97 protein-coding genes, 1 tRNA gene and 17 pseudogenes (2 of these 115 cut by a window edge) are annotated in these 112522 nt (G+C 68.7%); 70 read left to right on the top strand and 45 right to left on the bottom strand.

What is annotated here, in order from left to right; translation table 11 throughout:
• The 3 genes from ACFQE0_RS19675 to dinB form a co-directional block, all read left to right on the top strand.
• Positions 1 to 96 carry the 3' portion of an aminotransferase class IV gene (locus ACFQE0_RS19675; protein WP_378972665.1) on the top strand. Its footprint begins 810 nt before the window's first position, so the window shows 96 of its 906 coding nt (coding positions 811-906); its start codon lies off the left edge, out of view; its stop codon occupies positions 94 to 96.
• 23 nt (positions 97 to 119) lie between these two features.
• Positions 120 to 497, top strand: a complete 378-nt coding sequence (locus ACFQE0_RS19670) for a DoxX family protein (RefSeq protein ID WP_378975591.1) — start codon at positions 120 to 122, stop codon at positions 495 to 497.
• A gap of 71 nt (positions 498 to 568) precedes the next feature.
• Positions 569 to 1651: a DNA polymerase IV gene (gene dinB, locus ACFQE0_RS19665; protein WP_378972663.1), complete on the top strand. Its 1083-nt coding sequence runs from the start codon at positions 569 to 571 to the stop codon at positions 1649 to 1651.
• 312 nt (positions 1652 to 1963) lie between these two features.
• On the opposite strand, the pseudogene ACFQE0_RS19660 reads toward dinB, so the two are convergent.
• The 3 genes and pseudogenes from ACFQE0_RS19660 to argC form a co-directional block, all read right to left on the bottom strand.
• Positions 1964 to 2590: pseudogene (locus ACFQE0_RS19660) on the bottom strand (nicotinamidase); the annotation flags it as partial.
• Positions 2591 to 2600: 10 nt separating this feature from the next.
• Complete coding sequence (locus ACFQE0_RS19655) at positions 2601 to 3578, bottom strand: quinone oxidoreductase family protein (protein ID WP_378972660.1); 978 nt, start codon at positions 3576 to 3578, stop codon at positions 2601 to 2603.
• Positions 3579 to 3759: 181 nt separating this feature from the next.
• On the bottom strand, positions 3760 to 4704 hold the full coding sequence (gene argC, locus ACFQE0_RS19650; protein ID WP_378972658.1) for an N-acetyl-gamma-glutamyl-phosphate reductase: 945 nt from the start codon (positions 4702 to 4704) through the stop codon (positions 3760 to 3762).
• Positions 4705 to 4876: 172 nt separating this feature from the next.
• Between argC and ACFQE0_RS19645 the strand changes: the two genes are divergently transcribed.
• Positions 4877 to 5389 (top strand): hypothetical protein, encoded by a 513-nt coding sequence (locus ACFQE0_RS19645; RefSeq protein WP_378972655.1) that lies wholly within the window; start codon positions 4877 to 4879, stop codon positions 5387 to 5389.
• A 67-nt stretch (positions 5390 to 5456) separates the two neighbouring features.
• Here the strand turns inward: ACFQE0_RS19645 and rpsI are convergent, their stop codons facing one another.
• From rpsI to ACFQE0_RS19615, 6 genes are all read right to left on the bottom strand, one after another.
• Complete coding sequence (gene rpsI / locus ACFQE0_RS19640) at positions 5457 to 5942, bottom strand: 30S ribosomal protein S9 (RefSeq protein ID WP_378972653.1); 486 nt, start codon at positions 5940 to 5942, stop codon at positions 5457 to 5459.
• A gap of 2 nt (positions 5943 to 5944) precedes the next feature.
• Complete coding sequence (gene rplM / locus ACFQE0_RS19635; RefSeq protein WP_238202209.1) at positions 5945 to 6406, bottom strand: 50S ribosomal protein L13; 462 nt, start codon at positions 6404 to 6406, stop codon at positions 5945 to 5947.
• A gap of 174 nt (positions 6407 to 6580) precedes the next feature.
• A complete protein-coding gene (locus ACFQE0_RS19630; protein WP_378972651.1) occupies positions 6581 to 7177 on the bottom strand; it encodes a CoA-binding protein in 597 nt (198 codons plus the stop codon).
• Positions 7174 to 7686, bottom strand: coding sequence for a cupin domain-containing protein (locus tag ACFQE0_RS19625; protein WP_378972649.1), 513 nt, complete (start codon positions 7684 to 7686; stop codon positions 7174 to 7176). The genes ACFQE0_RS19630 and ACFQE0_RS19625 overlap by 4 nt, the downstream gene beginning before the upstream one ends.
• Positions 7687 to 7772: 86 nt before the next feature.
• Positions 7773 to 8732, bottom strand: coding sequence for a PAS domain-containing protein (locus ACFQE0_RS19620; RefSeq protein WP_378975589.1), 960 nt, complete (start codon positions 8730 to 8732; stop codon positions 7773 to 7775).
• 984 nt (positions 8733 to 9716) lie between these two features.
• Positions 9717 to 10631: a LysR family transcriptional regulator gene (locus ACFQE0_RS19615; RefSeq protein WP_378972646.1), complete on the bottom strand. Its 915-nt coding sequence runs from the start codon at positions 10629 to 10631 to the stop codon at positions 9717 to 9719.
• Between the two features lie 112 nt (positions 10632 to 10743).
• On the opposite strand from ACFQE0_RS19615, the gene ACFQE0_RS19610 reads away from it, so the two are divergent.
• The 4 genes and pseudogenes from ACFQE0_RS19610 to ACFQE0_RS19595 form a co-directional block, all read left to right on the top strand.
• Entirely contained in the window at positions 10744 to 11673 is a 930-nt protein-coding gene (locus ACFQE0_RS19610; RefSeq protein WP_378972644.1) for a ring-cleaving dioxygenase, read from the top strand.
• Positions 11674 to 11744: 71 nt separating this feature from the next.
• Positions 11745 to 12376 (top strand): annotated as a pseudogene (locus tag ACFQE0_RS19605) (alpha/beta hydrolase).
• Positions 12377 to 12466: 90 nt separating this feature from the next.
• Positions 12467 to 12841 (top strand): DoxX family protein, encoded by a 375-nt coding sequence (locus tag ACFQE0_RS19600; protein WP_378975587.1) that lies wholly within the window; start codon positions 12467 to 12469, stop codon positions 12839 to 12841.
• A gap of 38 nt (positions 12842 to 12879) precedes the next feature.
• Positions 12880 to 13710: pseudogene (locus ACFQE0_RS19595) on the top strand (alpha/beta fold hydrolase); the annotation flags it as partial.
• Positions 13711 to 13723: 13 nt separating this feature from the next.
• On the opposite strand, the gene ACFQE0_RS19590 reads toward ACFQE0_RS19595, so the two are convergent.
• Together ACFQE0_RS19590 and ACFQE0_RS19585 are read right to left on the bottom strand one after the other, a co-directional pair.
• A complete protein-coding gene (locus tag ACFQE0_RS19590) occupies positions 13724 to 14794 on the bottom strand; it encodes a matrixin family metalloprotease (RefSeq protein WP_378975585.1) in 1071 nt (356 codons plus the stop codon).
• Positions 14791 to 15072, bottom strand: a complete 282-nt coding sequence (locus ACFQE0_RS19585) for a hypothetical protein (RefSeq protein WP_378975759.1) — start codon at positions 15070 to 15072, stop codon at positions 14791 to 14793. Before ACFQE0_RS19585 ends, ACFQE0_RS19590 begins: the two co-directional genes overlap by 4 nt.
• A gap of 531 nt (positions 15073 to 15603) precedes the next feature.
• Between ACFQE0_RS19585 and motA the strand changes: the two genes are divergently transcribed.
• Positions 15604 to 16461 carry a flagellar motor stator protein MotA gene (motA, locus tag ACFQE0_RS19580; RefSeq protein WP_378972642.1) on the top strand — a complete coding sequence of 286 codons (858 nt, stop codon included), beginning with the start codon at positions 15604 to 15606 and terminating at the stop codon, positions 16459 to 16461.
• 130 nt (positions 16462 to 16591) lie between these two features.
• Positions 16592 to 17452 (top strand): flagellar motor protein MotB, encoded by an 861-nt coding sequence (locus ACFQE0_RS19575; RefSeq protein WP_378972639.1) that lies wholly within the window; start codon positions 16592 to 16594, stop codon positions 17450 to 17452.
• Between the two features lie 75 nt (positions 17453 to 17527).
• Here the strand turns inward: ACFQE0_RS19575 and ACFQE0_RS19570 are convergent, their stop codons facing one another.
• Positions 17528 to 18628 carry an L-serine ammonia-lyase, iron-sulfur-dependent, subunit alpha gene (locus ACFQE0_RS19570; RefSeq protein WP_378972637.1) on the bottom strand — a complete coding sequence of 367 codons (1101 nt, stop codon included), beginning with the start codon at positions 18626 to 18628 and terminating at the stop codon, positions 17528 to 17530.
• Between the two features lie 354 nt (positions 18629 to 18982).
• Here ACFQE0_RS19570 and ACFQE0_RS19565 point away from each other — a divergent pair, with 354 nt between their 5' ends.
• Positions 18983 to 19828 (top strand): HTD2 family dehydratase, encoded by an 846-nt coding sequence (locus ACFQE0_RS19565; RefSeq protein WP_378972635.1) that lies wholly within the window; start codon positions 18983 to 18985, stop codon positions 19826 to 19828.
• Positions 19829 to 19846: 18 nt separating this feature from the next.
• On the opposite strand, the gene tcuC is transcribed toward ACFQE0_RS19565, so the two are convergent.
• Together tcuC and ACFQE0_RS19555 are read right to left on the bottom strand one after the other, a co-directional pair.
• Positions 19847 to 21067, bottom strand: a complete 1221-nt coding sequence (tcuC, locus tag ACFQE0_RS19560) for an MFS transporter (protein WP_378975583.1) — start codon at positions 21065 to 21067, stop codon at positions 19847 to 19849.
• Positions 21068 to 21318: 251 nt separating this feature from the next.
• The gene (locus ACFQE0_RS19555) at positions 21319 to 22389 is read right to left on the bottom strand and encodes an ABC transporter substrate-binding protein (protein WP_378972633.1); all 1071 of its coding nucleotides are present in this window, start codon (positions 22387 to 22389) and stop codon (positions 21319 to 21321) included.
• Positions 22390 to 22502: 113 nt separating this feature from the next.
• On the opposite strand from ACFQE0_RS19555, the pseudogene ACFQE0_RS19550 reads away from it, so the two are divergent.
• Positions 22503 to 23167, top strand: a pseudogene (locus ACFQE0_RS19550) (response regulator).
• Positions 23164 to 24567, top strand: coding sequence for a sensor histidine kinase (locus tag ACFQE0_RS19545; RefSeq protein ID WP_378972631.1), 1404 nt, complete (start codon positions 23164 to 23166; stop codon positions 24565 to 24567). The pseudogene ACFQE0_RS19550 and the gene ACFQE0_RS19545 overlap by 4 nt, the downstream one beginning before the upstream one ends.
• Positions 24568 to 24570: 3 nt before the next feature.
• On the opposite strand, the pseudogene ACFQE0_RS19540 reads toward ACFQE0_RS19545, so the two are convergent.
• Together ACFQE0_RS19540 and ACFQE0_RS19535 are read right to left on the bottom strand one after the other, a co-directional pair.
• Positions 24571 to 27235: pseudogene (locus ACFQE0_RS19540) on the bottom strand (MGH1-like glycoside hydrolase domain-containing protein).
• A 19-nt stretch (positions 27236 to 27254) separates the two neighbouring features.
• The gene (locus ACFQE0_RS19535) at positions 27255 to 28712 is read right to left on the bottom strand and encodes an acetamidase/formamidase family protein (protein WP_378972629.1); all 1458 of its coding nucleotides are present in this window, start codon (positions 28710 to 28712) and stop codon (positions 27255 to 27257) included.
• Between the two features lie 112 nt (positions 28713 to 28824).
• On the opposite strand from ACFQE0_RS19535, the gene rutR reads away from it, so the two are divergent.
• From rutR to atzF, 14 genes and pseudogenes are all read left to right on the top strand, one after another.
• The gene (rutR, locus tag ACFQE0_RS19530) at positions 28825 to 29472 is read left to right on the top strand and encodes an HTH-type transcriptional regulator RutR (protein WP_378972627.1); all 648 of its coding nucleotides are present in this window, start codon (positions 28825 to 28827) and stop codon (positions 29470 to 29472) included.
• Between the two features lie 280 nt (positions 29473 to 29752).
• A complete protein-coding gene (rutA, locus tag ACFQE0_RS19525; RefSeq protein WP_378975581.1) occupies positions 29753 to 30853 on the top strand; it encodes a pyrimidine utilization protein A in 1101 nt (366 codons plus the stop codon).
• Positions 30853 to 31574, top strand: a pseudogene (rutB, locus tag ACFQE0_RS19520) (pyrimidine utilization protein B). Before rutA ends, rutB begins: the two are co-directional and overlap by 1 nt.
• A gap of 31 nt (positions 31575 to 31605) precedes the next feature.
• Positions 31606 to 31998, top strand: a complete 393-nt coding sequence (gene rutC / locus ACFQE0_RS19515; RefSeq protein WP_378972625.1) for a pyrimidine utilization protein C — start codon at positions 31606 to 31608, stop codon at positions 31996 to 31998.
• Positions 31999 to 32002: 4 nt separating this feature from the next.
• On the top strand, positions 32003 to 32785 hold the full coding sequence (gene rutD / locus ACFQE0_RS19510; RefSeq protein ID WP_378972623.1) for a pyrimidine utilization protein D: 783 nt from the start codon (positions 32003 to 32005) through the stop codon (positions 32783 to 32785).
• A gap of 13 nt (positions 32786 to 32798) precedes the next feature.
• Positions 32799 to 33362 carry a flavin reductase gene (locus ACFQE0_RS19505; protein ID WP_378972621.1) on the top strand — a complete coding sequence of 188 codons (564 nt, stop codon included), beginning with the start codon at positions 32799 to 32801 and terminating at the stop codon, positions 33360 to 33362.
• Positions 33363 to 33373: 11 nt separating this feature from the next.
• Positions 33374 to 34282, top strand: coding sequence for an ABC transporter ATP-binding protein (locus ACFQE0_RS19500; protein WP_378972619.1), 909 nt, complete (start codon positions 33374 to 33376; stop codon positions 34280 to 34282).
• A complete protein-coding gene (locus ACFQE0_RS19495) occupies positions 34272 to 35174 on the top strand; it encodes an ABC transporter permease (protein WP_378972617.1) in 903 nt (300 codons plus the stop codon). The genes ACFQE0_RS19500 and ACFQE0_RS19495 overlap by 11 nt, the downstream gene beginning before the upstream one ends.
• Entirely contained in the window at positions 35171 to 36145 is a 975-nt protein-coding gene (locus ACFQE0_RS19490) for an ABC transporter permease (protein WP_378972615.1), read from the top strand. The genes ACFQE0_RS19495 and ACFQE0_RS19490 overlap by 4 nt, the downstream gene beginning before the upstream one ends.
• A 79-nt stretch (positions 36146 to 36224) precedes the next feature.
• On the top strand, positions 36225 to 37193 hold the full coding sequence (locus ACFQE0_RS19485) for an ABC transporter substrate-binding protein (protein ID WP_378975579.1): 969 nt from the start codon (positions 36225 to 36227) through the stop codon (positions 37191 to 37193).
• Positions 37194 to 37245: 52 nt separating this feature from the next.
• Positions 37246 to 37443 carry a DUF4089 domain-containing protein gene (locus tag ACFQE0_RS19480; RefSeq protein WP_378972613.1) on the top strand — a complete coding sequence of 66 codons (198 nt, stop codon included), beginning with the start codon at positions 37246 to 37248 and terminating at the stop codon, positions 37441 to 37443.
• A 12-nt stretch (positions 37444 to 37455) separates the two neighbouring features.
• A pseudogene (locus ACFQE0_RS19475) lies at positions 37456 to 38849 on the top strand (AtzE family amidohydrolase).
• The gene (hpxZ, locus tag ACFQE0_RS19470; RefSeq protein ID WP_378972611.1) at positions 38849 to 39229 is read left to right on the top strand and encodes an oxalurate catabolism protein HpxZ; all 381 of its coding nucleotides are present in this window, start codon (positions 38849 to 38851) and stop codon (positions 39227 to 39229) included. The pseudogene ACFQE0_RS19475 and the gene hpxZ overlap by 1 nt, the downstream one beginning before the upstream one ends.
• A 31-nt stretch (positions 39230 to 39260) precedes the next feature.
• Positions 39261 to 41077, top strand: a pseudogene (gene atzF, locus ACFQE0_RS19465) (allophanate hydrolase).
• Positions 41078 to 41111: 34 nt separating this feature from the next.
• Here atzF and ACFQE0_RS19460 read toward each other — a convergent pair.
• The 8 genes and pseudogenes from ACFQE0_RS19460 to ACFQE0_RS19425 all read right to left on the bottom strand — a co-directional run bounded on the left by ACFQE0_RS19460 (position 41112) and on the right by ACFQE0_RS19425 (position 49739).
• Positions 41112 to 42664: pseudogene (locus ACFQE0_RS19460) on the bottom strand (ABC transporter ATP-binding protein).
• Positions 42661 to 43362: a biuret amidohydrolase gene (gene biuH / locus ACFQE0_RS19455; RefSeq protein WP_378972610.1), complete on the bottom strand. Its 702-nt coding sequence runs from the start codon at positions 43360 to 43362 to the stop codon at positions 42661 to 42663. The pseudogene ACFQE0_RS19460 and the gene biuH overlap by 4 nt, the downstream one beginning before the upstream one ends.
• Entirely contained in the window at positions 43359 to 44378 is a 1020-nt protein-coding gene (locus tag ACFQE0_RS19450; RefSeq protein ID WP_378972608.1) for a formamidase, read from the bottom strand. Before ACFQE0_RS19450 ends, biuH begins: the two co-directional genes overlap by 4 nt.
• Before the next feature lie 10 nt (positions 44379 to 44388).
• Positions 44389 to 45312, bottom strand: coding sequence for an ABC transporter permease (locus ACFQE0_RS19445; protein ID WP_378972606.1), 924 nt, complete (start codon positions 45310 to 45312; stop codon positions 44389 to 44391).
• Positions 45309 to 46451 carry an ABC transporter permease gene (locus tag ACFQE0_RS19440; RefSeq protein WP_378972604.1) on the bottom strand — a complete coding sequence of 381 codons (1143 nt, stop codon included), beginning with the start codon at positions 46449 to 46451 and terminating at the stop codon, positions 45309 to 45311. Before ACFQE0_RS19440 ends, ACFQE0_RS19445 begins: the two co-directional genes overlap by 4 nt.
• Positions 46452 to 46522: 71 nt before the next feature.
• The gene (locus tag ACFQE0_RS19435) at positions 46523 to 47629 is read right to left on the bottom strand and encodes a BMP family ABC transporter substrate-binding protein (protein WP_378972602.1); all 1107 of its coding nucleotides are present in this window, start codon (positions 47627 to 47629) and stop codon (positions 46523 to 46525) included.
• Positions 47630 to 47869: 240 nt separating this feature from the next.
• Positions 47870 to 48121, bottom strand: coding sequence for a hypothetical protein (locus ACFQE0_RS19430; protein ID WP_378972600.1), 252 nt, complete (start codon positions 48119 to 48121; stop codon positions 47870 to 47872).
• 265 nt (positions 48122 to 48386) lie between these two features.
• Complete coding sequence (locus ACFQE0_RS19425; protein ID WP_378972598.1) at positions 48387 to 49739, bottom strand: nucleobase:cation symporter-2 family protein; 1353 nt, start codon at positions 49737 to 49739, stop codon at positions 48387 to 48389.
• Between the two features lie 175 nt (positions 49740 to 49914).
• Between ACFQE0_RS19425 and ACFQE0_RS19420 the strand changes: the two genes are divergently transcribed.
• Entirely contained in the window at positions 49915 to 50133 is a 219-nt protein-coding gene (locus ACFQE0_RS19420) for a hypothetical protein (RefSeq protein ID WP_378972596.1), read from the top strand.
• A gap of 98 nt (positions 50134 to 50231) precedes the next feature.
• Positions 50232 to 50510 (top strand): hypothetical protein, encoded by a 279-nt coding sequence (locus ACFQE0_RS19415; RefSeq protein ID WP_378972594.1) that lies wholly within the window; start codon positions 50232 to 50234, stop codon positions 50508 to 50510.
• A gap of 9 nt (positions 50511 to 50519) precedes the next feature.
• Here the strand turns inward: ACFQE0_RS19415 and ACFQE0_RS19410 are convergent.
• From ACFQE0_RS19410 to ACFQE0_RS19390, 5 genes and pseudogenes are all read right to left on the bottom strand, one after another.
• A pseudogene (locus ACFQE0_RS19410) lies at positions 50520 to 51585 on the bottom strand (BMP family ABC transporter substrate-binding protein).
• 25 nt (positions 51586 to 51610) lie between these two features.
• The gene (locus ACFQE0_RS19405) at positions 51611 to 52537 is read right to left on the bottom strand and encodes an ABC transporter permease (protein WP_378972592.1); all 927 of its coding nucleotides are present in this window, start codon (positions 52535 to 52537) and stop codon (positions 51611 to 51613) included.
• Positions 52534 to 53610, bottom strand: a complete 1077-nt coding sequence (locus ACFQE0_RS19400) for an ABC transporter permease (protein WP_378972590.1) — start codon at positions 53608 to 53610, stop codon at positions 52534 to 52536. The genes ACFQE0_RS19405 and ACFQE0_RS19400 overlap by 4 nt, the downstream gene beginning before the upstream one ends.
• A complete protein-coding gene (locus ACFQE0_RS19395) occupies positions 53600 to 55210 on the bottom strand; it encodes an ABC transporter ATP-binding protein (protein ID WP_378972588.1) in 1611 nt (536 codons plus the stop codon). The genes ACFQE0_RS19400 and ACFQE0_RS19395 overlap by 11 nt, the downstream gene beginning before the upstream one ends.
• A 3-nt stretch (positions 55211 to 55213) precedes the next feature.
• Positions 55214 to 56212: a hypothetical protein gene (locus ACFQE0_RS19390; RefSeq protein WP_378972586.1), complete on the bottom strand. Its 999-nt coding sequence runs from the start codon at positions 56210 to 56212 to the stop codon at positions 55214 to 55216.
• A gap of 266 nt (positions 56213 to 56478) precedes the next feature.
• Between ACFQE0_RS19390 and ACFQE0_RS19385 the strand changes: the two genes are divergently transcribed.
• From ACFQE0_RS19385 to ACFQE0_RS19375, 3 genes are all read left to right on the top strand, one after another.
• On the top strand, positions 56479 to 57168 hold the full coding sequence (locus tag ACFQE0_RS19385) for a cysteine hydrolase family protein (RefSeq protein WP_378972584.1): 690 nt from the start codon (positions 56479 to 56481) through the stop codon (positions 57166 to 57168).
• A 1-nt stretch (position 57169) separates the two neighbouring features.
• Positions 57170 to 58528 carry a guanine deaminase gene (guaD, locus tag ACFQE0_RS19380; protein ID WP_378972582.1) on the top strand — a complete coding sequence of 453 codons (1359 nt, stop codon included), beginning with the start codon at positions 57170 to 57172 and terminating at the stop codon, positions 58526 to 58528.
• 106 nt (positions 58529 to 58634) lie between these two features.
• Positions 58635 to 58838 carry a hypothetical protein gene (locus ACFQE0_RS19375; RefSeq protein ID WP_378972580.1) on the top strand — a complete coding sequence of 68 codons (204 nt, stop codon included), beginning with the start codon at positions 58635 to 58637 and terminating at the stop codon, positions 58836 to 58838.
• 40 nt (positions 58839 to 58878) lie between these two features.
• On the opposite strand, the gene ACFQE0_RS19370 is transcribed toward ACFQE0_RS19375, so the two are convergent.
• The gene (locus ACFQE0_RS19370; RefSeq protein ID WP_378972578.1) at positions 58879 to 59202 is read right to left on the bottom strand and encodes a hypothetical protein; all 324 of its coding nucleotides are present in this window, start codon (positions 59200 to 59202) and stop codon (positions 58879 to 58881) included.
• Positions 59203 to 59539: 337 nt separating this feature from the next.
• On the opposite strand from ACFQE0_RS19370, the gene ACFQE0_RS19365 reads away from it, so the two are divergent.
• Positions 59540 to 61018, top strand: coding sequence for a methyl-accepting chemotaxis protein (locus ACFQE0_RS19365; RefSeq protein ID WP_378972576.1), 1479 nt, complete (start codon positions 59540 to 59542; stop codon positions 61016 to 61018).
• Between the two features lie 256 nt (positions 61019 to 61274).
• Here ACFQE0_RS19365 and ACFQE0_RS19360 read toward each other — a convergent pair.
• Together ACFQE0_RS19360 and ACFQE0_RS19355 are read right to left on the bottom strand one after the other, a co-directional pair.
• Positions 61275 to 61349 (bottom strand) — tRNA-Val (locus ACFQE0_RS19360).
• A 101-nt stretch (positions 61350 to 61450) separates the two neighbouring features.
• On the bottom strand, positions 61451 to 62407 hold the full coding sequence (locus ACFQE0_RS19355) for a hypothetical protein (RefSeq protein WP_378975757.1): 957 nt from the start codon (positions 62405 to 62407) through the stop codon (positions 61451 to 61453).
• 67 nt (positions 62408 to 62474) lie between these two features.
• On the opposite strand from ACFQE0_RS19355, the gene ACFQE0_RS19350 reads away from it, so the two are divergent.
• The 11 genes and pseudogenes from ACFQE0_RS19350 (at position 62475) to scpA (ending at position 75877) form a co-directional block, all read left to right on the top strand.
• Positions 62475 to 62612 carry a hypothetical protein gene (locus ACFQE0_RS19350; protein WP_378975755.1) on the top strand — a complete coding sequence of 46 codons (138 nt, stop codon included), beginning with the start codon at positions 62475 to 62477 and terminating at the stop codon, positions 62610 to 62612.
• A gap of 2 nt (positions 62613 to 62614) precedes the next feature.
• Positions 62615 to 64733: pseudogene (locus ACFQE0_RS19345) on the top strand (glycosyltransferase family 2 protein).
• Positions 64734 to 64757: 24 nt separating this feature from the next.
• On the top strand, positions 64758 to 65984 hold the full coding sequence (locus ACFQE0_RS19340) for a glycosyltransferase (RefSeq protein WP_378972574.1): 1227 nt from the start codon (positions 64758 to 64760) through the stop codon (positions 65982 to 65984).
• The gene (locus ACFQE0_RS19335) at positions 65918 to 66928 is read left to right on the top strand and encodes a glycosyltransferase family 2 protein (protein WP_378972572.1); all 1011 of its coding nucleotides are present in this window, start codon (positions 65918 to 65920) and stop codon (positions 66926 to 66928) included. Before ACFQE0_RS19340 ends, ACFQE0_RS19335 begins: the two co-directional genes overlap by 67 nt.
• Positions 66929 to 67078: 150 nt before the next feature.
• Positions 67079 to 68415, top strand: a pseudogene (locus tag ACFQE0_RS19330) (MFS transporter).
• 110 nt (positions 68416 to 68525) lie between these two features.
• On the top strand, positions 68526 to 69752 hold the full coding sequence (cyoA, locus tag ACFQE0_RS19325) for a ubiquinol oxidase subunit II (protein WP_378972570.1): 1227 nt from the start codon (positions 68526 to 68528) through the stop codon (positions 69750 to 69752).
• A 107-nt stretch (positions 69753 to 69859) separates the two neighbouring features.
• Positions 69860 to 71860, top strand: a complete 2001-nt coding sequence (gene cyoB / locus ACFQE0_RS19320; protein WP_378972568.1) for a cytochrome o ubiquinol oxidase subunit I — start codon at positions 69860 to 69862, stop codon at positions 71858 to 71860.
• Positions 71861 to 71864: 4 nt separating this feature from the next.
• Positions 71865 to 72497 (top strand): cytochrome o ubiquinol oxidase subunit III, encoded by a 633-nt coding sequence (gene cyoC, locus ACFQE0_RS19315; protein WP_378972566.1) that lies wholly within the window; start codon positions 71865 to 71867, stop codon positions 72495 to 72497.
• Positions 72494 to 72883, top strand: coding sequence for a cytochrome o ubiquinol oxidase subunit IV (cyoD, locus tag ACFQE0_RS19310; protein ID WP_378972564.1), 390 nt, complete (start codon positions 72494 to 72496; stop codon positions 72881 to 72883). The genes cyoC and cyoD overlap by 4 nt, the downstream gene beginning before the upstream one ends.
• The gene (locus ACFQE0_RS19305; RefSeq protein WP_378972562.1) at positions 72880 to 73656 is read left to right on the top strand and encodes an SURF1 family protein; all 777 of its coding nucleotides are present in this window, start codon (positions 72880 to 72882) and stop codon (positions 73654 to 73656) included. The genes cyoD and ACFQE0_RS19305 overlap by 4 nt, the downstream gene beginning before the upstream one ends.
• 55 nt (positions 73657 to 73711) lie before the next feature.
• Positions 73712 to 75877 (top strand): methylmalonyl-CoA mutase, encoded by a 2166-nt coding sequence (gene scpA, locus ACFQE0_RS19300; protein ID WP_378972560.1) that lies wholly within the window; start codon positions 73712 to 73714, stop codon positions 75875 to 75877.
• 53 nt (positions 75878 to 75930) lie between these two features.
• On the opposite strand, the gene ACFQE0_RS19295 is transcribed toward scpA, so the two are convergent.
• Entirely contained in the window at positions 75931 to 76116 is a 186-nt protein-coding gene (locus ACFQE0_RS19295) for a DUF3606 domain-containing protein (RefSeq protein WP_378972558.1), read from the bottom strand.
• A 329-nt stretch (positions 76117 to 76445) separates the two neighbouring features.
• Between ACFQE0_RS19295 and ACFQE0_RS19290 the strand changes: the two genes are divergently transcribed.
• From ACFQE0_RS19290 to rpsD, 3 genes and pseudogenes are all read left to right on the top strand, one after another.
• Entirely contained in the window at positions 76446 to 78077 is a 1632-nt protein-coding gene (locus ACFQE0_RS19290; RefSeq protein ID WP_378972556.1) for an alpha-D-glucose phosphate-specific phosphoglucomutase, read from the top strand.
• 194 nt (positions 78078 to 78271) lie between these two features.
• Positions 78272 to 79423, top strand: coding sequence for a DUF2252 family protein (locus ACFQE0_RS19285; RefSeq protein WP_378972554.1), 1152 nt, complete (start codon positions 78272 to 78274; stop codon positions 79421 to 79423).
• Positions 79424 to 79613: 190 nt separating this feature from the next.
• A pseudogene (gene rpsD, locus ACFQE0_RS19280) lies at positions 79614 to 80232 on the top strand (30S ribosomal protein S4).
• Between the two features lie 87 nt (positions 80233 to 80319).
• On the opposite strand, the gene ACFQE0_RS19275 reads toward rpsD, so the two are convergent.
• A complete protein-coding gene (locus tag ACFQE0_RS19275) occupies positions 80320 to 80619 on the bottom strand; it encodes a hypothetical protein (protein WP_378972552.1) in 300 nt (99 codons plus the stop codon).
• Positions 80620 to 80700: 81 nt separating this feature from the next.
• Here ACFQE0_RS19275 and ACFQE0_RS19270 point away from each other — a divergent pair, with 81 nt between their 5' ends.
• From ACFQE0_RS19270 to ACFQE0_RS19245, 6 genes and pseudogenes are all read left to right on the top strand, one after another.
• Complete coding sequence (locus ACFQE0_RS19270; RefSeq protein ID WP_378972550.1) at positions 80701 to 81054, top strand: DUF2293 domain-containing protein; 354 nt, start codon at positions 80701 to 80703, stop codon at positions 81052 to 81054.
• A gap of 78 nt (positions 81055 to 81132) precedes the next feature.
• On the top strand, positions 81133 to 81342 hold the full coding sequence (locus ACFQE0_RS19265) for a TOBE domain-containing protein (protein ID WP_378972548.1): 210 nt from the start codon (positions 81133 to 81135) through the stop codon (positions 81340 to 81342).
• 66 nt (positions 81343 to 81408) lie between these two features.
• Positions 81409 to 82464 (top strand): tRNA (adenosine(37)-N6)-threonylcarbamoyltransferase complex transferase subunit TsaD, encoded by a 1056-nt coding sequence (tsaD, locus tag ACFQE0_RS19260; protein ID WP_378972546.1) that lies wholly within the window; start codon positions 81409 to 81411, stop codon positions 82462 to 82464.
• Positions 82461 to 82759 (top strand): annotated as a pseudogene (locus ACFQE0_RS19255) (GNAT family N-acetyltransferase); the annotation flags it as partial. The gene tsaD and the pseudogene ACFQE0_RS19255, both read left to right, overlap by 4 nt.
• Before the next feature lie 11 nt (positions 82760 to 82770).
• A complete protein-coding gene (locus ACFQE0_RS19250; protein WP_378972544.1) occupies positions 82771 to 83763 on the top strand; it encodes an NAD(P)H-dependent glycerol-3-phosphate dehydrogenase in 993 nt (330 codons plus the stop codon).
• A gap of 121 nt (positions 83764 to 83884) precedes the next feature.
• Positions 83885 to 84304, top strand: a complete 420-nt coding sequence (locus tag ACFQE0_RS19245; protein WP_378972542.1) for an EVE domain-containing protein — start codon at positions 83885 to 83887, stop codon at positions 84302 to 84304.
• Between the two features lie 6 nt (positions 84305 to 84310).
• Here ACFQE0_RS19245 and ACFQE0_RS19240 read toward each other — a convergent pair whose 3' ends face one another.
• The 3 genes and pseudogenes from ACFQE0_RS19240 to ACFQE0_RS19230 all read right to left on the bottom strand — a co-directional run bounded on the left by ACFQE0_RS19240 (position 84311) and on the right by ACFQE0_RS19230 (position 86921).
• Entirely contained in the window at positions 84311 to 84679 is a 369-nt protein-coding gene (locus ACFQE0_RS19240) for a DUF6481 family protein (protein ID WP_378972540.1), read from the bottom strand.
• A 138-nt stretch (positions 84680 to 84817) separates the two neighbouring features.
• Positions 84818 to 85027: a cold-shock protein gene (locus ACFQE0_RS19235; protein WP_378972538.1), complete on the bottom strand. Its 210-nt coding sequence runs from the start codon at positions 85025 to 85027 to the stop codon at positions 84818 to 84820.
• A 338-nt stretch (positions 85028 to 85365) separates the two neighbouring features.
• Positions 85366 to 86921 (bottom strand): annotated as a pseudogene (locus ACFQE0_RS19230) (sensor histidine kinase).
• 223 nt (positions 86922 to 87144) lie between these two features.
• On the opposite strand from ACFQE0_RS19230, the gene ACFQE0_RS19225 reads away from it, so the two are divergent.
• The 6 genes from ACFQE0_RS19225 to ACFQE0_RS19200 all read left to right on the top strand — a co-directional run bounded on the left by ACFQE0_RS19225 (position 87145) and on the right by ACFQE0_RS19200 (position 92668).
• On the top strand, positions 87145 to 87600 hold the full coding sequence (locus ACFQE0_RS19225) for a (2Fe-2S)-binding protein (protein ID WP_378972536.1): 456 nt from the start codon (positions 87145 to 87147) through the stop codon (positions 87598 to 87600).
• A gap of 112 nt (positions 87601 to 87712) precedes the next feature.
• Positions 87713 to 89920: a xanthine dehydrogenase family protein molybdopterin-binding subunit gene (locus ACFQE0_RS19220; RefSeq protein ID WP_378972534.1), complete on the top strand. Its 2208-nt coding sequence runs from the start codon at positions 87713 to 87715 to the stop codon at positions 89918 to 89920.
• A gap of 176 nt (positions 89921 to 90096) precedes the next feature.
• Positions 90097 to 90714, top strand: a complete 618-nt coding sequence (locus ACFQE0_RS19215; protein WP_378972532.1) for a uracil-DNA glycosylase family protein — start codon at positions 90097 to 90099, stop codon at positions 90712 to 90714.
• Positions 90715 to 90755: 41 nt separating this feature from the next.
• Positions 90756 to 91544 (top strand): glutathione S-transferase family protein, encoded by a 789-nt coding sequence (locus ACFQE0_RS19210; protein WP_378972530.1) that lies wholly within the window; start codon positions 90756 to 90758, stop codon positions 91542 to 91544.
• Between the two features lie 31 nt (positions 91545 to 91575).
• Positions 91576 to 92265 (top strand): orotidine-5'-phosphate decarboxylase, encoded by a 690-nt coding sequence (gene pyrF, locus ACFQE0_RS19205; RefSeq protein WP_378972528.1) that lies wholly within the window; start codon positions 91576 to 91578, stop codon positions 92263 to 92265.
• Between the two features lie 58 nt (positions 92266 to 92323).
• Complete coding sequence (locus tag ACFQE0_RS19200; RefSeq protein ID WP_378972526.1) at positions 92324 to 92668, top strand: DUF1330 domain-containing protein; 345 nt, start codon at positions 92324 to 92326, stop codon at positions 92666 to 92668.
• 2 nt (positions 92669 to 92670) lie between these two features.
• Here ACFQE0_RS19200 and ACFQE0_RS19195 read toward each other — a convergent pair whose 3' ends face one another.
• The 3 genes from ACFQE0_RS19195 to ACFQE0_RS19185 form a co-directional block, all read right to left on the bottom strand.
• Positions 92671 to 93288: a TetR/AcrR family transcriptional regulator gene (locus tag ACFQE0_RS19195; protein ID WP_378972523.1), complete on the bottom strand. Its 618-nt coding sequence runs from the start codon at positions 93286 to 93288 to the stop codon at positions 92671 to 92673.
• Between the two features lie 85 nt (positions 93289 to 93373).
• Positions 93374 to 93571, bottom strand: coding sequence for a hypothetical protein (locus tag ACFQE0_RS19190; protein WP_378972521.1), 198 nt, complete (start codon positions 93569 to 93571; stop codon positions 93374 to 93376).
• Positions 93572 to 93693: 122 nt separating this feature from the next.
• The gene (locus ACFQE0_RS19185) at positions 93694 to 94803 is read right to left on the bottom strand and encodes a Gfo/Idh/MocA family protein (protein ID WP_378972519.1); all 1110 of its coding nucleotides are present in this window, start codon (positions 94801 to 94803) and stop codon (positions 93694 to 93696) included.
• A gap of 172 nt (positions 94804 to 94975) precedes the next feature.
• Here ACFQE0_RS19185 and ACFQE0_RS19180 point away from each other — a divergent pair, with 172 nt between their 5' ends.
• Complete coding sequence (locus ACFQE0_RS19180; RefSeq protein WP_378972516.1) at positions 94976 to 95197, top strand: hypothetical protein; 222 nt, start codon at positions 94976 to 94978, stop codon at positions 95195 to 95197.
• Between the two features lie 14 nt (positions 95198 to 95211).
• On the opposite strand, the pseudogene ACFQE0_RS19175 reads toward ACFQE0_RS19180, so the two are convergent.
• The 3 genes and pseudogenes from ACFQE0_RS19175 to ACFQE0_RS19165 form a co-directional block, all read right to left on the bottom strand.
• Positions 95212 to 97012: pseudogene (locus ACFQE0_RS19175) on the bottom strand (NADPH-dependent assimilatory sulfite reductase hemoprotein subunit).
• A 201-nt stretch (positions 97013 to 97213) separates the two neighbouring features.
• Complete coding sequence (locus tag ACFQE0_RS19170; RefSeq protein ID WP_378972514.1) at positions 97214 to 98977, bottom strand: diflavin oxidoreductase; 1764 nt, start codon at positions 98975 to 98977, stop codon at positions 97214 to 97216.
• Between the two features lie 110 nt (positions 98978 to 99087).
• Positions 99088 to 99603 (bottom strand): Lrp/AsnC family transcriptional regulator, encoded by a 516-nt coding sequence (locus ACFQE0_RS19165; RefSeq protein ID WP_378972511.1) that lies wholly within the window; start codon positions 99601 to 99603, stop codon positions 99088 to 99090.
• Between the two features lie 268 nt (positions 99604 to 99871).
• Between ACFQE0_RS19165 and ACFQE0_RS19160 the strand changes: the two genes are divergently transcribed.
• From ACFQE0_RS19160 to ACFQE0_RS19145, 4 genes are all read left to right on the top strand, one after another.
• Positions 99872 to 100690 (top strand): phosphoadenylyl-sulfate reductase, encoded by an 819-nt coding sequence (locus tag ACFQE0_RS19160; RefSeq protein WP_378972509.1) that lies wholly within the window; start codon positions 99872 to 99874, stop codon positions 100688 to 100690.
• Between the two features lie 58 nt (positions 100691 to 100748).
• Positions 100749 to 101642 carry a sulfate adenylyltransferase subunit CysD gene (gene cysD, locus ACFQE0_RS19155; protein WP_378975577.1) on the top strand — a complete coding sequence of 298 codons (894 nt, stop codon included), beginning with the start codon at positions 100749 to 100751 and terminating at the stop codon, positions 101640 to 101642.
• Positions 101642 to 103060, top strand: coding sequence for a sulfate adenylyltransferase subunit CysN (gene cysN, locus ACFQE0_RS19150; protein WP_378972507.1), 1419 nt, complete (start codon positions 101642 to 101644; stop codon positions 103058 to 103060). The genes cysD and cysN overlap by 1 nt, the downstream gene beginning before the upstream one ends.
• A gap of 101 nt (positions 103061 to 103161) precedes the next feature.
• On the top strand, positions 103162 to 103434 hold the full coding sequence (locus tag ACFQE0_RS19145; RefSeq protein ID WP_378972505.1) for a GCG_CRPN prefix-to-repeats domain-containing protein: 273 nt from the start codon (positions 103162 to 103164) through the stop codon (positions 103432 to 103434).
• A 41-nt stretch (positions 103435 to 103475) separates the two neighbouring features.
• On the opposite strand, the gene ACFQE0_RS19140 is transcribed toward ACFQE0_RS19145, so the two are convergent.
• Complete coding sequence (locus tag ACFQE0_RS19140; RefSeq protein ID WP_378972503.1) at positions 103476 to 104471, bottom strand: LLM class flavin-dependent oxidoreductase; 996 nt, start codon at positions 104469 to 104471, stop codon at positions 103476 to 103478.
• 151 nt (positions 104472 to 104622) lie between these two features.
• On the opposite strand from ACFQE0_RS19140, the gene ACFQE0_RS19135 reads away from it, so the two are divergent.
• The 3 genes from ACFQE0_RS19135 (at position 104623) to ACFQE0_RS19125 (ending at position 107721) form a co-directional block, all read left to right on the top strand.
• Positions 104623 to 105825, top strand: coding sequence for a pyridoxal phosphate-dependent aminotransferase (locus tag ACFQE0_RS19135; protein WP_378972501.1), 1203 nt, complete (start codon positions 104623 to 104625; stop codon positions 105823 to 105825).
• 438 nt (positions 105826 to 106263) lie between these two features.
• On the top strand, positions 106264 to 106617 hold the full coding sequence (locus ACFQE0_RS19130; protein ID WP_378972499.1) for a hypothetical protein: 354 nt from the start codon (positions 106264 to 106266) through the stop codon (positions 106615 to 106617).
• A 192-nt stretch (positions 106618 to 106809) separates the two neighbouring features.
• Positions 106810 to 107721, top strand: coding sequence for a DMT family transporter (locus ACFQE0_RS19125; RefSeq protein ID WP_378975575.1), 912 nt, complete (start codon positions 106810 to 106812; stop codon positions 107719 to 107721).
• A 57-nt stretch (positions 107722 to 107778) separates the two neighbouring features.
• Here ACFQE0_RS19125 and ACFQE0_RS19120 read toward each other — a convergent pair whose 3' ends face one another.
• The gene (locus ACFQE0_RS19120; protein ID WP_378972497.1) at positions 107779 to 108063 is read right to left on the bottom strand and encodes a hypothetical protein; all 285 of its coding nucleotides are present in this window, start codon (positions 108061 to 108063) and stop codon (positions 107779 to 107781) included.
• Positions 108064 to 108406: 343 nt separating this feature from the next.
• On the opposite strand from ACFQE0_RS19120, the pseudogene ileS reads away from it, so the two are divergent.
• The 3 genes and pseudogenes from ileS to ACFQE0_RS19105 all read left to right on the top strand — a co-directional run.
• Positions 108407 to 111377, top strand: a pseudogene (ileS, locus tag ACFQE0_RS19115) (isoleucine--tRNA ligase).
• Complete coding sequence (gene lspA / locus ACFQE0_RS19110; RefSeq protein ID WP_378972494.1) at positions 111341 to 111883, top strand: signal peptidase II; 543 nt, start codon at positions 111341 to 111343, stop codon at positions 111881 to 111883. Before ileS ends, lspA begins: the two are co-directional and overlap by 37 nt.
• A gap of 258 nt (positions 111884 to 112141) precedes the next feature.
• Positions 112142 to 112522 carry the 5' portion of a hypothetical protein gene (locus ACFQE0_RS19105; protein ID WP_378972492.1) on the top strand. Its footprint extends 180 nt past the window's final position, so 381 of the gene's 561 nt are visible here — the first part of the coding sequence; its start codon is at positions 112142 to 112144; its stop codon lies beyond the right edge, outside the window.

Genomic DNA, 112522 nt, shown 5'->3' with positions numbered 1-112522 from the left:
GACAGCGCGGGCCATCCGGCTTTCGCCCTCCTGCGCGCGGCCTTGTGCGCGGCGGTTGCGGAATCCTGCGGCGTCGCTGCGGAGGAAGTCGCGTGAGCGAGGGCCGGGGACGGACGATTCTGCGCTGGGGGCTGTCCGGCGTCTACGTCTTCATCGGCGTGGTGCACCTCGTCGCCACCGACGCGATGTTGCCGCTGATGCCGGATTGGGTGCCCGAGCCCCGGCTCGTCATCCAGGCGACCGGCCTGTGCGAACTCGCCGGGGCGCTCGGCCTGCTCCTCCCGGCGACGCGGAAGGCTGCTGCCATCGGGCTCGCCCTCTACGCGGTGTGCGTCTACCCGGCCAACGTGAAGCACGCCGTCGAGCACATCCACATCGCGGGCATCCCGGATTCGTGGTGGTATCATGGCCCCCGGCTCGCGTTTCAGCCGGTCTTCGTCTGGGCCGCCCTCTGGGCCGGCGGGCTGATCGACTGGCCGTTCCGGCGGGAACGCTGATCGGCCATCTTGACCCACCTCCCCCGTGGTTGTCATTGAACGGACCGGGAACATCGAGGGGCGATCCGGCGATGGAGGCGCAGCCTCTCCGGAAGATCATCCATATCGACATGGACGCGTTCTACGCCTCCGTGGAGCAGCGCGACGACCCGTCGTTGCGCGGCAAGCCGCTCGCGGTGGGCGGCACGCGGGAGCGGGGCGTGGTGATGGCCGCGAGCTACGAGGCGCGGCCCTTCGGCGTGCGCTCGGCCATGCCGGGGGCGACCGCGCGGCGGCTCTGCCCGGACCTCCTCTTCGTGAAGCCGCGCTTCGAGGTCTACCGGCAGGTCTCGGAGGAGATCCGCGCCGTCTTCGCCCGGCATACCGAGATCATCGAGCCGGTCGCCCTGGACGAGGCCTATCTCGACGTCACCGAGAACCTTCTGGGGCTGCCCACTGCGACGGCGGTGGCGAAGGCGATCCGCGCCGAGATCCTGGAGCGCACCGGCCTCGTGGCCTCGGCGGGGGTGTCCTACAACAAGTTCCTGGCCAAGGTCGCCTCGGACCACCGCAAGCCGAACGCCCTGTTCGTCATCACCCCGGCCATGGGCCCGGATTTCGTGGCAGACCTGCCGATCGGGCGCTTCCACGGCGTCGGGCCGGTGACTGAGGCCAAGATGAAGCGACTCGGTATCGAGACCGGTGCCGACCTGCGCGCCTGGAGCCTGGAGCGGCTGAAGGAGACCTTCGGCTCATCCGGCAGCTACTACCATGCCGTCGCGAGGGGCATCGACGAGCGGCCGGTGCGGGCCCACCGCATCCGCAAGTCGATCGGCGCCGAGACCACCTTCTCCGACGATACCGCCGCCTACGAGGTGCTGGCCGAGCGGTTGGCGCCGATGGTGGACAAAGTCTGGCGTGGCGCCGAAGCGAAGGACATGCGCGGACGCACCGTGACGCTGAAGCTCAAATTCTCGGATTTCTCCCTCGTGACCCGTGCCCGCTCCCTGTCGGCCCCGGTCCCCGACCGGGACAGCCTGGAACGGATCGGCCTCGACCTGCTCAAGGGGCTACTGCCCCTGCGCCGCAGCGCCCGGCTGATCGGCGTCTCGCTCTCCGGCTTCTCGCAGGGTGACGAGGAGGAGGCTCCGGCTCAGCTTGGCCTCGGCCTGTAGAGCGAGGGGAGGCCGTGCCTCCCCCACCCCTTACTTGTTCTTGCGCGGCCGGTGGTTCGGATCGACGCCGCCTTCCGGCGTCGTCTCGTTCTCGACATCGCCCTCGAAGGTCGAATCGGCTTCCAACTCTTCCGGGTCCGCCCCGGCCATGCCCTTCGAAGTGCCGATCCCGGGATTGCCCTTGAGGTCGGCGTCTGTCGGTGTGGTGGTCTTCGGGTGCTTGTCGGACATGTCGCCTCCTGATGAACAGGGGCAACTCCGATTCACGCAACGCGTCCCGGCCCTGCGGCTCTTAGTCGTCGAGCTGAAATCGGCCATCCCGATCCGGCCGATGCCGAGGGCCTCCATCCGCCCCCAAGCGGCGGCGACGGAGCCGCCTGCCGACGAGGGCACGTCGATGCCCGCCACGGCATCCTCCACCACCAGCACCTCGAACCCGGCTTCCTGCGCATCGAGCGCGCTCCATAGGACGCAGAAATCCGTCGCGAGGCCGCACAGGACGACCCGGCGGATACTTCGCTCGTGGAGGGCCCCGGCGAGCCCGGTGCGGGTCGTCCGGTCCGCCTCGAGGAAGGCGGAATAGCTGTCGAGGCCGGGGTTGAGGCCCTTGCGCACGATCAGGCCCGCGCGGCTCGTCTCGAGCCCCGGCGCGAAGGCGGCGCCCGCGCTCCCCTGCACGCAATGCTCCGGCCACAGGACCTGCTCGCCGTAGCCGAGCGTCACCGTCTGAAACGGCTCCCGGCTGGGATGGCTCGTCGCGAACGAGACATGCCCCGGCGGATGCCAATCCTGGGTCAGCGCGATGTGCCGGAATCGCTGTTGCAACGCGTTGACCGGCCGGACGACGGCATCGCCGTCCGGCACGGGGAGCGCCCCGCCGGGGAGGAAGTCGACCTGCACATCGATGACGAGGAGCAGGTCGGCGGGGCCGGGCGTCACGGGGCGGGCCTTACGGCACCATCACCGTCGAGCCGGTGGTCTCGCGGCCCGCAAGGTCGCGATGCACCTCTTGCGCCTCGGCCAGCGGCCGCACGGCGTTCACGGCGATCTTCACCGCGCCGGAGCGGACGGCGCCGAAGAGGTTGGCGGCGGCCTCCTCCAGCACCGGGCGCTGGCTCGCGAAGGTCGCAAGCGTCGGCCGGGTGACGAAGAGCGAGCCCTTGGCCGCAAGCAGGCCGAGATCGAGCCCGCTGATCGCCCCGGAGGCCGAGCCGAAGCTCGCGAGCAGGCCGGTGGGGGCGAGGCTGTCCAGCGAGCCCATCAGGGTCGCTTGGCCGACGCCGTCATAGACGACCGGCACGCCCTTGCCGTTGGTCAGTTCGCGCACGCGCTTGGCCACGTCCTCGCTGCGGTAGAGGATGACGTGATCGCAGCCATTCGCCTTGGCGAGTTCGGCCTTCTCCTCGCTGCCCGCGGTGCCGATCACCGTGGCGCCGAGGTGCTTGGCCCATTGGCAGGCGATGAGGCCGACGCCGCCCGCCGCCGCGTGCCAGAGGATCGTGTCGCCGGGCTTCACCCGGTAGGTCCGGTGCAGCAGGTACTCGGCGGTGAGACCCTTGAGCATCATCGCGGCGGCGGTCTGCGCGTCGATGCCGTCCGGCATCGGCACGGCGGCGGCAGCGGCGATCACCGGCTCCTCGGCGTAGCAGCCATCCGCCACCGAGCCGTAGGCGACCCGGTCGCCGACCTTGAACTGCGCGACGCCCTCGCCCACGGCGGTCACGGTGCCCGCGCCCTCCTTGCCGGGGGTGAAGGGGAGCTGCGCGGCCTTGTAGGCGCCGGTGCGGAAGTAGATGTCGATGAAGTTGACGCCGATCGCCTCCTGGCGAACCCGGATCTGGCCGGGGCCCGGCTCGGCCAGCGGCACGTCCTCGAGCTTCATCACCTCGGGGCCGCCGTACTCGTAGACCCGGATCGCCTTCGGCATCGTTCTCTCCCGTCCTGTCACACCCCGCCCCGCAGCGAGATAGACTCGCAGGGACGGGAAGCAATCCGAAAATGGGGATCCCAAAGGGCCGAGCCCTTTGGCGGGTGCAGGGCGGAGCCCTGCGAGCCCCAGGGGCCTTGCCCCTGGACCCCACCAAAGGACTTGTCCTTTGGAAACCCCGTTACAGGCCCAGCATCAGCGACAGGTTCTGGACCGCCGCGCCGGAAGCGCCCTTGCCGAGGTTGTCGAGGCGGGCGACCAGCACCGCCTGTCCGTGCTCGGCCGAGCCGAAGACGCGCAGTTCCAGCCGGTCGGTGTCGTTGAGATCCTCCGGCTCGATCTTCTCGCGGTGAGAGCCATCGGCACCCGGTACCACCTGTACCAGGGGCTGGCCCCGGTACCATTCGACGAGGGCGGCCTCCAGATCGGTCGCCTTCGGGCGGCCGGGCAGGGTGTCGAGGTGCAGCGGGATGCTCACCAGCATGCCCTGCCGGAAGTTGCCCACGGAGGGCACGAAGATCGGCCGGTGGGTGAGCCCGCTATAGAGCTGCAATTCCGGCAGGTGCTTGTGCGCGAAGCCGAGGCCGTAGAGTTGGAAGGGCGGGGCGCGGCCCGCCTCGAAATCCTCGATCATCCCCTTGCCGCCGCCGCTGTAGCCGCTGACGGCGTTGACGCTGACGGCATGGTCGGACGGGATCAGCCCCGCCTCGACCAGAGGCCGCAGGAGGGCGATGCCGCCGGTCGGGTAGCAGCCGGGATTGGCGACGCGCTTGGCCTGCGCCACGGCCTCCGCCTGCCCCGGCGCCATTTCCGGGAAGCCGTAGGTCCAGCCGGGGGCGATCCGGTGGGCGGTGCTGGCGTCGAGGATCTTCGGTCCGCCACCGGCCAGGCCGTCAGCGAGGGCCACGGTCTCCTTGGCAGCCGCATCCGGCAGGCACAGGACCACGAGATCCACCTGCGCGAGGAGATCGCGCTTGGCGGCCGGATCCTTGCGGTGCTCCGGCGCGATGCTCACGAGGCGCACGCGGCCCTCGCGCTCCAGGCGCTCGCGGATGCCGAGGCCGGTGGTGCCCGCCTCGCCATCGATGAACACGCTCGGCCGTGCCGTCTCGTCTACGCTCGCCATTATCGCCTCGCATGCCGGACCCTCGATCCGGCCTGTCGCCGCGCAGGTGGGGGTAGGGCGTGGCCCCTGTCAACGCCCCCGCCATCCACAGGCGGCCGATCGGTCGCGGGAACACCCGGGGTGCCTCCGCTTTGACGGCGCAATCGCATGCGCACGTGAAGGAGATGAGACGATGGCCGGAACCGCCAAGAAGACCGACCCCAAGCTCTGGGAGAAGGTGAAGAAGGAGGTCACGAAATCCGACAAGGGTGGCAAGCCGGGACAATGGTCGGCGCGCAAGGCGCAGATGGCGAGCGCCGAATACAAGAAGGAAGGCGGCGGCTACGCGGGCAAGAAATCCAAGGACAACCACCTCCAGCAATGGACCGACGAGGAGTGGGACACGAAGTCGGGCAAGGAGAGCGGCAAGACCGGCGAGCGCTACCTGCCCAAGAAGGCCCGCGAGAAGCTCTCCGACAAGGAATACGCCGAATCGACCGCCAAGAAGCGGGCCGACACCAAGAAGGGCAAGCAGTTCTCGAAGCAGCCGAAGGCGGCCGCCGAGAAGTCGGCCAAGGCGCGCAAGGAGAGCAAGGCCGACAAGGGCCCGACCAAGGCCGAGCTGATGAAGAAGGCCAAGGCTCAGGACATTTCCGGCCGGTCCAAGATGTCGAAGGCCGAACTGGAGCGGGCGGTCCACGCCTGAGCCAAGACACGAGAAAGGGCGGCGCCTCGCGGCACCGCCCTTCCCTTCCGAACAATGAAGCCGGAACTTAGCGCTTCGAGAACTGGAAGCTGCGGCGAGCCTTGGCGCGGCCGTACTTCTTACGCTCGACGACGCGGGCGTCGCGGGTGAGGAAGCCTTCGCGCTTCAGCGGGGCACGCAGCTCCGGCTCGTAGTAGGTCAGGGCCTTGGACAGGCCGTGGCGCACGGCGCCCGCCTGACCGGAGAGGCCACCGCCCGCCACCGTGACGGTGATGTCGTACTGGTCGACGCGGCCGGCGATCTCCAGCGGCTGGCGCAGGATCATGCGCAGCACCGGACGGGCGAAGTAGGTCTCCACCGGGCGCTTGTTGACGACGACCTTGCCGGTGCCGGGCTTGATCCAGACGCGGGCAACCGCGTCCTTGCGCTTGCCGGTGGCGTAGGCCCGGCCCTGGGCGTCCAGCTTCTGGACGTGGACGGGGGCTTCGTTGGCCGGATCGACCGCGCCGGTGTTGGCCCGGTTCAGGTCTGCGAGGGACTGAAGGGTCGCCATGATCACGCGCTCACGTTCTTGCGGTTGAGGGCGCCGACGTCGAACGTCTGCGGCTGCTGGGCCTCATGCGGATGCTCGGCGCCCTTGTAGACGCGCAGGTTGCCGAGGATCTGGCGGAAGAGCGGGCCACGGGGGAGCATGCGCTCGACGGCCTTCTCCACGACGCGCTCCGGGAAGCGACCTTCGAGGATGAACTTGGCCGTGCGCTCCTTGATGCCGCCCGGGTAGCCGGTGTGGTAGAAGTAGCTCTTCTGGTTGTACTTGCGGCCGGTGAACTTCACCTTCTCCGCATTGATAACGATCACGTTGTCGCCGCAGTCGACGTGAGGCGTGTAGGCGGCCTTGTGCTTGCCGCGCAGGCGCATCGCCACGATCGAGGCGAGGCGGCCGACCACAAGGCCTTCCGCGTCGATCACGATCCACTTCTTGTCGACCTCGGCGGGCTTCAGCGAGGTGGTCTTCATAGCCTAATCCCGTCAGGTGCCGGAAAAGCAAGCCGCCGCGTGCGGACACGCGGCGGCGATGGCGGCTCAATAGCCGCGCCGGCCCGGCGGGTCAACCACAATCCGCGTGACGAAACGCCAAAAACGCGTGTTCCGAGAGCAGGTTCGCTGTTGCGGTATCAGGATACCGTGCCGCTATGAGCGTGGGGTCCGGCGGTCGGCGATGGTGAGCTTCTGCACCCCGCCCTTGGCGAGGACGGGCTTGCGCGCACTGAGGATGCGGGAATTCACCCCCGTCCAGCCGATCTCGCCGGAGAGGCGGCCGTACTCGATCTTTGGGCAGCGGTTCATGACGACGGTGACGCCTCGCGCCTCGGCACGAACCGCGGCTTCGTCGTCGCGCACGCCGAGCTGCATCCAGATCACCCGAGGCAGGGGATCGAGGGCCAGCGCCTCATCCACCAGCGGCCCGGCGGCGGCGGAATTGCGGAAGATCTCGACCATGTCGATCGGCGCTCCGCCGAGGCTCTCCTGAACCTCCGCGAGGGAGGCCGCCACCTTGCGGCCGAGCAGGTCCTGCCCGGCGAGGCCGGGATTGACCGGCGTGACCGCGTAGCCCCGGTCGAGGAGGTATTTCAGCACGATCCAGCTCGGCCGGGCGGGGTTCGCCGAGGCCCCGACCAGCGCGATGGTCTTGGTGGAATCGAGGATCGCGCGGATGGCCGAATCGGCGTAGCGCGCGTGCCGCGCGGCGACGTCCTGCGGGTCGGGGTTCATCGCCGGGCTGCTCATGGGTGCTTGTGGATCGGATCGATCCAATGGACGGTCTCGGGCCGCTCGACCGGCTCGACATCGGGAATGTTGACCACCACCGCCTCGTTGTCCGAGCGCACCAGCACGCAGTGCAGGGGCTCGTCGGTGGAGGCGTTGATCTCCTGGTGGGGCACGTAAGGGGGCACGAAGATGAAGTCGCCTGGCCCGGCTTCGGCGACGTATTCGAGCTTATCGCCCCAACGCATCCGGGCGCGGCCGGAGACGACGTAGATCACGCTCTCCAGCGCGCCGTGGTGGTGAACGCCGGTCTTGGCGTCGGGCTGGATCGCGACGGTGCCCGCCCAGATCTTCTGCGCGCCGACCCGGGCGGCGTTGATCGCTGCCTGCCGGTACATGCCCGGTGTCTGGGCGGTGTTGTCGTCGAGCTTGTCGCCGGGGATCACCCGCACACCGTCGTGCTTCCAGCGTTCCGCGAGGGGCGCGTGATGGGGTGCATGATCGTGCGCGTGGTCGTGATCCTGCCCCATGCCGCCCTCCCGAACGCCTGTGTTCGGACGTGGCTACGCCCTCCCCCGCCGCGGCGTCAACGCGCGACGGGGGGCGTTCAGGGGCCTCACGCCTCGCGCACGCCCGGCTTGGCGTTCGTGTCGAAGGTGAAGGCGACGCCCGCCTGCTCAAGGGCGCGGCGCACGGCCATCACCGTGTCGTGCCGCGGACGGACGGGGGAGTTCGCATCCTCCAGACGCACGATGGTCGAGATCGAGACCCCGGCCATCTTGGCGAGTTCCTCCTTCGACAGGCCGACCATGCCCCGGGCGGCACGGACCTGCGCGGCGGTGAGCGCGCGATCCGAAAAATCGGGCTCGACCGGATCGGGCGTCAGCACGCCCTGCTGGCCGTAGCGGCTCTGGCCGGGCACGTTGAGGCAGATGCCGACCCATTCGCGGACGGAGCCGTCCTTGTTCAGCACCGGCGCGGCGCGGGAGTTGAACCAGCGGTAGATGCCGTCCGCGCAGAGGATCCGGTACTCGGTGTTGTAGGCCGAGGCGTGCTGCACGGCGGTGGTCCAGGCCGCCAGGGTGCGGGCGCGATCCTCCGGGTGGACGGCATCCACCCATTGCGTGCCCCGGGTTTGGGCATAGCTCTGCCCGGTCAGGTTCATCCACTGGGCGCACTCGTTCAGTTCGCCCTGATGGTTCGTGGTCCAGAAGGCCGCCGCCGTGACCGTGACGAGGGCGTTGAGCCGGTCGTGACGCTGCAGCACGGCCTGCATCGCATCGTGACGCGCGGTCACGTCGAAGATCACGCCCATGCCGTAGGTCGGGCGGCCGTCGGTTCCGAGGGCGACTTCGCCCCGGTGTTGGATCCAGCGCTGCGTCCGATCCGGACGGACGATGCGGAACTCGCGGTTGATCGGCTGCCCGGCATTCAGCACGGCGAACTGGTCACCATGGACCCCCCGGTCGTCCGGATGGATCATGTCGAGCACGAAGCCGACGGGCAGTTCCGCCGCCGGCTCCAGGCCCAGGATCCGATAGAGGCCCGGCGTGGCGTCGAGGACGCCCGACCGCAGGTCGGCCGACCAGAACCCGACCTCGCCCGTATCCTCGATGATCTTCAGGAAATTGCGCGACGAGAAGAAGCGTGAGGCCCCTCCCCTCGGGGGGCGGGCTCCGCCTGAACGCGCATGAGGGAACGGGTTGGCATGGTCGTTGGGCCTGTCGCGGCGATGATGACAGCTCGCCCGCCGTACCGGCGGGAATGACGGGTGCCAAAGACTGATCTTGCGTCAGGGCGTTCCTCCAAAGAGCCCTTTTGCCGATCATATCGTGTCCCCGTTTCCGGGGTTGGCCTCTTCTAGATGAATGAACGGGCAAAATGCGCAAGGACATCCGGGACACATCGCGGTGACTTCTTGTCGCATTAATGAGTTGTTTGTAGTGTAGCACGTTGTCATCCGATGAAGATATTTCCGGTAATTCTGAATTGGCTCATGCTATTAGTTCAATATATCAAAGCATAATTTGATTATGCTTGCGATATTGATTTAGGTAAGCATGCTAGTCATCCATGTCGCATGGAATAATGCAGAATAAAATGAGATGGGTAAAAATAGTGCATGACAACATCGATCGTGAGATGGACTATTTTAGAGCGATTACAGACTGACACGCCGTCGGTAGATCCACATTCAAATTGACATCGTGAATGAAATGGCCTCGCACGCTTCCTGGAAAAGCCTCGCATTCTGCCAAACTAGGGAAAGTCTCTGAACCTTTCCGTGATAACGGCGCTTGCTATGATCGGTGAGGTCGCAATTCTTCGACTGATCGCAAAAAAGAGCATGGCCGAATGCTGGGCTCAGTTCCTTGCGAAAGTCGCGCATATTCAAAGTTGCACGAAGTAAAAATTATCGTGAGCAGCGTGGGTTGGCGCTCGTCCGGAAGATTGTGAATGGTTTTATTCTAGCTGAGTCGATTTCGAGTTAATCTGTTTCTTTTCGGGTGTGAAGGGCGGCATTTCCCTTCGGAGCGCCCTGGAGAGAGGCCGGTTGCCCTCAGGTGCCGCGCACCCACGGCGCCGCGACGAGGGCCTTGGCGAGATAATCGATCAGGGCGGTGATTCGCGCCGGGCGGGGCTCGCCGGGCGGCGAGACCAGATGCAGCGCGATCGGCGGCGGCGACCAGTCCGGCAGGACACGCTCCAGGCGGCCTGCGGCCAGATCCTCGTGAATCATGAAATCCGGCTGCAACGCGAGGCCGAGGCCAGCCCGCAGGGCCGGGGCCAGAGCCTCGGCATTGTTGGCGCGCATCGGGCCCCCCGGAGCCACGCTCGCCTCCCGCCCGTCCGCGTGGTGGAAGCGCCAGCGGTCCGGGGTGGGCAGGTAGGCGTAGCCGAGGCAGGCATGGCGCACGAGATCGTCCGGATGGACGGGCCGCCCGTGCCGTTCGAGATAACCGGGCGTCGCCACCAGCGAGCGGTGGATCGGGCAGAGGCGCCGCGCCTTCAGGGAGGAATCCGGCAGCGCAGCGATTCGCAGGCCGAGATCGAACCCGCCGCCCACGAGGTCGACCACCGAATCGGCGAGGTGGAGTTCCACCGACACCGCCGGGTGGCGCGCCAGAAAGTCCGGCAGGAGCGGAGCCACGTGCATCACGCCGAAGGTCATCGGCGCGGCCAGCCGCACCAGCCCCTGCGGCAGCGCCGTGGCGGCGGTGGCCCGCGCCTCGGCGGCCTCGCCTTCGGCCAGGATCCGCGCCGCGTCGTCCCTGGCCGCGAGCCCCGCCTCGGTCAACGCCAGCCGCCGGGAGGTCCGGTTGAACAGCCGGGCGCCGATCCGCGTCTCCAACCGCCCCACCGCCTTCGACACCGTGCCCTTCGACAGCCCGAGATCCGCGGCGGCTCCGCCAAAGGAGCCAGTCTCGACCACCTTGGCGAAGACGGCCCAGGCTTCGAAGTCGGGCAGGCGCATTGGTCAAGTCCGGAAACGATGAGTTTCCATCGTTTCTATTTTCTCACCTCATGACAAGGTCCAGATTGCCTCCATCGAAAGCGGTTCGCCGCCAGCTCACGGAGACGATGCCATGTCCCAGACCGGCCTCCATCACGTCACCGCCTTTTCCGGCCCGATCGCGCGCAACCTCGACTTCCACAGCCGTGTCCTCGGTCTGCGCCTCGTGAAGAAGACGGTGAACTTCGACGATCCGGGCACCTACCACCTCTATTACGGCGACGAGGCGGGCCATCCCGGCTCGATCCTGACCTTCTTCCCGATCCCGCACGCGGCCCCCGGCCGGGTCGGCATCGGCGAGACGCAGGAGACCGCCTTCCGCGTGCCCCGCGCTTCCCTCGGCTGGTGGACCCACCGCCTCGTGGAGAAGGGCGTGCGCCATGAGGCGCTGGTGCAGGTCTTCGGTGAGCCGACCCTGCGCTTCCGCGATCCGGACGGGATGATGCTCGCCCTGGTTGGCGTGGACGATGCCGAAGCCGCCCCCGGCTGGACCGGTGGCGAGGTCCCCGCCGAACACGCGATCCGCGGCCTGCACGGTGTGACGCTCCTGCTCGCGGAGGCCGAGGGCACGGCGGCGATCCTGGCCGGCGTGCTCGGCTTCCGGGAGGCGGGCCGGGAGGGCTCACTGACCCGCTACTCGGGCGATGCGGTCTCCGGCCGTCACGTTACCCTGAGGGCGGTGGGCTCCTTCCTGCCGGGCCGTCAGGGGGCTGGTTCGGTGCATCACATCGCCTTCCGAGCCGCCGACGACGCGGCGCAGGAGGCCATGGCGGCGGCGCTCCGCGAGCGTCACGGCCTCGGCGTCACCGAGCAGCGGGACCGGCAATATTTCCGCTCGGTCTACTTCCGCGAGCCCGGCGGGGTGCTGTTCGAGATCGCCACCGACTCGCCCGGCTTCGCCGTGGATGAGCCGGAGGCCACCCTCGGCCAGGCGCTGAAGCTGCCGCCGGGCCTCGAGCGCCACCGCGCCGAGATCGAGGCCGTGCTCCCGGCCGTCGCTTGATCCACCCCGATCCGCCCCGCCTCCCCGGCGGGGCGGATCCTTCCCCAGGGCGCAACGCCAGGGAGATCGTCATGTCCAGCCAAGCCCTCGCCTTTACCCATAAGTTCGAGCCCGGCGCCGCCGACCTGTCCCCGCTCCTGCTGCTGCACGGGACCGGCGGAGATGAATCCGACCTCCTGCCCCTTGGGCGGGCCGTCGCCCCCGGCGCCGCCCTGCTCTCCCCCGCGGGCAGGTGAGCGAGAACGGCGCGCCGCGCTTCTTCCGCCGTCTCACGGAGGGCGTGTTCGACGAGGCCGACCTGCGCCGCCGCACGGAAAACCTCGCCGATTTCGTCGCCGCCGCGCAGGGTCGCTACGGCCTTCCCGCACCTGTGGCCCTCGGCTTCTCGAACGGTGCCAACATCGCCGCCGCGATGCTGATGCAGCGGCCTGAGACCCTCGCCGGTGCGGTGCTGATCCGCCCAATGGTGCCCTTCGCCGTGCCGCCCCAGGCCGATCTCGGCGGACGGCCGGTCCTGATCCTCTCGGGGGCGATGGATCCCATCGTACCCGTCGAGAATGCCCGGCGGCTCGCCGCCCGGCTCACGGCGGCGGGTGCCGCCGTGGAGCACCGCGTCCTACCGGCCGGGCACGGCCTCTCCCAGGCCGAGATCGGCCTCGCCGCCGACTGGATCCGCACCCTTCCCCGCCCGGCCCTCGCCTGACGGCCCCTCACCCCCGACGTTAAGGCTCACGACCATGGCCACCTCCTTCGCCCCCACCGCCTCTTCCGCCAACTCGGCCGCCGGGGGCTTCTGCCCGCCGCCGGGCGGGTCATGATGAGCGCGATCTTCCTTCTGAGCGGGGTCGGCAAGCTCGCCGCCCCGGCCGCGACGCTCGCCATGATCAAGGCAGCGGGTTTGCCCCTGCCGGAGGTGTCCTACGCCGCCGCCGCCTTCGTCGAGGTCGCGGGCGGGCTCCTGCTCGTCGCGGGCTACCGGACGCGCATCGTCGCCCTGGTCCTCGCGGCCTTCTCCCTCGCCACGGCGGTGACCTTCCACACCGCCTTTGCGGACCAGAACCAGATGATCCACTTCCTGAAGAACGTCGCCATGGCCGGCGGCTTGCTTCAGATTGCCGCTTTCGGCGCCGGATCGCTCAGCCTCGATGCCCGCCGGGGCCGGGTCTGATCCCGCCTCGCCCTTCTTCCCTCGTGCAGGAGCCGACCATGCCCTTCACCACCACGCAGGACGGGACCGAGATCTTCTTCAAGGATTGGGGCCCGAAGGACGCGCAGCCTATCGTGTTCCACCACGGCTGGCCGCTCTCGTCGGACGATTGGGACGCGCAGATGCTGTTCTTCGTCCAGCACGGCTACCGGGTGGTCGCCCATGACCGGCGCGGCCACGGCCGTTCGGCCCAGGTCTCAACGGGCCACGACATGGATCATTACGCTGCCGACGCGGCGGCGGTGGCGCGGCATCTCGATCTGCGCAACGCCGTCCATATCGGCCATTCGACCGGCGGCGGCGAGGTGGCGCGCTACGTCGCCCGGCACGGCGAGCCCGAGGGCCGCGTCGCCAAGGCGGTCCTCGTGAGCGCCATCCCCCCGCTGATGCTCAAGACCGAGGCCAACCCGGAAGGCTTGCCGATCGAGGTGTTCGACGGCTTCCGCGCGGCGCTCGCGGGCAACCGCGCCCAGTTCTTCCTCGATGTCCCGACCGGCCCGTTCTACGGGCTCAACCGCGACGGCGCGACTCCTCAGCCGGGCGTGATCCAGAACTGGTGGCGCCAGGGCATGATGGGCAGCGCGCTCGCCCATTACGAGGGGATCAAGGCCTTCTCCGAGACCGACCAGACCGGCGACCTGAAGGCCATCGGCGTGCCGGTCCTGGTACTGCACGGTGAGGACGACCAGATCGTCCCCATCGCGGATGCGGCGCTCAAGGCGATCACCCATCTGCGCCACGGCACGCTGAAGACCTATCCCGGCTACAGCCACGGCATGCTCACCGTGAATGCCGACGTGCTGAACGCCGACCTCCTGGCCTTCGTGCGGGCTCGACGCTCCCTCAGGCGAGGTGGCGTCCCTCGAGGGCTCCAAACTGGAGGTAGTGCAGGAGCGGATCGATATGCGCCGCCGCCACGTCCGAGTTGGCGGCCAAGTAGGCGCTGGTGTCGAAGGCGGCGGACGGGTCGCGGCCCTCCTTCCATCCGAACTGGTCGTAATGGGTGAGCGGGTTCATCCCCGCCGCCGCCACGTCCGGATTGTGGGCGAGGTAATAGGCCGAATCGAAGAATGCGTCGGCCTTCCGGCCCTCCTGCCAGCCATTCGACTGATAATGCTGGAAGGCAAAGGCGAAACTATCGCCCCCGCTCGCCAGCGCCGCCTTGGCGACATCGGGATTGGCGAGAAGGTAATACTCGCTGTCGAAGGAGCCGTGGGTGAAGTCGGACGGCTTGCCAATGGCCGCATAGGTCGCCCGGCCCTCGACCTGGCCGTACTTCAGATAATGAAGCAGCGGATCCATCCCGGCGGCCTTCACGTCGGGATTGTGGGCCACGTATTGCTCGTTGTCGAAAGCGGCGGAGGGGTCGCGGCCCTCCTTCCAACCATACTGGTCGTAATGATCGAGCGGATTCATCCCGGTCTTCGCCACATCCGGGTTGGCGGCGAGATAGCCGTTGGTCGAGAAGAAGGCATCCGGGTTGCGGCCCTCCTTCCAGCCCGAACTGGCGTAATGGGCCGCCGGATCTATTCCGCTCGCGGCGACGTCCGGATTCGCGGCGAGATAGTATTGCGCATCGACCAGGCCGGTCGACACGGCTGCCTTGGTGCTCACGGTCGTCGGTGCCGGCGCCGATGTCGTGTTCGTCGCGCTGGTCGTCGGCGTGAGGGCGGCGCCGTACAGGTATTGAATGCCGTGGATGTCCGACGCGGTCAGGTCCTTGTTGTTGGCCGTCAGGACCGCGTTCATGATCGCGGGCGATGCATTGTAATGGTCGAGGCCGAGGACGTGGCCGATCTCGTGCACGGCGACCGGGAACAGGTTCACGCCCTGGTCCGACACGACCTGGCTGCCCGAGACATGCCAGTTCTCGCCCTTGTCGAAGGTGACGGAGCCGCTCGCGGCAGAGTTCAGGCCCCCTTCCCGATGTAGTACGACGATCCGCCCTCGCCCAGGATCTTGCCGAGCCCGTCCATCGCGGACAGCGAGAAGACGATCGTCGCGGAGGCGGTCGTGCTGGTCTGCGCGAACTGGATGTTGGCGTAGTTCGACCAGTCGTTGAACGCCGCGTTCAGCACAGGAGCGAAGAAAGCCGGGACCGTGGAATCGAGGCTCCAGGTCAACTTGCCGCCCGCCGTTCCTGCCGTCGTGCTGGCGCCGTACTTCCATCCGAGCAGAGCGTAATCGGCCATGACTCTTTCCCAGGCCCAATCGGGTGGGGACGCCCCCGTATCGGGCCTAGGCGACGAGTCTTTACAAATTCTGATGTTATATCTTGCCTGTTTACTCAACCAGTGGATGAGTTGGGGGCAACGACCCGGCGACACTCTTCCCGCCAAGTTCTCCGTTAGCCCCGACGTGTTCGTGGCGTCGCGAGAAGGTGGTTTCGGGACCGTCCGCTCCGGGGCGAGCGATGGCAGACGCGGACGACATCACACACGCCGGCTCGATAGCGAGTCTTAAGACTTCGTTAGGGTCTGGTCGGAAAGCCCGGCGGGGTCGTGCGAAAAGATCCAACGATTTCTAATGATGGCTGATAAGGCTTCAGGGTCAGCGAGCTTTTTAGCCGACATGCCGGATGTCCGCGGAGAGATCTTAATTCTGCATCTCACCGGCGGGACTCCACCTTCTTTATAACAGGTAATTAGATATTTGGTGAAACGATGCTTCCCAATGGTGGCGTCGCATGGGCCGTACCTGCCGCCACGCAAGGATAGCAGATTATGCGGCTGGTCGTCGGCACACTCGTAGTCTTCGCCTGCGTCTTCGGCAGCTACTCGCAGATGGGTGGCCACCTGGAGGTCCTTTGGCAGCCTTATGAATTCGTGATCATCCTCGGCGCGGCGATCGGGGCCTTCATCATCGGCAACGTCGGGCCGGTGCTCAAGGCGACGCCCGGCATGCTGCTCACGCTGGTGAAGGGCCCCAAATACACGCAGCAAAGCTATGTCGAATTGCTCGGCATGCAGTTCTCGCTGTTCAAGCTCGTGAAACAGAAGGGCCTGATGGCCCTCGAGCCTCACATCGAAAATCCGAGCGAGTCGACGCTGTTCAACGCCTTTCCGACCTTCGCCGCGAATCATCACGCGGTCGAGTTCGTGTGCGATTACATGCGGATGGTGACGCTGGGGGTCAACAACGTCTACGAGATCGAAGTCCTCATGGATGAGGAACTGGAGACGCACCATCAGGAGCAGGAGCGTCTCGTGTCGGCCATGCAGGCGCTGGCCGACGGAACGCCGGCGCTCGGCATCGTCGCCGCCGTGCTCGGCGTGATCAAGACGATGGGCGCGATCAAGGAGCCGCCGGAGGTGCTGGGGCATCTGATCGGCGGTGCGCTCGTCGGCACCTTCTTCGGCGTCTTCATCGCCTACGGCTTCTTCGGCCCGATGGCACAGTCGCTCAAGAGTCTCTTCGCGGCCGAATCCAAGTACTATCTCTCGCTCAAGGCAGGTCTGCTCGCCCATATCAGCGGCCAGCCGCCGGTGATGTCGATCGAATTCGCCCGCAAGTCGCTGATGAGCGAAGTCCGCCCGACCTTCAACGAGGTCGAAGAAGCCACGGCCGCGCTGCCCGCCTGAGGCGCGTCTGGACGAGGCGAAGGGCGTTCCGTCGCGAGACGACGCGCTACCCAAACAATCACGCGAGCCGCCGGCCTGATTCCGTCAGGCCGGCGGCTTTTGATCCGGCCCAATTTTCAGCAGGGATTCGATGGCTACGATCATCGTCAAGAAGGTCAAGAAGGGGCACCACGGCCACCACGGTGGCGCCTGGAAGATCGCCTATGCGGACTTCGTGACCGCCATGATGGCGTTCTTCCTGCTGATGTGGCTGATCAGCATGACGACGCAGGAACAGAAGATCGGTCTGGCGGAGTACTTCGCGCCGTCGACCTTGAGCCGTCGCAGAGTGGCGCAGGTGGCATGCTGGCGGGCAAGTCCCTGGACAAGTCGGGCAACAAGCCGTCCACGCCCAGCGACGCGGAGACCGGCTCCGCCGATCGGGGCGACAGCGCGCGCGCGTCGAGCCAGGGCCGCACCAGCAACTTCGACGTCAGCCGCCCGGATGCCAGCGTGCAGGCGAACTACAGCGCCATGGCCAGTCTCCGGCAGGCGCTTCAGACGCTGCCGGACATCAACGAGCCTGTCGCACAACATCCTCATCGAGCCGACCAAGGACGGCGTGAACGTGTCCCTCGTGGACGAGAACGGCCGGTCCATGTTCCGCGACGGCTCCGTCCAACCCTACGAGCACACCCGCCGCGTGCTGCAGGCGATCGCGCCCACCCTGCGGCAGTTGCCCAACCGCCTGACGATCACCGGCCACACGTCCACCACGCGCCCGGGCGCGGCGCCCGCCGCCGAACCCTGGACCCTCACCGCCGGGCGTGCGCTCGCCGTGCGCGAGATCCTGGCGGGCGCCGGGGTTCGCAACGACAACTTCTCGTCGGTGGCGGGACGCGCCGATACCGAGCCGGTTTTTCCCGACGATCCCTACATAGCGTCGAACCGGCGGGTGACGATCACGCTGCTCAATTCGAGCCCGCCCGCGCCCCCGAACCTGCTTCGCTGAGAGGAGGAGGCCGAACGCCAGGGTGAAAGGCGTTCGGCCATGGGAGGGATCGGCCGCCTCCGGCGCCCGTCCCGCTCAACACGCGGTGACGTTCACCGCCAAGCCGCCGCGGGACGTCTCCTTGTACTTGTCCTGCATGTCGTGGCCGGTCTGGCGCATGGTCTCGATGACCTGATCGAGGCTCACGGAATGCACCCCGTCGCCGTGAAGGGCGAGGGAGGCGGCGGCGACCGCCTTGTTGGCGCCGAAGGCGTTGCGCTCGATGCAGGGGATCTGCACTAGCCCGCCGATCGGGTCGCAAGTCATGCCGAGATGGTGCTCCATCGCGATCTCGGCGGCGTTGGCGACCTGTGGCGCCTGTCCGCCGAGAATCGCCGCGAGGCCCGCCGCCGCCATGGCCGAGGCCGAGCCGACCTCCCCCTGGCAGCCGACTTCGGCACCGGAGATCGAGGCGCTGCGCTTGATCAGCCCGCCGATGGCGGCGGCGGTGAGGAGGTAATCGCGCCCCCTCGCCTCGCTGCAGCCGGGGCAGAAATGCACGATGTAGCGTAGCACCGCCGGGACGATGCCCGCCGCCCCGTTGGTCGGCGCGGTGACGATGCGCCCGCCCGCCGCGCCGTTCTCCTCGTTCACCGCCAGGGCGTAGAGGCTGATCCAGTCCATGATCTCGTGGGCCGGGCGGCTGTTGGAGAGCCGGTTCGCGTCGAGGGTCGCCAGCGTCGCCTCGCCCTCCTCTTCCACGAAGCCGCCGCCGATGGAGAAGCAGACCACCTCGTCGCGCTGCGTGTCGGCCGCGTCGAAGGCGCGGAACCGCATGCCGTTGGTATGGCGCGGCAGTATCTCGGTGAGATTGAAGATCAGGTCCCGGGCGCAATCGAAGCGAATGCCGGGCAGGCCGAGTTCGCCCGTCTCGGCCAGGGCCGCCACATACTCGGCCGCCCGGTCGGGATCGACGGTGGCGGGCTCGTGGCCGAGAAGACCGAGGAAGATCGCGAGGTCGGTGCCATGGCCGCGGCCCGTCCAGGCGAGGGAGCCGAAGATCTCGGCGGTGATGCGCACGGTGCCGGGGAGCCTGGAGATGCGCTCACGGAAGCGGCAGGCCGCCACCATCGGGCCGATCGTGTGCGAACTCGATGGCCCGATACCGATCTTGAACAGATCGAAGGCACTAATCATGGCGTGGCGGCTTTCCCCGCCGGACCCACCCCGAAGGCGGCTTTCTGCGACAGACCGTACATATAGGTCGAGGAGGAACGCCAGCACTCGACACGGGAATGCACCCGGCCAGCTCTGCCAACCCGGCAACCCGTGGTGGAGTGGCCCCGCCATCATGGCTCGGACGCCACGCGAGGGGGCTTGCCGCTCGACGCTGCATCCCGGATGCACCATCTGGACGGCGCGTGACGCCGGGGCGAGTCGTCCCTGGCCGTGAAGCGATGAAGGGCCGCCGATGACCGCGCTCGATATGGACCATCTGCGCAGCTGATCGGCCGCACCCGCGAGGTCCGCGACCTCGTCACGCCCCGTCTCGTGAACGAGTTCCGCGCCACCTTCAGCGGTGCCCTGGCCCCCGTGCCGGACACGGAAGCGCCCCTGGCGCTGCACTGGTGCCTCGCGCCGGAAACCCCCGCCGCCGATTCGCTCGGTCCGGACGGTCACGCGGCCAAAGGCGGCTTTCTCCCTCCGGTCCCTCTCCCCCGGCGCATGTGGGCGGGCGGCGAGATCGAGACCCTGGCGCCGCTGCGGATCGGTGACGAGGTCGTGCGGCGCGAGACCGTTTCGGATGTCGTCGCCAAGGAGGGGCGCACGGGCTCCCTCTGCTTCGTCACCGTCCGGCACGAGTACGAGACGCCACGCGGCCTCGCCATCCGCGAGCGGCAGGACATCGTCTATCGCGAGGCCGCGCAGCCCGGCGGGCCGATGGAGGCGCCCCAACCGTCGCCCCAGCCATCGCCCATCACCAGCGAGCCCGACCGCGTTCGCGAGGTCGAGGCGACGACGACCCTGCTGTTCCGCTATTCGGCGATGACCTTCAACGGTCACCGCTTCCACTACGACTTTCCCTACGCGACCGAGGTCGAGGGCTATCCGGGTCTGGTCGTCCACGGGCCGATCCAGGCGAGCCTGCTGTTCAACCTCGCCGCCGAGACCCTGGCCGCGGTTCCCCGCAGGATCCGCTATCGCGGCGTGTCTCCGATGATCGCTGGGCAGACCTTCCGGGTCGCCGGAAGGCGGGACGGAGACGCCTTCGCCGGGGTCACCCTCGACGCGCGGGGGGAGCCTGCATGGTCGCGAATGCCGAGCGCTGATCTCCGTTACGGGCCCACGCGAAGGGGCCGCGATCGGCGTGATCGCGGCCCCTTTCTTCCGTCTTGAGGGCGGGAGGCCCGCCTGTCAGGCGGGGCTCGCCAGGGCGGCCGGATGGGTCGCCCGGCGGTAGATGAGGAGCGTCGCGACGAGGCCGCAGGCGCCGCCGAAGGCCATCCAGAGGCCGGGGGCGGCGCGGTTGCCGGTCGCCTCGATCAGCCATGTGGAGACCAGCGGGGTGAAGCCGCCGAGCAGCGCGGTGGCCAGCGAGTAGGCCAGGGAGAAGCCCGCCGTGCGCACGCTCGCCGGGACCACCTCGGTCAGGGCTACGACCATCGCGCCGTTGTAGCTGCCGTAGAGGAAGGAGAGCCACAGGAGGGCGATCAGCATGTTGCCGAAGCTCGCATGGCCGACGAGCCAGACCAGCACCGGATAGGCGGTGAGCAGGGTCAGGGTCGAGAAGACGAGCAGGATCGGCTTGCGCCCGACCCGGTCGGACAGGGCGCCCATCACCGGCAGCCAGAACAGGTTGGACAGCGCGGTGCAGAAGGTGACCAGCAGGCTGTCGGTGTCGGACAGCTTGAGCACGGTCTTGCCGAAGGTCGGGGTGTAGACGGTGATCGTGTAGAAGGAGATCGTGGTCATGCCGACGAGCAGCATGCCGAGCAGGACGATCTGCCAGTTGCGGGCGAGCGAGCCGAACACCTCGTTCATCGAGGGGCGATGCTTGCGCTTCAGGAACTCCTCGGTCTCCTCCAGCGAGCGCCGGATGTAGAACAGGAACGGCACGATCGCGCAGCCGATGAAGAACGGGATGCGCCAGCCCCACTCGTTCATGTCGGCGGGCGTGAGGGCGTGGTTGAGGACGAAGCCGATCACGGCGGCGAACATCACGGCGACCTGCTGGCTGCCGGACTGCCAGGACACGTAGAAACCCTTCCTGCCGGGCGTCGCCATCTCGGCGAGGTAGACCGACACGCCGCCGAGCTCGACGCCCGCCGAGAAGCCCTGCAACAGCCGTCCGATCAGGACGAGGAAAGGCGCCAACAGGCCGATCGTGCCGTAGCCGGGGACGAAGGCGATCAGGATCGTGCCGGTGGCCATGATGCCGAGCGTCACGATGAGGCCCTGACGGCGGCCGATGCTGTCGACATAGGCGCCCAGGAAGATGGCGCCGAGCGGGCGCATCAGGAAGCCCGCGCCGAAGGTCATGAAGGTCAGCATCAGCGAGGCGAACTCGTTGCCGACCGGGAAGAATGTCTTGGAAATGTAGGTGGCGTAGAAACCGAACAGGAAGAAGTCGAACATCTCCAGGAAGTTGCCGCTGGTCACACGCAGGACCGTGGCGACTTTGGGCTCGACGGGTGAGCCTGTGTCATTGCTGCCTCCCTCGGGCGCAGGGGCGGTGGTGACCGCATGAGGGAAGCGTCGGTGCGACTCCGGGCTGGCCGCCCGTGGCTGGCCGCAGCCGTGAACCGATCCTCCCTTGTATTCGCGCCGACTTCGCGGCGCTTGAGACGTCTTTACGCCCGTTTACCTGTCATGAACCTGTCGCGGATTCAGCGGCCCTCCATCGCCCGGCGCCAGCGCTTGAGCATCCGTGCCCGGCGGATCTGATCGAGATTGGCGAGCAGTTCCGGCCCGACTGAGACCGGCCGCAGGGCCGGGGCGGTGGCGACCGGATCGTCGGCCCGGCGGGCATCGGCCCGGGCCGGTGTCAGCGAGCGCGAGGCCAAGTGCGACTGCCCCTCGTGGGAGAGCATGTAATCGAGGAACAGCCGCGCGGCGGCGGGATGGCGCGCATCCTTCGCGATGAAGGCGATCCGCGAGACGAGGAGCGTGTAGTCGCTCGGCAGAACCACACCGATCACCGGATCCTGCTTGGCCCGTTCCAGGGCGTAGGCCCCGAACACGCCGTAGGCGAGAAGGGTCTCGCCGTCCTTGATCCGGTCGAGCATCGTCTCGGTGCGCGTGTAGAGCTTCACCCCCGCCTGTCCCAGGGCGGCGACCAGGTCCCAGGTGCGGGGCGTGAGTTCGGCATCCTGCGCGAGGACGAGCGACCCGACGCCGCTCCGTTCGGGATCGTAGGCCGAGACCTTGCCCTTCCACTCCTCCGGATGCTCCGTCAGCATGCGGATCAGGTCGGCGCGGCTCGACGGGACGTTCTCCGGGGGCAGGAGCGTCCTGTTGTAGGCGATGGCGATCGGCTCCGCCGTCACGCCGAAGGCCTCGTTGCGCCAGACGGCCCAGGCGGGGAGCGCGGCCGCCTCGGGCGAGGCGTAGCGGGCGGCGTAGCCGTCGTTCACCAGCTTGATCTGGAGATCCATGGCCGAACTCCAGACGATGTCGGCCGTGCCCGCCCCGGCGGCGGCTTCCTCCAGGAAGCTGTCGTAGAGGGTGGAGGAGTTCATCTTGGTGTAGGACACCGCCACGCCGGGATGCGCCCTGCGGAAGCCTTCGAGGAGACCGGCGACCTCGACCTCGTCGGTCGTGGCGCGCACGATTACCTCGGTCTCGCCCTTGCCCGGCTCGGAGTTTGGTTGCGGCTCGACCTGCGCTGGAGCCTGGCGGAGCCCGAGGAGCAGGGACAGGCCCAGGACGAGGAAGCCGAAAGCAGGGCGCGACCGCAACAAAGTCCCTCCTTTGTCCCCACGACGGGTCCGCGCCCGTGATGGGAGGCGCCGGAGGGAAATGCTAGACCCGATCCGCCGCTCCGGCCAAACCGAACCCCAGCGGGAGGAGCATGCGCGTTCTGGTCGTCGAGGACGATCCGGCCCTGGCCCGTGGCTTGTGCGCCGCCCTCCGGCAGGGCGGGTACGCCGTCGATCACGAGGCGGACGGCGCGGAGGCGGTGCAACTCGCCCTGAGCGAGCCCTACAGCCTCGTCGTGCTGGATCTCGGCCTGCCGGGGCTGCCGGGTTTCGAGGTGCTGAAGGCCGTGCGGGCGGCCGGATCGACCGTGCCGGTAATGGTGCTGACGGCGCGGGATTCGGTGAGCGACCGGGTCCGCGGCCTCGACCTCGGGGCGGACGATTACCTGCCCAAGCCCTTGATCTCGCCGAGTTCGAGGCGCGTGTGCGCGCCCTCGTCCGGCGCGGGCAGGCCGTGCCGAACCCGATCCTGCGCTGCGGCAACCTGGAACTCGACCGGACCTCGGGCATCGTCACCCTCGGTGGCGAGCCGGTCGCCCTCAGGCGGCGGGAACTCGCCGTCCTGACCATCCTGATGACCCGGGCGGGCAAGCCCGTGCCGAAGGAGCGGCTGAGCGCGGAGGTCTTCGGCTTCGATGAGGCGGTGGCGCCGAACGCCCTCGAACTCTACGTCGCCCGCTTGCGCAAGAAGCTGCAGCCGGATGGCCCCGAGATCCGCACGATCCGCGGCCTCGGCTACCTGCTGATGCCGGTGTGAGCACGGCGCGCATCCCCTCGCTCCGGCGGCGCCTGCTCGTGCGCATGCTGCTGCCGGTGCTGGCACTGGCGCTGCTCCTCGGCTTCGCGGGGGCGCTGGTCATCGGCAACGTCGTGGAGACGACCCATGACCGCCTGCTCGACGGCTCGGTCCTGGCCATCGCCGAGCGGCTGACGGTGGAGGATGGCGAGGTCTCGGTCGATCTGCCCCGCGTCGCCCTCGGCATGCTGGAAAGCCAAGCGCAGGACAGGATCTATTACAGCGTCACCTATCTCGGGGCGCTGGTGACCGGCTACCGCGATCTGCCCCTGGCCGATGTCGACCGCCTCACGCCCGGCGTCACGGCCCATCGCGACGGGATCGTCCGGGGGGCGAGCGTGCGGATCGCCGCCCAGGCGCGGCGGATCTACGGAAAGCCGAGCCCGGTCCTCGTCCAGGTGGCCGAGACCCGCGAGGCCCGCCAGACCCTGGAACGGCGCTTGCTCGCCGGGCTCGCCTTCGCCGAACTCGGGCTGCTCGGGCTGATCGGGACGCTGTCGTGGTACAGCATCGACAGCGGCCTGAGGCCGCTCACCCGGCTGAGCGACGAGATCGGCCGCCGGGCCGTGCCGGGCGCGATCAACCTCCAGCCGCTGGACGTCGCCGGGGTCCCGCGCGAGGCAATGGCCCCGGTCCTCGCCCTGAACACCCTGCTGCGCCGCCTCGAGCACTCGATCGAGGGGGAGCGCACCTTCACCGCCGATGCCTCGCACCAGCTGCGGACGCCGCTCGCCGTGCTGAGGATGCATGTCGAACTCCTGCGCCGGGCCGCGCCGGGGGATCCGGCCCAGGCCGCGACCATCGATGAGATCGAGGGGGCCGCCCGGCGGCTGGAACGCCTGCTCGCGCAGCTCATCGCCCTCGCCCGCGCCGACGAGGGCGCCGGGACCGGGCCGGTCGCGACCACCGACCTGAACGAGGTCGCCGCCCGTGTGGTGACGGAGCAGGTCGCCCCCGCCCTGGCGCGCGGAACCGAGATCGTGCTCGACCGGCCCGACGGCGCGGTGCCGGTGCTGGGCGACCCGTTCATCGCCGGCGAGATCCTGTCGAACCTCGTGGACAACGCGATCCGTTACAACCGTCCCGGCGGAACGACGACGGTTCGCGTCGCGCGGACGGAAAGCGGCGCCCGCCTCGAAGTCGAGGACGAGGGGCCCGGCATCCCCGCCGGAGAGCGCGAGAAGGTCTTCGAGCGCTTCTACCGCGTCGTATCCCGGGGCGGGCCGGAGGGCAGCGGCCTCGGCCTCGCCATCGTGCGGGCGCTGGCCGACCGGATCGGCGGCGCCGTCACCCTCAGGGCCCGCCCGGAGGGGCCGGGACTGGTGGCGCGGGTCGATTTCCGCGTCCCGCCATCGGTGTAGCCTTCAGCGCTGCGCCTGCCGGTGCAGCAGGTTGAGGATCAGCGCCGTCCAGCCGGTCTGATGCGAGGCGCCGAGGCCCCGGCCGGTATCCCCGTCGAAGAACTCGTGGAACAGCAGGGCTTTCTCCCCGTCGCCGGGGCGGGTCTTGTCCCTGTCGCCGAGATAGGGCCGGTGACCGTCTGGGCCTTGCGTGAACAGGGCGATCAGCCTGTCCTCCAGGGCGGTGGCGATGGCCGAGAGCGACAATTCCCGGCCCGATCCGGTGGGAAACTCCATCGTGAACTCATCGCCGTAGAAGGTATGGAAGCGGTGCAGCGCCTCGATGATCAGGAAGTTCATCGGCATCCAGACCGGGCCGCGCCAGTTCGAGTTGCCGCCGAACATAGTCGAGGTCGAATCCGCCGGATCGTAGCGCACGGTGAACGAGGCCCCGAAGGCGTCCAGGGCATAGGGTGCGTCGCGATGGGCCTTGGACAGGGAGCGGATGCCGTAGGGCGAGAGGAACTCCGCCTCGTCGAGCATCCGCCGGAGCAGCGACTTCATCCGGTGCCCGCGCAGGAGCGACAGGAGCTTGCGGTCCTTCATGCCGCCCTCGTTCCAGCGCGAGACCAGGGCGGCGAGGTGCGGGCGGTTGTCGAGCACCCAGTTGAGGCGCCGGGCGAAGTCCGGCAGCCGCTGCAGCGTCAACGGGTCGATCACCTCGACCGCGAACAGGGGCACGAGGCCCACCATCGAGCGGACGCGTAAGGGGGTCATCGTCCCGCCGGGCATGTCGACGGCGTCGTAATAGAACTCGTCCTGCTCGTCCCACAGGCCGACGCCCTCGCCGCCCATGTCGGTCATCGCCTCGGCGATGCCGAGGAAATGCTCGAAGAACTTCGACGCCGTGCTCTCGTAGACGTCGTTGTGCAGGGCCAGTTCGAGGGCGATGCGCATCATGGTGAGCGCGTACATCGCCATCCAGGCGGTCCCGTCGGCCTGATGCACGGCGCCGAAGCCGGGCGGCGGACGGGAGCGGTCGAACACGCCGACATTGTCGAGGCCGAGGAAGCCCCCTGGAAGACGTTCCGGCCCTGGGCGTCCTTGCGGTTGACCCACCACGTGAAGTTGATGAGCAGCTTGTGAAAGACGCCTTCGAGGAAGGCGATGTCACCCCGCCCGCCCCGGCGCTCGCGGTCGATCTGGAAGACGCGGTAGGCCGCCCAGGCATGGACCGGCGGGTTGGTGTCGCCGAACTCCCATTCGTAGGCGGGAAGCTGCCCGTTCGGGTGCATGTACCATTCGCGCGTCAGGAGCAGGAGCTCGCCCCTTCGCGAAATCGGGATCGAGCAGGGCGAGCGGCAGGCATTGGAAGGCGAGGTCCCAGGCGGCGAACCAGGGATATTCCCACTTGTCCGGCATCGAGAGGATGTCGGCGCTGGCGAAGTGCTTCCATGTGGCGTTGCGCCCGTCCCGCCGCTCATGGGGCGGCGGGGGCTGGAGCGGATCTCCGCAGAGCCAAGTCCGCACGTCGTAGCAATAGAGCCTGCTTCGTCCAGATCAGCCCGGCGGCGGCCTGCCGGACGATGCGGCGGCGGTCCGGGCAATCGATGCCCTCGCTCAACGTGTCGTAGAAGGCATCCGCCTCGGCCGCACGGCGGCGCAGGATCGCTTCGGCGGAGTCGACCCCGCGCCGCCGTGACCCCGCCGAGAGGCGCAGGCGGATGCTGGCCTTCCCGCCGGGTTCGAGGTGGAAGCGGTAGTGCAGGCCGAGCTTCGTTCCGCGCGTTGCGCTGACGGCGGACAGGTCGCCCCGGACGATCGCGGCGTCGAGCCCGTCCTTGAACGGCCCCGCCGCCTCGGGCTGGTCGCCATGGAGGCGCAGGTTCGTGTCGTTCTCGCAGAACAGGAGCGAGGGCTCGCCCCCGTAGGACAAGCGATACCGGCCGAGCCGCGGATGGTGGCCATCGACGCCGCCCTCGGAGGCTTCGAACCAGGGCCGCCAGGGGACGCGCCCCTCGCGCCAGCTCCAGATGTTGCGGAACCAGAGTTGCGGCACGAGGTGCAGGTCGGCGGGCTCGGCTCCGCGATTGATCGCGGTGACGACCATGAACAGATCGTCGGCATCCGCCTTCCCGTACTCGACCGTGACGGCGAAGTAGCGGTCCTCATCGAAGGCGCCCGTTTCGCCGATCTCGTATTCCGGCTCGTCGCGCCCGCGCCGGGCGTTGCCCGCGATCAGGTCCTCGTAGGGAAAGGGCCCGTGCGGGTAATGGTAGAGGAACTTGAGGTAGGCGTGGCTCGGGACCGCATCGAGGTGGTGATAGACCTCCTTCACGTCCTCGCCGTGATTGCCCTCCTCATTGGTCAGCCCGAACAGGCGTTCCTTCAGGATCCGGTCGCGCCCGTTCCACAGGCTCAGCGACAGGCACATCAGCCCGTGGTCGTCGCAGATCCCTGCGATCCCGTCCTCGCCCCAGCGATAGGCGCGTGAGCGCGCGTCCTCGAAGGTCAGGGAGCGCCACGCGTTGCCGTCGCGGCTGTAATCCTCGCGCACCGTGCCCCATTGCCGGTCGCTGAGATACGGCCCCCACAGGGACCACGCCGCGTCGCCGCTCGCCTGTTCGGTGATGCGCCGCCGCTCCGCCCAGCGATCGGCGTCGATCCGGTGCGGATCGGAGCCCGTCATGCTGCCGACCGCCCCGGCTTTACGCGGGCCTTTCGGCGAAGATCGCCTTTTTCACGATGGCGTGGACCCCCCAATTGCCATCGACCACCTGGGTGATGCCGAAATCGACCGCGATCGACATGAGGGAGATCGCCTCGTCCTCGGTGAGGCCCTGAGCGTGCATGAGGAACTGGCGCATCTTACGGAAGGCGTCCCGCATGGCGAGGTCGATCGAGGATTTCTCGAAGATCGCCGATTGGGCGTCCGGCCCGAGGTCGCGCAGGTAGTTCGGGTAGCTGAACCCGGACAGCACCCAGTCCTCAGCCGTCTCGATCATCGGGAAATCGAGGGATTCGAGGGAGGTCCCCGCGAGGTCGGCCTTCTTGTGCAGGATGAACTGGAACGTGCCGGTGAGCGAGCACTCGATGGCCGTTCCGCAGAGTTCGGAATCGCCCTGGCTCGCATGGGGGTCGCCGACCGAGAACAGCGCGCCCGGCACCGCCACCGGATAGTACATCGTGGCGCCCTTCCCGATGCGCCAATTGTCGATGTTGCCGCCCGTGTAGCTCGGCGGGATGGAGTTCACCATCTCGGCCTCGGCAGGCGCGAGGCCCATCGTGCCGAAATGCGGCCGGATCGGCAGGCGGATGCCCTTCAGCACCTCGAAGTTGCGCGTCGTCTTCGCGTGGTCGACCGGCAGGCCGGGATAGTCGATCGTCGGGTGTTCGACCCCGTTCGGATCGGTCACACCGGGCCAGCGGAAGCTGTAGGCGGCCCGTGCCCAGTCGCGGCGGCCGGTGGCGTCGATCTCGTAGATCGTCACGACCTCGCGGGGCCGGTCGCCGGTCAGCAGGTCCTTGTAATGGTAGCCCCACCAGGCCGCCGCGTTGCTGCCGAAGGCGAGCCCCTTGAATTGCGGGTTCGCGCTGGGCCGCGGGGCGACGTCGAGGATGCGCACCTCCAGCACGTCGCCGGGCTCCGCGCCGCGGATCGCCACCGGCCCCGTACAGATATGGACCCCGAGGCCGCCGCCCGGCCCGAGCTTGGCATCGTCCGGCCCGGCGCCCCGGCGCGCGACGCCCTTCTTCTCCTTGGTCCAGAGGAAGACGCTCTCGGCCCCCGGGTCGCCCTTGACCATCCGTTCGGCATCGTCGTTGGCGTGGTGCGTCAGGGTTTCGATCGTGACGAAGTCGCCCGAATCGATCTCCACCTGCGGCTTCAGGCTCTTGCTGAAATAGCCCCAGTGCACGGTGTCGGCATTGGCGGGCAGAAGGTAATGCGCCGTTTGCCCGGCCCCCTTCGCAGCGCTCTTGGCCGCACTCGCCTGAGCGAGGGCGGGGCTGACGAGGGTGGTGCCGCCCGCCAGCATCGCGGCGGCCCCGCCGGTGGCGGCGAAGGTGCTCTTCAGAAAGGCCCGGCGCTCCGGCTCCATGTCGCGCCGGTAGCGCAGACGATGCTCGGCGAAGGCCGCGCAGGTCGGATCGTCACCCAGGCACATGGCATTTCCCTACCGGCGTCACTCTTGCCGGGGCGCTATGCAAGCCGGCGGCCACGCTTCGGCGCGACTGCGCTTCGCGCTATGGCTATGAAGGCGGGACGCGAGACGGAGGATGGGTGTGGCGGGAGGCGGCGGGACCGCGCCGGTGCGACGGCGGCGGCGGGATGGAGAGGCACGCCGCGAGACCGTGCTCGATGCGGCCCTCGACATCTTCTCCACCGTCGGCTTGCACGGGGCCAGCATCGACCAGATCGCCGACCGTGCCGGGCTCTCAAAGGCAAACCTGCTCTACTATTTCCCCTCGAAGGAAGATCTCTACGTCGCGGTGCTCCGGCGGGTTCTCGACGTCTGGCTCGACCCGCTCCACTCGCTCCGCGCCGACAGCGAGCCCGCCGACGCCCTGCGCCACTACATCCGCCGGAAGGTGACCCTGTCCCGCGACGCGCCGCAGGCCTCGCGCCTCTTCTGCCTGGAGATCGTCCAGGGCGCGCGTCTCCTGCGCGAGGAACTGGAAGGCCCCCTGCGGAGCCTCGTGGAGGAGAAGGCCGCGATCCTTCGTACCTGGATCGCGGCGGGCCGGATCGCCCCCCACGATCCGCATCACCTGATCTTCTCGATCTGGGCAATCACGCAGCACTATGCCGACTTCGCGACGCAGGTGGAGGCGATCACCGGGCGCAGCCTCGCCGATCCGGTCTTCTTCGAAGAGACCGTCACGAACACTCAAGGTCTGATCCTCGGTCACGTCGGCCTGGTCTGATTCGGGCGTGAAGAACGGTTTCGCGCCCATATCCTGCGCAAATCCCGCCCGGCGCGCAGTCATTCGGCGGGAAGTTTGTGCAAACGGTCAAAATCACCCGTTCGAAGTTTGACCATTTGGTCCAATCATCTCACTCTCCGTTCCACGAGCGGTCCTGAGCTTGCTTCGGCAAGTCGTCGCGAAGAGAAGTTTCTCTCTAGCGGCGTATTCGGGGCGGTTGATGCATCATCGGCAGGTCTCTTCGCCTGTCGTTTGAGGGGAGAGTGCGATGGCCAACCCCATGAACGTCGGCGTGTTCATCCCGATCGGCAATAACGGTTGGCTCCTGTCGGAGAATGCGCCGCAATACAAGCCGAGCTTCGACCTCAACAAGGAGATCACCCTCAAGGCCGAGGGCTATGGGCTCGATTTCGCCCTGTCGATGATCAAGCTGCGCGGCTTCGGCGGCAAGACCGAGTTCTGGGACCACAACCTCGAATCGTTCACCCTGATGGCGGGCCTCGCGGCGGTGACGAGCCGGATCAAGCTCTACGCCACCGCGCCGACCCTGTGCCTGCCCCCCGCCATCACGGCGCGGATGGCCTCGACCATCGATTCCATCTCGCATGGGCGGTTCGGGCTGAACCTCGTCACCGGCTGGCAGCGGCCGGAATACTCGCAGATGGGGCTCTGGCCCGGCGACGAGTACTTCGCCCGCCGGTACGATTACCTCTCGGAATACGCGCAGATCCTGCGCGACCTGTGGGGCACGGGCCGCAGCGACCTGAAGGGCGACTTCTTCCAGATGGACGATTGCCGCCTGAGCCCGCAGCCGCAGGCGCCGATGACGATCATCTGTGCCGGGCAGAGCGCGGCGGGAATGGAGTTCACCGCGACCTACGCGGACTACAATTTCTGCTTCGGAAAGGGCGTGAACACGCCGACCGCCTTCGCCCCCACCGTGGCGCGGCTGGAAGAGGCCAAGGCCAAGACCGGCCGGGACGTGTCCTCCTACGTCTTGTTCATGGTCATCGCCGACGAGACCGACGCGGCGGCGCAAGCCAAGTGGGAGCATTACAAGGCCGGGGCCGATCAGGAGGCCATCGCGTGGCTCGGCCTCCAGGGGGCGGCCGACACCAAATCCGGCAGCGACACCAATGTCCGCCAGATGGCCGACCCGACCTCGGCCGTGAACATCAACATGGGTACGCTGGTCGGCTCCTTCGCGACGGTCGCGACCTTGCTCGATCAGGTCATGACCGTGCCAGGCACGGGCGGCGTGCTCCTCGTCTTCGATGACTTCCTCAAGGGGCTCGATGATTTCGGCACCCGCATCCAGCCGCTGATGGAGACGCGGCGCCACGTCACCGCCGAGGCCGCGCCTCTGGCGGAGGTCGCCTGATGAGCGCACCCGCAGGCTACCGCGACCCAGCGGGCCGCCACGGGGCGGTGACGCTTCCGGCCCGGCCGGAGCCCATCGCCCTCGACCCCGCCACGACCGCGCTGATCGTAGTCGACATGCAGAACGCCTACGCTTCGAAGGGCGGCTATCTCGACCGGGCGGGCTTCGACGTCTCGGCGACCGGGCCGGTCATCGAACGGATCGCCAGGGCGGTCGCGGCGGCGCGCGCCGCCGGGATCACCGTGGTCTGGTTCCAGAACGGCTGGGATCCGGCCTATGTCGAGGCCGGGGGCCGGGCTCGCCGAACTGGCACAAGTCGAACGCGCTCAAGCACATGCGCGCCCGGCCGGAGATGAACGAGGCACTGCTCGCCCGGGGCACCTGGGACTACGCCCTGGTCGATGAGCTGAAGCCCGCCCCTGGCGAGATCGTGCTCGGCAAGCCGCGCTACAGCGGCTTCTTCAACACGCCGCTGGACAGCATGCTGCGCGCCCGCAGCATCCGCACCCTGGCCTTCACCGGCATCGCCACGAATGTCTGCGTGGAATCGACCCTGCGCGACGGGTTCTTCCTCGAATATTTCGGGATCGTTCTCGCCGACGCGACCCACCAGGCCGGGCCGCCCGCGCAGCAGGAAGCCGCCCTCTACAACATCGAGACCTTCTTCGGCTGGGTCTCCGACGTCGCCGCCTTCGAGGCCGCGCTGACGGCCGCCGAATAGCTCTTCTCCCTCCAGAAGGTACCGGACAGATATGCCGAAGACCGTGATCATTCCCCCCGGCACGGGCAAGCCGCTCGCGCCCTACGTGCCCGGCACCCTCGCGGACGGGATCCTCTACGTCTCGGGCACCCTCCCCTTCGACAAGGACAACAACGTCGTCCATGTCGGCGATGCGGGCGCACAGGCCCGGCACGTGCTCGAGACGATCAAGGGCGTCGTCGAGGCTGCGGGCGGCACGATGGACGACGTCACCTTCAACCACATCTTCGTGCGGGATTGGTCCGATTACGGCGCGATCAACGCCGTCTATGCGGAGTATTTCCCCGGCGACAAGCCCGCCCGCTACTGCATCCAGTGCGGCCTCGTGAAGCCCGATGCGCTGGTCGAGATCGCCACCGTCGCCCATGTCGGCAAGGCCGGGTGAGGCCATGGAGGCCCCCGTCCACCACGCGGTCGCGGGCCTCGCCACGGGGCGCCCCGTCCTGCTCTCGCCGGGCCTGGGCGGCTCGGCCGGGTATTTCGCGCCGCAGATGGAGGCGCTCGGCGCCGCCTTCCGCGTCGTCACCTACGACCACCGGGGCACCGGCCGCTCGCCCGGTCCCCTGGAGCCCGGCCACGACATCCCCGCCATGGCCCGCGATGCGCTGGGCGTGCTCGACGCCGTCGGCATCGCGCAGGCCGACATGGTCGGCCATGCGCTCGGCGGCCTGATCGCCCTGCAACTCGCCCTCGACCATCCCGAGCGGGTCGGGCGCATCGTCGTCATCAACGGCTGGGAGACGATGGACCCGGCCACACGCCGCTGCTTCGCCGCTCGCAAGGCGCTGCTGACCCGTGCCGGGGTCGAGCCCTTCCTGGCCGCGCAGGCGATCTTCCTCTACCCGGCGGCCTGGATCAGCGCGAACGGCGAACGCCTCGCCGCGGACGAGGCACATGCGCTGGCCCATTTCCCAGGGGCCGAGACGGTGCTCGCGCGGATCGCCGCCCTGGAGGCGTTCGACCTCGCCGGGCGCCTCGGTGGCCTTGCCCACGAGACCCTGGTGATGGCTGCGCGGGACGATGTGCTCGTGCCCTACACCGCCTCGGAGCGCCTCGCCGCCGCCTTGCCGAAGGCCCGGCTCGATCTCGCACCGGAGGGCGGCCATGCCCACAGCGTCACCCGCGCGGAGCCCGTGAACCGCGCGCTCCTCGATTTCCTCGACCGGCCCTGAGGAGGCTTCCGGCATGGGATTGCGAGACCCCCTCCCGATGATCGACGGCGCCGCCTATCGCGAGGCGATGGCGCGGCTCGCCGGTGCCGTGCATCTCGTCACGACGGACGGCCCCGGCGGGCGGGCCGGCTTCACCGCCACGGCGGTGTGCAGCGTGAGCGACACCCCTCCGACGCTGCTGGTCTGCATCAACCGGGGCGCCTCGGCCTTTCCGGCCTTCGACCGTAACGGGCGGCTCTGCGTGAACCTGCTGGCCGCTGATCAGCGCGCCATCGCGGATGTGTTCGGGCGCCGCCCGATGGAGGAGCGGTTCCGCGCCGGGGCCTGGGACGAGGGCCGCGGGGGCGGCCCGCTCCTGGCGGGAGCGCTGGCGGCATTCGAGTGCCGGATCGTGCGGCGCGTCCCGGCGGGCACGCACGACGTGCTGTTCTGCGAGGTCGATGCCCTGGCGGGGGGCGGCGGCGACGCCCTGGTCTACGGCTTCCGCCGCTACCACGCCCTGGCGGCCGAGGAGGCCCCGGCCGAGCCTCCCCGCCTCGATCGCGCCCTCCGGGCACCGTCCCACGCTCTCCTCTGACGGCACGGAAAATGCTCGCAACCTTGGCAGGCCGCCGCCGCGCGGCCGAGGACGAACCCGGTGCCGCGCCCGCCATGCTCGCGTCTCAAGTCGCGTCCCTCCGGGCCGTGCCGTCGCCGGTCCCCGCCCCATCCGTCGCGGAGCCCGCCGTCGCGGCTCGGGGCCTGTCCCTCACCTACGAAACCGCCGACGGCCCGGTCTTCGCCCTCTCGGGGGTGGACCTCACCGTCGCGCGGGGCGAGTTCGTCTCGTTCATCGGCCCCTCGGGCTGCGGCAAGACCACCTTCCTGCGCTGCGTCGCCGATCTGGAGCAGCCGACCGGCGGGGCGCTGACCGTCAACGGCCTCGGCGCCGAAGCGGCGCGGCTGCGCCGGGATTACGGCTTCGTGTTCCAGGCGCCCGCCCTCTACCCCTGGCGGACGGTCGAGCGGAACGTCGCCCTGCCCCTGGAGATCTTCGGCGTCCCGCGCCCCGAGCGCCGGGAGCGGGTGGCCCGCTATCTCGACCTCGTCCACCTGACGGGCTTCGGGCGCAAGTTTCCCTGGCAGCTCTCCGGCGGGATGCAGCAGCGTGCCTCCATCGCCCGTGCCCTGTGCTTCGAGCCAAAGCTCCTGTTGATGGACGAGCCCTTCGGCGCCCTCGACGAGATCGTGCGCGACCATCTCAACGCGCAATTGCTCGACCTTTGGCGGGAGACCGGCAAGACGGTGCTGTTCGTCACCCATTCCATCGCGGAGGCGGTCTACCTGTCGGGCCGCGTGGTGGTGATGTCGCCCCGGCCCGGCCGCATCGTCGACATCGTCGATTGCACCGGCCTCGGGCGGGAGCGCCCCCTGGAGATCCGCGAGACGCCGGAATTCCTGGCGCTCGCCCACCGCGTCCGGGAGGGCCTGCGGGCCGGCAACGCCTATGAAGGCTGAGCCTCTGCGGCGCGGCGGCAGCACCCTGCCGGTGGCGGGCGTGGTGCTCGCGATCCTCGCCCTCTGGTCTGTCGGCGCGCTTCTCGGCAACTGGAACGGGGCGGCCGACGCCCTGGTTCGAGCGGGCGAAACGCCCGATTTCACCACGGTCGCCGCCGCGACCATGGCGCAGGAGCGGCCGGTGGTCCCGGCGCCGCATCAGGTCCTGCAGGAACTCGCCCGCAGCCTGTTCGGCCTGCCGGTCACCTCGAAGCGCAGCCTCGCCTATCATGCCTGGGTCACCCTCTCGGCGACCCTCGTCGGGTTCGGGATCGGCGCGGCGCTCGGCCTCGTCCTGGCCATCGCCATCGTTCATCTGCGCAGCGTCGAGCGCAGCCTGATGCCATGGATCGTCGCCTCGCAGACGGTGCCGATCCTGGCGGTCGCCCCCATCGTGATCGTCGCCCTCGGGGCGGCCGGGCTGACCGGCCTGCTGCCCAAGGCGGTGATCGCGGCCTATCTCTGCTTCTTCCCGGTCACGGTCGGGCTCGTGAAGGGTCTCACCTCCCCCGACCGGATGCTCTGCGACCTGATGCGGACCTATTCCGCCGGGCGGGTGCAGACCCTGTGGCGGCTGCGCCTGCCCGCCGCCCTGCCCTACCTGTTCGCCGCCCTGAAGATCGCGGTGGCGGCGAGCCTCGTCGGCACCATCGTCGGTGAATTGCCGACCGGCGCGCAGGCCGGAATCGGCGCGCGCCTGCTCGCGGGCTCCTATTACGGGCAGACGATCCAGATCTGGGCGGCGCTCTTCGCCGCCGCCGGGCTTTCGGCCCTCCTCGTCTCGGCGGTGTCCCTGGCGGAAGCGGGCACGGCAAGGCTGACGGGGACAAGGCTGACGGGGGCGCGGCGATGACGGGGCCCCGTCGCCATCTGGGGCGTGCCCTCGCCCTGACCTTGGCGTCCTTCGCCCTCGGGCTCGCCCTGTGCGTCCTCATCCACCGCCCGGACATCGCCGGGCAGGCGGGGCCGGGTGTCTGGGGCGCGACGCTCGGTCTGTGGCTGCTGGCGAGCCTCGCCGCCTCGGACCTTGCCGCCCTGAGCCTGTCCCGGCCCATGGGCCGCCGGGCCGTGGCGCTCGGGCCGCCGCTGCTGTTCGGGTTCCTCGTGGTCGCGCTCTGGGAGATCGTGACCGTGGGGGCGGGCGTGCCCACGGTACTGATGCCACCGCCCTCTAGCGTCGCCGCGCGCTTCGCGAGCGCGTGGCCGGTGCTGGCGGCGGATTTCGTGCAGACCTTCGTGAAGGCGGCTCTGCCCGGTTACGTCATCGGCAACCTCGCCGGGCTCGGCCTCGCGATCCTCGCCGACCGGGTGCCGGTGCTGCGGCGGGGCGTGATGCCGGTGGCGAACTTCGCTTCGGCCCTGCCGATCGTCGGCGTCGCGCCGATCATGGTGATGTGGTTCGGTTTCGATTGGCCGTCCAAGGCCGCCGTGGTCGCGCTGATGACCTTCTTCCCGATGCTGGTGCAGGCGAGCGCGGGCTTGTCCGCGACGGGCCGCCTCGAACGCGACCTGATGCGCAGCTACGCGGTGGGCTACGGGCAGACCCTTCTGCTGCTGCGCCTGCCCACCGCCCTGCCCTTCCTGTTCACGGCGCTCAAGGTCAACGCGACGCTGGCACTGATCGGGGCGATCGTGGCCGAGTTCTTCGGCACGCCCATCGTCGGCATGGGGTTCCGCATCTCCATCGAGGCGGCGCGGCTCGCACTGGACATGGTCTGGGCCGAAATCGCCCTCGCCGGGCTCGCGGGCTCCGGCTTCTACGGACTCGTCGCGCTCATCGAGCGGGCGACAACGCACCGGCCGCCAGCGGCGCGGACGGCCTGAACACCCATCACGATCGGCAGGGGGACGCGGAATGGCACGCGAGCGGACGAAGGCGGGACGGGGTGCGTGGGCGGGCCTCATGGGGGCGCTCGCCCTCTGCCTGGGCCAGGGCGGTGCGCGGGCGGCGGAGCCCGTGACGCTTCAGCTCAAATGGGTGCCCCAGGCTCAGTTCGCGGGTTACTACGTCGCCCAGGCCAAGGGCTTCTACAAGGAGGCCGGGCTCGACGTGACGATCAAGCCCGGCGGGCCGGACGTGGCGCCGCCGCAGGTCATTGCGGGCGGCGGGGCGGATGTGGTGGTCGATTGGATGCCCTCGGCGCTCGCCGCGCGGGAGAAGGGCGTGCCGCTCGTCAACATCGCCCAGCCGTTCAAGCGCTCGGGACTGATGCTCACTTGCCGGGCCGAGACCGGCATCAAGACCCCCGCCGACCTCAAGGGCCGGACCCTCGGCGTCTGGTTCTCGGGCAACGAGTATCCGTTCCTCGCCTGGATGGCGAAGCTCGGCCTCAAGACCGATGGCTCGCCCTCCGGCGTGAAGGTGCTGAAGCAGGGCTTCAACGTCGATCCGCTGATCCAACGCCAAGCCGATTGCGTCTCGACCATGAGCTACAACGAGTATTGGCAGGTGATCGACGCCGGGTTCAAGCCGGAGCAACTGGTGGTGTTCCGCTACGAGGACCAGGGTGTCGCCACCCTGGAGGACGGGCTCTACGCCCTCGAAGGCAAGCTCAAGGACAAGGCCTTCGTCGCCCGGCTGGCCACCTTCGTGAAGGCCTCCATGAAGGGCTGGGCCTACGCCGCCGCGCATCCGGACGAGGCCGCTGGCATCGTCCTCGACAACGATGCCAGCGGCGCGCAGACCGAGAAGCATCAGAAGCGGATGATGACCGAGATCGCCAAGCTCCTCGATACGGGCGGCGGGCGCCTCGACCCGGCCGATTACGAGCGCACCGTCGGCATCCTCCTCGCGAGCGGGACCGATCAGGCGGTGATCACCAAGAAGCCCGAGGGGGCCTGGACGCAGGCCGTGTCGGATGCCGGGCGCTGACGGAACGATCCTTGCCTGAGGCGGGCGAGCCTAGCCGTCGAAGGTCCCCAGCATGTCGTCCGGTCCCGTTGCCACCCCAGACCTCGAAGCCGTCATGGAGGCGAGTGCGAGCCTTCTCGGCCTGACCCTCGCGCCCGAATGGCGTGAGCCGGTTCTGGCGAATCTGCGGGTACTCCGGGCGGCCTCGGCTCTGGTCGAGGGCTTCCCTCTCCCCGACGAGGCCGAGGCGGCCCCGGTCTTCGAGGCCTGACCCGTGGGAGAGATCAAGGACTGGTCCGTCGCCACCGCCGCCGACATCGCGGTGGGGGTCGGCTCGAAGGCGGTGAGCGCGCGCACGGTCATGTCCGCCGCCCTGGCCCGGATCGCGCGGATCGACCCGGCGGTGAACAGCTTCACCGACGTGCTGGCCGAGCGCGCCCTGGTGCGGGCCGAGGCCCTCGATGCGGGGCTCGCCCGCGGCGAGGCGCCGGGGCCGCTCTGCGGCGTGCCCTTCGCGGCGAAGAACCTGTTCGACGTGGCGGGACTTCCGACGCGGGCCGGTTCGCGGATCAACCGCGACCGCCCCCCGGCGGACCGGGATGCCGCACTGATCCGGCGGATGGAAGCGGCGGGCGGCGTGCTGATCGGCGCCCTCAACATGGGCGAATATGCCTATGATTTCACGGGCGAGAATATCCACGACGGCGACACCCACAACCCGCACGATCTCACCCGGATGTCGGGCGGGTCGTCCGGCGGATCCGGAGGCGCCGTGGCGGCGGGTCTCGTGCCCCTGGCGCTCGCCTCCGATACCAACGGGTCGATCCGGGTGCCCTCCGCCTTCTGCGGCTGCTTCGGGCTGAAACCCACCTATGGCCGGACGAGCCGGGCGGGCAGCTTCCCCTTCGTCGGCAGCCTCGACCATCTCGGGCCGATGGGCCGCAGCGTGACCGATCTCGCCCTCGCCTACGACGCGATGCACGGGCCCGATCTCGACGATCCCGCCTGCGCGAAGCGCCCGCCCGCCCCCGCCTTCCCCAGCCTTGAGGACGGCATCGGCGGCCTGCGCATCGCCGTGGCGGGCGGCTACTTCGCCAGCGCCGGCGAGCCGGACGCCTTCGCGGTGGTGGAACGGGCCGCTGACGCCCTCGGCGCCACCGGCCGGATCGAGATCCCGGAAGCCGCCCGCGCCCGGGCGGCGGCGTACCTGATCTCCGCCGCCGAGGGCGCCGCCCTGCATCTCGACCGCCTGCGCCACCGCGCCACCGAATTCGACCCGGCGGTCCGCGACCGGCTGATCGCCGGGGCGATGCTGCCCGCACCCTTCATCGAGCGGGCGCAGCGCTTCCGGCGCTGGTACCGCGCGGCGGTGCTGGGCTGTTCCGCGATGTCGACGTGATCCTGGCCCCCGCAACGCCCTGCCGGGCCCCGCGCGGCGGACAGACGACCTTCATGCTCGGCGGGGTCGAGCTGCCCGTGCGGCCCAATATCGGCCTCTACACCCAGCCGATCTCCTTCATCGGCCTGCCGGTGGTCGCGGCGCCCGTCTGGCCCGATGACGGCCTGCCACTCGGCGTGCAGGTGATCGCCGCCCCCTGGCGGGAAGACCTCGCCCTGCGGGTGGCGCGGCATCTCGAACGGGAGAGCGTGGCGCGGGCGCCCGTGGCGAGGCTGTGATGGTGATCGACGATCCCGCCGTGAAGGCCGAGGTCGAGGCGGCCTTCGCCGTCTACGAGCAGGCCCTCATCACCAACGACGTGCCGGTGCTCGAAGCGTTGTTCCACGACGACCCCCGCACCATCCGCTACGGCGCGGGGGAGAACCTCTACGGCATGGACGCGATCCGCGCCTTCCGCCGGGGGCGCTCGCCACAGGGTCTCGCGCGGGACCTGAAGCAGACGGTGATCACCACCTACGGCCGGGATTTCGCCGTCGCCATGACCCTGTTCACCCGCGCGGGCGCGCCGGGGAAGGTCGGCCGCCAGAGCCAGACCTGGGTGCGCCTGTCCGAAGGCTGGCGGGTGGTCGCCGCCCACGTGAGCATCATCGACGCCTGACGGCCCGATCCGTCGCGAGGACCCGCGCACCATGTCCATGCCCGCATTCCCGACCCTGGCCGCGCTCCACGCCGCCTATGCGGACGGCCTCTCGCCCGAAGCGGTGATCGCCGAGACCTACCGGCGGATCGCGGCCGTCGCCGATCCCGGCATCTTCCTCGCCCTCGTCCCCGAGGCGGAGGCGCTGGTCGCCGCGCGGGCGCTGGGGCCGTTCGACCCCGTGGCGAAACCCCTTTGGGGCCTGCCCTTCGCGGTGAAGGACAATGTCGACGTGGCGGGGCTTCCGACCACCGCCGCCTGCCCCGATTTCGCCTACAGCCCCGAAGCGACCGCCCCGGCCGTGACGAGGCTCCTCGCGGCGGGTGCGGTGCTCATCGGCAAGACCAATCTCGACCAGTTCGCCACCGGTCTCGTCGGCGTGCGCACGCCCTATCCCGCGCCGCGCAACGCCTTCGATCCCGGCATGGTGCCGGGGGCTCCTCGTCGGGCTCGGCGGTGGCCGTCGCGCAGGGCCTCGTCACCTTCGCCCTCGGCACCGACACGGCGGGGTCCGGCCGCGTCCCGGCCGGGCTCAACAACATCGTCGGGCTGAAGCCTTCGCTCGGTAGCGTCTCCGGCCGGGGCATGGTCCCGGCCTGCCGGACGCTGGACACCCTGTCGGTCTTCGCGGGCACGGTGACGGATGCCGATGCCGCCTACCGGGCGATGCTCGGCTACGACCCCGAGGACGCCTATTCGCGGCCCTTGCCCGTTCCCGCTCGTCCGGCCTCGGTTCCGCCGGGGCTGCGCCTGGGCGTGCCCGACGCGGCGGGCCTGTCCTTCGGCGGCGACGCCCTGTCGAAGGAGGCCTTCGCCGCCGCCCTCGCCGACCTCGCGACCCTGGTGCCGGGCGGAGCCGTGCCCGTAGACCTCGCCCCGTTCCAGGCGGTGGCGGCCCTGCTCTACACCGGCCCCTGGGTGGCCGAGCGCTATCAGGCCATTCGCGCCATCATCGAGACCCGCCCCGAGATCCTCCACCCGACGACGCGGGCCATCATCGCCTCCGCGACGAAGCACTCGGCCGCCGACGCCTTCGCCGGGCTCTACCGCCTCGCCGAGCTGCGCCGGGCGACGGAGGCGGTCTGGTCACGGATCGACGTGCTCGTCGTGCCGACCTATCCCCGGCCGCGCTCCTGTGCCGATCTCGCCGCCGATCCGATCGGCCCCAACAGCGAACTCGGCACCTACACGAATTTCGTGAACCTGCTGGATCTCTGCGCCCTGGCGGTTCCGGGCCGGTTCCGGGCCGACGGCTTCCCCTCCGGCGTGACGCTCATCGCCCCGCGCGGCGCGGATGGTCTCCTCGCCGCCCTCGGCGCGCGGCTGCACGAGGCCGCCGGGCTGACGCTCGGCACGAGCGGCGCGCCGGTCCCCTCGGCCACCGAGGCACTGGGGATGGCGCGGGCGGCCGAGGGCGAGATCGAGATCGCGGTGGTCGGGGCGCATCTGTCGGGCCTGCCCCTGAACGGCGAGATCACCGGGCGCGGCGGTCGCTTCCTGCGCGCCGTCCCGACGAGCCCGGATTACCGCTTCCACGCCCTTCCCGGCGGCCCACCCGCCCGGCCGGGCCTGATCCGCGTCGCGGCCGGAACCGGCACGGCCATCGAGACGGAGGTGTGGGCCCTTCCCGCCGCCGGGTTCGGCACCTTCGTCGCCTCCGTGCCCGCGCCCCTCTCGATCGGAACACTCCGGCTCACGGACGGCACCACGCCGAAGGGCTTCCTGGTCGAGCCTGAAGGCCTCGCCGGAGCGACGGAGATCAGCGAATATGGCGGGTGGCGGCGGTATCTCGGCCGCTCGCAGCGGTGACCCGGCCCTCACCCTCGTCCTGCGCAGTTCCCCCTCAATGGTGCCCTGCCATGTGACGTCCGATCGTGCCCGCTTCGGCCTGTGCGGCGGCGGTCTCATAGACGAGGCGACCCTCCGACATCACGAGGATGCGGTCCGAGAGTTCCAGGATTTCGTCCAGATCCTCGCTGATCAGCAGTACGGCAGCGCCCTCGTTGCGGGCGGTGACGATACGCGTGCGGATCTCCGCCACCGCCGCGAAATCGAGGCCGAAGCAGGGATTGACCACGATCAGGAGATCGACCGGATCGGTCAGTTCCCGCGCCAGGACCGCCCGCTGGACGTTGCCGCCGGAGAGGGTCGCGATCGGCGCCTCGGACGAGGCGGTCTTGACCTTGAACCGCTCGATCAGGTCCTTCGCCCGCCGGGACATGGCCCGCCGGTCGAGCCAGAAGGTCGGCGGGCCGGACGGATCCTCGCCCCGCCGGTCGAAGGCGCGGAAGGCGAGGTTCTCGGCCACCGACATGCGCGGGGCGCAGGCCTCCCGTAGGGGCTCCTCGGGGATGAAGCGCACCCGTCGCGCCCGGCTCTGGGCGCGGGTGCCGGTATAGGGCTCGCCCGCCACGACCACGCGACCGCCTGCCGCCCGGATCCGCCCGCCGAGCACGTCGGCGAGTTCCTTCTGGCCGTTGCCGGAGACCCCCGCGATGCCCAGGATCTCCCGCGCCCGCACCCTGAGATCGGGAATGTCGATCCGGCGCAGGCCGGACACGTCCGTGGCCGCGAGGTTCTCGACGCGCAGGATCTCGCGAGCGGTATCCGGCTCGCCGACGCGGGCAGCGATGGGCCGCACGACGCGCTCGCCGATCATCATCGCCGCCATGTCCGCCCGCGACAGCGCCCCACCGCGCCGCCGCCGACCAGGCGGCCCCGGCGCAGGACGCTGAGGGAGCGGGCGAAGGTCTCGACCTCCCGGAACTTGTGGCTGATCATCAGGACGGTGAGGTCGCCCCGGTCGGCCATGGCCCGCAGGAGGCCGAGCACCTCCTCTGCCTCGTCGGGCGTGAGCACCGAGGTCGGCTCGTCGAGGATCAGGAAGCGGGCCTTGAGGTAGAGTTGCTTGACGATCTCGAGCTTCTGCTTCTCCCCCGCCGCCAGTTCGGCCACCGGCCGGTCGAGATTCAGCTTGAACGGCATGCCCTCCATGAAGGCGGCGAGCGCCGCCCTCTCGGCCTTCCAGTCGAGGATGGCGGGGGCGTCGGCGCGGCTGATCACGAGGTTCTCGGCCCCGGTCAGGGACGGCACCAGGGTGAAGTGCTGGTAGACCATGCCGAGGCCCCGCCCCTGCGCGCCCTTCGGATTGGTGATCTCGACCTCGCGGCCATCCACCAGGACGCTCCCGGCGGTGGGGGCGTAGAAGCCCATCACGCATTTCACGAAGGTCGACTTCCCCGCGCCGTTCTCGCCCAGCAGCGCGTGGAAGCCGCCCGCCTCGATCTTCATCGACACGTCGTCCAGCGCCGCGAAGGCGCCGAAGCGCTTCGTCATGCCGATGGTCTCGACGCCCAGGGCTCCTGAGGGCGCGTCGGGGGGCAGTGCCTCGCTCATGCGTGTTTGCCCATCACGGCGATCAGCGCGTCCGAACTGGCGACGGCGCCGAACACGCCGCCCTGCATGGTCACCATCTTCAGCGCCGCCTCGTGGTTGCCGGGATCGGTCGCGGCGGTCCCGTCCGACACGATCACGCATTCGAAGCCGCGGTCGTTGGCCTCGCGCATCGTCGTGTGGACGCAGACGTCGGTGGTGATGCCGGTGAGGATCAGGTTGCGGATGCCCCGCTGGGTCAGGATCAGTTCGAGGTCGGTGGCGCAGAACGAGCCCTTGCCCGGCTTGTCGATGACCGGCTCACCGGGCTGCGGCGCCAGTTCGGGGATGATCTCCCAGCCGGGCTCCCCCCGCACCAGCACCCGGCCGCAGGGGCCGGGATCGCCGATGCCCGCGCCGATCCGGCGGGAGCGCCAGCGCTTGTTGGCGGGCAGGTCCGCGAGGTCCGGCCGGTGGCCCTCGCGGGTATGGATCACGTGGTAGCCCCCTTCCCGCGCCGCCGCGAGCAAGTGTCCGATCGGCGCGATCGGCGCGCGCGTCAGGGCGAGGTCGTAGCCCATCGCATCGACGTAACCGCCCTTGCCGCAGAAATCCGTCTGCATGTCGATGATGACGAGGGCGGTGTTCGCAGGGCGGAGATCGCCGTCATACGGCCAGGGATACGGCTCGGCGGCGGCATAGGTGCCGGCGGTTCCGCTCATTCGGCGGCCTCCCGCCGGGAGGGCTGGTCGTAGATGCGTGTCGGCGCCGGGAAGCCGCAGGACGTACCGTCCGTGACCGCCACCTGATCCTCCCAGGGCAGGCGGTAACGCCCCGCCGCGAGGTCGGTCATGTAGGTGTAGGGGCAATCCTGCGCCCCGCCCTTCACCGCCGTGTAGCCCCGGTGGCCGAACTGGTAGATGTTGTTTTCAACGCCCCAGTGGATGCGCGCCTCGCGCACCAGATCGGGGCGGACTTCGGCGGTGATGATCTCATCAACGCGGCCGGTGGTGCCGTGGGCGAGAACCGTGCCGTCGAAGTTGCAGATCATCCCCTCGCCCATCGAGTCGAACGTGCCGTCCGAGCCGCACAGGCAGACATTGGCCGTGACCATCAGGTTGCAGAAGGCGTTGGATTGGTTGGTGAAACGCCAGGATTCGCGGATCGGGGCCGTGTATCCGGCCGTGCGGATCATGATCTCCGCGCCCTTGTAAGCGGCCTCCCGCGCCATTTCCGGGAACATGCCATCGTGGCAGATGATGAGGCCGATCTTCGCGCCCTTCGGCCCCTCGATCACCGGGATGCCGAGGTTGCCCGGCTCCCAGGGCTCGACCGGGACCCAGGGATGCATCTTCCGATAGTAGAGCTTCGGCTCGCCCTGGTCGTCGATGATCAGACCGGAATTGTAGGGCATCCCGCCGGGATTGGCCTCCATGATGGAGAAGCAGCCCCAGATCCGGTGTTCGGCGCAGGCACGCTTGAAGGCGGCCACCTCCGGCCCGTCGAGGGTGCAGAGGATCTCCGGGCGGATGTCCATGGATAGGCCGTGGAGGGCGTATTCCGGGAAGACCACGAGGTCCATGGTGCCGAGATTGGCCCGCGCCTTGGCGACCAGGGCCACGATCCGGTCGGTCTGTGCCGCGATGTCCGCGCGGGTCTCGATCTTCGGCAACTGTAATTGCACGAGACCGATCACCACGCCGTGGGGCGACTTGTTCAATCCTCCGAGGCCGTTCATCGGCTGACACTCACTTCGACAGGGACAACTCGCCCGGTGCCCCCGCCAACGCCCGGTGGGGCGAGGAGGTGACGATGAGAAGGACGAGGGTGAGGACGTAAGGCGCGGCGTAGAACAGGTAATAGCCCTGCGAGACGCCGACCGATTGCAGGGCCGGGCCGAGCGCCCCCGCCCCGCCGAACAGCAGCGCCGCCCCGAAACAGGCGAGCGGGTTCCAGCGGGCGAAGATGACGAGCGCCACCGCCATCAGCCCCTGGCCGGAGGAGATGCCCTCGTTCCACGAGCCCGGATAGTAGAGCGAGAGGTAAGAACCGCCGATCCCGGCGAGAACGCCACCGAGGCCGGTGGCGACGAGGCGCACCCGATCGACGTCGTAGCCGAGCGCCCGGGCCGCGTCGGCGCTGTCTCCGACCACGCGCAGGATCAGTCCGGCCTTGGTGTTGCGCAGGCCCCACCACAGGGCGACAGAGAGGGCCGCGCCGCACAGGAACAGCACGTTGACCCGCAAGGCCGCCTGGACCTGCGGCAGGTCCGACCACGCCCCGAACGGAATGGCGGGCAGCGGTGGCGCGGGAGGCTGGATGAAGGGCTTGCCGAAGAAGAAGGCGAGCCCCGTCCCGAACAGCATCAGCGCGATGCCGATGGCGACGTCGTTCACCTTCGGGAATTTGCAGATATAGCCGTGCAGCAGCCCGAATAGGCCGCCCGCGAGCCCTGCCACCGCGACTCCCGCCCAGGGCGAGTTCGTCAGCACGGCAGTCGCGTAGGCCGACATTGCCCCGAACACGAGGGTGCCTTCGAGGCCGAGATTGATCCGCCCCGAGCGTTCGGTGATCGTCTCGCCGAGGCTCACGAACAGGAACGGGGTCGAGACGCGGATCGCGCCGCCGAGGATCGCCAGCGGGACCGTCCAGAGACCGAGATCGTCGCTCATGCGGGGACGGCCTCTCGCTTCTGCGCCCAGAGATGCGGATTGAAGAGCTTGAACCGGCCGTAGAGCGTCTCGCTGAGCAGCACGACGAGGAAGAGCAGCCCTTCGAGCACCAGCACCGTCGCGTCCGGCAGTTGCATCCGGCGCTGGATCAGCCCGCTCGACGCCTCGATGCCGCCGAGGAGGAACGCGACCGGCATGATCGCGATCGGGTTCTGCCGGGCGAGGAAGGCGACGAGGATGCCGGTATAGCCGTAGCCCGCCGCCAGGGTGCCGTTGGCGTTGCCCTGCACCGCCGCGACTTCGAAATAGCCCGCGAGAGCCGCGAAGGCCCCGCCGAGCGCAGTGAAGCCGACGATCAGCCGCCCGACCGGCAGGCCCTGGATCTGCGCCGCCTTGACGTTTCCGCCCGCGATCCTTGCGGCGAAGCCCAGCGTCGTGCGGTCCATGAGCAGGTAGGCGACCACGCAGGCGATGATCCCGCAGCCGAGCCCCCAATGCACGCCGATCACCGGCATCGGCCCGAGCATGAAGGCGTCGCCCACCGGTAGGGTCGAGGGCTTGTTGAGGCTCGCGGGATCGCGCAGCGGCCCCTCGATCAGATGGTTGGCCAGCGCGATGGCGATGTAGGACAGGAGCAGGCTGGAGATCGTCGCGTTGACGTTGCGATAGGCCTGGAGCCAGCCCACGGCGCCGATCCACACCGCCCCCATGAACGCCGCCGCCCCGGCCATCAGCGGGACCGCGATGATCGCGGGCAGGCCGGACAGCGGTTGGGCGGCGGCCGCGGCGGCGAGGCCACCGAGGACGATGGCGCCCTCCCCGCCGATCACCACGAGGCCGAGTCGGGCGGGCAGGGCCACGCAGAGCGCCGCGAAGAGCAGGGGCGCGGCCCGCTGCAAGCTGTTGCCGAGGGCGAAGGGCGAGCCGAACCCGCCGCGCCAGACGATGTCGATGAGTTGCAGGGGCGACTTGCCGAGCGCCATCAGGAAAAGGCCGAACAGCAGGAAACCCACCAGGGCTGCCCCGACCGGGATGGCCAGGGCTTCCAGGCGACGGGCCAGCCACGCCCTCAAGGGGAGCGTGGTCCAGGCTCGCGGCTTATCGCCGGCGAGCTTCGAGGGGGCGGCGTCCGCAACCAAGGCTCAGGATCCTCCGCGATGGCTCTGCGAGCGCCGCAGAAACCGTGCCAGCCGGGGTCTCGGCCCTCTTGTCAGACCGAGCCCTTCACGCCCTCGACGAGGTAGTTGGTGCTCTCCAACTCGGTCGCCTTCTCGGCATAGGCCTTCCCGGCGGGCATCACCTCCTTGCCGGAATTGTCCTTGAGCGGGCCTTTGATGATCTCGAAGCCGCCCTTCAGCATCTCGGCCTTCACCGCATCGGCGTTGCGGCGGGCGCCGTCGGACACGGCCGGGCCATAGGGGCTCATCTTCACGTAGCCGTCCGCCAGCCCGCCGCGCACGAAATGCGCGGGGACCTTGCCCGCCTGCATCGCGGCGATGGCGTCCTTGTAGATCGGCAGCCAGTTCCACTCGGCGCCGGTCAGATATTTCTGCGGCGCCAGCGGCGACTGATCGACATGGTAGCCGCAGACGAAGGCGCCCCGGCGGGCGGCCGTCTCGACCACGACCTTGGGGCTGTCCACGTGGCAGGTGATGACGTCGGCGCCGCCATCGACCAGGGCGTTGGTGGCCTCGGCCTCCTTTACCGCCAGCGACCACTCGCCCGTGAAGATCACTTGGCAGGTGATGGCGGGATCGACGCTGCGGGCGCCGAGCAGGAAGGCGTTGACGTTGTTCAGGACCTGGGGAATGGGCTTGGCCGCGACGAACCCGATCTTCTTCGACTTGCTGGCATGGGCGGCGGTGATGCCGTTCAGATACTGCGCCTGTGCAATGTAGCCGAAATAGGAGCCGGCATTCTGCGGGTCCTTCTCGGTCCAGAGGCCGCCGCAGTGACGGAACTGGATCTTCGGGTTCTTCCGCGCCTCGTTGAGGAGATACGGGCTGTAATAGCCGAAGGAAGTCGGGAACAGCAGCGTCGCCCCGTCGAGATTGATCATGCTCTCCATGGTCTTCTCGACGGCGTTGGTCTCCGGGACGCGCTCCTCCTCGGTGATCTCGAGGCCGCCCATCGCCTTCAGGGCCTTGGCGGCCTGGGCATGGGCTTGGTTGTAACCGTAATCGTCCTTCGGCCCGACATAGATGAAGCCGACCGTCAGGGGCGTCGCGGCCCGGGCCCGTCGCCCGGTCGCCGTGTCGAGACCGAGGAGTGCGCCCGCACCGAGCAAGGTTCTGCGCGTAAAGGGAAGATGTGCCACGCGTCGATCACCCCGTTCTTCCCGCGAAGATGGCGGGCGGAGCGGGATGTTAAGCGCCGGTTCTTACCCGGCGAAGCCGATAATTTCGGCACCTGACCGGCTGGTCTAGCCTTGGGCAGGCACCTGTACCGCTGCGCCGACGCACAAGTCTCATGCGCCCGGTGGTGAAAAGCGCGGCAGTTCAACCAAGCCTAGAAGTCTGCGCGGACGGCGCCTCGGCCTGTCCGCGCGACTCGGTTCTCAACGGCTGCGATCGAAGCGGCTGCCATAAGGGTGGGGGATCGAGCCGGTGACTGCGACGCCGTCATCCCGGATGATCGCGTAGCCATCGACATTGCGCGAATCCATCAGGTTCGGAATCGCGGCGCGACCCTGGACGCCGCCGGGGGCGGTGACAGCCGGGATGCCGGCGGGGGCGGTGAAGCTCTGCGCGAAGGCGGTCGTGGAGAGGGAGAGGCCGAGAAGGGCGCCTGCGAGGATACGATAAGACATGGCGGACATCCGAAGTTCGGAGCGGTGCGCCGGACGTCTGGCGCTCGCTACGGATCATCAAATGTGCAGCGATGCCTCCGGATCCAACGCGGAAAGCTCGAATATTGTGCGTTTACGCACGACCGCGCAGGGCTCTCGCCAACGGGACGGGCGGGCGCATGATAAGTTTTCCATGCTATTAGAATGCCTTACAGGGCAATGTCGCGAATGTGAGCCTGTCCCGTGCGTTCTGGCACGGACCTTTCCCGAGCGTGCCGACGCGCGGTCAATGGGCTTCGGCGGCCCTCGCTTGGCGTGCCGCCGCATCGCGGGCCGCCTCCGCCGTTCCGAGCCCGTTAAAGAATAGGTTCAAAAGAACCGCCGACAGGGCGCAGAGCAGGATGCCTGAATCCAACAGGGGATGCAGCGCATGCGGCATCTCCTTGAAGAAGTTCGGCGCCACCAGGGGGATCATCCCGAAGCCGACCGAGACCGCGACGATGAACAGGTTGTTGCGGTTGCCGGCGAAATCGACGCCGCCGAGGATGCGGGTGCCGGTGGCGCCCACCATCCCGAACATGACCAGCCCCGCCCCGCCGAGGACGCATTGCGGCACCGCCTCGACCAGGGCGGCGAGCTTCGGCACGAGGCCGAGACCCAGCATGATGACCCCGCCGACGACCGCCACGAGGCGCGTGCGCACCCCCGTCACCCCGACGAGGCCGATGTTCTGGGAGAAGGACGTGTAGGGGAAGGTGTTGAACACCCCGCCGATCATCGTGCCGAGGCCATCCGCGCGCAGACCCCGGACGAGCCGCGCCTCGTCGAGCGGTTCGGCGCAGATCTCGCTCAGGGCGAGGAACATGCCGGTCGACTCGACCATGACGACGATCATCACCACGCACATCGTGACGATCGAGACCGGATCGAAGGTCGGCAGGCCGAAGGCGAAGGGGCGCACCACGTCGAACCACGGGGCGGTGACGACATGGCCGAGATCGACTAGCCCGAACGGCGCGGCCACGAGCATTCCCGCCACGATCCCGATCAGGACGGAGGCCGAGCCGACGAAGCCGGTGCAGAAGCGGGTGACCGCCAGGATCACGCAGAGGACGAAAGCCGCGATGGCGAGATGCAGCGGCGCGCCGTAATGCGGGTTGCCGACCCCGCCCGCCGCCCAGTTCACCCCGACGCGCATGAGCGAAATGCCGATGACGAGGATGATCGTCCCGGTGACGACAGGGGGGAACAGGGGCAGGAGCCGCCCGATGAGCGGCGCGGCGAGGAACGCGAACAGGCCTGCCGCGATCACTGCGCCATAGATGCCGGTGAGGCCGACCCCCGGGCTCAGACCCATGGCGACCATCGGAGTCACCGCCGCGAAGGTCACGCCCATCATCACCGGCATGCGGATGCCGATGCCGGGGAGGCCCCAGCTCTGCACGAGGGTGGCGAGGCCGCCCGCGAACAGGTCGGCGCTGACCAGCAGGGCGACCTGCTCCGGGGGCAGCTTCAGGGCACGTCCCACGATCAGCGGCACCGCCACCGCGCCCGCATACATCACCAGTACGTGCTGGAGGCCGAGGAGGCCGAGCGCGGCGGGGCGCGTGACGGGATCGGGCCGGGCGGCGCTCGACATGATTGGATCGTCCCTGAAGACCGCCCTGCGAATGACCGGACGCGAAGCGGTTGACGGACTTGCGCAATCCATGTGCCAAAGAGCCCGCTCGGGCGTGCAACTGGCCTGTTGCCTGCTAGGCTCGCGGGGGCCGCACGGGAAATCCGTTCGGTGTTCGGGAGGAAAGCGGATGGGGATGCGTCGTCCTGGATCGATCGCCGTTCTGGCGGCGATGGCGTGGCTCGGGCTCGGGGCCGCCATCGATGCGAGCGGATCGCTCCGGCCGCCTCAGGCGGAGGCGCAGGGGAGCCTGACACCCCCCGCAGGCCAGCCGCGCGTCACCGCCCCCGGCGGTCTGCGCGGTCGCGCCATCCGCCGCCATCATCGCCACCACGCGCCGCACCGGCGGCGTTGACGCGACAGCACGACAGGAACTTGCACAACAGGAGTGGGCGCGACGGGAACTCGCCGCGTTTCCGGCCATTCGTCCTGTTCTCCGAGAGCGGGACGATCATGGCACGCACGCTGACCCTTACCCTGGCCCCCACTCTGGCCCTCTGCGGGCTGCTCGCGACGGCCGCCGCCGCGAACGCGCAATCGGTCGGCGCCCCGGCCGGGCGCGACCCCGCGACGGCGCCCGGCGGCACCGAAGGCCTCGCCGGACCGCGCAACACGGCCGAGGCGATCCGCAGCGGCGACGCGATCCCGGTCGCGCCGCGCACGGACGGGATCCCGGCCGGTGAGCAGGGTGTCCTGCCCCCGGAAGCGTCGCGGGCGCCCGCCCCGCGCTGAAGGCCGACCCTACTGGGGCAGCTTGTCGTCGATCCCCTTCACGTACCAGTTCATGCCGAGGATCATCGGGTCGGGGGCGGTCTCGCCGTCCTTGACCGCCACGCTGCCATCCTGCTTCGTCACCGGACCGGCGAAGGGGTGGACCTTGCCGGAGGCGATGTCCTTCACAGTCGCCTCGGCCATCGCCTTCACGTCGTCGGGCATGTTGGTGAAGGGCGCGAGGACGACCATGCCGTCCTTGATGCCGCCCCAGGTGTCGTGGCTCTTCCACGTCCCGTCGAGCACGGCCTTGGCCTCGGCGATCACGTAGCCGTTCCAGTCGTCCACGATCGAGGTGAGCCTGCGCCTTGGGGGCGAAGCGGTACTGGTCCGAGGACTGGCCGAAGGCGAGCTTGCCCTGCTTCTCCGCCTCCTGCAGCGGCGCGGCGGAATCGGTGTGCTGGGACAGGATGTCGGCCCCCTGCGCCAGCAGCGCCTTGGCGGCCTCCGCCTCCTTGCCGGGGTCGAACCACGTGTTCACCCAGACGATCTTCACCTTGATGTTCGGGTTCACCGATTGCGCGCCGAGCATGAAGGCGTTGATGCCGCTCACGACCTCGGGGATCGGGAAGGAGGCGATGTAGCCGACCGTGCCCGACTTGGAGAGCTTGGCGGCGATCTTCCCGCACACGTAGCGGCCCTCGTAGAACCGGGCCGAGTAGGTCGAGACGTTGTCGGCGCGCTTGTAGCCGGTGGCGTGCTCGAACTTCACCTTCGGGAATTTCTTGGCGACCTTCAGCGTCGGCTCCATGAAGCCGAAGGAGGTGGTGAAGATCAGCCCCATGCCGGAGCGGGCGAGCTTCTCGATGGCGCGCTCGCTGTCGGCCTCCGGCACGTTCTCGAGGTAGGTGGTTTCGACCTTGCCCGGCAGGGCCTCGGCGAGCGCCTTGCGGCTCAGGTCGTGCTGGAACGAATAGCCGTAATCGGCGACCGGCCCGACATAGACGAAGCCGACCTTGAGCTTGTCCTCGGCCTTCGCCGCGCCGGAGAACAGGAGAAGCGCGCCGAGGCAGGCGCCGAGGGTCGTCCGCAACATCCGCATGGGTCCTTTTCCGTGGTGTCTAACGGTGTGGGGTGAAGTCCCGCCCGAGGGCGGCGGGGGCCAGGGAGCCGCCCCGCCGACGCCCGAGCGACAGCAGGACCAGCGCCAGGATCGTCGCGAGATAGGGGAGCGCCGAGAGCAGTTGCCCCGGCAGGCCGATGCCGGACGCCTGGGCGTGGAGTTGCAGCACGGTGGCGCCGCCGAACAGGATCGCGCCCGCCACCACCCTCCCCGGCCGCCAGGAGGCGAAGACGACGAGGGCCAGCGCGATCCAGCCCCGCCCGGCGGTCATCGCGGGCGCCCAGAACGGCGTGTAGGCGAGCGAGAGATAGGCGCCTGCGAGCCCCGCGCAGCCGCCCCCGAACAGCACCGCCAGGAACCGCACGAGGCGCACCGGCAGTCCCAGGGAATGGGTCGCGGTGTGGTCGTCGCCCACGGCCCGCAGGATCAGCCCTGTCCGCGTCCGCCACAGGAACCACGCGACGCCGAGCGCCAGGGCGAGGCCCGCATAGACGAACCCGTCCTGCCCGAAGACGAGACGGCCCACGACGGGCAGGTCGGTGAGGACCGGCAGGTGGAGATGAGGCGCGGGCTCCCGCTTCAGCCCGACATAGCCCGCCCCCACGAGCCCCGAGAGGCCGAGGCCGAGGATCGTCAGGGCGAGCCCCGACGCCACTTGGTTCGCCGCGAGCCCCACGGTCAGCAGGCCGAACAGGGCGGCGAGGCCGATCCCGGCGCCGATCCCGGCCAGCGCCCCGGCGAAGGTCGAGCCAGTCTCGACCGCCGCCGCGAAGCCGATGGCCGCGCCGCAGACCATCATGCCCTCGACGCCGAGGTTGAGCACGCCCGCCCGCTCGGCGACGAGTTCCCCGAGCGCGGCGATAATCAGCGGCGTCGCCGCCGCCAGCACCGTGGCCAGCACCATCGGAAGGAGATCGAGGCTCATCGCGCGGCCCCCGGCACGAGGCGGACCTTGAATCGCGTGAGCACGTCGGCCCCCAGCACGAGGCCGAGGAGCAGACCCTGGAAGGCCCGCGTGAGGTCGAGGGGCAGCCGCAGGTCGATCTGCGCCGCCTCCCCGCCGATCGTGGTGACCGCGATGACGAAGGCCGCGACGAGGATGCCCACCGGCGACAGCCGCCCGAGGAAGGCGACGATGATCGCGGTGAAGCCGTAGCCCGGCGAGATGGTCGGCTGGAGCTGGCCGATCCGGCCCGCGACCTCGACGATGCCCGCGAGGCCCGCCGCGCCGCCGGAGATCGCGAAGGCCAGGAGCGTCAGCCGTTCCTCGCTGAACCCCGCGAACCGGGCGGCCCGGGGGCTTGCGCCGACCACCCGCATCTCGAACCCGAACAGGGAGCGGCCGAGCACCACGACCGCCAGCACCGTCGCGACGAGTGCGAGGAGGACGCCCGCGTGGAGCGTGTCGCCCTCCCAGAGGTAGGGAAGCCGCGCGGCGGGATCGAAGGACACGCTCTGCGGAAAGTTGAACCCCGCCGGATCGCGCAAGGGCCCGCGCGCCATGTAGTCGAGCAGGAGTTCCGCCACATAGACGAGCATCAGACTCGTCAGGATTTCCGAGACGCCGAGCTTCACCCGCAGGATGGCCGGGATCATCGCATAGGCGAGACCCGCCAGCGTGCCGGTGACGAGCATCGTCGGCAGGATCCAGACGGTGGTGCCCGTGCTGCCATGGGTCGCGATGGCGACCATGCCCCCGGCGAGGCCGCCGACGACGAACTGGCCCTCGGCCCCGATATTCCAGAGGTTCGCCCGGTAGCAGAAGGCGAGCCCGGTCGCGATGAGCGCGAGGGGCGCCGCCTTGATGGCGACCTCCTGCAGCGACCACGCTTCGGAGAGGGGCGCGATGAAATAGGCTGCGAAGGCGGCGCCCGGCGACACGCCCATCGCGGAGACGGCGTCCCCACCGATCAGCACCGCCGCGAGGAAGGCGAGCGTCGGCGACAGGGCTTCCGCCCACGGCGAGCGCTGGCCGCGCGGCACGAGATCAAGACGCATGGGCGGTCTCGGGAGGGAGCGCGATGGCCGTCGCAGCTGGCGCGGCCTCGCCGCCGCCCATCAGCAGGCCCACCGCCTCGCGGCTGGTCTGCCTGCGCGGCACCGCGGGCGAGAGCTGCCCGGCATGAAGGACGGCGATGGAATCGGCGATCTCGAACAACTCGTCGAGGTCCTGGCTGATCGCCAGCACGGCGCTGCCGCTCGCGGCGAGGTCGATCAGGGCCTGCCTGATGCGCGCTGCCGCCGCCGCATCGACGCCCCAGGTCGCCTGATCGACCACGAGGACGCCCGGCGCGGCCAGGATCTCGCGCCCGACGACGAATTTCTGGAGGTTGCCCCCGGAGAGGGTTCCGGCGGCGGGATCGGGCCCCGCCTTGCGCACGTCGAAGGCCTCGATCACCCGCGACGCGAAGGCCTGGGCGGTGCCCCGGCGCAGGAAGCCGAAGCGGGTCAGTGGCGCGGTGGCGTGGCGGGAGAGCACGACGTTCTCTGACAGGCTCATGGCGGGGGCGGCGGCGTGGCCGTTGCGCTCCTCCGGCACGAAGGCCGCACCGAGGCGCCGCCGTGCATTGACCCCGAGATGCCCGGCGGGCTTCCCGTCGATGAGTACGGCCCCGGCGCACCCGGCCGGCACCTCGCCGGAGAGGGCGGCGAAGAGTTCCGCCTGCCCGTTCCCCGCGATGCCCGCGATGCCGAGGATCTCGCCGCCCCGGATCGTGAGGCCGATCTCCCGCAGGGCGGTGGCGTGCAGTCCGGGGGCGGGCAGCGACAGCTTGTCGAGGCGCAGGCGCTCGCCGCCGGATTGCGCGGCGGAGGCGGGGGCGATCTCGCGGACCTGCGCGCCCACCATCATCGCGGCGAGGGAGGCGGCACTTTCCCGGCGGGGATCGCAGGCGCCGACCACCTTGCCCGCGCGCAGGATCGTCGCCCGCGCGCAGAGACGGCGCACCTCGTCGAGCCGGTGCGAGATGTAGAGGAGCGCCCGCCCCTCGTCGCGCAGCCGCTCCAGCACGGTGAACAGCAATTCGGCCTCGCCCGGCGTCAGCACCGAGGTCGGCTCGTCGAGGATCACGAGCTTCGGGTCCTGAAGCAGGCAGCGGACGATCTCGATCCGCTGCCGCTCCCCGGCGGACAGCGACCAGACCGGCCGGTCCGGTTCGAGATGCAGGCCGTAGGTGTCTCCCAAAGCCGCGATCCGGCGCGCCAGTTCGGCCCGGCTCAGGCCACGCTCCATCACCAGGGCGATGTTCTCGGCCACCGTCAGGTTCTCGCAGAGCGAGAAGTGCTGGAACACCATGCCGATGCCGAGCCGCCGCGCGGCCTCGGGATTGGCGAGCCGCACCGTCTGCCCGAGATGGGTGATGGCCCCCTCCGTCGGCTCCAGCAGGCCGTAGAGGATCTTCATCAAGGTGGACTTGCCCGCGCCGTTCTCGCCGAGCAGGGCGTGGATCTCCCCCGCCCGGATCTCGAGATCGACATGGTCGTTGGCCGTGAAGTCGCCGAAGCGCTTCACGATCCCGTAGGCGCCGAATAGCGGGCGCGGATCGCCTGCCGGGGCCGGTAGGCCGGAGGTGGGCCGTTCCTGGATGCCGGTCCCCACCGGTCAGAACACGTGGAAGGCGACGCCGGCGAGGAAGCTCTTCTCCTCCGTGCCCTTGAAGTTTGCGGTCTCGACGTTGCCGAACTTGTTCAGCCAGTACTGGAAGCCGATGAACACATCGACCCGGTTGGGCTGGTCGTAGACGAGCTTGCCGAGGTCGAGGACGAGGTTGGTCCGCGACAGGAATTCCAGGCCGCGCGGCGGGTTGAACGGGAAGGCGGCCACGTTCTGCACGCCTCGGCCCTTGGGCAGGACGATGTTGTTGAAGCCCGTGATGCTGAGCGGCAGGCCGGTGAAGGTCAGCGGGAAGCTGTAGACCACCTCGAACTCGGGCACCGTGTCGAAGCTCTGGTCGCGATCGGGCTGGACGTTGAAGCCGTTGCGGTTCCACTCCTTGTAGGCGTGGACGGAGAGGTTGAGGAACCCGGCGGGCACGTCGAAGGCGAAGTTCAGGCCGCCGACCACGTCGCGCTTCTTCGAGCCGAAGGCGTCGTTCTGCGAGTTGGCGTCGAAGCCGAAGGCCAGGGACACGTCCTTGACGAGGCCGGGGATGGTGAAGGCCTTGGTGCCGGACAGGGCGTTGAGGCTGAGCGTGCCGCGATACAGGCCGTAGGCTTCGGTGTTGCCGTAATCGGCGAAGAACGGGTTGGCGATCGTTCCGGGGGGATTGGTCGTACCTGCGGGAAACTGCGAGCCGGACTTGAGGATGTCGAGGGAGAAGAAGTTGGTGCCGTAGGCCCAGGCGTCGGCGTGGGAGATGTTGAGGATCTGCTTGGGCGCCTCGCGGGAGACGAAGCTGCCATCGGCCCGCTGGATCTGGACGCCCGGCGAGACGGTGGGGAACTGGTAGCGATAGCTGATCTGCGTATCCGCGAAGAGGAAGAACGACGGTTCCTTCACGGGAACGACTTCGGGCGCCTTCTTCGATGTGTCGAGATCGGCCGCGAAAGCTGCATTTGCGATGCAGAGTGAGAGGGTGGCCGCCAACACACGCTTGAACATTTTTCCGGTCCCCCGAGTCTTCAAAAGGTTCCCGAGAAATCAGCAACGCCTATGCCAGCGATGAAAATGGCTAGAGCGACTTCGCGCAATGTTGCGGAAACGTCACAAAATCTGCCGTTTCCGTTCAGAATGCCTCGCGAATGGTCACAGCGGGCGCTCGAATGGCGCCGATCACCTGGTGAGCGGGTGTGCATGCTTTTTGCAAAGCGGAGCATCATCCCTCCGAGTGATCATCGGGCTTGCAGGGATTGGCGCGAGAGAGGGCGATGCCGACAGCCACCCCCACCGTCCATCTCGAGGCCGAGCCCTCTGCCCTCGCCTTCGATCCCGCGGCGACGGCCCTGGTCATCATCGACATGCAGCGGGATTTCCTGGAGCCGGGCGGCTTCGGGGAAAGCCTCGGCAACGACGTCTCGCGCCTTGCCGCCGCCATCGAACCGGCCGCTTCCCTGCTCGATGCGGCTCGCCGGGCCGGTCTCCTCGTCATCCATACGCGGGAGGGGCACCGGCCCGACCTGTCGGACGCCCCGCCCGCCAAGATCGCCCGCGGCGCACCCTCGGCCCGCATCGGCGATCCCGGGCCGATGGGCAGGATCCTGATCCGGGGCGAGCCAGGCCACGACATCGTCCCGGCCCTGCGGCCCCTGCCCGGCGAACCGGTGATCGACAAGCCCGGCAAGGGAGCCTTCTATGCCACCGACCTCGCGGGCATCCTGTCCGCCCGGCGGATCGACACGCTCCTGGTCTGCGGGGTGACGACGGAGGTCTGCGTCCACACCACCGTTCGCGAGGCCAATGATCGGGGCTACCGCTGCGTGGTGATCGCGGATGCCTGCGCGTCCTATATTCCGGCCTTCCACGAGGCGGGGCTGGCCATGATCAAGGCGCAGGGCGGCATCTTCGGCTGGGTGTCCCAATCCGCTCAGGCCGTCTCCGCGCTCGGCGGCGCGGCCTGACATGACGGAGGGATCGCCACCTCCCCGGCGGCGGGCCGTGCGCGGACGCGCGGTCAGCCTGTCGGGTAATCCGTTCCTGAAGGAGGGCTGCCTCGACCATGTCGAGGATGCGCTGATCCTGATCGAGGATGGACGGATCGCCGACTTCGGCCCCTATGCCGAGACCGTGGGACACCTTCCGGCGGGCGTCACGGTGGAGCGGTACGAGAATGCGCTGATCCTGCCGGGGCTGATCGACACCCACGTCCATTACCCGCAGCTTCAGATGATCGCCTCCTACGGCGAGCAGCTGCTGGCATGGCTCGACAAGTACACCTTTCCGGCGGAGATCCAGTTCGCCGACCGAGCCCATGCCGAGCGCGTCGCCAAGCTGTTCTTCCGGGAGATCCTGGGGGCCGGGACGACCACGGCGATGGTCTATTGCACGGTCCATCCCGGCTCGGTCGAGGCGTTCTTCGCCGAATCCGAACGGTTCAACACCCGCATGATCGCGGGCAAGGTCCTCATGGACCGCAACGCCCCCGCCGCGCTCCTCGACACGGCCCAGAGCGGCTACGACGAGAGCAAGGCGCTGATCGCCCGCTGGCACGGACGCGGGCGGCAGCTCTATGCGGTCACGCCCCGCTTTGCCCCGTCCTGCACGCAGGCGCAGCTCGACGCGGCCGGAACGCTCCTGTCCGAGCATGACGGCCTCTTCCTCCAGACGCATCTCTGCGAGAACCCGGACGAGGTCGCCTGGGTGATGGACCTGTTCCCGGACCGGGCGAGCTACCTCGACGTCTATGCGCGCTCGGGGCTCGTCGGCCCGCGCTCGGTCTTCGGTCATGCCATCCACGTGACCGAGGAGGATTTCTGCGCCTGCCACCGGGCGGGGGCGGCGCTGGCCCATTGCCCGACATCGAACGGCTTCCTCGGCAGCGGCCTGTTCCGGCTGTTCGACGCCCTCGATCCGAAGCGGCCGGTGCGGGTCGGGCTCGGCAGCGATGTCGGGGCCGGGACGACGCTCTCGCTCCTGAAGACCCTCGGGGAGGCCTACAAGGTCGCCGCCCTGCGCGGCACCAAGCTCGATGCGGCGCGGGCCTTCTGGCTGGCCACCCTCGGCGGCGCCGAGGCCCTGCGCCTCGATGACCGCATCGGCCGCATCGCCCCCGGCTACGAGGCGGATCTCTGCATTCTCGATCTGGCGGCGACGCCCTTGCTCGGCTTCCGCACTGGCACCTGCCGGGACATCGAGGAGTTGCTGTTCGTCCTGATGACCCTCGGCGATCACCGCACGGTGCGGGCCACCTGGGTGGCGGGCGAATGCGTCTACGACAATCGCCGCGCGGGCGATCCTCTTCGCTATCCCGAGTTCGGCTGATCCCAATAACGACGTCCGGTCGTGGCGCGAGTCTTGCTGCAATTCACAGGTGGATCGGAGGTGAGAGATGCGGACTCTGTGTCTTGGTGTGTGCGTTGTGATCGGGATGTCGAATGCCGCCTTGGCGCAAAGCTACGTCTCGCCCAGCCCGACGGATGTGCCGACCACGGGCACGCGGGAATTGAATAAGGCCGACCGCAAGATGGCCTGCACCCAGGCCGCCGATCGCCGGAACATGAAGGGACTCTCCCGCCAGCAATTCCGTGCCGCCTGCCGGGGTCGCCCCATTCCGAAGCGGGTCAACCCCTGAGGGCCTCAGGCGCCACGGCGCTCCCCCTCAAGACCATGCGCTAATACCGGGCGTTCGCGTAGCCGCTGTCGCGGCCCATCACGCTCTGGATCACCTCCTTCGTCGACGGGCTGATACCGCCATCCTGGCGAAGACGGCGCCCGTCGGCGCGCTCGAGCCGCGCGACATCGTCGAAGCAGCGATCGAGGGCGTAGCGGACCTTGGCCGAGGCCGGACCGCTGCGCGGGACGCCGGGCCCCTTCATCTCGAAGCGCAGGCATGAGGCGAGATAGCCCTTCAAGTCGTCGAAGGCGGCGGCCTGGGCGCCTGAGACGAGGGCGCTCGATGTCAGCATCACCAGCGCAAGGGTGGACCGGGCGAGCATCGCTCTCTCCAATCGGAAGCAACTGAACGCACCAACGCGCGACGCCCGCATTGGTGACAGCTCGCCGGAACGCGTGGTTGCAGCCGAGACCGTCGAGACTTCTCCGCTAAAGAGCGAAGACGGTTCATCAAAAACCCTGTACTTGAGCCGGTTGCGCTTGTCCAAGCCCTTGGATGGCCCGAGCACGATCATCGACCGGTAAAAAAGATCCTTCAATAGTAAAAATGGTGATACTATCTGATATTCAGCTTCTATCTTAGATTAGAAATTTATTTTATTAATATCGAATTTAGTTTTTCGGCGTTGAATATGCGAATGATTCTCATAGGGGTTGGGCATGTGGTGGTCGCGTTCGGATAGTCACGTAAAATTGAATGCGATCGGAAGTTCGTACGCTCTGATTGAGTTTGACCTCGACGGAAAAATCGTCACCGCCAACGAAACCTTCCTGTCGCTATTCGGATACAGGTTGGAGGAGATTCAGGGTCAGCATCACTCCCTGTTCGTCGATCCGGCCGAGCGCGAGGGCGCGGCCTACCGGCAGTTCTGGGAGAGCCTGCGCCGGGGCGAGCATCAGACCGCCGAATACAAGCGTATCGGGAAAGGGGGGCACGAGGTCTGGATCCAGGGCAGCTACTGTCCGCTCAAGGACCGGAACGGCAAGCCGTACGGCGTTTTCAAATGCGCCAGCGACGTCACGGCGCAGAAGCTGCGGAACGCCGATTTCGAGGGCAAGCTCAACGCCCTCGACCGATCGCAGGGCATCATCGAATTCAACCTCGACGGCACGGTCATCACGGCCAATGCCAATTTCCTCGCGATACTCGGCTATTCCCTCGATGAGGCGAAGGGCCGGCACCACTCCCTGTTCGTCGATCCGGCCGAACGCGAGAGCGCAGCCTACCGGACCTTCTGGGAGACGCTGCGCAAGGGCGAGTTCCAGCAGGCGGAGTACAGGCGCATCGGGAAGGGCGGGCGCGAGGCGTGGATCCAGGCGACCTACAATCCGGTCCGCGATGCCGCCGGACGGCTCGTGAAGGTGGTGAAGTTCGCCACCGACATCACGGCGGCCGTGGCCGAGCGCCACCGCCGGGCTGAGCTCCACCGCGGTGTCGACCGCGACCTCGACGGCATCGCGGAGGCCATCTCGCGCGCGTCCCACCAGGCCGTGGGCGCCGCGAGCGCGGCGGAGCAGGCATCCGGCAACACGCAGAGCGTCGCCGCCGGCTCCGAGGAACTGGCGGCCTCGGTAGGCGAGATCAGCGAGCAGGTGAACCGCGCGTTGCAGGTCACCGGCCGGGCGGTCGAGCAGGCGGTCGCCACCTCGGAAGTGGTCACCGGCCTGGCTTCCGCTGCCCAGCGGATCGGGGAGGTGGTCGAGATGATCAATTCGATTGCCGGGCAGACGAACCTTCTCGCCCTCAACGCCACGATCGAGGCCGCGCGAGCGGGCGAGGCGGGCAAGGGCTTCGCGGTGGTCGCCGCCGAGGTGAAGGCGCTGGCGGCCCAGACCGCCAAGGCGACCGAGAGCATCGGCAGCCAGATCGTGCAGACGCAGGCCGCCGCGAGCGAGGCCGCCACGGCCATTTCCGGGATCGGCAGGACCATCGGCGAGGTCAACGAGATCTCGTCGGCCATCTCGACCGCCGTCGAGCAGCAGGCGGCCGTCGCCCAGGAGATGTCGCTCAACATGCAGGCCATGACCCAGGCCGTGTCGGAGATCAGCCAGAACATCGGTCTGATCGCCACCGCGACACAGGAGGTCGATGCCTCGACGCGGCAGGTGCGCGAGGCTTCGCGAGCGATGGTGGCCTGATCCGTGCCGCCGCCGCCCCGTTCGCCGGGGCGGCGCGGTCAGACGCGGGCTTATCGCGAGCGGCGACCGGACGAGACTGCGTCGGCTTGAACGCGAACGTCGATCGGCGGGTCGTCCGGAAAGGTGTTCACCCCGCCCCGTGCCTCACGGATCGTCCTCGTACGCCGGGGTGGCGCAGCGAAGGCGTGGGACCGGTGGTCCTGCTATCCATGGCGAAGGGGTTTGGGTCGTCCTCGATGGCGGATCGATCGAGGAATGGTGGAGACGACAGGGATCGAACCTGTGACCTTTCCCATGTCAAGGGAATGCACTACCGCTGTGCTACGTCTCCGCACCGGCATCTGTTCGGTGCCGGTGGGCGGGGGCTATAGCCGCTGTGCGCGGAGGGCGCAAGCCGCATTTCGAGCCTCGTGCGTCGAAGGTCGGGCGGGGTCACCCGTATTGTAGAGATCCGACCGCTCCTGTAAGCCCCGCCTCGCACACCCGGCCGTCGACGTCCCGTTCCGCCATCCCGAACGGGTTTATCGGGTTCGGCACGAGACCCGGAGCATGCGGTTCCACATCGATTTCGACGCCGGCACCATGATCCAGGGTTGGATCGTGCCCGACAATCCGCTCGCCATCAGCCGGGTGGTGGTCTCGTCCGGCGGGCGGCGCATCGCCGATGTTCCCGCCGCCATCTTCGATGAGAATTTCAAGCAGTTCGGCTGGCACTCCACCGGCCAGTGCACCTTCCAGCTGTCCGAGGCCCAAGTGCCCGGCATCGCGGAGATGCGCGACCTCGAACTCTACGATTCCGACACCAACGTCCGCATCTATCGCCGCCTGCCGGACGAGGGGCTGCTGCAGAAGCGGTTTCTGCTGGTCAACACCGGCATCGAGCCCGAGACCGGGCTTCAGACGGCGCTCTTCCCGTTTTTCCGGCATTGCTACTTCGGCCTGCACCGGCTGACCGACGAGGTGCTGACCAGCGTTCTCGGCAGCGAGGTGATGCCGTCCCTGTTCCTGTCCGGGGCGCTGATCGTGCCCCGCTACGAGAACTTCATGATGCCGGACATGATGCTCACCAGCATCCTCGTCCAGGATCCCTATATCGAGATGGCGACCCGGATGCTCTGGCTGCGCGACCGGGGCGAGGAGGGGGCCGATCCGGCCCGGCGCTGGCGGCTCGGGCCCCTGGCGGAGGCGGCCACCTTCGGCGCCGAATACGACCTGACCGACCTGCGCAGCTTGAAGCGGTATTTCCGCATGATGCCGGAGCCCGCCTACCGGCTGCTCTACAACCCGCTGATCCGCCAGCTCGCCACGCGCATGCCGGAGGACCGCCTCTTCCCCGGCCATTCGATCGCGGCCATCGAAGTGATCGCCCGCGTCGGCATCGTCGGCCACCGGGAGCGGTATGACGCCTTCGTTTCCAGCCTCATGGACCGGCTGGAGATCGACGCGGACGTCCCCGATGCGGCGCCCCCTCCCCGAGGTCGCCGCCCTCGCGGAGCGGCTGCGGGCGGTCAAGCCGGTGCAGGAGATGCTGGTCTACGACGTCGCCCTCACCGACGCCGTGAAGGACACGGTCGACAAGATCTGGACGGCGTGAGCATGCGCTCCGCCGCCTCCGGGCCGCCCCTTCAGGAGGGTCCCGACGGTCTTCGGCTGCCCGTCTCGGCCCTGCGCGGGCGCTGGGTCGACCTGCGCCTCACGGACGATCCGGCGGCCGAGGCCGTGGGCTTCGCCCTCGCCTTCATCGGTCCGGACGGGCGACCCGGCCCCTTGCTGCACGAGGAATCGATTGGCGGCGGCGTCCATCTCTGGACCGGGCGCGTGCCGCCGGAGGCCATCGCGCTGCGCATTGCCACCCGCCTCGGCAAGGTGCCGCCCACCTTGCGCTGTGTGCGCATCCGCCGCCTCCTGCGGCCCCGGCTGTTGCTGCGCGGCCTCCGGCGCTCGCCCGATCTCGCCCTCAAGGCGCTGAAATGGCGCGTCGTCGGCAAGAAGGTCCGCGCCCGCGGCCTGATGGAGCGGGCCCTGAACGGCCGCCGCGAGACCGGCTACCCGCGCTGGATCCTCGCCAACCGGCGTCGCGCGCCGGAAAAGGCCGCCCTCGCCGCCGAGATCGCCGGTTGGCGTGATCCGCCCGTCGTCTCCGTACTGATGCCGGTCTACAACCCTGCGCCGAAGGTGCTGCAGGCCGCCCTCGCCTCTCTGAAGGCGCAGATCTACCCGCATTGGGAACTCTGCGCCGTCGACGACGCCTCGACGGATCCGGCGGTGGCGCGCCTGCTCGCCAGCGCCGCCGCCGCCGACCCGCGCATCCGCGTCTTCCGCCGGACGGAGAACGGCCATATCGCCCGCGCCACCAATGACGCCCTGGCGATGGCCGAGGGCACATGGTGCGCCTTCCTCGACCACGACGACGTGCTCGCCGAGGACGCACTCTACGAGATCGCCCGCGTGGCGCGGGAGGATCCCGGCCTCGTCCTCGTCTATAGCGACGAGGACAAGATCGACGCGCGGGGCAACCGGTTCGAACCGCATTTCAAGGCGGATTTCGACCGCGAGCTCCTCTGCGGCCAGAACTACATCAACCACCTCACGGCCGTGCGCACCGATGCCCTGCGGGCGACGGGGGCTGCGCCCAGGCTTCGAGGGAAGCCAGGATCACGATCTGCTCCTGCGGCTGACGGCCGGGCTCGACCCGGCGCGGATCCGCCACGTGCCGCGGGTGCTCTATCATTGGCGTGCCGAGGCGGGTTCGGGCTCGTTTTCCGACAGGGCGCTCGGCCGGGCCGAGGAGGCGCGGCTGCGCGCGCTCGCCGAAGTCGCCGCCGCCACGGGCGCCCGCGCCGAGCGGGGGCCGGAAGGGTTCAACCGCCTCGTCCACCCCCTCCCCGATCCCCCGCCGCGCGTGTCAGTGATCATCCCGACCCGCGACCGGGCCGAGTTGCTGAAGGTGACCCTCGACGGGCTCCTGACCCGCACCGATTATCCGGATACCGAGGTGGTGGTCGTCGACAACGACAGCCGCGAGGCCGCGACGACCGCGCTGTTCGCCGAACTCGCGCAGGATCGCCGGGTGCGGGTGTTGCCCGTCCCCGGTCCGTTCAACTTCTCCGACTTGTCGAACCGGGGCGCGGCGGCGGCGACCGGGCCGGTGCTCCTGTTCCTCAACAACGACATCGAGGTCATCGAGCCGGGCTGGCTCACCGAACTGGTGCGGCAGGCGGTGCGGCCGGAGATCGGCGGTGTTGGGGCGAAGCTCCTCTATCCCGACCGGACGATCCAGCACGGGGGCATCGTGCTGGGCATCGACGGTGTCGCCGGGCACAGCCATCTCGGCGTGCCGGATTCCGAGCCCGGCTATTTCGCCCGCATGAAGATCGCGCACGAGGTCTCGGCGGTGACAGGCGCCTGCCTCGCGATGCGGGCCGCCGTGTTCGAAGAGGTCGGCGGGTTCGACGCCGAGGCGCTGAAGGTGGCCTTCAACGACGTCGATCTCTGCCTGAGGATCCGCAAGGCCGGTTACCGGCTCATCTGGACGCCCTTCGCCACGCTGATCCACCACGAATCGAAGAGCCGCGGCCCGGAGGACACCCCTGAGAAGAAGGCGCGGTTCGAGGCCGAGACCCGCGTGATGCTCGGCCGCTGGGGCGCGGAACTGCGCGCCGATCCCTATTACAACGTCAACCTGTCCCGGAACTCGGCCCATTACCGGGTGTGACCCCCTTTGCGTGAGAGGTGAGCGATGGCCTTGAGGCCACTGACGCGATGGCTCCGCAGGCGGCTCGGCCTCACGGGGCGGCCGAAGGCGGGAATCATCGGCTCTGTCGACACCGCCTGCGAGACCTTCCTGCGGGGCTGGGCGCTCGATACTGCCGACCACGAGAGGGCCGTGGGAATCGAGGTGCTGCACCGGGGCGAGATCATCGCCAGCGGCATCACGGACATCCCCCGCGAGGATGTCGCCAAGGCCGGGCACGGCAGGCTCCTGACCGGATTCCGCCTCGACCTGCCGCCCTCTGCCTCCTTCGCGGAGGGCGACACGGTCGAGATCCGCGACGCCGCTACGGGAAAGCCGATCCTCGGCAGTCCCGTGCGGATCGACGTGAACCCGAACTTCGTGCGCTTCCGCGACCGCCTGCGCAGCCTCCCCGAGGCGAAAGTCGCGCGGTTCATGCGCCGCCACGGGCGGGCCGAGGCCCCCGGCATCAGCATCGTCATGCCGGTCTACAACACGCCGCCCGCATGGCTGGAACAGGCCATCGCCAGCGTCAGGCGCCAATGGCACGAGCGCTGGGAGCTGGTCTGTGTCGACGATTGTTCGACGACGCCGGAAACGGCCGAGATCCTCGCCCGCCACGCCGCCGAGGACCGCCGCATCACGCTCCTCAGGACCGAAACGAATGGCGGCATCTCGAAGGCGACCAATCTCGGCGTGGTCGCGGCCGCCTACGACATCGTCGCCTTCATGGATCACGACGACGTGCTGGAGCCCTCGGCGCTCCACGCCATGGCGGGGGCCTTCCTCCGCGAGGAGGTCGATCTCGCCTACAGCGACGAGGTCGTGACCGACGAGAACACGGACCATTTCCTAGAATTCAGCGCACGACCCGCGCTGTCGTTCGATTATTACCTCTGCCACCCCTACTTCGTGCACTTCGTCGCCTGCCGGAAGGCGCTGATCCAGGCGGCGGGGGCTTCGACGAGAGCCTGTCGGTCTCGCAGGACGTGGATTTCCTCCTGCGGGCGCTGGAGCGGGCCAGGGCCGTCGCCCATCTGCCGCTCTTCCTCTACCGCTGGCGGACGCATCTCACGAGCACCGGCCACGACAAGCGCGATCAGGTCACTGCCAATACCTGCCGGGCCCTGTCCCGATCCCTGGCGCGGATCCATCCCGGCTGCACGGTGGCGGCGGGCCACACCTTCAACACCTACCGGATCACGTGGCCGGACGTGCCGGGCAGGACCCTGATCGTCGTGCCGACGAAGAATGCCCTCTCCTTCCTGAAGACGACGGTCGAATCGATCGAGCGCCAGACCGGCCGGGCCGATTACGAGCTTGTGATCGTCGATCACGAGTCCGACGACCGGGCGACGCGGGACTACCTCGCCCGTCTCGCGGCGGAGGGCCGGGCTCGCATCCACCCCTATCGCGGCCGGTTCAACTTCTCGCGGATGAACAACGAGGCCGTCCGGGCCTGCGGCGAGGACTGCCCCTTCGTCCTGTTCCTCAACAACGATGTCGAGATCGTATCGGAGGGCTGGCTGGCGCGCTTGCGCTCCCTCGCCGGGCGGCACGATGTCGGAGCCGTCGGGCCGATGCTGGTCTATGGCAACGACCTCGTCCAGCATGCGGGCGTCGTGCTCGGCCTCAACGGCCCGGCGGAACACGCGTTCAAGCTGGTGCCTGCCTATCTCGATCGGGTCCGCAATGCCGGTCCTAACGCCGCGCTCACCGCGACGCGGGATGTTTCTGCCGTCACCGGGGCCTGCCTCATGATGCGCCGCAGCGTGTTCGAAGAGGCGCAGGGCTTCGACGAGACGCTGGATATCGGCTTCAACGATACCGACCTGTGCCTGCGCGTCGGGAGCCTCGGATACCGCATCCTCTACGATGGCGATGTGGTGATCCGACACTACGAATCGGCCACCCGGAACGCCGCCGAAGCCTTGCTGAAGCACCCCGAGAACACCGCTGCCTTCACGGCGCGGTGGGCGGAGCCGATCGCGGCGGGGGACCCGTTCTACAATCCCCAATTCGCCAGCGAGGGAGCGGACCACGTATTGCGCCGCAACAAGCCCCTGCCCCGGCAAGTCGCGATCCGCGTGAGGCGGCCAAGCTCGGCCAAAGGCATGCTCGGAGGCGCCGCCCTGGGCAAAAGCTTGGCGGGCTTCGGCGAATCGGTCTCCGCCTGAGCACATTGTCGCGTGCGCGCGGGCTGCGCCGAGAGGATGCGGTCCGGTGCGGGGGGGTTATGCTTCCAATGAAGGTTGCAGTGCGGCCAGACATGCCGCAAGAGGCAGTCCAGGTCGGAATCGCAACGACCGACGGGCGGTAGCCGGCGAATGAGCGCGAACACATCCATTTCATCCAGCACCGGTCTCGAGCGGGACGCGCAGCGCGCCATGGGCGACCACAAGGTCGCTCCCAGTGAGATCGCGATGGGCGTCGTCATCGGACGCGCCTCCGAGTATTTCGACTTCTTCGTGTTCGGCATCGCTTGCGTGCTGGTCTTCCCGAAGGTGTTCTTCCCCTTCGTGGATCCGCATACGGGCACGCTCTACGCCTTCGGCATCTTCGCCCTCGCCTTCGTGGCCCGGCCCTTCGGCACGGCCCTCTTCATGGCGATCGACCGGCGGCACGGGCGCGGCGTGAAGCTCACCACTGCCCTGTTCCTGCTCGGTGGCTCCACCGCCGCGATCAGCTTCCTGCCGCGCTACGATTCGATCGGCATTTCCTCGGTGTACCTGCTGGCTGCCCTGCGGGTGATGCAGGGCCTCGCCCTCGGCGGCGCCTGGGACGGCCTCGCCTCGCTGCTCGCCCTCAACGCGCCGAAGGACCGGCGCGGCTGGTACGCCATGGTGCCCCGCTCGGCGCGCCGATCGGCTTCATGGTGGCGAGCGCCCTGTTCTCCTTCTTCATCGTGAACCTCTCGCCTGAGGACTTCATCGATTGGGGTTGGCGCTTCCCGTTCTACTGCGCCTTCACGATCAACGTCGTGGCGCTGTTCGCCCGCCTGCGCCTCGTGGCGACGGACGAGTTCGTCCGCATGATGGATGCGGACCGGCTGAGCCCGGTGCCGGTGCACGAGCTGTTCAGGAGCCACCTGAAGGAGGTTCTGCTCGGCGCCTTCGTGCCGCTCTCCGCCTTCGCCCTGTTCCACCTCGTCACGATCTTCCCGATCGCATGGCTCGCCCTCAACAACCTCGACCGGTCGCCCGGCGAGTTCCTGATGGTGCAGTTCTCCGGGGCGATCATCTGCGCAGGCGCCGTGGCTGCCTCCGGCCTGATCGCCGACCAGATGGGCCGCCGCGCTTGCCTGATCATGAGCGCGGGCCTGATCGGCCTGTTCGCCCTGGGCTCGATCCTCGCGCCGCTGCTGTTCGGCGAGAGCGCCATCGGCCAGACCATCTACGTGACGACCGGGTTCATGCTGCTGGGCCTCGCCTACGGCCAGTCCTCGGGCGCGGTCACCGCGCGGCTCGGCAAGCGCTACCGCTACACCGGCGCGGCGCTGACCTCGGACTTCGCATGGCTCTTCGGCGCGGGTTTCGCGCCGCTGGTGGCCCTCTACCTCGCGGACCGCTTCGGTCTGGCCGTGGTCGGGGTCTACCTGCTCTCGGGCGCGGCCTGCTCCCTGGCCGCCTTGTTCATCGACCGCTCCGAGATGCGACAGATGTAAGCGCCGGCCGCGCCCATCGCGGCGCGGTCTTGCCGCCAAACTTGAGTGAGGGGCCGGATATGCCGGCCGGCGACGCCGCGCCCGCGGCACGGGATGACGAGACGAGAGCAGTGAGTTCTTCGACCCTTCGACCGGACCGGACCCCGCCGGCAAGCCGCCGCGGAAACCTGCGCCGCCTCGCGTCGCTCCTGGCGCTGCCGCCGCTCCTGGCACTGCTGGGCGGCTGCAACCTCGTGGTGATGCAGCCCGCCGGATTCATCGCCGAGCAGCAGCGCAATCTCGTGCTGGCCTCGACCGGCCTGATGCTCCTGATCATCGTGCCGGTGATCGCCTGCACGCTGTTCTTCGCGTGGCACTTCCGCGCGAACAACGAGAAGGCGGTCTACGACCCCGATTGGCATCACTCGACCCAACTCGAGGTGCTGATCTGGACGGCGCCGCTCCTGATCATCATCGCGCTCGGCGCGCTGACCTGGATCGGCACCCACACCCTCGATCCGTTCCGGCCGCTCACCCGCCTCGATGCCAAGCGCCCGCTCCCGGCCGACGTGGAGCCGCTCCAGGTCGAGGCGATCGCCATGGATTGGAAGTGGCTGTTCCTCTACCCGCAATACGGGATCGCCACGGTCAACGAACTGTCCATCCCGGTCGACCGGCCGGTGACCTTCAAGATCACCGCGACGGACGTGATGAACACGTTCTACGTGCCGACGCTCGCGGGCATGATCTACGCCATGCCGGGCATGGAGACGAAGCTCCACGCGGTGGTGAACAAGGCGGTCGATTCCGAGGGGCGCTCCGCCCATTACAGCGGCGCCGGCTTCTCCAACATGTTCTTCAAGTTCCGCGGCGTCGCCGACCAGGACTTCGACGCCTGGGTCGCCAAGGCCAAGGCGGAGGGCTCGGACCTGAACATGGATGCCTACCTGAAGCTCGCCGAGCCGACGGAATCCGAGCCCGCGCGCTACTTCAAGTCCTATGCCGAGGGGCTCTACACCAAGATCATTGGTCTGTGCCCGAAGCCCGGTCAGATGTGCGTCTCCGAGATGATGGCCATCGACGCGCGGGGCGGCCAGGGCGGCGCCGAGGGCGAAGAGAACTACAAACGGCTGCAATACGACAACCACTTCGCCCGGGAAGGCCACGAGGCTCCTGGCGCGACGGGGCCCGCTGCAGGCCGGGGCGCCCATGGGCAGACACAGCCCGAGGGCATGAAACCCCGCCCCGACATGGGCAATCCCGACTCGCGCGGTGCCGAGCCGGGTAAGGCACAGCCGGATACCGGGAGCGGTTCGCCGAATGGCGGGCAGGTCGCGCCCAAGCAGATCAACCAGTGACGGCACTCCACCAGTGACGAAGTGAACCAGTGAGGTGGGCCGGCGCGAAGGATATTTTGAGATCCAACGCGACGGCCGCCTTCGAACCTTCTGAACGGTCCGATTCCATGTTCGAAAACGCAAATCTTCAGCAGCTGATCTTCGGTCGGTTCACCCTCGACCAGATCCCCTTCCACGAACCGATCCTGATCGGGACCTTCGCCGGTGTGGCGGTGGCGGGCCTCGCTGTGCTCGCCACCGTCACCTACTTCCGGTTCTGGGGCCCGCTGTGGCGGGATTGGGTGACGTCGATCGACCACAAGAAGATCGGCATCATGTACTGCATCTTCGCGATGATCATGCTGCTGCGCGGCTTCGCCGACGCGCTCATGATGCGCGCGCAGCAATCCATTGCTTTCGGCGACCAGCAGGGCTTCCTGCCGCCGCACCACTACGATCAGATCTTCACCGCTCACGGGATGATCATGATCTTCTTCGTGGCGATGCCGTTCGTCACGGGTCTCATGAACTTCGCGGTGCCGCTGCAGATCGGCGCCCGTGACGTGGCCTTCCCGTTCCTGAACAATTTCAGCTTCTGGATGACCGTCTCCGGCGGCATGCTGGTGATGGTCTCGCTCTTTGTGGGCGAGTTCTCCCGCGCCACCTGGCTCGCCTATCCGCCTCTGTCGGGGGCCGCGATGAGCCCCGGCGTCGGCGTGGATTACTACATCTGGGCCCTGCAGATCGCGGGTGTCGGCACGACGCTCTCAGGCATCAACCTCGTCGCGACCATCGTGAAGATGCGCGCGCCGGGCATGACCATGATGAAGCTGCCGGTCTTCGTGTGGTCCTCGCTCTGCACGAACATCCTGATCGTCGCTGCCTTCCCGATCCTCACCGCCGTTCTCGTGCTCCTGTCCCTCGACCGCTACCTCGGGATGCACTTCTTCACGAACGACCTCGGCGGCAACTCGATGTTGTACTTCAACCTCATCTGGATTTGGGGTCACCCGGAAGTCTACATCCTGATCCTACCCGCCTTCGGTGTGTTCTCGGAGATCACCTCGACCTTCTGCGGCAAGCGCCTGTTCGGCTACACCTCGATGGTCTACGCGCTGGTGGTCATCACCATCCTCGCCTACCTCGTGTGGCTGCACCACTTCTTCACCATGGGCTCGGGCGCCGACGTGAACTCGTTCTTCGGGATCACGACGATGATCATCTCGATTCCGACGGGCGCCAAGATCTTCAACTGGATGTTCACGATGTATCGTGGGCGCATCCGGTTCGAGGTGCCGATGATGTGGGTGGTGGCGTTCATCGTTACCTTCGTGATCGGCGGCATGACCGGCGTGCTCCTCGCCGTGCCCCCGGCCGACTTCGTGCTGCACAACTCGCTGTTCCTAATCGCGCACTTCCACAACGTGATCATCGGCGGCGTGCTGTTCGGCATGTTCGCGGGCGTCACCTTCTGGTTCCCGAAGGCGTTCGGCTTCAAGCTGGACGAGTTCTGGGGGAAGATGGCCCTCGGCTTCTGGGTTACCGGCTTCTATGTCGCCTTCATGCCGCTCTACGTGCTCGGCCTGATGGGCGTGACCCGGCGCATGCAGCATTTCGATGATCCGTCGCTGCAGCCCTGGTTCATCGCGGCGGCCGTCGGCGCCCTGCTGATCGCCTGCGGCATCGGCTGCCAGATCATCATGTTCGTGGTGTCGATCCGCAACCGCGAGGCCCTGCGCGACGTGACCGGCGATCCGTGGGGTGGCCGGACCCTGGAATGGTCGACCTCGTCGCCGCCGCCGGACTACAACTTCGCCTTCACGCCGGTGGTCCACGATTCCGATGCGTGGTGGGACATGAAGGCCCGCGGCTTCAGCCGTCCGATGACCGGCTACAAGCCGATCCACATGCCGAAGAACACCGCAGCCGGGGCGATCCTGGCGGCCCTGAGCTTCGTCTGCGGCTTCGCCATGGTCTGGTACATCTGGTGGCTCGCCGCCCTGTCCTTTGCGGCGATCATCGTCGCGGGTATCATCCACACCTTCAACTACGACCGCGAGTACTACATCCCCGCCGAGACGGTCTCGCGGGAAGAGGCCAAGCGGACGCGCGAACTGGAGCTGGCGTGATCCGATGATGCACACCGAAACCGCACCGCCCGGTACGGCTGCGCCGGTCTTCTTCGTCACCGACGAGGAGGGCCACCACAGCGAAGGCTCGACGATGCTCGGGTTCTGGCTGTACCTGATGAGCGACTGCCTCATCTTCGCGACCCTGTTCGCGACGTATGGGGTGCTCGGGCGCAACTATGCAGCGGGTCCTTCGCCCAAGGACCTGTTCGACCTCACGGGCATCGCGGTGAACACCGCGATGCTGCTGTTCTCCTCCATCACCTATGGCTTCGCCATGCTGGAGATGGACAAGGACGACCAGCGCAAGACCCAGATGTGGCTGGCCGTCACCGGCCTGTTCGGCGTCGCCTTCGTCGCGCTGGAAATCCGGGAGTTCGTCCACCTGTTTCACGAGGGCGCGCCCCCGTGGCGCAGCGCCTTCCTGTCCTCGTTCTACACTCTGGTCGGCACCCACGGCCTGCACGTCTCCTTCGGCATCCTCTGGCTCGTGACGCTGATGGTGCAGGTGAAGAAGTACGGGCTCGTCGCGGCCAACAAGCGCCGCCTGATGTGCCTGTCTATGTTCTGGCACTTCCTCGACCTGATCTGGATCGGGGTGTTCACCGTCGTCTATCTGATAGGAGTGCTCGAATGAGCGCGGACGCCACCCACGCTCACGGGTCTCACGACCACGCTCATACCGAGGGCGGCCACGGCAGCGTGAAGTCCTACGTGACGGGCTTCGTCCTGTCGGTCATCCTGACGGTGATCCCGTTCTGGCTGGTGATGGGCAACGTGCTCGACAACAGCCTCGTGACGACGCTCGTGATCCTCGTGCTCGGCGGCGTGCAGATGGTCGTGCACGTCATCTACTTCCTGCATATGAACACGAAGTCCGAGGGTGGCTGGACCTTCATGGCGCTGATCTTCACGATCACGCTCGTCGCCATCCTGCTCTCCGGCTCGGTGTGGGTGATGTACCACATGAACCGGAACATGATGCCGGCCTCCGGGCACGAGATGATGCAAAAGATGCGGTGAGCGAGCCTCATCGCCCAAGCGGGGGCGGCCCGTCCGCCCCTGCCCCATCCCATTCGCCGCTCCGCCGGGTCGTCTTCGGCCTCGGGGCGGCTTTCGTTTTTCTGACCCTGCTCGGGCTCGGGACGTGGCAGGTCCAGAGACGGAGCTGGAAGCTCGACCTGATCGCCCGGACGGAGGCGCGGGTCCACGCTCCGGCCATCCCGGCTCCCTCCCCGGCCGATTGGAACCTCGTCGGCCCCGACGACGCCTACCGGCACGTCACTCTCTCCGGCCGGTTCCTGAACGAGCGCGAGACGCTCGTGCAGGCGGTGACCGATTACGGCGCGGGCTTCTGGGTACTCACGCCCCTCCGGCGGGAGGATGGCAGCCTCATCCTCGTCAATCGTGGCTTCGTGCCGGGGGACCGAAAGGATCCGGCGAGCCGCCCGGCGGGGCAGATCGCCGACGCGGTCCAAGTGACGGGCCTCCTCCGGCTCACGGAGCCGGGTGGCGCCTTCCTGCGCTCGAACGATCCGGCGGGAAACCGCTGGTACTCGCGGGACGTGGCCGCCATCGCGGCCGCGCGGGGGCTCACCGAAACCGCCCCCTATTTCGTGGATGCCGACGCGACCCCGAATCCCGGCGGCCTGCCCATCGGCGGCCTCACCGTCGTCGCGTTCCCCAACAGCCACCTCGTCTACGCGCTGACATGGTACGGTCTCGCGCTGATGCTCGGCGGGTTCTTCGCCTATCGTAGGTTTGTGCGCCGCGAAGGTCGGTCCAACGGGGAGTAGCCGCTGCGTGCGGCGCGGCTATAATGGCGTGACAAGAAACACGACGAGTCACGCCATGACCTCCCGCATCCCGGATTTCGCCTCTCTGCCCCTGTCCGGCGATCCGTTGGCCGTCGCGGCCCCGGCACTGGGCGAGCCGTGGATGACGCCGGAAGGCATTCCGGTGAAGGGCCATTACGGCCCGCAGGATCGCGAGGGCATCGAGTTCCTGAACACATGGCCGGGCCTCGCGCCGTTTCTGCGCGGCCCCTATCCCACCATGTACGTCACCCAGCCCTGGACGATCCGCCAATATGCGGGCTTCTCCACGGCGGAGGATTCGAACGCCTTCTACCGGCGCAACCTCGCGGCGGGGCAGAAGGGCCTGTCGGTCGCCTTCGACCTCGCCACCCACCGCGGCTACGATTCCGACCACCCGCGCGTCTCGGGCGATGTCGGCATGGCGGGCGTGGCGATCGATTCGATCTACGACATGCGCACCCTCTTCTCCGGCATCCCGCTGGACGAGATGACCGTGTCGATGACCATGAACGGCGCGGTGCTGCCGATCCTGGCGCTCTACATCGTCGCCGCCGAGGAGCAGGGCGTGCCGCCCTCGAAGCTCGCGGGCACGATCCAGAACGACATCCTCAAGGAGTTCATGGTCCGCAACACCTACATCTACCCGCCCAAGGGGTCGATGCGGATCATTTCGGACATCTTCGCCTATACCTCGAAGAACATGCCGAAGTTTAACTCGATCTCGATTTCCGGCTATCACATGCAGGAAGCCGGGGCGACGAACGACCTCGAACTCGCCTACACGCTGGCCGACGGCGTCGAGTACATCAAGGCGGGCCTCGCCGCCGGGCTGACCATCGACCAGTTCGCCCCGCGCCTGTCGTTCTTCTGGGCGATCTCGACCAACTTCTTCATGGAAGTCGCCAAGATGCGGGCGGCGCGCCTGATCTGGTCGAAGCTCGTGAAGGAGTTCGAGCCGAAATCCGAGAAGTCCCTGGCCCTGCGCACGCACTCGCAGACGAGCGGCTGGTCGCTGACGGCGCAGGACGTGTTCACCAACGTCACCCGCACCAACATCGAGGCGATGGCGGCCACCCAGGGCGGCACCCAGTCGCTGCACACCAACGCGCTGGACGAGGCGCTGGCCCTGCCGACTGACTTCTCGGCCCGCATCGCCCGTAACACCCAACTCTTCCTGCAGCAGGAGAGCGGCACCACCCGGATCGTCGATCCGTGGGGCGGCTCCTACTACGTCGAGAAGCTGACCGCCGACATGGTGGCCCGCGCCTGGGAGCATATCCGCGAGGTCGATTCGCTCGGCGGCATGGCCAAGGCGATCGAGGCGGGCATCCCGAAGCTGCGAATCGAGGAGGCCGCCGCCCGCGCCCAGGCGCGGATCGATTCTGGCCGCCAGACCATCGTTGGCGTGAACAAGTTCCGCGCCGACGATGAGATGGCGATCGAATTGCTGCGGGTCGATAACGGCAATGTCCGCCGCCTGCAGATCGACAAGCTGAAGCGCCTGCGCGCCGAGCGCAACGAGGCCGACGTCACGGCCCGTCTCGAAGCTCTGACCAAGGCCGCCGACGGCAGCGAGAACCTGCTCGAACTCGCCGTGGACGCGGCCCGCGCCAAGGCGACGGTCGGCGAGATCTCCGAAGCCTTGGAGAAGGCCTGGGGCCGCCACCGGGCCGAAATCCGCTCGATCTCCGGTGTCTACAAGCGCGAGGTGGGAACGATGTCGCCGGTGGTCGAGGAAGTCCGCACCCTGGTCGAGGCCTTCGAGGAGTCGGATGGGCGCCGCCCGCGCATCCTCGTCGCCAAGATGGGCCAGGATGGGCATGATCGCGGCCAGAAGGTCATCGCCTCGGCCTTCGCCGATCTCGGTTTCGACGTGGATATCGGGCCGCTCTTCGCCACCCCGGCCGAGGCCGCACGGCAGGCGGTGGAGAACGACGTTCACATCGTCGGCGTCTCGTCCCTGGCGGCGGGCCACCTGACGCTGGTGCCGGAACTGAAGGCCGCGCTCACCGAGCAGGGCCGCGGCGACGTGATGATCGCGGTGGGCGGCGTCATCCCGCCGGGCGATTACGACGCGCTGCGCGCGGCGGGCGCCTCCGCCATCTTCCCGCCGGGTACGGTGATCGCCGAGGCGGCAATCCACCTGATCCGAGAACTGAATGCCCGGCTCGGTTACGAAAACCGGCAGGCTGCGGAGTAAACCTGAGACTGTAACCTCTAGCCGCCCCGGTCCTCCGGGGCGGCTTTTGCTTGTCAGGGCCAGGTCTTGCCGAGATGCTTCGCGACGTCTTTGGTTTGCACGCCGACTGACGCGACAGCATCCTTAATCTTTTGCTTGCTTACTCCGAAGCGTTGAGCCCACCAGTTCAGCTCCCACTCCTCATGAATGTTGATTTTGAACTTGTCCTGAGGTTCCCGAATGTTCAGATCGTCAGCCATCGATAGCCTCCATGTCTACGAGGCAAATCTGTGATCTGAGGTTGTCGGAATCAATGGGCTCAGACCAAAAATTAACTTTAGGTTGTGATTCGTTCATCGCAGGCGTGGTCATTGGCGGCTTCGCACAGCAGGGCTGCTCTGCTTTTCCTTTTTTCGTGCGGTAGCGAAGCCATGACGGCGTGGTGCTGAATGAGGACGTGCATTCGCCCCTCCTCGTAACCTCAACCAGGGATCGTTCAGGAAACGTCCGTCATGACGGATGACGCCGCCTCTGCGGACGGGCAAAAGGACCCGTCCCTTCAGGCCGAGCGCCCCGGAGACCCGTGTCCATGACGCCGACGACGATTCCGACGACGCCGTATTCCGATCAGAAGCCCGGCACATCGGGTCTTCGCAAGAAGGTCCCGGTCTTCCGGCAGCGGCATTACGTCGAGAACTTCGTTCAGGCGATCTTCGATTCCATCGCCGACAAGGCGGGCAAGACCCTGGTACTCGGCGGCGACGGGCGCTTCCTCAACCGCGAGGTGGTGCAGATCATACTACGGCTTGCGGCCGGGAACGGGTTCGGGCGGGTGCTGGTCGGGCGCGGCGGCCTGCTTTCGACGCCCGCCGCCTCCTGCGTCATCCGCAAGCACAAGGCGATCGGCGGCATCATCCTCTCGGCGAGCCACAATCCCGGCGGGCCCGAGGGCGATTTCGGCATCAAGTTCAACGCCGCCAATGGCGGCCCCGCGCCGGAATCCCTCACGGACGCGATCTTCGCGCGGGCCAAGGCGATCTCGGCCTTCACCCTCGTCGAGGCCCGCGATCTCGACCTCGACCGGCTCGGCGAGACGAGCCTTGGCGCCATGGCGGTCGAGGTGATCGACCCGGTGGCCGATTATGCCGAGCTGATGCGCGAGTTGATCGACTTCGAGGCCGTCTCGAAGATGTTCGCCTCCGGCTTCCGCATGCGCTTCGATGCGATGAGCGCCGTCACCGGTCCCTACGCGACGGCCATCCTCGAAGGCATGCTCGGCGCGCCCCAGGGCACGGTGGTGAACGCCACGCCAAAGGAGGATTTCGGTGGCCACCATCCGGACCCGAACCCGGTCCATTGCCACGACCTCTACGACCTGATGCAGGGGCCGGACGCTCCGGATTTCGGCGCGGCTTCGGATGGCGACGGCGACCGCAACATGATCGTGGCCCCTGGCCTGTTCGTGACTCCGAGCGACAGCCTCGCCCTGCTCACCGCCCACGCCCACCGGGCGCCGGGCTATGCATCCGGCCTGAAGGGGGTCGCCCGCTCCATGCCGACGAGCCGCGCCGCCGACCGTGTCGCGGCCTCCCTCGGCATCGGCGCCTACGAGACGCCGACCGGCTGGAAGTTCTTCGGCAACCTGCTCGATGCCGGGCTCATCACCCTCTGCGGCGAGGAGAGCGCGGGCACGGGCTCGAACCATGTCCGCGAGAAGGACGGGCTCTGGGCGGTGCTGCTCTGGCTCAACATCCTCGCCGCGACGGGCGAGCGGGCCGATGCCCTGGTCCGCGCCCATTGGGCGCGCTTCGGGCGCGACTACTATGCCCGCCACGATTACGAGGAGGTCGATTCCGACGCCGCCAACGGCCTGATGCAAGCGCTCCGCGAAAAGCTCCCCGGCCTACCCGGCACGCGGCTGGGCGACCTCACCGTCTCGACCGCCGACGAGTTCGCCTACAAGGATCCGGTGGACGGCTCTCTCACAGAGCGGCAGGGGATCCGTGTCTCCTTCGCGGAGGATGCGCGCGTGGTGTTCCGCCTGTCCGGCACCGGCACCGCCGGGGCGACGCTCCGGGTCTATCTCGAGCGCTATGAGAACGATCCCGCACGGCTCGACCTTCCGGTGGCCGAGGTGCTGGCTCCGGTCGTCGCGGCGGCCCGTTCGCTCGCCGAGATCGAACCCCGCACCGGCCGCGCCGAGCCGAGCGTGGTGACGTAGTTCCAACCCTCTGCGTCTTTTAATCCCGACCCTAGCGGGAAATTCTCTGTCGCCCCCCGGATTGAAACCTAGATGACAATGGCATGGCACGCGCCTTCCGGCGGGTGCCGGGCACGGGGGCGCAGGCAAGAAATGAACGTCCATGTCCGGCCGGAAACCGGTCGCGAGGCGGAGCTGCTGCGGTCGCGGCGCCTGTGCAAGATCGCCGCTTCCCCCTCTCCTACGTGCGGGGCTCGACCGACCGGTTCTACGAATGGATCGCGGACTTTCCCGTCGGCAGCCTGCCCGAGGGACCGCCGGTCTGGATCTGCGGCGATTGCCATCTCGGCAATATCGGCGCCCTAGCCGATCCCGAGGGGCGGGTGCGGATGCAGATCCGCGATCTCGACCAGACCGTCATCAGCAACCCGGCCTACGACCTCGTGCGGCTCACCCTGTCCCTGGTGACGGCGGGTCTCACCGCGCCGCTCTCCGGCCTCGCCGTCGCGCGGATGATCGAGGCGGTGGCCACGGGCTATCTCGACGGTCTCGATGATCCGGAGGAGGAGAAGGACGATGGCGATTCCGTCATCGTCGAAACCACCCGGCAGCGCGCCCTCGGCCGCCGCTGGCGCCACCTGTCGGAGGAGCGCCTGCGGGGCAAGTCCGCGCGCTTTCCCCGGGGCAAGCGGTTCCTCGACCTGTCGGGCGAGGAGTTCTCGCGCTTCGAGGCCCTGCTGGAGGCACCCGGCTTCCGGCGCCGCATCCTCGGCCTGGACACCGGCAGCGACGAGGCGTTGAGCCTCATCGACGCGGCCTATTGGATCAAGGGCTGCAGCTCGCTCGGCAAGATGCGGCTCGCGGGCCTCGTGCGCATCGCGGGGGCGAAGGACCGGGCCAAGGTCGCGTTGATCGACGTGAAGGAGGCGGTGCCGTATCTGGCCCCCCCGGCCTCGGACGCGACGATCCCCGAGGACCCTGCGCGCCGCGTGGTGGAGGGCGCCCGTGCCCTGTCCCCGGCCCTCGGCGAGCGGATGATCGCGGCCCATATGGGCGACACCCCGGTGATCGTGCGCGAGTTGCTTCCGCAGGATCTGAAGATCGTCGCCGAGCAATTCTCGAAGGAGGAAGGCGTGCGCGTGGCCCGCAGCCTCGCGGCGGTGGTCGGGCGGGCGCATGGACGGCAGATGTCGCCCGAGACACGGGGCGAGTGGCGCCACCATGTCGAGGCCGACGGCTGGCACGAGCGTGCCCCTCACTGGCTGTGGACCTCCGTCACGACGCTGATGGGCCTGCACCAGAGCGGCTATCTCGCTCATTGCCGCGACGTCGCCAGCGACAAGAGCCTCGCCAAATACGTCCGATAGGGTCGCGCGGTTGACCCGGAGGCCGGTCTCCCGTATGGAACCGGCCGTCGACGGGGCTCCTCAAGGGGGCCCCGCGGCGTTTTACGCGCACCCGTGGGCCGGCATTCCGCCGCCCTGTCGTCCCGGGCCCTAAGGCATCGGGAAGAGGAGGGCGCGTTCCTCATATCTCGTCACGAGAGGACGCGAAGTCATGTCGAAGCGGATTCAGGCCAAGCACAAGCTCGACCGCCGCATGGGCCAGAACATCTGGGGCCGCCCGAAGAGCCCCGTGAACCGCCGCGAATACGGCCCCGGCCAGCACGGCCAGCGCCGTAAGGGCAAGATGAGCGACTTCGGCACGCAGCTGCGCGCCAAGCAGAAGCTCAAGGGCTACTACGGCAACATCACCGAGAAGCAGTTCCGCCGTTACTACGCCGAGGCGATCCGCCAGCGCGGTGACTCGGGCGAGAACCTGATCGGCCTGCTCGAGCGCCGCCTGGACGCCGTGGTGTACCGCTCGAAGTTCGTCGCCACCCCGTTCGCCGCCCGCCAGTTCGTAAACCACGGGCACATCAAGGTGAACGGCGTGCGCGTCAACATCCCGAGCTATCAGGTGAAGGCCGGTGACCTCATCGAGGTCAAGGAGTCCTCCCGCCAGCTTGAGATCGTCATCGTGGCGAGCCAGGCTCGCCGAGCGTGACGTGCCGGACTACATCGAGGTCGACCACGCCAAGATGACCGCCCGCGTCACCCGCGTGCCGGGCCTCTCCGAGGTCCCCTACCCGGTGCAGATGGAACCGAACCTCGTGATCGAGTTCTACTCGCGCTGAGGTCTTCCAGACGCGGAACGACACAGGGGGCTGCCTTCGGGCGGCCCCTTTTTCGTTGCGATGGCTCTCTGAAGGAAGACGGGGCCCTCAGCACCCGTGGCAGATCGAACTCATCGTCCGGTGCATCTTCGTGTCCCAGGCCTTGGCGCGGGCTTCCGTGGCCTTCTGGGCCTTGAGCAGATCAGCATTGGCCGCCGCCTTGGCCGGGGTGTCCACCGGGGCGTTGCGCGGCGGGGGCATGGTCCGGCCGGTCGAGGAGATGGTGCGGCCGACCTTCGGGCCCATCGCCGGGTCCGTCACGGTGGTCTGTGCCAGGGCCGGGGTGGTGGCGAGGATCGCCGCCAGGGTCAGGGCGCGGCGCAGGCTGGACGAGACGAACGTGCTCATGAGACCGTACTCCCGGCGGTATCCCGCCCTCCAGAGAGCCTTGGGCACGATCCTATCCGAACCCGCCCCGAAGACCATGGCATGACCAACAGAAACCCGCCGGGCCCGGAAGCGATCCCCGACCGTCGCTCGGCCGTGACGGGGGCCCTCCTGCGCCTCGCCCCGCGCCTGCCGCCCTTCGAAGCGGGTGTCGTGCTCGACCGGGCGCTGGCGAGTCCAGGCCTGCGCCGGGCGGCGCCGGAAACGGCCGCGCGGCTTGCCCTGATCGCCTATGCAAGGCACGTCTTCACCGAATACGACGAGTTGCTCTCCGACGGCTACGACCGCGACAGCGCCCGGCATTTCGTCCTCGACGATCTCAACGAGGCGCTCGCCGCATGGGGGGCCAAGCCCATTCCGGAAGAAGCGGACGAGGTGACCGAGGGTGACGACTGAGCCGGTCGCCACCCGCCGCGCGATGGGGTAGGAGCCCGCAGCGCCACGGAGCGCGCCGCGAAAGGAGATCCCGACCGCATGAAGATCAGCGCACGCAACGTCCTCAAGGGCACCGTCGTCTCGATCGACAAGGGCGCGACCACCGCGCATGTGAAGATCGAGATCAGTCCCGGACAGATCGTGACGGCCTCGATCACCAACGAGTCGGTCGACAGCCTGAAGCTCGTGACCGGCGGCCCGGCCTATGCCGTCATCAAGTCCTCCGACGTGATGGTCGCCGTCGACTGATTCGTGTGAGACCATGCCCGCCCCCGCGACGTGTGGGGGCGGGACGGGACAAGGGGAATCCGCCACGTGAAGACCGTGCTCGGCATCGAGACCACCTGTGACGAGACGGCGGCCGCCATCGTCTCGGTCGATTCCGACGGGCTGCCGTCGATCCGCGCCAACGAGGTGCTCAGCCAGATCGCGGAGCACGCGGTCTATGGCGGCGTCGTGCCCGAGATCGCCGCCCGCGCCCATGTCGAGGTGCTGGACCGGCTGATCGCGCGTGCCCTCGAACGGGCCGGGACGCGGCTCGCGGACCTCGACGGCATCGCCGTGGCGGCCGGGCCGGGGCTGATCGGGGGCGTGCTCGTCGGCCTCGTCACCGCCAAGACCCTGGCGCTCGTGGCGCAGAAGCCCCTGCTCGCGGTCAACCACCTGGAGGCCCATGCCCTCACGGCCCGGCTGACCGACGGGCTCGACTTCCCCTACCTGCTCCTCCTTGCCTCGGGCGGGCACACGCAGCTCGTGGCCGTGCGCGGCGTCGGCGATTACGTGCGCCTCGGCGGTACCATCGATGATGCGATCGGCGAGGCCTTCGACAAGGCCGCCAAGCTCCTCGGCCTCGGCTATCCCGGCGGACCGGAGGTGGAGCGCATGGCCGAGGGCGGCGATCCCGAGCGGTTCGCCCTGCCCCGTCCGATGCTGGGCCGTCGACAGCCGGACTTCTCCCTGTCCGGCCTCAAGACCGCCCTGCGGATCGAGGCCGAGCGGATCGCGCCGCTGGCCGAGCGCGACGTGGCCGATCTCTGCGCGGGCTTCCAGGCGGCGGTGGTCGATGTGGTGATCGACCGGGCCCGCATCGCCCTGCGCGGCTTCGCCGATACGGCCGGGCGGCCGACCGCCCTCGTCGCGGCGGGGGGCGTCGCGGCCAACGGCGCCATCCGCCGGGCGCTGGCGGCGCTGGCGGGCGAGGCAGGCCTCGCCTTCGTCGCCCCGCCCCTGAACCTCTGCGGCGACAACGGCGCCATGATCGCCTGGGCCGGGCTGGAGCGCCTGCGGCTCGGCCTCGTGGACGACATTACCGCCCCCGCCCGCCCGCGCTGGCCGCTCGCCGTGGAGTCCGCGCCGGTCACGGCGGCATGAGCGCGGCGGCTCCCGCCGATCGGCGTGCGGTCTGGCGCGACCTCGTGGAGCGGCGCCTGCCAGAGGCCGCCCGCACGCATCCGGACTGGCCGGTGCGCCTCGACCATTGCTTCGCCCGCATCCTTCTGGACCAAGCCTGCGGCGGCCCTGGCGTGACAGCGTCCGTCCGCCTGCCCATGCGAACATGCCCCTCGACCGGCTGGAGGAGGCGATCGGCCTCGGTGAGGCCGTGCTGGCGGGGAAGGCCGATCTCCACGATCTCAACCGGCGCTCTCTGGCGTGGCGGGGCAAGCTGGGACGAACCGCATGAGCACGCCCATCAACGTCGTCGGTGGCGGGGCCTGGGGCACGGCGCTGGCCAATGCCGCGGCTGCGGCGGGCCATTCCGTGACGCTCTGGCTGCGCGATGCGGAGGCCGCCGCGCGGATTCAGACGGAGCGCGAGAATCCCCGCTACCTGCCCGGCGTGCCGTTGCACGCCCAAGTCCGCGCGACGGCCGTGGCGGAGGATCTCGCGGGAGCCGGGGCGACCCTGCTCGTGGTTCCCGCACAGACCTTGCGCGGCGTGCTCGGGCAACTCGCCGGGCCGCTCGCGGAGGCGGGGCCGGTGATCCTCTGTGCCAAGGGCATCGAGCGGGGCAGCGACAGCTTCATGAGCGCCGTGGCCGCCGACGTGCTGCCCACCGGGACGCCGGTCGCCGTCCTTTCCGGCCCGAGCTTCGCTGCGGATGTCGCCCGCAACCTGCCGACCGCCGTCACACTCGCCTGCACCGATGCGGGGCTCGCGGCCTCGCTCAGCGCCCTGCTCTCGGGGCCGACCTTCCGGCTCTACCACACCGATGACGTGCGCGGCGTCGAGATCGGCGGAGCGGGCAAGAACGTGTTGGCCATCGCCTGCGGGATCGTTGCCGGGCGCGGCCTCGGGGAGAGCGCCCGCGCCGCCCTGATCGCCCGCGCCTTCGCGGAGCTGATGCGCTTCGCGCGTGCTTTGGGCGGACGATCGGAGACGCTGATGGGTCTGTCGGGTCTCGGCGACCTCGTGCTCACGGCGGGCTCGCCGCAATCGCGCAACTTCGCCTTCGGCCAGCGCCTCGGCGCCGGGGCGAGCCCCGAGGAGGCCGCGGGCGGCAAGCTCGCGGAGGGCGCCTTCACCGCCGCCGCCCTGACCGGCCTCGCGCGGGCGCGCGGCGTCGAGATGCCGGTCGCCGAGGCGGTCGCCGCTCTGGTCGCGGGCGAGACCGGCGTCGATGCGGTCGTCACCAAACTTCTGGCCCGGCCGCTGCGTGGCGAGATGGATTGAGGATTCCCAAGGACAAGTCCTTGAGTGAGGTCCGGGGGTGAAGCCCCTGGGCTATGCAGGGCTCTGCCCTGCACCGGCCAAAGGACTCGGTCCTTTGGAAACCCAATTTCACGAGACGACGATGGCGTATTGGTTGTTCAAGTCCGAGCCCGCGACCTGGTCGTGGGAGCAGATGGTCGCGGCCGGCAAGGACGGAACGTTCTGGAACGGCGTGCGCAACCACCTCGCCAAGAAGCAACTGATGGCGATGCAGGTGGGGGAGAAGGGCTTCTTCTACCACTCGAACGAGGGCAAGGCCGTCGTCGGCGTGGTGGAGGTGATCCGCCCCTATTACCCCGACCACACGGACGAAACCGGTCGGTTCGGCATGGTCGACGTGCGCGCCGTCGAGCCGATGAAGGTCCCCGTGACCCTCGACGCGATCAAGGCCGAGGCGGCGCTGAAGGACATGGTGCTCGTCAACAACTCACGGCTGTCGGTGCAGCCGGTGAGCGAGAGCGAATGGGCGCTCGTGCGCGCGATGGGCGGCCTGAGCGCCTGAGGTGCATTAGCCCCGGCGCAGGGCCTTGGCCTTGCGGGCGAGGTAGCGGGCGTCGCGCTGGGCCTTGAGTTCGGCCTGACGGGCGATGGCGCGCTCCTCGGCGGCGATGCGCTCGGCCTCGACGCGCTCCGCCTCCGCCAGACGCGCGGCTTCCGCTTCGGCCTCGGCCCTGGCGATGGCGGCCAGACGCTGCAACTCGCGCTCGGCATTGCGGACCTCGCGGGCCTCCACGAGAGCGCGACGGGCGGACTGACGGGCGAGGACGGCAGGGTCGTCGGCAGCGGGCCGCGCGCGGAAGCGGGCCAGGGTCTGTGTACGCGCCTTGGTGGCGGCGGCGAGACGGTCGGTCAGGGCTTGGCTGTTCTGAAAGCTCACGAAGTCTCCGGATCGGGCGGGCGGGAGGCGCCTGCCGCTCTAACGTATCAAAAAAGGAAGCCGCTCCGGTGGGAGCGGCCCTGTCTGGCTGACCCGCGATGCATCCGGCCCGCGAGGGACCGGAGGCACCTTCAGGACTTACTCGGCGCGGAGCTGGCCGGCGGACTTCTTGCCGCTGCGGCGGTCGGTTTCCAGCTCGTAGGAGATGCGCTGACCCTCGTTGAGGGTGCCGAGCCCAGCGCGCTCGACGGCGGAGATGTGCACGAACACGTCCTGGCCGCCATCCTCAGGCTGGATGAAGCCGAAGCCCTTGGTCGCGTTGAACCACTTCACGGTACCGGTCGACATGGATTGGTCTCGATCTTCGCGGGGTCAGGGGTAGAAACGTCGCCGCGAAGCCGCGTGACGTCGGGTCGAACGATAGCGATAGGAGGAACGAACCGCCCCGCGAAGGAAATTACGGCCCAAAACATCCGAAAACGTACCGATAGAACAACCGTATGCCCCTGCGGAACATTTTGCAAGGCCGCCGAAAATTTGGATTATTTTTGAGAAATCACTTGTATTTTCAGAGATGAACCAGCGGCGATACGGCTGCGGCGGGTCGTTGGGCCCGATCTTTCATTCGTCATTGCGAGCGCAGCGAAGCAATGACGGCGGAGCTTTCGTCAGTTCGTTAGACGGACTCAAGCCGCGCGGCTCACCGGACGCGCGGACTTGGCCCGTTGCGGCGCCTCGATCAACGGCTCCGGCTCTTCGAAGGATTCGGCCGGAAGCGTGTCCATCACCCGCGCGGCAGGCAGCGTCACGACGACCTCGGTGCCCTCGCGGGGGCGCGACACCAGATGGAACTGGCCGCCATGCAGTTCCACGAGGCCCTTCACGATCGGCAGGCCGAGGCCGGAACCCTGTTCGGCGGTCTTGATCGCCAGCGCGCCGCGGCCAAACGACGACATGACGGTGCCGGCTCGTCCTCCGGGATGCCGGGGCCGCTGTCGCGCACGGAGAGGTACTGTCCGCCCCGCGCGGTCCAGCCGACCTTCAGCCAGATCTCGCCGCCGGGCGGCGTGAACTTCACCGCGTTGGAGAGCAGGTTGAGCACGATCTGGCGCAGAGCCCGCTCGTCCGCCCAGAGGCGCGGCAGGCTGGTATCAACCATGTCGTGGACGGTCTGGCCCTTCGCCTTGGCGCGCAGGGCCATCATGTGGCGGCACTCTTCCACGACGCTCGCCAGCAGCACCGGCTCCTCGTTCGGCTCGTAGCGCCCAGCCTCGATGCGCGACAGGTCGAGGATCTCGTTGATGAGGTTGAGCAGGTGCATCCCGCTATCGTGGATGTCGTTCGAATATTCCCGGTAGGCCGGGGCGGTGTGCTGGCCGAACACCTCGCTCTTCATCACCTCCGAGAAGCCGAGGATGGCGTTGAGCGGCGTGCGCAGCTCGTGGCTCATCGTGGCCAGGAAGCGCGATTTAGCGAGATTCGCCTCCTCGGCCCGGCGGCGGGCCTCGTCGGAATTGGCCTTGGCCTGCTCCAACTCACCGAACACCGCGTCCTTCTCGGCGCGGGAATGCAGGGCGCCGACCGTGGTGGCATAGAGCCGCCGGGCGAGCCCCAGGAAGAAGACCTGCGTGCCCGCCGCCATGGCGACGAGCATCAGCGCGTCCATGCTGCTGGAGAAGGCGGTGAGAGAGATCGTGGCGACCGTCAGCGGCACCAGGGCGGCCACGGCGGCGGCGGGCACGGTGGCCGCGAGCATGGTCGTCACCGCCGCCGCGATGACGAGGCCGAACAGGGCGAAGGTCCAGCCGCCCGTGCCGCCGATCGCGGCCATGCCCGACCACGACAGGCCCTGCAGCACCTCGCCGATCACGAAGCGGCGGCGCCAGCGAACGAGGTCGATATGCTCCAGATCGGCCACGAGGAACTGTCGGCTCAGCACCGAGGTGAGCGTGATCATCAGGAACACGCACAACGCCCAGGCCGCCGCGAAGACCATCGGCACCCAGAAGGTCGCCGCGCCTGCCAGCGCGACGGCGAACAGCCCGAGGGGGATGCCGGCTTCGGCCCGGTACTGGGCGTAGTGGCGCAGCAACTCGTGGTCGAAGGCCCGTTCCAGCCCGGTGAGCGAGGTCAGCCGTTCGCGGGCCGACCGGATGTCGCGGGCGACACCGAGGCGCCGGGCGGCCTCCTCCGTCGAGGGACCCCGCCCGCGCTGGACCATCTCGACAGTGAGATCGGACATGCGCTCAGGAAGACCGGATTTTCGGGATTTATTGACGAAACCCGTCCGAGGATGCGGCGAAACTCATAAGAAGCAGTTGCCGGGATCTCTCCAATCGTCGCTAAACGGGGCGGCATCCCGTTTACCCCCAGCTTCTGTGCGCTGGCGCACCGCCCGGAGGCGGGACGGCGGGTCTAGTTGTGTCTACAAGTTCGCGTCAGGCCTGCGAAACCGAAGCTCCGCCATGCCCCAGATCACGATCAACGGCGTGCCGCGTACGGTCGACGCCGATCCGGACACGCCGCTCCTATGGGTGCTGCGCGACCACCTGACCCTCACCGGCACCAAATACGGCTGCGGCATCGGCCAGTGCGGCGCCTGCACCGTGCATCTCGACGGGCAGCCGGTGCGTGCCTGCCAGACCCGCCTCGGCGATGTCGGCACCGCGCCGGTGGCGACCGTCGAGGGCGTGTCGGGCCGGGTCGCGGAGGCGGTGCGGGCCGCGTGGCGCAAACTCGACGTAGTTCAGTGCGGCTACTGCCAGTCGGGCCAGATCATGTCGGCCATCGGCCTGCTCTCGGCCAATGCCCGCCCGACCGATGCCGACATCGACGGCGCCATGGACGGCAACATCTGTCGCTGCGGCACCTACCAGCGCATCCGCGCCGCGATTCACGAGGCGGCGAGCCACCTCGCCTGATCGCCCCGCCGGGCCATCTGGGGCTCATGTCCAGCGTAAGCGGGCGGGGAGGACAGCCTCCGCGACCGTCACGAACGATTCCCTTCACGGTCCAGACCGGAGCATCGCCGCCATGCTGAACGTCCGTCGGCCGACCGGGCCCCTGTCCGAAGCCTCGCCCGCCCCCCGTCCGAGCCGCCGGGGCTTCCTCGCCGGGGCCGGTGCCATCGTCGTGGCCTTCCGTCTGGAGACCGGGCCCGCCCGTGCCGCCGGGCTCGACCCGTCCGGTATCCGGCCCGATCCCAACGCCTTCCTGCGCATCGGCGCGGACGACACCGTGACCGTGGTGATCAAGCACCTCGACATGGGCCAGGGAAACACGACCGGCCTCGCCACCATCCTCGCGGATGAACTCGGGGCCGACTGGTCGACGGTGCGCACCGAGTTCGCCCCAGCCGACGCGGCCCGCTACAACAACCTGCTGATGGGGCCGATCCAGGGTACGGGCGGCTCCACCGCCATCGCCAATTCCTGGGTGCAGTTGCGCAAGGCGGGCGCGGCGGCCCGCGAGATGCTGGTCGCCGCCGCCGCTTTCCAGTGGCGCGTGCCCGTGGCCGAGATCAGCGTAGCGGACGGCATCGTCCGCCACGCTGCCTCGAACCGTCAGGCGCGGTTCGGCGACCTCGCGGCCTCCGCCGCCACCCTCCCCGTCCCGGCCGATCCGAGGCTGAAGGACCCGAGCGAGTGGCACCTCATCGGCAAGCCGGTGAACCGCCTGGATTCCGCGGCCAAGACGGACGGCTCGGCGGTCTACTCCCTCGACACCCGCCGCCCTGGCCAGGTGACGGCGATGATCACCCGTGCCCCCGTCTTCGGCGGCACGGTGAAGAGCGTCGATGACGCCGCCGCCCGCAAGGTCGCGGGGGTGCTCGACGTGGTGCGCGTGCCTTCGGGCGTGGCGGTGGTCGCGAAGGACACGTGGTCGGCCATGCAGGGCCGCAAGGCGCTGAAGGTGACCTGGGACGAGTCCGCGGCCGAGACGCGCTCCTCCGAGGCGATCCTCGCCGATTACCGGGAGCGGGCGAAATCCCCCGGCCTCACCGCCTCCAAGCGCGGCGACGCGCAGGCGGCGCTGAAAGGCGCGGCGACGGTCATTGAGGCCGAGTTCACCTTCCCCTACCTCGCCCATGCGGCGATGGAGCCCCTGAACGCGACTATCGAGAAGGCGCAGGACGGCGGCTACGATGTCTATGCCGGGTTCCAGTTCCAGACCGTGGAGCAGGCGACCATGGCCGCCATCCTCGGGGTGACCGCCGACAAGGTCCGGTTGCACACGACCTGGGCGGGCGGCTCCTTCGGCCGCCGCGCCACGCCCACGGCGGATTACGCCGCCGAGACGGCGGCCGTCTTCAAGGCCAGTGGCGAAAAGGCGCCGGTCCATCTCGTCTGGACGCGCGAAGACGACATGACCGGCGGCTATTACCGCCCGAGCGTGCTCCACAAGGTCCGGGCGGGCATCGATGCCAAGGGCGCCATCGTCGGCTGGGACCATGTGATGGTCGGCAAGTCGATCATGATCGGCTCGCCCTTCGAGGCGATGATCGTGAAGGACGGCATCGACGCCACCACGGTCGAGGGCGCCTCGGACACGCCCTACGCGCTGCCCGCCTACCGCTTCGGGGTCCATAACGGGCGCGAGGGTGTGCCGGTCCTTTGGTGGCGTTCGGTCGGCCACAGCCACACCGCCCATGTCATGGAGGTGATGATCGACGACCTCGCCCATGCGGCGGGGGCCGATCCGGTCGCCTACCGGCTGGGGCTGCTCGGCAATGCTCCGCGCCTCGCCGCCGTGCTGCAACTCGCCGCCGGCAAGGCGGGCTGGGGCGGCGCACAGGCGAAGGGCAGCGGCCTCGGCGTCGCCGTCCACGAATCCTTCGGCTCCTATGTCGCGATGGTGGCGCAGGTGAGCGCGGGCCAGGGCTCCGTGAAGGTCGAGCGTATCGTCGCCGCCGTCGATGTCGGCATCGCCATCAACCCGGACGTGGTCCGGGCGCAGGTCGAGGGGGCGGTTGGATTCGCCCTGTCTTCGGTGCTGCGCAACCGCATCACCCTGAAGGACGGACAGGTGCAGGAGGCGAATTTCGACGCCTACGAGCCGACCCGGATCAGCGAGATGCCGAAGGTCGAGGTCCATATCGTGCCGAGCACCGTCGCGCCGACCGGCATCGGCGAGCCCGGCGTGCCGGTCCTGGCGCCCGCCATCGCCAACGCGGTCTTCGCGGCGACGGGGCAGCGGCTGCGCTCGCTGCCGCTCGACCTGTCGGGCCTGAGGGGCGCGTGAGGAATCGCACAATATTTCAGCCTGGGGAGGCGTAGACCGGATCTGCCTTCCCCCAAGGCAAGAGACTCCACTGCAACGGCGCGGCGCGACCCGCGCCGTTTCTTTTGTGCTCATCGGGGCGCTGCTCCGACACCCCGCCAGAGGGCTCGGCCCCTCGGGCTCCCTATATTCAACCCATGCAGCCCTTCGAAGAGACCGCCGCGCGGTTGCGCGCCTGCCGCATCTGCCGGGATACGCCGCTCTACGGGCCGCCCCTGCCGCAGGAGCCCCGGCCGATCATCCAGGGCTCGACCGGGGCGCGGCTCTGCGTGGCGAGTCAGGCACCGGGAACGCGGGCGCACCGGACGGGCATGCCGTTCATGGATCCGTCCGGCGTGCGGCTGCGCTCCTGGCTGGGGCTCGACGAGGCGCAGTTCTACAACCCAGAAAAGATCGCCATCGTGCCGATGGGCTCGTGCTTTCCCGGTCTCGATGAGAAGGGCGGCGACAAGCCTCCGCGCCGGGAATGCGCCGAGCGCTGGCGCGCCGAACTCTTCGCGGGCCTGCCGAACCTCGACCTGATCCTCGTGATCGGCTCCTACGCGCAGACCTGGCACCTCGGGAAGCTGGAGGGCGGGCTCACGGGCACCGTGCGGCGCTGGCGCGAGCTCCTCGCCGAGCCCCGCATTCCCCGGGTGCTGCCCCTGCCCCACCCCTCCTGGCGCAACAACGGCTGGCTGAAGCGAGAGCCGTGGTTCGAGGCCGAATTGTTGCCGGTGCTTCGCGCGGAGGTCGCGCGGGTGCTGGCCGATTGAGCCGCGCGCGTCATCTAACCGGCCTGCCCCCGGAGACGCCCATGCTGCTCTACGAGCACCCGCTCTCGTCCTATGCGCAGAAGATCAAGATCGCGCTGCGCGAGAAGGGCGTGCCGTTCAGGGCGGAACTGCCGGAGAGCTTCGGCACCGGTAGCCTGGACGGGCCCTTCGCCGCCGCCAATCCCCGCACCGAGGTGCCGGTGCTGATCGACGGGGACGTGACGATCTTCGAATCGACGGTGATCCTCGAATACATCGAGGAACGCTGGCCCGAGCCGCCGCTCCTGCCGCGCGATCCCGCCGCCCGCGCCTTCGCCCGCGTGACGGAGGATGTCTGCGACACCCAATACGAAGCGGTGAACTGGGGTTTCGGCGAGATCCTGTGGTTCAAGCGCGCGACGGGCGATCTCGCCGAGCGCATGCGGGCCGAGGCCGCCGCCCAGACCCGGACGCTTCAGGACTGGCTGACGAAACGCCTCGGCGCGGCCGACTGGTTCGGAGGGCCGGGCTTCGGCTGGGCCGACGCGGCGGTGGCGCCGATGCTCAACCGCTCGTTCCATTACGGCCTCGGGCCGGAAACTGGCAGCCCGCTTGCACTCTGGCACGCGCGAGTGCGGGAGCGCCCATCCGTCGAAAAAACCTTCGCCGAGTTCGACGCGGCGGCGGCCAGGATGGCGGCGGCCTCCGAGATGTACACGACCGGCGGTCGGCGCCGGGAATACCGGGACCATCGCCTCGAATGGATGATCAAGTCCGGCGGTGTCGAGGTGGTCCTCGCGGGTCTGCGCGACGGGAACATCCGCTTCCCCTGGCCCGGCGGAACGCATTGACAGGCCGCCTGCCCCCGTGATCCGTGCGCGCATGAGCCAGACCGACCCGAGAGACCGCCTGATCGTCGCCCTGGACGTGCCGGGGGTGCCCGAGGCCGAGGCGCTGGTGGAGCGCATCGGCGACGCGGCGACCTTCTACAAGATCGGCTATAGGCTGGCCTATGCAGGCGGACTGGCGCTCGCGGAGCGGATGATCGGCCAGGGCCTGAAGGTCTTCCTCGATCTCAAGCTGCACGACATCGGCAACACGATCGAGGAAGGGGTGCGCTCGGTCTCGGCGCTCGGGGCGACATTCCTTACGGTCCACGCCTATCCGCAGACCATGCGGGCGGCGGTGAAGGGCCGGGGCAACGGCCTGAAGATCCTCGCCGTGACAGTGCTCACCTCCTACGACGACGCGGATGCGCAGGAGGCCGGCTATGCCCTGCCCGTGGCCGAACTGGTCGCCAAGCGCGCCGCCCAGGCGGCCGAGATCGGCATCGACGGGCTCGTCTGCTCGGCGGCCGAGGCGGCGGGGGTGCGCGGCCTCGTCGGCCCGGACCGGCTGATCGTGACGCCCGGCATCCGCCCGGCCGGGGCCGATGCGGGCGATCAGAAGCGGGTGATGACCCCCGGCGATGCCCGCCGCGCGGGGATCGATCACGTGGTGGTCGGCCGCCCCATCACTGGTGCCGCCGATCCGAGGGCGGTCGCCAGGGCGATCGTCGCCGAGATGGCCTGAGGCTGCGCCCGCCTTATGTGAAGGGCCTCGCCGCCGGGGCGAGCGAAGGGCAGCACCGATGGTCAAGGGTTACTGGATCGCGCGAGTCGATGTGCGCGATGCCGAGGCGTACAAGGAGTACGTGGCGGCCAATGGCGCGGCCTTCGCTCAGTTCGGCGGGCGCTTCCTGATCCGCGGCGGGCGCTACGAGGCGGTGATGGGGCAAGCCCGCAGCCGCAACGTCGTCATCGAATTCCCGAGCTACGAGGATGCCCTCGCCTGCTGGAACTCGGATCTCTACCAGCAGGCCAAGGCCAAGCAGCGCGGCGGCGTCGAGGCCGAGATCCTGGTGATCGAGGGCTATGACGGCCCGCAACCGTCCGTCTCGGAGCCTGCCCCGCCCTCGACCCCCGCTTCCGAATAGGATCAGGGCCGCGCCAGGGATCGCAGTAGGAAGGCGATCATCGTCTCCAGCGGCGGAATCGGCGGCTGCAACGGCTGCCCGACCAGCAGCGGATGGGTGTAGCGGGCGATCCCGACATGGATGCAGCCCGCCGCCGCCGCCGGATCGGAGGTGGCGAATTCGCCCTCGCGAACGCCGTCGCGGATGATGCGCTCGAGCACCGCCGTGAGCTTCGCGACGTGTTCGCTACACACGTCCCAACTCTCGGCCATGGCGGCCTCGACCATTTCGTGGATGCGGGGATAGCGCTCGTAGCGCTCCATGCCATGCCGGTGGAGGGCGTGGATCGCGGCGACGAGCCGTTCCGTCGGGGTCTGGCCGGGACGCTCGGCGATGGCGATAAGCATCGCCTCGACTTCACCGATCAGCCGTTCGAGCACGGCCTCGTTGATCGCCTTCTTCGAGTCGAAGAAGCGATAGACGTTCGCCGGGCTCATCTTCAGAGCCCGGGCGATGTCGGCGACGGTCGTTTTCTGGTAGCCGATCTCGTGAAAGAACGTGCTCGCCGTCGCCATGATGCGGCAACGGGTGGTCGGCGCGCTCTCGTCGGCGATCGTCGGCTTGATGTCGGCGGGATGCATGACCCCTGGTAGGGCAGGCGGCCAAACGCGTCAAAACCGGGCCGTCACGACCCGGTTCCGGTAGCGGAGCCTGCCCGGCGCCGGATCAGGACCCGAACTGCGAGCCCAGCCGCTCCAGGTACTCGGCGAGGTCCACACCCCCGACGCGCTTGCCGTAATCGAAGCGCATGCCCTGGCGGATGTCGACGCTTGCATTCGGCGTGGTGAGGGTGAACGGCCGGACGCAAATCCAGGCCCCGTCGCGGCGATGCTCGAAGAAGCCCAGGATGTCGTGCTTGGCCATGGTCCCCGCCCTCCCGTCGCCCCTCGTTTCGCGATTCTGGCGCGAATAAGGCGGCGACCTCGTTGTCTCCCATTTACAACGGCTTTGCAGTTAATTGGTTCTCAACATGCGGCCGATTGTCGTCATTCGTCGGGCCGGGCGGCGTTGACCATCTCCGGCGGCTCGACCTCCGGCAGTTCCATGCGCTGCGACGGGTCGGGGCGACGGCTGCGGTCGTGGGGCGGAAGGCTCTGCGTTTGCCCGGTGGCGAGCGCCCGCTCCACGGCTTCAAGGATGCGGATGTCGCAGAGGCCCTCTTCGCCATCCGGCTCCGGCACCCGGTCGTTCAGGATGCAATCGGAGAAGTACCGCGTCTGGCCGCCGAACTGATCCACGCTCGGATAGGCAAGTGACTCGGTCGTGCTGCCCCGTGTCAGCGTGCCCCCAAGGCCCTTGCCGAACAGGAAGGCGGGTTGCAGGTGCAGGTCGCCCTCCGTGCCCGTGACCCGGTAGGCATCGACGCCCTCGGTCTCGTAGGAGACGGTGAACTGTGCCAGACGCCCGCTCGGGAAGCGGAGGGTGACGGCGACGGTGCCGTCGAAGGGGAACGGGCTGTCCGGCCGTCGGCTGCCGATGGCCGAGACCTCCACCGGCTCCTCCCCGAACAGGTTGCGCGCGGCATTGATCGGATAGGTGCCCATATCGGGCACGGGGCCGGCCCAGTAGCCCTGCTTCGCCCGGTGGTTGGCGGCGCTGACCTTCTGGCCGAAGGTCGCGGTGAACATGCGCGGCTCACCGATCTCGCCAGCGCGGATCCGGGCGATGGCGTCGAGCGTGCCCGGCTCGAAATGCAGCCGGTAGGCGATCATCAGCTTGGCGCCGCTCGCTCGAGCCGCCGCGTTGATCGCCTCGCATTCCGCGACGCTCACCGCCATCGGCTTTTCGAGGAGCACGTGGCACCCGGCTTCCAGCGCCGGCACGGCGTAGTCCTGGTGCATGCCGTTGGGCAGGGCGAGATAGACCGCGTCGAACAGGTCCGAGGCCAGGGCCTCTTTGTAGCGATCGTAGGTGAAGGCGGTCAGGCCGTAGAGGTCGGCGAGCGCCTTGCCCTTCTCGGGATCGCCCGTGACGATGGCCGTCATCTCGGAATTGCCGGTCTGGGCCACGCCCGGCATGAAGGCCGCCTGGGAAATCCAGCCCCCGCCCACCACCGCGTAGCGCACCTTGCGCCCCGATACCCATTTCGCCTGCATGCCCATCTCCGCTGCGGTGCGAAGGCGGAACGCGGGACCGTGCGGGATGATCCGAGAAGTTCCTGACGAGGGCCGCCGCTTTCGGTCGCGTCCCCGCTGGGCGGCGCACACCTATGTGTGCGCTGCAATGGATGGGTTCGACCCGCCTCACCTTCTCTCAGGACAAGTCGCCATGGCCCTGTTTCACTGGATCGGTCGCATGTTCCGCTTCGCCGGGCATCTCGCCGCAACCGCCTTCCTCAAGGTCGTGACCCTGTTCGGGGCCTCACTGGACCTCGTCCTCGCGCTCGTGACGCAGGCCTACGAGCGGTTCGATGGGGGCTTCTCCGAACTCGCCGCCGAGTCGCGGCGGCGCAGGGCGGCCAAGGAACGCGTGGCCGCCCCCGCCGAGTGACCGGCCGATCCGGTCTACTGCACAGTCTTCAGCGCGCCGGTCTTCTCATGGAAGTCCGGCCCGTTGATCGTCTTGGTCACGTGCCCGGCGCGAATCAGGTAATCGCCGAAATGCTCGCCGGCCTGCTTGCCCTTCGCGAATTCGGCGAAGAGCGGATCGAGCGTCGAGACCACCTCGGCCGGTGAGGCATCCTCGCGGTAGAGCTTGCCCAGGCGAGAGCCGTCGAAGGCCGCGCCGAGATAGAGATGGTAGCGCTCGGGGCCGCGACCCACGAGGCCGATCTCCGCGATGAAGGGCCGGGCGCAGCCGTTCGGGCAGCCAGTCGAGCGGATGGTGATCTCCTCGTCCTGAAGTCCATGCTTGGCGAGGCTCGCCTCCAGATCGTCCATCAGACCCGGCAGGAACCGCTCGCTCTCGGCGAGGGCCAGACCGCAGGTCGGCATGGCGACGCAGGCGATGGAGTTCCGCCGCAGGGCGCCCGCGCCCTTGGTCATCCCGTACTCGTCGACGATCGCCTCGATCGCGGCGCGCTTCTCGGACGGAACGTTGGCGATGATGACGTTCTGGTTGGCGGTCAGGCGGAAATCGCCCTCATGCTCCTCGGCCACCCGGCGCAGACCCGCCAGGAATTGGGGGCCGCCCTCGTAATCCTTGATCCGGCCCGAGGGGACGTAGAGCGTCAGGTGGTGACGGCCGTCATCGCCCTCGGTCCAGCCGAAGCGGTCGCCGTTATTGGTGAAGGTGTAGGGCTTGGGCGCGCCGAGCTTCTTGCCGATGCGCTTCTCCACCTCGGCCCGGAACGCGTCGAGGCCGTACCGCTCGATCGTATACTTCAGGCGGGCGTTCTTGCGGTTCTTGCGGTTGCCCCAGTCGCGCTGGACGGTCATCACCGCCTCGGCGACCTTGATCGCGTCCTCGGGCTTCACGAAGCCCATCACGTCGGCGGTGCGTGGGAAGGTGTCCGGCTCGCCATGGGTCATGCCCATGCCGCCGCCCACCGTGACGTTCCAGCCGGTGACGTCGTTCTTCTTGTCCAGGATGGCGATGAAGCCGAGATCATGGGCGAAGATGTCGACCTCGTTCGAGGGCGGCACGGCGATGACCGTCTTGAACTTCCGCGGCAGGTAGGTGCGGCCGTAGATCGGCTCCACTTCCAGCCCGTCCTCGCCGCCGACGACGCGCTCGCCGTCGAGCCAGATCTCCCGCCACGCCCCGGTCTTCGGCAGAAGCGAGATCCGAGATGTCCTTGGCGAGCTGGTAGGCCGCCTTGTGCGCCTTCGCCTGGGCCGGGTTGGTCGCGGCCATGACGTTGCGGTTCACGTCACCGCAGGCGGCGATCGTGTCGAGCAGGGCCGCGTCGATGGCGGCCATGGTCCGCTTCAGATTCGACTTGATGACGCCGTGGTACTGGAAGGTCTGGCGGGTCGTCGCGCGCAGGGCGTTGCCGGCATAGGTACGGGCGATGTCGTCCAGCACCAGCCATTGCTTGGGCGTGACGATGCCGCCCGCGATGCGCAGGCGGATCATGAAGCTGTAGGCCTTGTCGAGCTTCTTCTTGGTCCGCTCGGGGCGAAGGTCGCGATCGTCCTGCAGGTACATCCCGTGGAACTTCACGAGTTGCCCGTCATCCTCTGATATGGCGCCGGTCGCGTGCTTCAGAAGCCCGTCCGCGAGGGTTCCGCGCAGATAGCCGCTGGCGATCTTGATGTGCTCGTTCGCGGCCAGCTTCGCCTCGCGAGCGGCCTCCGCCTCGGTAATCGGGCGGTCGGTCGGCGGGGTCTCGTAGACGCGCTTGGTGGGGGTGCCGTCGGTCATGGTGGTCCCGGTATTCTCTGTCGGCGGCGACGATCCGATCCGCCCGCCTCATCCTGAGGTGCCGCAGCGACGCGGAGACCTCGAAGGAGGGCTCCAGGCATCGCGCGGCCTTGGAAGGTCTCCTTCGAGGCCCGCTGGCGCGGGCACCTCAGGATGAGGGCGCGGGTCGGACGAGGGTCGCGAAGTGACGGTCGGTTCGTGTCAGTAAACGTCCTGCTGGTACTTCTTCGCCCGCTCAAGTCCGGCGACATGCGCCTCGGCCTCGGCGGCGGAGAGGCCCTTCACGGTCTCGAAGGCCCGCACCACGGAGGCGCGCACGTCCTTGGCCATCTGCTTGGCGTCGCCGCAGACATACAGGTGGGCGCCCCCATCCAGCCACTCCACCAACTCGGCGGCGTTCTGGTCGATCCGGTTCTGGACGTAGATCTTCTCCGGCTGGTCCCGTGAAAAGGCCACGTCGATGCGGGTGAGCGACTTGTCTTCCAGGGCTTCCTGCCATTCGAGCTGGTAGAGGAAGTCGTGGGTGAAGTGGCGATCACCGAAGAACAGCCAGGAACGGCCGGGAGCCTCGGTGGCGCGGCGCTCCTGCACGAAGGCGCGGAACGGGGCCACGCCGGTGCCGGGGCCAACCATGATGATGTCGGTCGCCGGGTCGGAGGGCAGGCGGAAATGCTTGTTCGGCTTCAGCCGCACCCGCAGCTTGGCGCCGTTCCTGATCCGGTCCGCGACATGCACCGAGGCGACGCCTGAGCGTTTCCGCCCGAAGGTCTCGTAGCGCACGGCGGCGATCGCGAGGTGAACCTCGTCGCCCACTTCCTTGCGCGAGGAGGCGATCGAATAGGCCCGCGGCGGCAGCGGCCGGGTGATGGTACCGAGATGCTCGGCGGTCAGCTTGGCCGGGAACCGCTCGATCAGGTCGATCAGGTTGCGGCCCTCGATCCACGCGCGAACCTCGCCGCCCTCTACGAAGGCCTTGGCATCTTCCGAGCCCGTCGCCTTGGCGAAGCGCTCGATCGTGGCGGCCGAAAGGGTGGTGATGTCGCGCTCGGCCAGCAGCGCCTTGCGCAGGGCCTCGTCCCCCGACAGGCCCGTGGCGGTCAGAATCTCGTCCACCAGCTGCGGGTCGTTCTCGGGATAGATCTCGAAGGAATCGCCCGGCTCGTAGGCGGGTGCGCCGTCCTCGAAGGCGAGCGCGAGGTGGATCGTCTCCTTGTCGGAGCGCGAGGAATTGAGGTTCACGTGCTCGATCACCTCCACCACGACAGGGTCGCGGCTCGGCTCGGCATCCTCGTCGCCGCCCGCGCGGGCGAAATCGACGGCCACGACGTTGTCGGTGGCGGCGGGGGGCGCCAGTGCCTTCAGGGTGCCCTTGATCCACTCGGCGGCCGGGGTCTCGAAATCGAGGTCGAGATCGGCCCGCTCGGCGGCGCGCTTGCCCCCCAACGCCTCGAACCGCGCGTCGAGCGCCTTCCCGATGGCGCAGAACTCTACGTAGGACGTATCACCCAGCGACAGAACCGCGAACTCGACGCCTTCGAGGCGCGGGGCGCCCTCGCCCATCAACTCGCCATAGGCCCGGACGGCGCGGGCCGGAGGCTCGCCCTCGCCCCAGGTCGCGGCGATGGCGACGAGCTTGCCCGCCTTCGGCAGGGTCGCGATGTCGAGGTCGGCGAAATCCACCACCTTCGGCTTGAAGCCCTGCTTACGGGCGAGCTTGGCGACATCGCCCGCGAGCTTCTCGGAATTGCCCGACTCGCTCGCGTAGATGATCGTCAGCGGCTCGGAGGCCTTGGCGGCCGGAGCCGTGGCGGACTGGGGCTGGCCCCCGGCGGCGTCGAGGCCGGCGAGGAAGCCCGCCAGCCATGCGCGTTGAACCGGGCTCGCATTCACGAGCACGGCGTCGAGGCTGGCGCGCTCGCCGTCTCCAAAAGGAGCGGTGCGCGGGAGAAGAGCAGAGCGAGACATTACCGGACCATGTCGTCGGGCGCGGGGCCCATGTCAACCAGAAACGTTCTTTTTGCAGAACGGCACGAAATGAGGAGATCGCGTTTGTCGTCCGCGGCGTAGGGAGAAGATCATTCTCCCACCGCAGCGAGGGCTGGAGCCAGTTCCGGCAGATGCCGCGTCGCCTTGGGGGGCGCGGGCAGCGGCAGGGCCGTGGTGGATTTCACCTTCTCCATGGCGAAGCGGGACGTGACGTTCTTCAACGGAAGGACGGAGATGAGGCGCTTATAGAACGCATCGTAGGCCTGCATGTCTGCGACCACGACGCGCAGCATGTAGTCCACATCACCGGCCATCCGGTAGAATTCCAGGACCTCCGGCATAGCCGAGACCGTATCGGCGAAGCGCTGCAGCCACTCCTGCGAATGGTCGGCGGTCTCGATGGAGACGAAGACCGTCAGCCCGAGCCCGAGCTTCACGGGATCGAGCACGGCGACGCGCCGGTCGATCACCCCGTCCGCTTCGAGACGCTGGATGCGCTTCCAGCACGGCGTCTGCGACAGGCCGACCTTCTCGCCGATGGCGGCGATGGACAGGGTCGCGTCCCGCTGGAGCAGGGCCAGGATCTTCAGGTCGATGGCGTCCAAAAGGGACCTCCGCGGGTTCGCCGTCCACTTTCCGGGAAGAAGGAACTTCCCGGTCTATAGGGCCCATGCCACGATTTTGAGAATTATTTTTTACAAACGGGCGGGTGCCGATCGCGTTCCGTGTGCGTTGACGCACCCGATATCGGCATTCTACGGGGTCCGAATCGGCCCCCTCGCCTTGACTTCGTTCGGTATAGCGAACATCTCGACCCCTTCACAACCGGCGCGGCCCGCCGCTTCCACAGGGCCGACGCAGGAGCTGACCACCATGTCCTTGACGGATCCCAGGGCGGCCGAGGCGCAGGCCGGCGAACTCGCCGTCCGCCTCGCCACCCTCGATCTTCCCGCCCGGCTGGACCTGATCGCCCGCGAGGTGCCCGGTCGTCTGGTCTTCACCACGAGCCTCGGCATCGAGGATCAGGTGCTGACCCATGCCATCGCCCTGGCGAAGCTCGCGGGTACGCGGATCGAGATCGCGACCCTCGATACCGGCCGTCTCTTCCCCGAGACCTACGAGACCTGGGTCGAGACCGAGGCCGCCTACGGCATCCGCATCCACGCCTACGTGCCCGAGCGCGAAGCCGAGGAGGCGTTCGTGCGCGAGGAAGGCATCAACGGCTTCCGCCGTTCCGTCGCCGCGCGGCAGGCCTGCTGCGGCTTCCGAAAGGTCGAGCCGCTGGGCCGGGCACTCGACGGCGCCGCCGGATGGCTCACGGGTTTGCGGGCCGGGCAATCGGCCAATCGCGCCGCGACGCCGCTCGCGGCTTACGATGCCGCGCGCGGCCTCGTGAAGCTGAACCCCCTCGCGGACTGGACGCGCGAGCGCATCGATCTCTTCGTCCGTGAGAACTTCGTTCCCTACAACACCTTGCACGACCGGGGCTTCCCCTCGATCGGCTGCGCCCCCTGCACCCGTGCGGTGAAGGTCGGCGAGCCGGAGCGCGCCGGGCGCTGGTGGTGGGAGCAGGAAGATAAGAAGGAATGCGGCCTGCATGTCGGCCGCCCCGGCGCCTCGGTGCAGCCGGGCCAGGAAGCAGCCGTATTCGAACCCAAATCCGAAACCCGCCAGCCGGAGTTCGCCCGATGAGCGCCGCGACGGCCGCCCTGCGGCCTGAGACCCATGCCCCCTCCCCTCTCCTGAGCGCCTGAGCCATCTCAAGCGCCTGGAGGCCGAGGCCATCCATATCTTCCGGGAGACGGTCGCCGAGACCGAGAACCCGGTGATGCTCTATTCTATCGGCAAGGACTCGTCGGTCCTGCTGCACCTGGCGCTGAAGGCCTTCGCGCCGGGCAAGCTGCCCTTCCCGCTCCTCCACGTCGATACGACGTGGAAGTTCAAGGAGATGATCGCCTTCCGCGATGCCCGCGCGAAGGAACTTGGCCTCGACCTTCTGGTCCATACCAACCAGGACGGGCTCGCCCGCGGCATCGGCCCGGTGAGCCACGGCTCCGAGGTCCATACCGACGTGATGAAGACGCAGGCCCTGCGTCAGGCCCTCGACCAGCACAAGTTCGATGCGGCCTTCGGCGGCGCCCGCCGGGACGAGGAAGCGAGCCGCGCCAAGGAGCGCATCGTCTCCCTGCGCACGGCCCAACACCGCTGGGACCCCAAGCGCCAGCGGGCCGAGCCCTGGCATCTGTACAACCTCAAGAAGAAGCGCGGCGAGTCGCTGCGGGTCTTCCCGCTGTCCAACTGGACCGAACTCGATATCTGGCTCTACATCGAGCAGGAGAACATCCCGATCGTGCCGCTCTACTTCGCGGCGCCGCGCCCCGTCGTGGAGCGCGACGGGCAGCTTCTCATGGTCGATGACGACCGTCTGCCCCTCAACCCCGGCGAGACCCCGCAGCAGCGGGTGGTCCGCTTCCGCACGCTCGGCTGCTACCCGCTGACCGGCGCGGTCGAGAGCGAGGCCGCGAGCCTGCCGGAGATCATCGCCGAGACGCTGGCCGCCCGCACCTCGGAGCGTCAGGGCCGAGTGATCGACAAGGACGGCGCGGGCGCCATGGAACGCAAGAAGCAGGAGGGCTACTTCTGATGACCATTCATCAGTCCAAGGACGCGTTCCAGGCCGCTGGCCTCGCGAAGGATTACGCGACGTTCCTCGAAACCCACCGCAACAAGGAAGTCCTGCGCTTCATCGCCTGCGGCTCGGTGGATGACGGCAAGTCGACGCTGATCGGACGCCTGCTCCACGACACGAAGCAGATCTTCGACGACCAGATCACCGCGCTGCGCCGGGATTCCCGCAAGCACGGCACGCAAGGCCAGGAGATGGACCTCGCGCTGCTGGTCGATGGCCTCCAGGCCGAGCGCGAGCAGGGCATCACCATCGATGTCGCCTACCGCTTCTTCTCGACGGACAAGCGGTCCTTCATCGTCGCCGACACCCCTGGCCACGAGCAGTACACCCGCAACATGGCGACCGGCGCCTCCACCGCCGACGTCGCCGTGATCCTGGTCGATGCCCGCCAGGGCCTCACCCGCCAGACGCGGCGCCACGCCCTGCTGGTCTCCATGCTGGGCATTCGCCGCGTGGTGCTGGCCGTCAACAAGATGGACATGATCGGCTGGGCGCAGGACCGCTTCGCCGAGATCGTGAAGGGCTTCTCGGAGTTCGCCGCAGGTCTGCACTTCGCCGAGATCCGGGCGATCCCGCTCTCGGCCAAGAACGGAGACAACGTCGTGGAGCCGGGGGTGAACACCCCGTGGCACACGGGCGGCACCCTGCTCTCCTTCCTGGAGACCGTGCCGGTGCGCGAGGAGGCGCTGAACGCGCCGTTCCGCATGGGCGTCCAGTGGGTCAACCGGCCGAACTCGGAGTTCCGCGGCTATAGCGGGCGCATCGCCAGCGGCACCGTTCGGCCAGGCGACCGGGTGAGCGTGCAGCCGGGTGGCCGGACCGCCACGGTGGAGCGGATCTACACCGCCGACGGCGACTTGGCAGAAGCCGGGGCCGACCTCTCGGTCACCCTGGTGCTGGCCGAGCAGATCGATGCGTCGCGGGGTCAGGTGATCGCCGCCGAGGCGTCGCCGCTCCATACCCTCGACCGGCTCGACGCGCGCCTGTTCTGGGCGGCGGAAACCGACCTCGCCCCCGGCGCGAGCCTTTACGCCAAAATCGGCACCGCCACGGTGACGGCGACGGTGGAGGCGATCGTCTCGCGCATCGACCCGGAGACGGGCAAGCCCGGCCCGGCGGACAAGCTCTCGGCCAACGACATCGCGGATGTGCGCCTGACGCTCGACCGGCCCGTGGCCGTCGATGCCTATGCCGCCAACCGCGAGACCGGCAGCTTCATCCTCATCGATCGCGAGACCACCGACACGGCCGCCCTCGGCCTCGTCCTGGCCCCGCATCAGGAGGCGAAGGCCGCGCCGCAGCCCGTGTCCCGTCAGGAAGCGCCGTCCTCCGGCGGTTTCCTCGGCAGCCTGAAGCGCCTGTTCGGGCGCTAAAAAGGCGTGGTGCCTTGCAACGATCCGACCGGTCCAGCGTTTCGCGGACCGGTCGAGCCGCTCCGCGAGTCGGAGCGGCGCCGGATCGCAAGGACATACCGATGACGAAGTCGTTCCTCGGACTCGCTGCCGCCCTGGCCCTTGGCTGCCTCGGAGCGGTCTCCTCCGCTCAGGCCGCTCCCCTCGCGGCGGGCTCCGCGACGACGCTGGCAGGCGGCGCGCAGGTCGAGACCGTGGCGATGGGCTGTGGTCCGGGCTGGGCTCGTGGCCCCTATGGCCGCTGCCGCCCGATGTACCGCCCGCGTCCCTTCTACGGCCGCCGCTGCTTCATCCGCCCGACGCCCTACGGGCCGCGCCGCGTCTGCCGCTACTGAGATCGCGGATGCAGGGCTGAAGCGCTGCATCCTCTCGTGATCTAGAGTTGCGCCAACAGGCGATAGGATTCGTGCCGGGCCTTCTGGTCCGGCACGGCCGTCACGATCATCAACTCGTCCGCCCCCGTGGACTCGGCCAGCGCCGTCAGGCGGGCCCGCAGCGTCTCCGGCGAGCCGACATGCAAACGGTCCCGGCCCTGCTCGATCCGTGCCCGCTCGGAAGGCGTGTAGGGATAGGCCAAGGCCTCTTCCAGGCTCGGCAGGGGCCGATACTCGCCCCGCTCCCGCCTCAGGGTCGAGAGGCGGGCGCTCGAGGCCAGCCGTTCGGCCTCCTCATCCGTCTCCGCGCAGATCGCCGCCACCGCGAGGATGGCCTGCGGCTCGGCCCCGAGCCGCGACGGTGTGAACCCGTTCCTGTAGGCGCGCATCGGCCCCTCGGCGGGAATGCCCGAAAAATGCTGCGCGAAGGCGAAGCCCGCGCCGATCTGCGCGGAGAGTTGCGCGCTGTAATCGGACGAGCCGAGCAGGAAGAGCGGCGGCATCGGGACACCCGCCGGGCTCGCCTCGATCTGGCCGAACGGATGGCCCTCCGGGAAACCCCCATCCCAGAAGATCAATTCCTGCAACCGGTCGAGGAAGTCGTCGCCGCCATTGCCGGACGGCGCCTCGCGCCGCCGCAGGGCGCGGGCGGTGATGCCGTCCGTGCCGGGAGCCCGGCCGATCCCCAGGTCGATCCGGCCGGGGAACAGGGCTTCCAGCACCCGGAACCGCTCGGCCACCATCAGCGGCGCGTGGTTCGGCAGCATGATCCCACCCGAGCCCACGCGGATCCGCTGCGTCGCGGCGGCGATCTGACCGATCATGATCTCGGGTGCCGGGCTCGCGACGTTCGGCAGGGCATGGTGCTCGGCGAGCCAGTAGCGGCGGTAGCCGAGCCCATCGACATGGCGGGCGAGCGCCAGCGTGTCGTGCAGCGCCTGCGTCGGCGTGGAGCCGGACGAGACGAAGGAGAGGTCGAGGACGGAAAGGGGAAGCATGCCCGTCAGATGGGGGCACGGGGGGCGATGCGGGAGGGCGGCTCACGCGGTCTCCCCTTCGCGGGCTTTGCGCCCGCATTATGAGCCATGCTTGCCGGCTCACGGGTGCGGGACTAGGGTCCGCCCGATTTCAACGGAGCGGAGCACGATCATGGCCTTCCTCGCCGATGTCCTTTCGCGGGTGAAGCCGTCCGCGACCATCGTCATGACTCAGAAGGCCCGCGAGCTGAAGGCGTCCGGTGTCGACGTGATCTCTCTCTCGGTGGGCGAGCCCGATTTCGACACGCCGGAGCATATCAAGGAAGCGGGCATCGAGGCGATCCGGCGCAACGAGACCCGCTACCCGCCGGTCTCCGGCATCGTGCCCCTGCGCGAGGCCATCTCCAAGAAGTTCAAGCGCGAGAACGGTCTCGACTACAAGCCGTCGCAGACCATCGTCGGCACCGGCGGCAAGCACATCCTCTACAATGCCCTGCTGGCCACCCTGAATCCCGGCGACGAGGTCGTGATTCCCCGCCCCTACTGGGTCTCCTACCCGGAGATGGTCGGGCTGTGCGGTGGCACGCCGGTCTTCGCCGAGACGCGGATGGAGGAAGGCTTCAAGCTCCAGGCCGCCGAGCTGGAGCGGGTGCTGACCCCCAAGACCAAGTGGCTGATCCTCAACTCGCCCTCGAACCCGTCGGGTGCCGCCTATTCGCGCACCGAGATGAAGGCGCTCACCGACGTGCTGATGCGCTACCCCGATGTGCACGTGCTCACCGACGACATCTACGAGCACCTGACCTACGGGGATTTCGAGTTCGTGACCCCCGCGCAGGTCGAGCCCGGCCTCTACGACCGGACTCTGACCATGAACGGCGTGTCGAAGGGGTACGCCATGACCGGCTGGCGCATCGGCTATGCCGGCGGCCCGGAGAAGCTCATCAAGGCCATGGACTTCGTGCAGGGCCAGCAGACCTCCGGCGCGGCGACCGTGGCGCAATGGGCGGCGGTGGCCGCCCTCGACGGCCCGCAGGACCACCTCGCCCGCTTCCGCGCCGCCTTCCAGGCGCGCCGCGACCTCGTGGTCTCGATGCTGAACCAAGCCAACGGCCTTACCTGCCCGACGCCGGAGGGCGCGTTCTACGTCTACCCGTCCTGTGCCGGGTTGATCGGCCGCCGCACCGAGGGTGGGAAGGTGATCGAGACCGACGAGGATTTCGTCACCGAACTGCTCATGGCCGAGGGCGTGGCGGCGGTGCACGGCTCGGCCTTCGGGCTCGGCCCGAACCTGCGCATCTCCTACGCCACTTCGGACGCGGTGCTGGAGGAAGCCTGCCGCCGCATCCAGCGCTTCTGCGGCTCGCTGCGCTGAGGCGTCTCGCACCACCGGCGCCGATGCAAGGACCGCATGCGGCGCCGGGTCACCGCCTGGCTTCGGTTGCCGGCTCGCCTGCTAGCCCTTACACGGGCCTTCCCCACGGCCGATGCGCCTGAAGGTTTCGCGAGCCCGCTCGGGCCTGCATGGAAGTGGGGTCGGCAGTGACGGGGCGGTCCGGACCAGTTCTCTGGGCCGCGCCTGTGAGGCTTAGTGGGCCGAGCGGCTGCAGGGGTGTCGGACACGCGGGGAACAGGAACCGCGGATCAGGCGCAAGGCCCACTCGAACAATTACGGCCCAACTCGATTCTGCCTTGTCCCAAAGCGGGCCAGTGAAACTCGCCCGCTTTTCGGCTTTCTTCAGTCTCCGGCGCGATGATGCGACAGGCCCGGGGAACCGGTCCGTTGTACCGGCGTTCACTCGGGTTCCGTCGCATGCGTGCCCTGCTCACCAGCGGGATCAAGGCCATCCTGGCCGTCGCCGCCCTCTCCACCACCGTCCATTGGGCCCTGCGTTTACAGCGCGATTCCAACGGCCTGACGACGCCGGCCATTGCCAGCATCGCCGATCCCGAGACCACGGGATCGATCTCGCCGCGTGCGAGCGGACCTTCCCCCATGTCGGTCCCTTCTTCGGTGGCCGAAGAGGCGAGGCAGGCCGTGGCCCCCGCCGCCCCGCGCGTGGAGGCCCGCAAGGCTCCGCCCGCCGGGCTCGACCAGTCCCATCTCGCCTCCCTCATCGCCACCGCCACCGCCACGGCGGCGCCGAAGAAGACTTCGAAGCGCTGATCCGCTCGAGCGTTAAGGAAAGGTGAGTGGCGCGGACGCGGCCTGCGCCCTCGCCGCATGGTTCGGTTGCGCCGCACCGGCTACCGGCGCCCCGCCCCGCATGCCACGGTTTGTCAAGCGCCGCATTGGCTGCGCCCCCTGCCGATTCGCTCCGATGGCCACGACAGCCTCCCCCTTCCGGCTCCCGCGCAGGTGTCCGGTTCTCAAGCCACCGATTCCAACGAGGCCGAGACAGCCCGTCGCCGCCGTCTGGTCGGCATCGCGCTCATGTGCGGGGCAGTGGCCTTCTTCGCGAGCCTCGATGCCTGCGCCAAGACGCTGGCGCGGGCGGGCGTCGATCCGGTGGTGACGACCTTCATGCGCTACGCGGCCAGCGTCGCCATGATCTCCCTGTTCGTGAACCCCGTCCGCACCCCGAGCGTGGTGCGCAGCCGCCGCCTCGGGCTGCAGATCGTGCGCTCGCTCCTGCTCTTCGCCTCGACGGCGCTGAACTTCGTAGCCTTACGCTACCTGCAGATGGCCGAGACCATCTCGATCCAGTTCGCCGCGCCGCTCACCGTCGCGCTGCTCGCCGGGCCGCTGCTGGGCGAGTGGTCGTCCCGCGCGCGCCTCATCGCGATCGGCATCGGGTTCCTGGGCGTGCTGGTGATCGTTCAGCCGGGTGTCGGCGCCGTCCATCCGGCGACGCTGCTCTGCGTCGGCAACGTGATCGTCTACGCCTTCTACGCGATCATCACCCGCAAGCTCGCTGCCTACGATTCGACCGCAACGACGATGTTCTACACCGGCCTCGCGGGCGTGGCGTTGATGGCGCCGCTGCTGCCGTGGATCTGGTCGAACCCGACCGAGTGGACTCATTGGGCGCTTCTGATCGCCGTCGCCCTGTTCGGTACGCTGGGCCACTGGCTCCTCGTGCTCGCCCATGCGCGTGCGCCGGCCAACGTGTTGGCGCCCTTCATCTACACGCAGCTGCTGTGGTCGGTGACGCTGGGTTTCCTGCTGTTCGGGGACCTGCCGGGCCGTTGGACCATCGTCGGCGCGATGATCGTCATCGGCTCCGGCCTGTACCTCCTCGCCCAGGACACGCTCCGCCGGGACGCGTGATCCCGAAGGCCAAGCCCTCGGTGGGATCCAGGGGTCGAGCCCCTGGCTGCTCCGCCCTCAGCGGGAATGACGCCGATGGTGCCGGACATGCCGCCGGGAGCGCATGTCGGTGCGGTAGGCGCGGCGGCCGGGATCGATCCCGAGGGCGCCGTTGACGGTCCCGACCGCGCCACCCACGGCGCCGCCGACCACGCCGCCGATGGGACCGCCCACGCGGTTGCCCTCGGCCGAGCCGCGCTGGACGCCGCCGACGAGGCCCTGCGCTTGAGCCGGGATCGCGAGAGTGAGAGAGCCGGCGGCGAGCGCCGCGGCGAGAAGGGCCGTCTTGAGCGAGTGTCTCACGGGGGTTCCTCCTGAAGCGTGGCCGGTCGACCGGCCCCGTTGCCAGCGAACTTCCGCCGTCACGAATCGTTGCACGGCCCTCGCGGCCGGGGCCGGATCGGCCGAGGATGAAGGCGCGCTGGCGTCCGCCGGGGGCGGCTGCTAGAGAGGCGCGATGTCCGCGTTCCGCGCCCTGTGCCCCGCCTCCGGCGGACGGCGAATTACAAGCCCGGCCGCCGCCTGAGGGCCGCCCGCGTCAGACGCGGCGGGGCTCCGCGGAAGGCCGGGATCCGCCGCCCGCCCCCGCCGGCGCCGCGCCGGCAAAGACGCCCGACCCAAGCGAGACCCGATGACCACCCCCGACATGAACGCGCCCGCAGCGGCGGCCCGCGACTATTCCAAGACCCTGTTCCTGCCGAGCACCGAGTTTCCGATGCGCGCCGGGCTCCCGACCCGCGAGCCGCTGCTGCTGGAGCGCTGGGCGCGGACCGGGCTGTACGAGAAGATCCGGCAGGCGGCGGCCGGGCGGCCGAAATTCGTGCTGCACGATGGCCCGCCCTACGCCAACGGCAACATCCACATCGGCACGGCGTTGAACAAGATCCTGAAGGACGTGATCGTCCGCAGCCAGGGCGCGCTGGGGCACGATGCCAACTACGTCCCCGGCTGGGACTGCCACGGCCTGCCGATCGAGTGGAAGATCGAGGAGCAGTACCGGGCCAAGGGCCGCAACAAGGACGACGTCGCGGTGATCGAGTTCCGGCAGGAGTGCCGGACCTTCGCCGCGCATTGGCTCGACGTGCAGCGCGAGGAGTTCAAGCGGCTCGGCGTCACGGGCGATTGGGACCATCCCTACGCGACCATGGCCTTCCCGGCCGAGGCCGCCATCGCGGACGAACTGATGAAGTTCGCCGTGACGGGCCAGCTCTATCGCGGGTCGAAGCCGGTCATGTGGTCGGTGGTCGAGAAGACCGCGCTCGCCGAGGCGGAGGTCGAGTACGAGGAGCACGTCTCGGATACGGTGTTCGTGGCCTTCCCCGTCACCAAGGGTGGCGAGGGGCTCGACGGTGCCCGTGTCGTCATCTGGACGACGACGCCCTGGACGATGCCCGGCAACCGCGCCGTCGCCTATTCGAAGAAGATTGCGTACGGGCTCTACCGCGTGACGGCGGCGCCCGAGGACAACTGGGCCACGCCCGGCCAGACCTACCTGCTGGCGGATTCTCTCGCCGCGATGGTGTTCAAGGCCGCCCGGGTCGAGGCGTTCGAGCGCGTCGCCGACGTGTCGGCCGCGACGCTGGCGGGCCTCACCCTGGCCCATCCGCTGGCGAGCCTCGGTTACGGCTTCGACGTGCCGATGCTCGACGGCGACCACGTGACCGACGAATCCGGTACGGGCTTCGTGCACACCGCGCCGGGCCACGGCCGCGAGGATTTCGAGATCTGGATGGCGTCCGGCCGGGCACTCCAGATGCGCGGCATCGACACGGCGATCCCCTACACGGTGGATGCCGACGGCACGCTGACCAGGGCTGCGCCGGGCTTCGAGGGGCGGCGCGTCTATACCGAGAAGGGCGAGAAGGGCGACGCCAACAAGGCGGTCATCGCCGCGTTGACCGAGGCGGGGGCGCTCGTCGCCCGCGGGGTGCTGCGCCACCAGTACCCGCATTCCTGGCGCTCGAAGAAGCCGGTCATCTTCCGCAACACGCCGCAATGGTTCATCGCCATGGACCGGCCGGTGGACTCCCTCGGCAACCGCACGCTTCGCGAGGTCGCGACCCAGGCGATCAACGACACGCAATGGGTGCCGCCGCAGGGCAAGAACCGCATCGACGGCATGGTCGGCAACCGGCCGGATTGGGTGGTGTCGCGCCAGCGTGCCTGGGGCGTGCCGATCACCGTGTTCGTCCACAAGGAGACCGGCGAGGTCCTGAAGGACGAGGCGGTGAACGCCCGCATCCGCGACGCCTTCGCGTCCGAGGGCGCCGATGCGTGGTTCAAGCCGGATGCCGCTACGCGCTTCCTCGCGCCCGAGCATGATCCGGCCGCCTATGAGCAGGTGATGGACGTGCTCGACGTGTGGTTCGATTCGGGCTCGACCCACGCTTTCGTGCTGGACGATCCGGAGCAGTTCCCGGGCCTGTCGGGCGTCACCCGTCTCCGCGACGGCGGACGCGACAAGGTGATGTACCTCGAAGGGTCGGACCAGCATCGCGGCTGGTTCCAGTCCTCGCTGCTCGAATCCTCCGGCACGCGCGGCCGGGCGCCCTACGACGTGGTGCTGACCCACGGCTTCGTCCTCGACGGCAAGGGCCTGAAGATGTCGAAGTCGAAGGGCAACGTCGTCGCGCCGCAGAGCGTCATCAAGGATTCCGGCGCGGATATCCTGCGTCTGTGGGTCGCCGCCTCGGACTATACCGACGATCTGCGCATCGGCCCGGAGATCATCAAGACCTTCGCGGAAACGTACAGGAAGCTGCGCAACTCCTTGCGCTGGATGCTCGGCTCCCTCGCCCACCGGGTGCCCGGCGACGACGTGGCGTTCCAGGACATGCCTGAGCCTGGAGCGGCTGGTCCTGCACCGGCTGGCCGAACTCGACGGCGAGATCCGCGAGGCCTACGCCACCTACGACACCAAGCGTGTCGTAGCCCTGCTCAACGGGTTCATGACGGGCGACCTGTCGTCCTTCTACTTCGACGTCCGCAAGGACGCGCTCTACTGCGATCCGATCTCCTCGGTGACGCGCCGCGCGGCGCTGCAGGTCATCGATGAGGCCTTCCGGCGCGTCGTTGTCTGGCTCGCCCCCGTGCTGGCCTTCACGGCCGAGGAGGCGTGGCTCGACCGGTACCCGTCCGAGGACAGCTCGGTCCACCTCCAGACCCTGCCGGAAACGCCCTCCTCGTGGCGTGATCCGGCACTGGCGGAAAAATGGCAGAAGATCCGCCGGGTCCGCCGGGTGGTGACCGGCGCCCTCGAGATCGAGCGCGCGGCCAAGCGCATCGGTGCGAGCCTCGAGGCCGCCCCCCAGGTCTTCATCGCCGATGCCGACCTGAAGGCGGCGGTGGACTCGCTCGGCCTGCCCGCCTTCGCGGATACCTGCATCACCTCCGCCATCACGGTGGAGTCGGGTGAAGGTCCCGCCGAGGCCTTCCGCCTCGACGAGGTGAAGGGCGTCGCCGTAGTGCCCACCCCGGCGCAGGGACGTAAATGCGCCCGCTCCTGGCGGGTCAGCCCCGAGGTCGGTAGCGATGCCGAATTCCCCGAGGTGACCCCGCGCGACGCGCAGGCCCTGCGGGAATGGGATGCGGCGCATCCGGAGGCCAGCGCGGCGTGAGGGGGCTTCCCGCCCGCGCGGGGCTCCTCGCCCTCGTACTCACCTTCGTCGCCGATCAGGCGACGAAGCTCGGGCTGTATTTCGGCACGGATCTCGTGCTGACGCAGCCCTGGCGATACGGGCCCTTTGCGGACCTCGTGGTGGTGTGGAACCGGGGTGTCTCCTACGGGATGTTCCAGCAGGACGGGGCGTTCGGCCGTTGGCTGCTCGTGGCTTTGTCGCTCGCCGCCGCCCTGGCCCTGGGGTTCTGGATGATGCGGGCGGGCTCGCGCCTGCTCGCCGTCGCGCTGGGCCTCATCGTCGGCGGCGCACTCGGCAATGCCGTCGACCGGGCGGTCTACGGTGCGGTGTTCGATTTCGTCCATCTCCATGCGGGTGGATGGTCCTGGTACGTGTTCAACGTCGCGGACGCGGCGATCGTGGCGGGCGTGATCGGCCTGATTCTCGACAGCCTCATCCCCTCGGCCGAGGGCCGGGCGCGCGACAACGCCGCGCCGCGCGCGTGATCCGCACAACACACAGGGGCCTCTGCTCCCACCGGACTGGCTTGGCGTGGCCAAGGCGCCATACGATCGCCGGAAACCGGTTTCAGGCCGGTACCCGTCGGATCAGGCCGCGTCGCGGCCATTCCCGCGCCGAATTCCCGGCCGGCACAGGTGAGGCAGCATGACCGCGCAACGCAGGCTTCGTTTCCTCCTCTCCGTGGTGGCCCTCTCCCCCTCGTCGCCGCCGGCGCCGCGCAGGCGCAGGAGAGCGGGGCGCTCATGCGCGACGCGCTCTCCGGCATCGGCCTTCTGGAGAAGCAGCAGGCGCCGATCGACTATCACGAGCGCGCGCCCCTGGTGATGCCGCCCAAACTCGACGGTAATGCCCTCCCCGCTCCCCGCGCTCGCTCCAAGAGCGCTGCGTGGCCGAAGGATCCCGAGATCGCCGCCCGCGAGCGCGAGGTCGAGGAGCGCCGGGTGCCCAAGGGCAACCAGACGGCCGGTCGCTACAACGACAACAACGTCACCCTCTCGGTGGATGAGATGCGCTCCGGCCGCCGCGCCGGGGCGAATCTCACCACCTCCGCCGAGGACAGGCCCGGCGACAATACCCGCCGCAGCACGTGGCTCGACCCGCTCGAACTGTTCAAGGGCAAGAGC

The organism is Methylobacterium komagatae, from assembly GCF_042661665.1.
Classification (GTDB): domain Bacteria; phylum Pseudomonadota; class Alphaproteobacteria; order Rhizobiales; family Beijerinckiaceae; genus Methylobacterium; species Methylobacterium komagatae.
The sequence above is the reverse complement of the archived record's forward strand: the minus strand, read 5'-3'. Positions and strand labels throughout refer to the sequence as shown.

Excerpts from the sequence above, each read along its gene's own strand:
- dinB (WP_378972663.1), top strand. The coding sequence starts at position 569 with ATGGAGGCGCAGCCTCTCCGGAAGATCATCCATATCGACATGGACGCG.
- ACFQE0_RS19655 (WP_378972660.1), bottom strand. The coding sequence starts at position 3,578 with ATGCCGAAGGCGATCCGGGTCTACGAGTACGGCGGCCCCGAGGTGATG.
- argC (WP_378972658.1), bottom strand. The coding sequence starts at position 4,704 with ATGGCGAGCGTAGACGAGACGGCACGGCCGAGCGTGTTCATCGATGGC.
- ACFQE0_RS19645 (WP_378972655.1), top strand. The coding sequence starts at position 4,877 with ATGGCCGGAACCGCCAAGAAGACCGACCCCAAGCTCTGGGAGAAGGTG.
- rpsI (WP_378972653.1), bottom strand. The coding sequence starts at position 5,942 with ATGGCGACCCTTCAGTCCCTCGCAGACCTGAACCGGGCCAACACCGGC.
- rplM (WP_238202209.1), bottom strand. The coding sequence starts at position 6,406 with ATGAAGACCACCTCGCTGAAGCCCGCCGAGGTCGACAAGAAGTGGATC.
- ACFQE0_RS19630 (WP_378972651.1), bottom strand. The coding sequence starts at position 7,177 with ATGAGCAGCCCGGCGATGAACCCCGACCCGCAGGACGTCGCCGCGCGG.
- ACFQE0_RS19625 (WP_378972649.1), bottom strand. The coding sequence starts at position 7,686 with ATGGGGCAGGATCACGACCACGCGCACGATCATGCACCCCATCACGCG.
- ACFQE0_RS19615 (WP_378972646.1), bottom strand. The coding sequence starts at position 10,631 with ATGCGCCTGCCCGACTTCGAAGCCTGGGCCGTCTTCGCCAAGGTGGTC.
- ACFQE0_RS19610 (WP_378972644.1), top strand. The coding sequence starts at position 10,744 with ATGTCCCAGACCGGCCTCCATCACGTCACCGCCTTTTCCGGCCCGATC.
- ACFQE0_RS19585 (WP_378975759.1), bottom strand. The coding sequence starts at position 15,072 with ATGGCCGATTACGCTCTGCTCGGATGGAAGTACGGCGCCAGCACGACG.
- motA (WP_378972642.1), top strand. The coding sequence starts at position 15,604 with ATGCGGCTGGTCGTCGGCACACTCGTAGTCTTCGCCTGCGTCTTCGGC.
- ACFQE0_RS19575 (WP_378972639.1), top strand. The coding sequence starts at position 16,592 with ATGGCTACGATCATCGTCAAGAAGGTCAAGAAGGGGCACCACGGCCAC.
- ACFQE0_RS19570 (WP_378972637.1), bottom strand. The coding sequence starts at position 18,628 with ATGATTAGTGCCTTCGATCTGTTCAAGATCGGTATCGGGCCATCGAGT.
- tcuC (WP_378975583.1), bottom strand. The coding sequence starts at position 21,067 with ATGTTCGACTTCTTCCTGTTCGGTTTCTACGCCACCTACATTTCCAAG.
- ACFQE0_RS19535 (WP_378972629.1), bottom strand. The coding sequence starts at position 28,712 with ATGTGCCTGGGTGACGATCCGACCTGCGCGGCCTTCGCCGAGCATCGT.
- rutR (WP_378972627.1), top strand. The coding sequence starts at position 28,825 with ATGGGTGTGGCGGGAGGCGGCGGGACCGCGCCGGTGCGACGGCGGCGG.
- rutA (WP_378975581.1), top strand. The coding sequence starts at position 29,753 with ATGAACGTCGGCGTGTTCATCCCGATCGGCAATAACGGTTGGCTCCTG.
- rutC (WP_378972625.1), top strand. The coding sequence starts at position 31,606 with ATGCCGAAGACCGTGATCATTCCCCCCGGCACGGGCAAGCCGCTCGCG.
- rutD (WP_378972623.1), top strand. The coding sequence starts at position 32,003 with ATGGAGGCCCCCGTCCACCACGCGGTCGCGGGCCTCGCCACGGGGCGC.
- ACFQE0_RS19505 (WP_378972621.1), top strand. The coding sequence starts at position 32,799 with ATGGGATTGCGAGACCCCCTCCCGATGATCGACGGCGCCGCCTATCGC.
- ACFQE0_RS19500 (WP_378972619.1), top strand. The coding sequence starts at position 33,374 with ATGCTCGCAACCTTGGCAGGCCGCCGCCGCGCGGCCGAGGACGAACCC.
- ACFQE0_RS19495 (WP_378972617.1), top strand. The coding sequence starts at position 34,272 with ATGAAGGCTGAGCCTCTGCGGCGCGGCGGCAGCACCCTGCCGGTGGCG.
- ACFQE0_RS19490 (WP_378972615.1), top strand. The coding sequence starts at position 35,171 with ATGACGGGGCCCCGTCGCCATCTGGGGCGTGCCCTCGCCCTGACCTTG.
- ACFQE0_RS19485 (WP_378975579.1), top strand. The coding sequence starts at position 36,225 with ATGGGGGCGCTCGCCCTCTGCCTGGGCCAGGGCGGTGCGCGGGCGGCG.
- ACFQE0_RS19480 (WP_378972613.1), top strand. The coding sequence starts at position 37,246 with ATGTCGTCCGGTCCCGTTGCCACCCCAGACCTCGAAGCCGTCATGGAG.
- hpxZ (WP_378972611.1), top strand. The coding sequence starts at position 38,849 with ATGGTGATCGACGATCCCGCCGTGAAGGCCGAGGTCGAGGCGGCCTTC.
- biuH (WP_378972610.1), bottom strand. The coding sequence starts at position 43,362 with ATGAGCGGAACCGCCGGCACCTATGCCGCCGCCGAGCCGTATCCCTGG.
- ACFQE0_RS19450 (WP_378972608.1), bottom strand. The coding sequence starts at position 44,378 with ATGAACGGCCTCGGAGGATTGAACAAGTCGCCCCACGGCGTGGTGATC.
- ACFQE0_RS19445 (WP_378972606.1), bottom strand. The coding sequence starts at position 45,312 with ATGAGCGACGATCTCGGTCTCTGGACGGTCCCGCTGGCGATCCTCGGC.
- ACFQE0_RS19430 (WP_378972600.1), bottom strand. The coding sequence starts at position 48,121 with ATGTCTTATCGTATCCTCGCAGGCGCCCTTCTCGGCCTCTCCCTCTCC.
- ACFQE0_RS19425 (WP_378972598.1), bottom strand. The coding sequence starts at position 49,739 with ATGTCGAGCGCCGCCCGGCCCGATCCCGTCACGCGCCCCGCCGCGCTC.
- ACFQE0_RS19420 (WP_378972596.1), top strand. The coding sequence starts at position 49,915 with ATGCGTCGTCCTGGATCGATCGCCGTTCTGGCGGCGATGGCGTGGCTC.
- ACFQE0_RS19415 (WP_378972594.1), top strand. The coding sequence starts at position 50,232 with ATGGCACGCACGCTGACCCTTACCCTGGCCCCCACTCTGGCCCTCTGC.
- ACFQE0_RS19405 (WP_378972592.1), bottom strand. The coding sequence starts at position 52,537 with ATGAGCCTCGATCTCCTTCCGATGGTGCTGGCCACGGTGCTGGCGGCG.
- ACFQE0_RS19400 (WP_378972590.1), bottom strand. The coding sequence starts at position 53,610 with ATGCGTCTTGATCTCGTGCCGCGCGGCCAGCGCTCGCCGTGGGCGGAA.
- ACFQE0_RS19390 (WP_378972586.1), bottom strand. The coding sequence starts at position 56,212 with ATGTTCAAGCGTGTGTTGGCGGCCACCCTCTCACTCTGCATCGCAAAT.
- ACFQE0_RS19385 (WP_378972584.1), top strand. The coding sequence starts at position 56,479 with ATGCCGACAGCCACCCCCACCGTCCATCTCGAGGCCGAGCCCTCTGCC.
- guaD (WP_378972582.1), top strand. The coding sequence starts at position 57,170 with ATGACGGAGGGATCGCCACCTCCCCGGCGGCGGGCCGTGCGCGGACGC.
- ACFQE0_RS19375 (WP_378972580.1), top strand. The coding sequence starts at position 58,635 with ATGTCGAATGCCGCCTTGGCGCAAAGCTACGTCTCGCCCAGCCCGACG.
- ACFQE0_RS19370 (WP_378972578.1), bottom strand. The coding sequence starts at position 59,202 with ATGCTCGCCCGGTCCACCCTTGCGCTGGTGATGCTGACATCGAGCGCC.
- ACFQE0_RS19365 (WP_378972576.1), top strand. The coding sequence starts at position 59,540 with ATGTGGTGGTCGCGTTCGGATAGTCACGTAAAATTGAATGCGATCGGA.
- ACFQE0_RS19350 (WP_378975755.1), top strand. The coding sequence starts at position 62,475 with ATGCGGCGCCCCCTCCCCGAGGTCGCCGCCCTCGCGGAGCGGCTGCGG.
- ACFQE0_RS19340 (WP_378972574.1), top strand. The coding sequence starts at position 64,758 with ATGGCCTTGAGGCCACTGACGCGATGGCTCCGCAGGCGGCTCGGCCTC.
- cyoB (WP_378972568.1), top strand. The coding sequence starts at position 69,860 with ATGTTCGAAAACGCAAATCTTCAGCAGCTGATCTTCGGTCGGTTCACC.
- cyoC (WP_378972566.1), top strand. The coding sequence starts at position 71,865 with ATGATGCACACCGAAACCGCACCGCCCGGTACGGCTGCGCCGGTCTTC.
- cyoD (WP_378972564.1), top strand. The coding sequence starts at position 72,494 with ATGAGCGCGGACGCCACCCACGCTCACGGGTCTCACGACCACGCTCAT.
- scpA (WP_378972560.1), top strand. The coding sequence starts at position 73,712 with ATGACCTCCCGCATCCCGGATTTCGCCTCTCTGCCCCTGTCCGGCGAT.
- ACFQE0_RS19295 (WP_378972558.1), bottom strand. The coding sequence starts at position 76,116 with ATGGCTGACGATCTGAACATTCGGGAACCTCAGGACAAGTTCAAAATC.
- ACFQE0_RS19290 (WP_378972556.1), top strand. The coding sequence starts at position 76,446 with ATGACGCCGACGACGATTCCGACGACGCCGTATTCCGATCAGAAGCCC.
- ACFQE0_RS19275 (WP_378972552.1), bottom strand. The coding sequence starts at position 80,619 with ATGAGCACGTTCGTCTCGTCCAGCCTGCGCCGCGCCCTGACCCTGGCG.
- ACFQE0_RS19270 (WP_378972550.1), top strand. The coding sequence starts at position 80,701 with ATGACCAACAGAAACCCGCCGGGCCCGGAAGCGATCCCCGACCGTCGC.
- ACFQE0_RS19265 (WP_378972548.1), top strand. The coding sequence starts at position 81,133 with ATGAAGATCAGCGCACGCAACGTCCTCAAGGGCACCGTCGTCTCGATC.
- ACFQE0_RS19250 (WP_378972544.1), top strand. The coding sequence starts at position 82,771 with ATGAGCACGCCCATCAACGTCGTCGGTGGCGGGGCCTGGGGCACGGCG.
- ACFQE0_RS19245 (WP_378972542.1), top strand. The coding sequence starts at position 83,885 with ATGGCGTATTGGTTGTTCAAGTCCGAGCCCGCGACCTGGTCGTGGGAG.
- ACFQE0_RS19235 (WP_378972538.1), bottom strand. The coding sequence starts at position 85,027 with ATGTCGACCGGTACCGTGAAGTGGTTCAACGCGACCAAGGGCTTCGGC.
- ACFQE0_RS19225 (WP_378972536.1), top strand. The coding sequence starts at position 87,145 with ATGCCCCAGATCACGATCAACGGCGTGCCGCGTACGGTCGACGCCGAT.
- ACFQE0_RS19220 (WP_378972534.1), top strand. The coding sequence starts at position 87,713 with ATGCTGAACGTCCGTCGGCCGACCGGGCCCCTGTCCGAAGCCTCGCCC.
- ACFQE0_RS19215 (WP_378972532.1), top strand. The coding sequence starts at position 90,097 with ATGCAGCCCTTCGAAGAGACCGCCGCGCGGTTGCGCGCCTGCCGCATC.
- ACFQE0_RS19210 (WP_378972530.1), top strand. The coding sequence starts at position 90,756 with ATGCTGCTCTACGAGCACCCGCTCTCGTCCTATGCGCAGAAGATCAAG.
- pyrF (WP_378972528.1), top strand. The coding sequence starts at position 91,576 with ATGAGCCAGACCGACCCGAGAGACCGCCTGATCGTCGCCCTGGACGTG.
- ACFQE0_RS19200 (WP_378972526.1), top strand. The coding sequence starts at position 92,324 with ATGGTCAAGGGTTACTGGATCGCGCGAGTCGATGTGCGCGATGCCGAG.
- ACFQE0_RS19195 (WP_378972523.1), bottom strand. The coding sequence starts at position 93,288 with ATGCATCCCGCCGACATCAAGCCGACGATCGCCGACGAGAGCGCGCCG.
- ACFQE0_RS19190 (WP_378972521.1), bottom strand. The coding sequence starts at position 93,571 with ATGGCCAAGCACGACATCCTGGGCTTCTTCGAGCATCGCCGCGACGGG.
- ACFQE0_RS19185 (WP_378972519.1), bottom strand. The coding sequence starts at position 94,803 with ATGCAGGCGAAATGGGTATCGGGGCGCAAGGTGCGCTACGCGGTGGTG.
- ACFQE0_RS19180 (WP_378972516.1), top strand. The coding sequence starts at position 94,976 with ATGGCCCTGTTTCACTGGATCGGTCGCATGTTCCGCTTCGCCGGGCAT.
- ACFQE0_RS19170 (WP_378972514.1), bottom strand. The coding sequence starts at position 98,977 with ATGTCTCGCTCTGCTCTTCTCCCGCGCACCGCTCCTTTTGGAGACGGC.
- ACFQE0_RS19160 (WP_378972509.1), top strand. The coding sequence starts at position 99,872 with ATGTCCTTGACGGATCCCAGGGCGGCCGAGGCGCAGGCCGGCGAACTC.
- cysN (WP_378972507.1), top strand. The coding sequence starts at position 101,642 with ATGACCATTCATCAGTCCAAGGACGCGTTCCAGGCCGCTGGCCTCGCG.
- ACFQE0_RS19145 (WP_378972505.1), top strand. The coding sequence starts at position 103,162 with ATGACGAAGTCGTTCCTCGGACTCGCTGCCGCCCTGGCCCTTGGCTGC.
- ACFQE0_RS19140 (WP_378972503.1), bottom strand. The coding sequence starts at position 104,471 with ATGCTTCCCCTTTCCGTCCTCGACCTCTCCTTCGTCTCGTCCGGCTCC.
- ACFQE0_RS19135 (WP_378972501.1), top strand. The coding sequence starts at position 104,623 with ATGGCCTTCCTCGCCGATGTCCTTTCGCGGGTGAAGCCGTCCGCGACC.
- ACFQE0_RS19130 (WP_378972499.1), top strand. The coding sequence starts at position 106,264 with ATGCGTGCCCTGCTCACCAGCGGGATCAAGGCCATCCTGGCCGTCGCC.
- lspA (WP_378972494.1), top strand. The coding sequence starts at position 111,341 with ATGGGATGCGGCGCATCCGGAGGCCAGCGCGGCGTGAGGGGGCTTCCC.